Annotated in this window: 103 protein-coding genes, 1 tRNA gene and 3 pseudogenes (2 of these 107 cut by a window edge); 35 read left to right on the top strand and 72 right to left on the bottom strand. The window is 70.7% G+C overall.

Annotated elements, in window-relative coordinates:
* The 12 genes from FYX01_RS05830 to FYX01_RS05775 all read right to left on the bottom strand — a co-directional run.
* Positions 1 to 665: the 5' portion of an NADH-quinone oxidoreductase subunit J gene (locus tag FYX01_RS05830; protein ID WP_150238308.1), read on the bottom strand. 403 nt of this gene lie to the left of the window's left edge; the window shows 665 of its 1068 coding nt (coding positions 1–665); it begins with the start codon at positions 663 to 665; its stop codon lies beyond the left edge, outside the window.
* Positions 662 to 1219 (bottom strand): NADH-quinone oxidoreductase subunit NuoI, encoded by a 558-nt coding sequence (nuoI, locus tag FYX01_RS05825; RefSeq protein WP_150238306.1) that lies wholly within the window; start codon positions 1217 to 1219, stop codon positions 662 to 664. The genes FYX01_RS05830 and nuoI overlap by 4 nt, the downstream gene beginning before the upstream one ends.
* Positions 1212 to 2585 (bottom strand): NADH-quinone oxidoreductase subunit NuoH, encoded by a 1374-nt coding sequence (nuoH, locus tag FYX01_RS05820; RefSeq protein ID WP_150238304.1) that lies wholly within the window; start codon positions 2583 to 2585, stop codon positions 1212 to 1214. The genes nuoI and nuoH overlap by 8 nt, the downstream gene beginning before the upstream one ends.
* Entirely contained in the window at positions 2582 to 5044 is a 2463-nt protein-coding gene (locus FYX01_RS05815) for an NADH-quinone oxidoreductase subunit G (RefSeq protein ID WP_150238302.1), read from the bottom strand. The genes nuoH and FYX01_RS05815 overlap by 4 nt, the downstream gene beginning before the upstream one ends.
* On the bottom strand, positions 5041 to 6360 hold the full coding sequence (gene nuoF, locus FYX01_RS05810) for an NADH-quinone oxidoreductase subunit NuoF (RefSeq protein WP_150238300.1): 1320 nt from the start codon (positions 6358 to 6360) through the stop codon (positions 5041 to 5043). The genes FYX01_RS05815 and nuoF overlap by 4 nt, the downstream gene beginning before the upstream one ends.
* Positions 6357 to 7103 carry an NADH-quinone oxidoreductase subunit NuoE gene (nuoE, locus tag FYX01_RS05805; protein ID WP_150238298.1) on the bottom strand — a complete coding sequence of 249 codons (747 nt, stop codon included), beginning with the start codon at positions 7101 to 7103 and terminating at the stop codon, positions 6357 to 6359. Before nuoE ends, nuoF begins: the two co-directional genes overlap by 4 nt.
* Positions 7100 to 8395: an NADH-quinone oxidoreductase subunit D gene (locus FYX01_RS05800; RefSeq protein WP_150238296.1), complete on the bottom strand. Its 1296-nt coding sequence runs from the start codon at positions 8393 to 8395 to the stop codon at positions 7100 to 7102. Before FYX01_RS05800 ends, nuoE begins: the two co-directional genes overlap by 4 nt.
* Before the next feature lie 49 nt (positions 8396 to 8444).
* Complete coding sequence (locus FYX01_RS05795) at positions 8445 to 9185, bottom strand: NADH-quinone oxidoreductase subunit C (RefSeq protein ID WP_150238294.1); 741 nt, start codon at positions 9183 to 9185, stop codon at positions 8445 to 8447.
* Position 9186: 1 nt separating this feature from the next.
* A complete protein-coding gene (locus FYX01_RS05790; RefSeq protein ID WP_150238292.1) occupies positions 9187 to 9732 on the bottom strand; it encodes a NuoB/complex I 20 kDa subunit family protein in 546 nt (181 codons plus the stop codon).
* A gap of 58 nt (positions 9733 to 9790) precedes the next feature.
* Complete coding sequence (locus tag FYX01_RS05785) at positions 9791 to 10150, bottom strand: NADH-quinone oxidoreductase subunit A (RefSeq protein WP_150238290.1); 360 nt, start codon at positions 10148 to 10150, stop codon at positions 9791 to 9793.
* Positions 10151 to 10318: 168 nt separating this feature from the next.
* Positions 10319 to 11623, bottom strand: a complete 1305-nt coding sequence (locus FYX01_RS05780) for a geranylgeranyl reductase family protein (RefSeq protein ID WP_150238287.1) — start codon at positions 11621 to 11623, stop codon at positions 10319 to 10321.
* A 434-nt stretch (positions 11624 to 12057) separates the two neighbouring features.
* Positions 12058 to 12768, bottom strand: a complete 711-nt coding sequence (locus FYX01_RS05775) for a demethylmenaquinone methyltransferase (RefSeq protein ID WP_150238285.1) — start codon at positions 12766 to 12768, stop codon at positions 12058 to 12060.
* 201 nt (positions 12769 to 12969) lie between these two features.
* Between FYX01_RS05775 and FYX01_RS05770 the strand changes: the two genes are divergently transcribed.
* A complete protein-coding gene (locus tag FYX01_RS05770; RefSeq protein ID WP_150238283.1) occupies positions 12970 to 13260 on the top strand; it encodes a hypothetical protein in 291 nt (96 codons plus the stop codon).
* A gap of 68 nt (positions 13261 to 13328) precedes the next feature.
* On the opposite strand, the gene FYX01_RS05765 is transcribed toward FYX01_RS05770, so the two are convergent.
* On the bottom strand, positions 13329 to 14492 hold the full coding sequence (locus FYX01_RS05765) for a S1 family peptidase (protein WP_150238281.1): 1164 nt from the start codon (positions 14490 to 14492) through the stop codon (positions 13329 to 13331).
* Positions 14493 to 15140: 648 nt separating this feature from the next.
* Positions 15141 to 15629 carry an ATP-binding protein gene (locus tag FYX01_RS05760; RefSeq protein WP_150238279.1) on the bottom strand — a complete coding sequence of 163 codons (489 nt, stop codon included), beginning with the start codon at positions 15627 to 15629 and terminating at the stop codon, positions 15141 to 15143.
* A 163-nt stretch (positions 15630 to 15792) separates the two neighbouring features.
* On the opposite strand from FYX01_RS05760, the gene FYX01_RS05755 reads away from it, so the two are divergent.
* From FYX01_RS05755 to FYX01_RS05730, 5 genes are all read left to right on the top strand, one after another.
* A complete protein-coding gene (locus FYX01_RS05755; RefSeq protein WP_223830324.1) occupies positions 15793 to 16671 on the top strand; it encodes a helix-turn-helix domain-containing protein in 879 nt (292 codons plus the stop codon).
* A complete protein-coding gene (locus FYX01_RS05750; RefSeq protein ID WP_150238277.1) occupies positions 16658 to 16843 on the top strand; it encodes a DUF397 domain-containing protein in 186 nt (61 codons plus the stop codon). The genes FYX01_RS05755 and FYX01_RS05750 overlap by 14 nt, the downstream gene beginning before the upstream one ends.
* 656 nt (positions 16844 to 17499) lie before the next feature.
* A complete protein-coding gene (locus tag FYX01_RS05740; protein ID WP_150238273.1) occupies positions 17500 to 18789 on the top strand; it encodes a delta-60 repeat domain-containing protein in 1290 nt (429 codons plus the stop codon).
* Positions 18790 to 18866: 77 nt separating this feature from the next.
* Complete coding sequence (locus FYX01_RS05735; protein ID WP_317846046.1) at positions 18867 to 19151, top strand: hypothetical protein; 285 nt, start codon at positions 18867 to 18869, stop codon at positions 19149 to 19151.
* Positions 19148 to 20404: an MFS transporter gene (locus FYX01_RS05730; protein ID WP_150238271.1), complete on the top strand. Its 1257-nt coding sequence runs from the start codon at positions 19148 to 19150 to the stop codon at positions 20402 to 20404. Before FYX01_RS05735 ends, FYX01_RS05730 begins: the two co-directional genes overlap by 4 nt.
* A gap of 22 nt (positions 20405 to 20426) precedes the next feature.
* Here the strand turns inward: FYX01_RS05730 and FYX01_RS05725 are convergent, their stop codons facing one another.
* Positions 20427 to 20792: a DUF4229 domain-containing protein gene (locus tag FYX01_RS05725; protein ID WP_394350436.1), complete on the bottom strand. Its 366-nt coding sequence runs from the start codon at positions 20790 to 20792 to the stop codon at positions 20427 to 20429.
* Positions 20793 to 21227: 435 nt separating this feature from the next.
* Here FYX01_RS05725 and FYX01_RS05720 point away from each other — a divergent pair, with 435 nt between their 5' ends.
* Together FYX01_RS05720 and FYX01_RS05715 are read left to right on the top strand one after the other, a co-directional pair.
* Positions 21228 to 21428 (top strand): BldC family transcriptional regulator, encoded by a 201-nt coding sequence (locus FYX01_RS05720; RefSeq protein WP_150238267.1) that lies wholly within the window; start codon positions 21228 to 21230, stop codon positions 21426 to 21428.
* 153 nt (positions 21429 to 21581) lie between these two features.
* Entirely contained in the window at positions 21582 to 21938 is a 357-nt protein-coding gene (locus FYX01_RS05715; RefSeq protein ID WP_150238265.1) for a PLD nuclease N-terminal domain-containing protein, read from the top strand.
* Positions 21939 to 22025: 87 nt separating this feature from the next.
* On the opposite strand, the gene FYX01_RS05710 is transcribed toward FYX01_RS05715, so the two are convergent.
* Positions 22026 to 23309 (bottom strand): pectate lyase family protein, encoded by a 1284-nt coding sequence (locus tag FYX01_RS05710; protein ID WP_150238263.1) that lies wholly within the window; start codon positions 23307 to 23309, stop codon positions 22026 to 22028.
* A 186-nt stretch (positions 23310 to 23495) separates the two neighbouring features.
* Between FYX01_RS05710 and FYX01_RS05705 the strand changes: the two genes are divergently transcribed.
* The gene (locus FYX01_RS05705; RefSeq protein WP_150238261.1) at positions 23496 to 24470 is read left to right on the top strand and encodes a LacI family DNA-binding transcriptional regulator; all 975 of its coding nucleotides are present in this window, start codon (positions 23496 to 23498) and stop codon (positions 24468 to 24470) included.
* A 92-nt stretch (positions 24471 to 24562) separates the two neighbouring features.
* On the opposite strand, the gene ccsB is transcribed toward FYX01_RS05705, so the two are convergent.
* The 10 genes and pseudogenes from ccsB to FYX01_RS05650 form a co-directional block, all read right to left on the bottom strand.
* Positions 24563 to 25573, bottom strand: coding sequence for a c-type cytochrome biogenesis protein CcsB (gene ccsB, locus FYX01_RS05700; RefSeq protein WP_150238259.1), 1011 nt, complete (start codon positions 25571 to 25573; stop codon positions 24563 to 24565).
* A 3-nt stretch (positions 25574 to 25576) separates the two neighbouring features.
* Entirely contained in the window at positions 25577 to 27235 is a 1659-nt protein-coding gene (resB, locus tag FYX01_RS05695; protein ID WP_150238256.1) for a cytochrome c biogenesis protein ResB, read from the bottom strand.
* Positions 27235 to 28053 carry a cytochrome c biogenesis CcdA family protein gene (locus FYX01_RS05690; RefSeq protein WP_150238254.1) on the bottom strand — a complete coding sequence of 273 codons (819 nt, stop codon included), beginning with the start codon at positions 28051 to 28053 and terminating at the stop codon, positions 27235 to 27237. The genes resB and FYX01_RS05690 overlap by 1 nt, the downstream gene beginning before the upstream one ends.
* Complete coding sequence (locus FYX01_RS05685) at positions 28053 to 28805, bottom strand: TlpA family protein disulfide reductase (RefSeq protein ID WP_150238252.1); 753 nt, start codon at positions 28803 to 28805, stop codon at positions 28053 to 28055. Before FYX01_RS05685 ends, FYX01_RS05690 begins: the two co-directional genes overlap by 1 nt.
* A 270-nt stretch (positions 28806 to 29075) precedes the next feature.
* Positions 29076 to 29279 carry a helix-turn-helix domain-containing protein gene (locus FYX01_RS05680; protein WP_013155995.1) on the bottom strand — a complete coding sequence of 68 codons (204 nt, stop codon included), beginning with the start codon at positions 29277 to 29279 and terminating at the stop codon, positions 29076 to 29078.
* Positions 29280 to 29531: 252 nt separating this feature from the next.
* Positions 29532 to 30329 carry a phosphatase gene (locus FYX01_RS05675; RefSeq protein ID WP_150238250.1) on the bottom strand — a complete coding sequence of 266 codons (798 nt, stop codon included), beginning with the start codon at positions 30327 to 30329 and terminating at the stop codon, positions 29532 to 29534.
* Between the two features lie 257 nt (positions 30330 to 30586).
* A complete protein-coding gene (locus FYX01_RS05670) occupies positions 30587 to 31747 on the bottom strand; it encodes an acetoin utilization protein AcuC (protein WP_150238248.1) in 1161 nt (386 codons plus the stop codon).
* A gap of 192 nt (positions 31748 to 31939) precedes the next feature.
* Positions 31940 to 33472 carry a phage holin family protein gene (locus tag FYX01_RS05665; RefSeq protein WP_150238246.1) on the bottom strand — a complete coding sequence of 511 codons (1533 nt, stop codon included), beginning with the start codon at positions 33470 to 33472 and terminating at the stop codon, positions 31940 to 31942.
* A gap of 520 nt (positions 33473 to 33992) precedes the next feature.
* Positions 33993 to 35396, bottom strand: a complete 1404-nt coding sequence (locus tag FYX01_RS05655) for a phage holin family protein (protein WP_223830323.1) — start codon at positions 35394 to 35396, stop codon at positions 33993 to 33995.
* 181 nt (positions 35397 to 35577) lie between these two features.
* Positions 35578 to 35829: pseudogene (locus tag FYX01_RS05650) on the bottom strand (TetR family transcriptional regulator); the annotation flags it as partial.
* Here FYX01_RS05650 and FYX01_RS26520 point away from each other — a divergent pair.
* Positions 35825 to 36058: pseudogene (locus tag FYX01_RS26520) on the top strand (chlorophyllase); the annotation flags it as partial. The pseudogenes FYX01_RS05650 and FYX01_RS26520 sit on opposite strands and share 5 nt — an antisense overlap.
* A gap of 55 nt (positions 36059 to 36113) precedes the next feature.
* Here the strand turns inward: FYX01_RS26520 and proC are convergent.
* The 4 genes from proC to FYX01_RS05625 form a co-directional block, all read right to left on the bottom strand.
* On the bottom strand, positions 36114 to 36908 hold the full coding sequence (gene proC, locus FYX01_RS05640; RefSeq protein ID WP_150238244.1) for a pyrroline-5-carboxylate reductase: 795 nt from the start codon (positions 36906 to 36908) through the stop codon (positions 36114 to 36116).
* A 79-nt stretch (positions 36909 to 36987) separates the two neighbouring features.
* Entirely contained in the window at positions 36988 to 37932 is a 945-nt protein-coding gene (locus FYX01_RS05635; RefSeq protein WP_150238242.1) for a sugar phosphate isomerase/epimerase family protein, read from the bottom strand.
* 332 nt (positions 37933 to 38264) lie between these two features.
* Complete coding sequence (locus FYX01_RS05630; protein WP_150238240.1) at positions 38265 to 38873, bottom strand: C40 family peptidase; 609 nt, start codon at positions 38871 to 38873, stop codon at positions 38265 to 38267.
* A 227-nt stretch (positions 38874 to 39100) separates the two neighbouring features.
* The gene (locus tag FYX01_RS05625; RefSeq protein ID WP_150238238.1) at positions 39101 to 40015 is read right to left on the bottom strand and encodes an SGNH/GDSL hydrolase family protein; all 915 of its coding nucleotides are present in this window, start codon (positions 40013 to 40015) and stop codon (positions 39101 to 39103) included.
* Positions 40016 to 40183: 168 nt separating this feature from the next.
* On the opposite strand from FYX01_RS05625, the gene radA reads away from it, so the two are divergent.
* Entirely contained in the window at positions 40184 to 41566 is a 1383-nt protein-coding gene (gene radA, locus FYX01_RS05620; RefSeq protein ID WP_150238236.1) for a DNA repair protein RadA, read from the top strand.
* Positions 41567 to 41654: 88 nt separating this feature from the next.
* Here radA and FYX01_RS05615 read toward each other — a convergent pair whose 3' ends face one another.
* The 3 genes from FYX01_RS05615 to FYX01_RS05605 form a co-directional block, all read right to left on the bottom strand.
* Entirely contained in the window at positions 41655 to 42029 is a 375-nt protein-coding gene (locus FYX01_RS05615; RefSeq protein WP_150238234.1) for an SSI family serine proteinase inhibitor, read from the bottom strand.
* 150 nt (positions 42030 to 42179) lie between these two features.
* Positions 42180 to 42911: a histidine phosphatase family protein gene (locus tag FYX01_RS05610; RefSeq protein ID WP_150238232.1), complete on the bottom strand. Its 732-nt coding sequence runs from the start codon at positions 42909 to 42911 to the stop codon at positions 42180 to 42182.
* 264 nt (positions 42912 to 43175) lie between these two features.
* Positions 43176 to 43886, bottom strand: coding sequence for a hypothetical protein (locus FYX01_RS05605; protein ID WP_190394214.1), 711 nt, complete (start codon positions 43884 to 43886; stop codon positions 43176 to 43178).
* Positions 43887 to 44030: 144 nt separating this feature from the next.
* Between FYX01_RS05605 and FYX01_RS05600 the strand changes: the two genes are divergently transcribed.
* Complete coding sequence (locus FYX01_RS05600) at positions 44031 to 44906, top strand: HhH-GPD family protein (RefSeq protein ID WP_150238228.1); 876 nt, start codon at positions 44031 to 44033, stop codon at positions 44904 to 44906.
* A gap of 9 nt (positions 44907 to 44915) precedes the next feature.
* On the opposite strand, the gene FYX01_RS05595 is transcribed toward FYX01_RS05600, so the two are convergent.
* The 7 genes from FYX01_RS05595 to lysX all read right to left on the bottom strand — a co-directional run bounded on the left by FYX01_RS05595 (position 44916) and on the right by lysX (position 53805).
* Complete coding sequence (locus FYX01_RS05595) at positions 44916 to 45602, bottom strand: DUF3105 domain-containing protein (RefSeq protein WP_150238226.1); 687 nt, start codon at positions 45600 to 45602, stop codon at positions 44916 to 44918.
* Between the two features lie 248 nt (positions 45603 to 45850).
* Positions 45851 to 48361 carry an ATP-dependent Clp protease ATP-binding subunit gene (locus FYX01_RS05590; RefSeq protein WP_150238224.1) on the bottom strand — a complete coding sequence of 837 codons (2511 nt, stop codon included), beginning with the start codon at positions 48359 to 48361 and terminating at the stop codon, positions 45851 to 45853.
* 821 nt (positions 48362 to 49182) lie between these two features.
* Positions 49183 to 49524, bottom strand: a complete 342-nt coding sequence (locus FYX01_RS05585; RefSeq protein WP_077693055.1) for a histone-like nucleoid-structuring protein Lsr2 — start codon at positions 49522 to 49524, stop codon at positions 49183 to 49185.
* A gap of 215 nt (positions 49525 to 49739) precedes the next feature.
* Positions 49740 to 50021: a hypothetical protein gene (locus FYX01_RS05580; RefSeq protein WP_150238222.1), complete on the bottom strand. Its 282-nt coding sequence runs from the start codon at positions 50019 to 50021 to the stop codon at positions 49740 to 49742.
* 435 nt (positions 50022 to 50456) lie between these two features.
* Complete coding sequence (locus FYX01_RS05575; protein WP_150238220.1) at positions 50457 to 51071, bottom strand: amino-acid N-acetyltransferase; 615 nt, start codon at positions 51069 to 51071, stop codon at positions 50457 to 50459.
* Between the two features lie 203 nt (positions 51072 to 51274).
* Complete coding sequence (locus FYX01_RS05570) at positions 51275 to 51598, bottom strand: helix-turn-helix domain-containing protein (protein WP_150238218.1); 324 nt, start codon at positions 51596 to 51598, stop codon at positions 51275 to 51277.
* A 704-nt stretch (positions 51599 to 52302) separates the two neighbouring features.
* A complete protein-coding gene (lysX, locus tag FYX01_RS05565) occupies positions 52303 to 53805 on the bottom strand; it encodes a bifunctional lysylphosphatidylglycerol synthetase/lysine--tRNA ligase LysX (RefSeq protein ID WP_150238216.1) in 1503 nt (500 codons plus the stop codon).
* 214 nt (positions 53806 to 54019) lie between these two features.
* Here lysX and FYX01_RS05560 point away from each other — a divergent pair, with 214 nt between their 5' ends.
* Positions 54020 to 54976 carry a cation diffusion facilitator family transporter gene (locus FYX01_RS05560; protein ID WP_150238214.1) on the top strand — a complete coding sequence of 319 codons (957 nt, stop codon included), beginning with the start codon at positions 54020 to 54022 and terminating at the stop codon, positions 54974 to 54976.
* Positions 54977 to 55025: 49 nt separating this feature from the next.
* Here FYX01_RS05560 and FYX01_RS05555 read toward each other — a convergent pair whose 3' ends face one another.
* The 19 genes and pseudogenes from FYX01_RS05555 to dacB form a co-directional block, all read right to left on the bottom strand.
* Positions 55026 to 55808 (bottom strand): type III pantothenate kinase, encoded by a 783-nt coding sequence (locus FYX01_RS05555; protein WP_150238212.1) that lies wholly within the window; start codon positions 55806 to 55808, stop codon positions 55026 to 55028.
* A gap of 64 nt (positions 55809 to 55872) precedes the next feature.
* On the bottom strand, positions 55873 to 58470 hold the full coding sequence (locus tag FYX01_RS05550) for an L-aspartate oxidase (RefSeq protein WP_150238210.1): 2598 nt from the start codon (positions 58468 to 58470) through the stop codon (positions 55873 to 55875).
* A gap of 79 nt (positions 58471 to 58549) precedes the next feature.
* Positions 58550 to 59428, bottom strand: a complete 879-nt coding sequence (gene panC, locus FYX01_RS05545) for a pantoate--beta-alanine ligase (protein ID WP_150238208.1) — start codon at positions 59426 to 59428, stop codon at positions 58550 to 58552.
* A 62-nt stretch (positions 59429 to 59490) separates the two neighbouring features.
* Complete coding sequence (locus tag FYX01_RS05540; protein ID WP_150238206.1) at positions 59491 to 60375, bottom strand: Rossmann-like and DUF2520 domain-containing protein; 885 nt, start codon at positions 60373 to 60375, stop codon at positions 59491 to 59493.
* Between the two features lie 202 nt (positions 60376 to 60577).
* Positions 60578 to 60820 carry a hypothetical protein gene (locus FYX01_RS05535; protein ID WP_150238204.1) on the bottom strand — a complete coding sequence of 81 codons (243 nt, stop codon included), beginning with the start codon at positions 60818 to 60820 and terminating at the stop codon, positions 60578 to 60580.
* 189 nt (positions 60821 to 61009) lie between these two features.
* Positions 61010 to 61249 carry a chaplin family protein gene (locus FYX01_RS05530; RefSeq protein ID WP_150238202.1) on the bottom strand — a complete coding sequence of 80 codons (240 nt, stop codon included), beginning with the start codon at positions 61247 to 61249 and terminating at the stop codon, positions 61010 to 61012.
* 244 nt (positions 61250 to 61493) lie between these two features.
* A complete protein-coding gene (locus FYX01_RS05525) occupies positions 61494 to 62936 on the bottom strand; it encodes a PH domain-containing protein (protein WP_223830322.1) in 1443 nt (480 codons plus the stop codon).
* Positions 62937 to 63212: 276 nt separating this feature from the next.
* A complete protein-coding gene (locus FYX01_RS05520; RefSeq protein ID WP_223830335.1) occupies positions 63213 to 63647 on the bottom strand; it encodes a PH domain-containing protein in 435 nt (144 codons plus the stop codon).
* Between the two features lie 306 nt (positions 63648 to 63953).
* Positions 63954 to 64439 (bottom strand): DUF3180 domain-containing protein, encoded by a 486-nt coding sequence (locus FYX01_RS05515; protein WP_190394194.1) that lies wholly within the window; start codon positions 64437 to 64439, stop codon positions 63954 to 63956.
* On the bottom strand, positions 64439 to 64978 hold the full coding sequence (gene folK, locus FYX01_RS05510) for a 2-amino-4-hydroxy-6-hydroxymethyldihydropteridine diphosphokinase (RefSeq protein WP_150238199.1): 540 nt from the start codon (positions 64976 to 64978) through the stop codon (positions 64439 to 64441). The genes FYX01_RS05515 and folK overlap by 1 nt, the downstream gene beginning before the upstream one ends.
* 131 nt (positions 64979 to 65109) lie before the next feature.
* Positions 65110 to 65466, bottom strand: a pseudogene (folB, locus tag FYX01_RS05505) (dihydroneopterin aldolase); the annotation flags it as partial.
* Complete coding sequence (locus FYX01_RS05500; RefSeq protein WP_150238195.1) at positions 65459 to 65908, bottom strand: nuclear transport factor 2 family protein; 450 nt, start codon at positions 65906 to 65908, stop codon at positions 65459 to 65461. The gene FYX01_RS05500 and the pseudogene folB, both read right to left, overlap by 8 nt.
* The gene (gene folP, locus FYX01_RS05495) at positions 65905 to 66810 is read right to left on the bottom strand and encodes a dihydropteroate synthase (protein WP_223830321.1); all 906 of its coding nucleotides are present in this window, start codon (positions 66808 to 66810) and stop codon (positions 65905 to 65907) included. The genes FYX01_RS05500 and folP overlap by 4 nt, the downstream gene beginning before the upstream one ends.
* A 261-nt stretch (positions 66811 to 67071) precedes the next feature.
* Positions 67072 to 67638: a GTP cyclohydrolase I FolE gene (gene folE / locus FYX01_RS05490; protein ID WP_150238684.1), complete on the bottom strand. Its 567-nt coding sequence runs from the start codon at positions 67636 to 67638 to the stop codon at positions 67072 to 67074.
* Between the two features lie 32 nt (positions 67639 to 67670).
* Positions 67671 to 69674 (bottom strand): ATP-dependent zinc metalloprotease FtsH, encoded by a 2004-nt coding sequence (gene ftsH, locus FYX01_RS05485; RefSeq protein WP_150238193.1) that lies wholly within the window; start codon positions 69672 to 69674, stop codon positions 67671 to 67673.
* Between the two features lie 264 nt (positions 69675 to 69938).
* Complete coding sequence (gene hpt / locus FYX01_RS05480) at positions 69939 to 70493, bottom strand: hypoxanthine phosphoribosyltransferase (protein WP_190394192.1); 555 nt, start codon at positions 70491 to 70493, stop codon at positions 69939 to 69941.
* Between the two features lie 139 nt (positions 70494 to 70632).
* Positions 70633 to 71619 carry a tRNA lysidine(34) synthetase TilS gene (tilS, locus tag FYX01_RS05475; RefSeq protein ID WP_150238191.1) on the bottom strand — a complete coding sequence of 329 codons (987 nt, stop codon included), beginning with the start codon at positions 71617 to 71619 and terminating at the stop codon, positions 70633 to 70635.
* Positions 71616 to 72698 carry a zinc-dependent metalloprotease gene (locus FYX01_RS05470; protein WP_150238680.1) on the bottom strand — a complete coding sequence of 361 codons (1083 nt, stop codon included), beginning with the start codon at positions 72696 to 72698 and terminating at the stop codon, positions 71616 to 71618. The genes tilS and FYX01_RS05470 overlap by 4 nt, the downstream gene beginning before the upstream one ends.
* A 117-nt stretch (positions 72699 to 72815) precedes the next feature.
* On the bottom strand, positions 72816 to 74183 hold the full coding sequence (gene dacB, locus FYX01_RS05465) for a D-alanyl-D-alanine carboxypeptidase/D-alanyl-D-alanine endopeptidase (RefSeq protein WP_394350435.1): 1368 nt from the start codon (positions 74181 to 74183) through the stop codon (positions 72816 to 72818).
* Positions 74184 to 74268: 85 nt separating this feature from the next.
* On the opposite strand from dacB, the gene FYX01_RS05460 reads away from it, so the two are divergent.
* Entirely contained in the window at positions 74269 to 74799 is a 531-nt protein-coding gene (locus FYX01_RS05460) for an inorganic diphosphatase (RefSeq protein WP_190394190.1), read from the top strand.
* A 100-nt stretch (positions 74800 to 74899) separates the two neighbouring features.
* On the opposite strand, the gene FYX01_RS05455 is transcribed toward FYX01_RS05460, so the two are convergent.
* A complete protein-coding gene (locus FYX01_RS05455; protein WP_150238186.1) occupies positions 74900 to 75139 on the bottom strand; it encodes a hypothetical protein in 240 nt (79 codons plus the stop codon).
* 536 nt (positions 75140 to 75675) lie between these two features.
* Here FYX01_RS05455 and FYX01_RS05450 point away from each other — a divergent pair.
* Positions 75676 to 76242, top strand: coding sequence for a cupin domain-containing protein (locus FYX01_RS05450; protein WP_150238184.1), 567 nt, complete (start codon positions 75676 to 75678; stop codon positions 76240 to 76242).
* A 22-nt stretch (positions 76243 to 76264) separates the two neighbouring features.
* Here FYX01_RS05450 and FYX01_RS05445 read toward each other — a convergent pair whose 3' ends face one another.
* Together FYX01_RS05445 and FYX01_RS05440 are read right to left on the bottom strand one after the other, a co-directional pair.
* Complete coding sequence (locus FYX01_RS05445) at positions 76265 to 76657, bottom strand: hypothetical protein (RefSeq protein ID WP_190394189.1); 393 nt, start codon at positions 76655 to 76657, stop codon at positions 76265 to 76267.
* A gap of 37 nt (positions 76658 to 76694) precedes the next feature.
* Positions 76695 to 76919: a hypothetical protein gene (locus FYX01_RS05440; protein ID WP_150238180.1), complete on the bottom strand. Its 225-nt coding sequence runs from the start codon at positions 76917 to 76919 to the stop codon at positions 76695 to 76697.
* Between the two features lie 152 nt (positions 76920 to 77071).
* On the opposite strand from FYX01_RS05440, the gene FYX01_RS05435 reads away from it, so the two are divergent.
* Positions 77072 to 77905 (top strand): exonuclease domain-containing protein, encoded by an 834-nt coding sequence (locus tag FYX01_RS05435; protein ID WP_150238178.1) that lies wholly within the window; start codon positions 77072 to 77074, stop codon positions 77903 to 77905.
* 99 nt (positions 77906 to 78004) lie between these two features.
* A complete protein-coding gene (locus FYX01_RS26030; RefSeq protein ID WP_190394188.1) occupies positions 78005 to 78160 on the top strand; it encodes a hypothetical protein in 156 nt (51 codons plus the stop codon).
* Positions 78161 to 78231: 71 nt separating this feature from the next.
* Here FYX01_RS26030 and FYX01_RS05430 read toward each other — a convergent pair whose 3' ends face one another.
* The 6 genes from FYX01_RS05430 to FYX01_RS05405 all read right to left on the bottom strand — a co-directional run bounded on the left by FYX01_RS05430 (position 78232) and on the right by FYX01_RS05405 (position 82867).
* Positions 78232 to 78582 (bottom strand): hypothetical protein, encoded by a 351-nt coding sequence (locus FYX01_RS05430; RefSeq protein ID WP_317846050.1) that lies wholly within the window; start codon positions 78580 to 78582, stop codon positions 78232 to 78234.
* A gap of 146 nt (positions 78583 to 78728) precedes the next feature.
* Positions 78729 to 78801: transfer RNA gene (locus FYX01_RS05425), tRNA-Thr, on the bottom strand.
* 85 nt (positions 78802 to 78886) lie between these two features.
* Positions 78887 to 79330, bottom strand: a complete 444-nt coding sequence (locus FYX01_RS05420) for a hypothetical protein (protein ID WP_150238174.1) — start codon at positions 79328 to 79330, stop codon at positions 78887 to 78889.
* Complete coding sequence (locus FYX01_RS05415; RefSeq protein WP_150238172.1) at positions 79327 to 79929, bottom strand: hypothetical protein; 603 nt, start codon at positions 79927 to 79929, stop codon at positions 79327 to 79329. Before FYX01_RS05415 ends, FYX01_RS05420 begins: the two co-directional genes overlap by 4 nt.
* A gap of 35 nt (positions 79930 to 79964) precedes the next feature.
* On the bottom strand, positions 79965 to 80963 hold the full coding sequence (locus FYX01_RS05410; RefSeq protein WP_190394187.1) for an RnfABCDGE type electron transport complex subunit D: 999 nt from the start codon (positions 80961 to 80963) through the stop codon (positions 79965 to 79967).
* Complete coding sequence (locus tag FYX01_RS05405; protein ID WP_150238170.1) at positions 80960 to 82867, bottom strand: FG-GAP repeat domain-containing protein; 1908 nt, start codon at positions 82865 to 82867, stop codon at positions 80960 to 80962. The genes FYX01_RS05410 and FYX01_RS05405 overlap by 4 nt, the downstream gene beginning before the upstream one ends.
* Before the next feature lie 273 nt (positions 82868 to 83140).
* Between FYX01_RS05405 and FYX01_RS05400 the strand changes: the two genes are divergently transcribed.
* Entirely contained in the window at positions 83141 to 83908 is a 768-nt protein-coding gene (locus tag FYX01_RS05400; RefSeq protein WP_190394186.1) for a thioesterase II family protein, read from the top strand.
* Between the two features lie 143 nt (positions 83909 to 84051).
* Positions 84052 to 85302, top strand: coding sequence for an RNA polymerase sigma factor (locus tag FYX01_RS05395; RefSeq protein ID WP_223830320.1), 1251 nt, complete (start codon positions 84052 to 84054; stop codon positions 85300 to 85302).
* 361 nt (positions 85303 to 85663) lie between these two features.
* On the opposite strand, the gene FYX01_RS05390 is transcribed toward FYX01_RS05395, so the two are convergent.
* Positions 85664 to 86539, bottom strand: a complete 876-nt coding sequence (locus FYX01_RS05390) for an LLM class F420-dependent oxidoreductase (protein WP_150238166.1) — start codon at positions 86537 to 86539, stop codon at positions 85664 to 85666.
* A gap of 336 nt (positions 86540 to 86875) precedes the next feature.
* Between FYX01_RS05390 and FYX01_RS05385 the strand changes: the two genes are divergently transcribed.
* From FYX01_RS05385 to FYX01_RS05375, 3 genes are read left to right on the top strand one after another with little or no spacing between them, the layout of a single operon-like run.
* Positions 86876 to 88282 carry an FAD-binding oxidoreductase gene (locus FYX01_RS05385; protein ID WP_223830319.1) on the top strand — a complete coding sequence of 469 codons (1407 nt, stop codon included), beginning with the start codon at positions 86876 to 86878 and terminating at the stop codon, positions 88280 to 88282.
* Positions 88283 to 88293: 11 nt separating this feature from the next.
* Positions 88294 to 89364: a DUF2855 family protein gene (locus tag FYX01_RS05380; protein ID WP_190394184.1), complete on the top strand. Its 1071-nt coding sequence runs from the start codon at positions 88294 to 88296 to the stop codon at positions 89362 to 89364.
* Positions 89365 to 89420: 56 nt separating this feature from the next.
* Positions 89421 to 90128, top strand: coding sequence for a DUF2306 domain-containing protein (locus FYX01_RS05375; RefSeq protein ID WP_150238162.1), 708 nt, complete (start codon positions 89421 to 89423; stop codon positions 90126 to 90128).
* Positions 90129 to 90192: 64 nt separating this feature from the next.
* Here the strand turns inward: FYX01_RS05375 and FYX01_RS05370 are convergent, their stop codons facing one another.
* A complete protein-coding gene (locus tag FYX01_RS05370) occupies positions 90193 to 91569 on the bottom strand; it encodes an extracellular solute-binding protein (RefSeq protein ID WP_150238160.1) in 1377 nt (458 codons plus the stop codon).
* Between the two features lie 234 nt (positions 91570 to 91803).
* Here FYX01_RS05370 and FYX01_RS05365 point away from each other — a divergent pair, with 234 nt between their 5' ends.
* From FYX01_RS05365 to FYX01_RS05325, 9 genes are all read left to right on the top strand, one after another.
* Positions 91804 to 93042: an acyl-CoA dehydrogenase family protein gene (locus tag FYX01_RS05365; protein WP_150238158.1), complete on the top strand. Its 1239-nt coding sequence runs from the start codon at positions 91804 to 91806 to the stop codon at positions 93040 to 93042.
* A 129-nt stretch (positions 93043 to 93171) separates the two neighbouring features.
* Positions 93172 to 94566, top strand: coding sequence for an FAD-dependent oxidoreductase (locus tag FYX01_RS05360; protein WP_150238156.1), 1395 nt, complete (start codon positions 93172 to 93174; stop codon positions 94564 to 94566).
* A gap of 13 nt (positions 94567 to 94579) precedes the next feature.
* Positions 94580 to 97501, top strand: a complete 2922-nt coding sequence (locus FYX01_RS05355) for an AMP-binding protein (RefSeq protein WP_150238154.1) — start codon at positions 94580 to 94582, stop codon at positions 97499 to 97501.
* Complete coding sequence (cmdF, locus tag FYX01_RS05350; RefSeq protein ID WP_150238152.1) at positions 97498 to 99099, top strand: tyrosine 2,3-aminomutase; 1602 nt, start codon at positions 97498 to 97500, stop codon at positions 99097 to 99099. Before FYX01_RS05355 ends, cmdF begins: the two co-directional genes overlap by 4 nt.
* Positions 99100 to 99130: 31 nt before the next feature.
* Positions 99131 to 100495, top strand: coding sequence for a condensation domain-containing protein (locus FYX01_RS05345; protein WP_150238150.1), 1365 nt, complete (start codon positions 99131 to 99133; stop codon positions 100493 to 100495).
* 40 nt (positions 100496 to 100535) lie between these two features.
* Positions 100536 to 100820 (top strand): acyl carrier protein, encoded by a 285-nt coding sequence (locus tag FYX01_RS05340; RefSeq protein WP_150238148.1) that lies wholly within the window; start codon positions 100536 to 100538, stop codon positions 100818 to 100820.
* Positions 100821 to 100827: 7 nt separating this feature from the next.
* Positions 100828 to 101661, top strand: a complete 834-nt coding sequence (locus tag FYX01_RS05335; RefSeq protein WP_150238146.1) for a phytanoyl-CoA dioxygenase family protein — start codon at positions 100828 to 100830, stop codon at positions 101659 to 101661.
* Between the two features lie 72 nt (positions 101662 to 101733).
* Positions 101734 to 102486, top strand: a complete 753-nt coding sequence (locus FYX01_RS05330; RefSeq protein WP_150238141.1) for an SDR family NAD(P)-dependent oxidoreductase — start codon at positions 101734 to 101736, stop codon at positions 102484 to 102486.
* 8 nt (positions 102487 to 102494) lie between these two features.
* Positions 102495 to 103649 (top strand): acyl-CoA dehydrogenase family protein, encoded by a 1155-nt coding sequence (locus FYX01_RS05325; RefSeq protein ID WP_150238139.1) that lies wholly within the window; start codon positions 102495 to 102497, stop codon positions 103647 to 103649.
* Positions 103650 to 104070: 421 nt separating this feature from the next.
* On the opposite strand, the gene FYX01_RS05320 is transcribed toward FYX01_RS05325, so the two are convergent.
* A complete protein-coding gene (locus tag FYX01_RS05320; protein WP_150238137.1) occupies positions 104071 to 105732 on the bottom strand; it encodes an AMP-binding protein in 1662 nt (553 codons plus the stop codon).
* A complete protein-coding gene (locus FYX01_RS05315) occupies positions 105729 to 106889 on the bottom strand; it encodes an acyltransferase family protein (RefSeq protein ID WP_150238135.1) in 1161 nt (386 codons plus the stop codon). The genes FYX01_RS05320 and FYX01_RS05315 overlap by 4 nt, the downstream gene beginning before the upstream one ends.
* Positions 106890 to 107002: 113 nt before the next feature.
* Here FYX01_RS05315 and asnB point away from each other — a divergent pair, with 113 nt between their 5' ends.
* The 4 genes in view from asnB to FYX01_RS05295 are tightly spaced (at most 41 nt apart) and all read left to right on the top strand, a layout consistent with a single transcriptional unit that may run on beyond the window.
* Positions 107003 to 109069, top strand: a complete 2067-nt coding sequence (asnB, locus tag FYX01_RS05310) for an asparagine synthase (glutamine-hydrolyzing) (RefSeq protein WP_317846045.1) — start codon at positions 107003 to 107005, stop codon at positions 109067 to 109069.
* 41 nt (positions 109070 to 109110) lie between these two features.
* A complete protein-coding gene (locus FYX01_RS05305) occupies positions 109111 to 110982 on the top strand; it encodes a non-ribosomal peptide synthetase (RefSeq protein WP_150238131.1) in 1872 nt (623 codons plus the stop codon).
* The gene (locus FYX01_RS05300) at positions 110979 to 113363 is read left to right on the top strand and encodes a condensation domain-containing protein (RefSeq protein ID WP_150238130.1); all 2385 of its coding nucleotides are present in this window, start codon (positions 110979 to 110981) and stop codon (positions 113361 to 113363) included. The genes FYX01_RS05305 and FYX01_RS05300 overlap by 4 nt, the downstream gene beginning before the upstream one ends.
* 4 nt (positions 113364 to 113367) lie before the next feature.
* Positions 113368 to 113985, top strand: the 5' portion of a protein-coding gene (locus tag FYX01_RS05295) for an aspartate/glutamate racemase family protein (protein ID WP_150238128.1). Its footprint extends 93 nt past the window's final position; only the first 618 of its 711 coding nucleotides appear in the window; it begins with the start codon at positions 113368 to 113370; its stop codon lies off the right edge, out of view.

Below are 113985 nucleotides of genomic sequence, written 5' to 3'. Positions count from 1 at the left end.
TAGGTGCCGGGCCCGGGCAGCGGCGTCGGGTGGTCGCCGCGGATGCGGTCCTCGGCGATCTCCCGCTGCGTGCGGCGCTTCTTGGTACGGACGGTGTGCGCCAGCACCATGGCGCCCAGGACGGCGGTGATGAGCAGCGCGCCGGTGGCCTCGAAGGCGACCACGTAGCGCAGGAGCAGCTCGCCCGCGATCCACGGGATTGTGCCGCCCGCCGCCGCGGCGCCCTCGGTCAGGCCGACCGGGTCGCCCACGGTGATGCGGGTGATGCCGGTGGCCAGGGCGCCGACGAAGCACAGCGCCACGAGGGCCGTCAGGACCCGCTGTCCGCTGATCGTCTCCACCAGGGAGTCGGCCGAGCTGACACCGACGAGCATCAGCACGAACAGGAACAGCATGAGGACGGCGCCGGTGTAGACCACGATCTGCACGACCATCAGGAACGGCGCCGCGTTGATGCCGTAGAAGATGGCCAGGCCGACCATGGTCAGCGCCATGGACATGGCCGAGTGCACGGCCTTGCGGGAGAAGACCACGCCCAGGGCACCGAGGAGGACCACCGAGCCCAGGATCCAGAACGTGGCCGCCTCGCCGCCGCCGATCGGGGCGGCCAGGTGCAGGGAGCCGTCGAGCGGTGCGCCCTGGGAGGCGCTGGTGAGCGGGTTCAACGGACCCCCTCCGTGCTCTCCTGCGCCTGCTGCCCGTCCTGTGAACCGTGCTGGCCGCGCCCGGTGGCGTAGTAGTCCTGTTCGGTCTCGCCCAGGCGCATCGGGTGCGGCGGCTGTTCCATCCCCTCCTTGAGCGGGGCGAGCAGCTGCTCCTTGGTCCAGATCAGGCTCTGCCTGCTGTCGTCGGCCAGCTCGTACTCGTTGGTCATCGTGAGGGCGCGCGTGGGGCAGGCCTCCACGCACAGCCCGCACAGGATGCAGCGCAGGTAGTTGATCTGGTACACCCGGCCGTAGCGTTCGCCGGGCGAGTACCTGTCGTCGTCGGTGTTGTCACCGGCCTCCACGTAGATGGCGTCGGCCGGACAGGCCCAGGCGCACAGTTCGCACCCGATGCACTTCTCCAGGCCGTCGGCCCACCTGTTCAGCTGGTGTCGTCCGTGGAAGCGCGGCGCCGTGGGGCGCTTGACCTCCGGGTACTCGACGGTCGGCACCTTCGTGAACATCGCGTGGAAGGTGACACCGAAACCCTTGACGGGGTTGAGCCACTCAAGCACCGGTAACCTCCTCACCCTTCTTGTTGCGGTCGGCAGCGGCGGCCGGAGCCGTCCGCGGTGGTTCGGCGAGCACGCTGCTGCCGTAGTGCGGGGCGGTGCTCGGTGGCACCGGGAACCCGCCGAAGGCGGGATCCTCGCGCGCGCGGCGGGCGCTCTCGGCGCGCTGGAGTGCCTCCTCCGCGCGCTCGCGGCGCGCGTGGCGCAGCCAGGCGGCGAAGGCGGCCACCGTGGCGGCGGTGAACGCGGCGACCACGAGGCCGACGACCACCGGCGACGCGTCCTCCAGGACGAGCATCCGCACGACGGCGACGGCGGTGATCCACACCAGCTGGATCGGGATGAGCACCTTCCAGCCGAGCTTCATCAGCTGGTCGTAGCGCACCCGGGGCAGGCTGCCGCGCGCCCAGATGAACAGGAACATCACGAAGGCGAACTTGAGCAGCCACCACAGGGGAGGCCACCAGCCCTCGTTGGCTCCGGGGAGGAACGCGGTGATCCCGGGCGGGGCGAGCCAGCCGCCGAGGAAGAGCGTGACGGACACGGCGGCGACCGTGCACATGTTCACGTACTCGGCGAGGAAGAACATCGTGAACTTCATGGACCCGTACTCGGTCATGAAGCCGCCGACGATCTCGCCCTCGCCCTCGGCCAGGTCGAAGGGCAGCCGGTTGGTCTCGCCGACCATCGTCACCAGGTAGACGAGGAAGGACGGCAGGAGCAGCACGGCGAACCACAGACCGCGCTGGGACTCGACGATCCCCGACGTGGTGAGGGTGCCCGACATGATGAAGACCGCGACGAAGGACAGGCCCATCGCGATCTCGTAGCTGATCACCTGCGCGGAGGCGCGCAGTCCGCCGAGCAGGGCGTAGGGCGACTGGGAGGCCCAGCCGCCGAGCACGAACCCGTACACCCCCAGCGCGGCGGTGGCCAGGACCACCAGGGCCGCGATGGGCAGGTCGGTGAGCTGGAGCGGGGTGATGACCCCGAACATGCTCACCTCGGGTCCGATGGGGATGACCGAGAACGCGATGAACGCGGGCACGGCCGCGATCACCGGCGCGGCGATGTAGACGAACCGGTCCACCCCGCGCGGGATCAGGTCCTCCTTGAGGGAGAGCTTGATGCCGTCGAACAGGGACTGGAGCAGGCCGAAGGGGCCCATCCGGTTCGGCCCGTGGCGCTGCTGCATCCGGCCCATGACCTTGCGGTCGGCCATGATCATCATCAGCACGCAGAGCATGAGGAAGACGAAGATCCCCAGCGCCTTGATGGTGGTGATCCACCAGGGATCGCTGCCGAAGGCGCTCAGTGTCTCCTCGGAGGCCAGGTGGGCCACGCGCGGATCGAGAGCGGCGGGGGTCATTCCTGCCTCCCGGATGTGGTGGTGGACGCGGCCAGCAGGACGGTCTGGCCGGCGCCGCCGCCCAGGTCACGGGGTACGTCGCAGCCGTCGGCGTTGGCCGGGAGCCAGACGACCCTGTCGGCGATGTCGGTGACGACCACGGGCACGGACACCGATCCGCGTGCGCCGGTGACGTGGAGCGTGCCGCCGTCGGGGACGCCGACCTCGTCGGCCGTGGCCTTGGACAGGTAGGCGCGGGCCTGGCGGGCGGTTCCGGCGAGGTAGGGCTCACCGTCCTCCATCCGGCCGGTGCCGAGCAGCTGGCGCCAGGTGGAGAGGACGGCCTGGCCGGGCTCGGGCCCGGCGACCTCCACGGGGCGCACCCGGGGCGCGGCGGTGCGCTGTCCGGTCCACAGGCCCAGCTCCATCAGCTCGCCGTAGGCGGACGCGGCGTCCGGCAGGCCCAGGTGCACGTCCATCTGGTCGGCGACCGCGGAGAGCACCCGCAGGTCGGCCAGGGCACCGGGAACCCTGAGCGCGTCACCGAAGGGCCGGTGGCGGCCCTCCCAGTTGACGAAGGTTCCGGACTTCTCCGCCACGGCGGCCACCGGCAGCACCACGTCGGCGCGGTCGGTGACGTCGCTGGCGCGCAGTTCGAGGCTGACGACGAACGGCACCCGGGCCAGGGCCTCACGCGCGGCGTCGGGGTCGGGCAGGTCGTCCAGTTCGACCCCGGCGACGAGCAGGGCGTCGAGCTGTCCGGACGCGGCGGCCTCGATGATGGCGGCGGTGTCGCGTCCGGGGGCCTCGGGCAGGGAGCCCACGTTCCAGGCACGGGCGACCTCCGCGCGGGCGGAGGGGTCGGTGACCGGGCGGCCCCCGGGCAGCAGGCCCGGCAGCGCCCCGGCGTCGACGGCCCCGCGTTCCCCCGCGCGGCGCGGTACCCACACCAGGCGGGCACCGGTCCGCGCGGCCAGGGCCGCGGCGGCGGTCAGGGCGCCGGGCACGGCGGCCAGGCGCTCGCCCACCATGATGACCGAGCCCTCCTCGTTCAGGGCCGACACGACCTCGGGGTCGTCCGTGTCCAGGGCGTTGAGGACGCGGCCCTCGTCACCGGGGACCGCCCTGACCAGGGTGCCCTTGGTCTTGGTCAGGCCCAGGCTGGCGTGCGAGGCGACCGAGTAGACCTTGAGCCCGCGCTTGCGCACGCCCTTGCGCAGCCGCAGGAAGACCAGCGGCGACTCGTCCTCGGGTTCGAACCCCGCCAGGAGCACCGAGGGCGCCTTCTCCAGCGCGGTGAAGTCCACGTCGACCGGGGTTCCGGCGACGTGGGCGGCCAGGAAGTCGGCCTCCTCCTCGGAGTGCGCGCGGGCACGGGCGTCCACGTCGTTGGTGCGCAGGGCCACCCGGGCGAACTTGGCGTAGGCGTAGGCGTCCTCGTAGGTCAGGCGCCCGCCGACCAGGACGCCGACCCGGCCGCGCGCGGCGGACAGGCCCTCGGCGGCCATGCTGACGGCCTCGGGCCAGGAGGCGAACTCCAGGGCCCGGGTCTCCTCGTCGCGCACCAGCGGACGGGACAGGCGGTCGGGCTGGGTGGTGTAGCTGAACGCCCACCGCCCCTTGTCGCAGTTCCACTCCTCGTTGACCTGGGGGTCGTCCCCGGCCAGGCGGCGCATGACCTTGCCGCGCCGGTGGTCGGTGCGCTGGGCGCACCCGTCGGCGCAGTGCTCGCACACGCTGGGCGTGGACACCAGGTCGAAGGGGCGCGACCGGAACCGGTAGGCGGAGCCGGTGAGCGCGCCGACCGGGCAGATCTGCACGGTGTTGCCGGAGAAGTAGGACTGGAAGGGCTCGCCCTCGGCGATGCCGACCTGCTCATCGGCGCCGCGCTCCATGAGTTCGATGAGCGGGTCGCCCGCGATCTGCGCGGCGAAGCGGGTGCAGCGGGCGCACTGGATGCAGCGCTCCCGGTCCAGCAGCACCTGGGAGGACAGCGCGATCGGCTTGGGGAAGGTCCGCTTGACGTCGACGAAGCGGGTCTCGCCCTGCCCGGTGGACATGGCCTGGTTCTGCAGGGGGCACTCGCCGCCCTTGTCGCAGACCGGGCAGTCCAGCGGGTGGTTGATGAGCAGGAACTCCATGATCCCGCGCTGGGCCTTCTCCGCCACCGGGGAGGTCAGGTGGGTGTTGACCACCATCCCCTCCATCACGGTGATGGTGCAGGAGGCCTGCGGCTTGGGCATGCCGCGCCCGTTGCCCATGTCGGGGATCTCCACCAGGCACTGGCGGCAGGCCCCGACCGGGTCCAGGAGCGGGTGGTCGCAGAACCTGGGGATCTGGATGCCGAGGAGCTCGGCGGCCCGGATCAGCAGGGTCCCCTTGGGCACCTGGATCCGGAAACCGTCGATGGTGACGGTGACGAGGTCCTCCGGGGGCGGCGCTGGCGCCGATCCACCGGAGGAGTTGGAGGTGACTGTCACTGGTGTCCTCCCGTCGAGGTCGGCTGGTCGCCCCACAGGGTGGCCTTGGTGTGGTCGAAGGGGCAGCCGCCCCTCTCGACGTGGTCGATGTACTCCTGTCGGAAGTACTTGATCGAGGACATGACCGGGCTGGTCGCGCCGTCGCCGAGGGCGCAGAAGGAGCGGCCGAGCAGGTTGTCGCAGATGTCCAGGAGCTTGTCGAGGTCGGCCTCGGTGCCCTGGCCCCTCTCCAGCCGGTCCAGGACCTGGACCATCCAGAAGTTGCCCTCGCGGCAGGGTGTGCACTTGCCGCAGGACTCGTGGGCGTAGAAGGCGATCCAGCGGCCGACGGCGCGTACCACGCAGGTGGTCTCGTCGAAGATCTGGAGCGCCCGGGTGCCGAGCATGGACCCGGCGGCGCCCACCGACTCGAAGTCGAGCGGGGTGTCCAGGTGCTCATCGGTGAAGATCGGCGTGGAGGAGCCGCCGGGGGTCCAGAACTTGAGCTGGTGCCCGGAGCGGATCCCGCCCGCCATGTCGAGCAGTTCGCGCAGGGTGATGCCGAGCGGCGCCTCGTACTGTCCCGGGTTGGCGACGTGCCCGGACAGGGAGAAGAAGCCGAACCCGGCGGACTTCTCGGTGCCCATGGACGTGAACCACTCGGTGCCGTTGGCGACGATGCTCGGCACGCTGGCGATGGACTCGACGTTGTTCACCACGGTGGGCGAGGCGTAGAGCCCGGCCACGGCGGGGAAGGGCGGCTTGAGCCGGGGCTGGCCCCGGTAGCCCTCCAGGGAGTCCAGCAGGGCGGTCTCCTCGCCGCAGATGTAGGCGCCCGCCCCGGCGTGGACGACGACGTCGAGGTCGAAGCCGCTGCCGAGGACGTCCTTGCCCAGCAGCCCGGCCTCCTGGGCGTCGGCGACGGCCTGGCGCAGGCGGCGGACGACGTGGACGACCTCACCGCGCACGTAGATGAAGGCCTGGCTGGACCTGATCGCGTACGCCGCGATCGCCACGCCCTCCACCAGCGCGTGCGGGTTGGCGAGCATGAGCGGGATGTCCTTGCAGGTGCCCGGCTCGGACTCGTCGGCGTTGACGACGAGGTAGCGCGGGTTGGGGTTGTCCGCGGGCAGGAAGCCCCACTTCATCCCCGTGGGGAACCCGGCGCCGCCACGGCCGCGCAGGCCGGACTTCTTGACCAGGTCCACGATGGAGTCGGGATCCATGCCCAGGGCCGTGCGCAGTGCGCCGTAGCCGCCGGTGGCCTGGTAGCCCTCCAGGGTGAAGGAGTCCGGACGGTCCCAGTTCTTCGAGAGGATCGGGGTCAGGGTGGTCACTTGGCGTCCTCCTCACCCTGTTCGCGGGGCGGAAGGTCGTTCGGGTCCGGAGCCGACCATCCGCGCTCCCTGGCCAGCCTGAGCCCGGCCAGGGAGGGTTCGGCGGCCTGGACGCCCTCGCCCGCGCGGCCGTCGTCGAACCCGGCCAGGACCCGGGAGGCCTGCTTCCAGGTGCACAGGCTCGCGGGGCCGCGCGTGGGCGCGACGTCGTTGCCCAGGCGCAGGTCGTCCACGAGCTTCCTGGCGGTCTCGGGGGTCTGGTTGTCGAAGAACTCCCAGTTGACCATCACGACGGGTGCGAAGTCGCAGGCCGCGTTGCACTCGACGTGCTCCAGCGTGACCTTCCCGTCTCCGGTGGTCTCGCTGTTGCCCACCTCCAGGTGGTCCTTGAGGGACTGGAAGATCTCGTCGCCGCCCATCACCGCGCACAGGGTGTTGGTGCACACGCCCACCTGGTAGTCGCCACCGGGGCGGCGGCGGTACATGGTGTAGAAGGTGGCGACCGCGTTGACCTCGGCGAGGGTGAGGTCGAGCTGGTCGGCGCAGAAGCGCATGCCGGCCTTGCTGACGTGCCCCTCCTCGGCCTGCACCAGGTGCAGCAGCGGCAGCAGCGCGGACCGCTGCCGCGGGTAGCGGCCGATGATCTCCTTGGCGTCCGGTTCCAACCGGGCCGTGACCTCGGCCGGGAACGCCTCGCGCGGCTCGGCCGCCTCGGTGGTCTCGGTGTTCTCGTGCTCGTTCACCGGTCCACGCCTCCCATCACAGGGTCGATACTGGCCACGGCCGCGATGACGTCCGCCACCGTGCCGCCCTCGCACATGGCCGCGACGGCCTGCAGGTGGGTGAACGAGGGGTCGCGGAAGTGCACGCGGTACGGGCGGGTGCCCCCGTCGCTGACCGCGTAGCAGCCGAGCTCGCCCTTGGCGCTCTCCACGGCCGCGTAGGCCTGGCCGGCCGGCACCCGGAAGCCCTCGGTGACCAGCTTGAAGTGGTGGATGAGCGCCTCCATGGAACCGCTCATGATGTGCGCGATGTGGTCGGGCGAGTTGCCCAGCCCGTCGGGACCCAGCGCCAGCTTGGCGGGCCAGCCGATCTTGGCGTCCTTGATCATCACCGGGCCGGGCCGGAGCCTGTCGAGGCACTGCTCGACGATCTTGAGGCTCTCCTCCATCTCGGCCATGCGCACCCGGTAGCGGGCGTAGACGTCGCCGCCGTCGGAGACGGGGACGTCGAACTCGTAGTCCTCGTATCCGCAGTAGGGCTTGGCCTTGCGCAGGTCCCAGGCCAGGCCGGAGGCGCGCAGCAGCGGCCCGGTGATGCCGAGCGCCATGCACCCGGACAGGCTGAGGTGGGCCACGTCCCTGGTGCGGGCGAGGTAGACGGGGTTCTCGTCCAGGAGCTTGCGCATCGTCCCGATGCGCTTGGGCATCTCCTTGAGCAGCTCGCGGACCTTGCCGACCGTGCCGGGCGGCAGGTCCTGGGACACGCCGCCGGGACGGATGTAGGCGTGGTTCATCCTCAGGCCGGTGACCAGCTCGAAGATGTCCAGGATCATCTCGCGCTCACGGAAGCCGTTGGTCATGACCGTGGTCGCGCCCAGCTCCATGCCGAAGGTGGCCATCGCGACGAAGTGCGAGGCCATCCGGTTGAGCTCCATCATCATCACGCGGATGACGTTGGCCCGTTCGGGGACGCGGTCGGTGATGTCGAGCAGGTTCTCGACCGCGAGGCAGTACGCCGTCTCGTTGAACAGCGGCGTCAGGTAGTCCATGCGGGTGACGAACGTGGTGCCCTGGGTCCAGGTCCGGTACTCCAGGTTCTTCTCGATACCGGTGTGCAGGTAACCGATACCGACACGCGCCTCGGTGCAGGTCTCGCCGTCCAGGGTGAGGATCAGCCGGAGCACGCCGTGCGTGGACGGGTGCTGGGGCCCCATGTTGACGACGAGGCGTTCGGCACTGGTGGCCTGCGCCTTCTCGATGACGTCGTCCCAGTCCCCGCCGGAGGCGTCGATGTAGTCCTCGGTGACGGTCATGCCGGGCCTCCCTTCGTGACGGAGTGCGTTGGGATGGGGGTCCTGTGGCTCACTGGTAGGACCTCCGCTCGTCCGGCGGGGGCACGGTGGCGCCCCGGTACTCGACCGGGATGCCGCCCAGCGGGTAGTCCTTGCGCTGGGGGTGGCCGTGCCAGTCGTCGGGCATCTGGATGCGGGTCAGCGCCGGGTGCCCGTCGAAGACGAGCCCGAAGAAGTCCCAGGCCTCGCGCTCGTGCCAGTCGTTGGTCGGGTAGACCGACACGATCGAGGGCACGTGCGGGTCGGCGTCGGGGCAGGTGGTGGTGACGCGGATCTCGCTGTTGTGGGTGAGGGAGCGGAAGTGGTAGACCGCGTGCAGCTCCCGGCCGGCGTCGTCGGGGAAGTGCACGCCCGCCACCCCGGTGCACAGCTCGTAGCGCAGCGACGGGTCGTCGCGCAGCACGCGTACCAACTCCAGGAGCGCCTCGCGGCGCACGTGGAAGGTGAGTTCGCCGCGGGCGGCCTCGACCCGCTCGACCGCTCCGGCGTCCTCGCCCAGGGCGGCCTCCAGGTCGTCGGCCACCCGGTCGAAGTCCGCGGTGCGCGGGTCGTCGGGGTCGGTGAAGGGGCGCTGGCTGTGCGCTGGAGCGCTCCCCCGGACCTGCAGCCCGCCGAACCCGGAGGTGTCCCCGGTGGTGGTGGCGCCGAACATCCCGGTGCGCCGGACCGGAGCGGCCAACCGCTCGCGTCCCTGCTTCTCGGGGAGGTTGGCGGCTTCCTCGTCGCGTTCGCGTTCGTTGTCGGTGCTCATGTCAGTCCTTGCTCACCAGGGGCAGCGAACGGCGGAGCATGCGCTCCTCGTTCTCGGTGATCTCCTGCTCCCGGTGGGCGCCGAGCTTGGTGTTCTGCACCTTGTCGTGCAGCTTGAGCACGGCGTCCAGGAGCATCTCCGGCCGCGGCGGGCAGCCGGGCAGGTACATGTCGACCGGAACGATGTGGTCCACGCCCTGGACGATCGCGTAGTTGTTGAACATGCCGCCGCTGGAGGCGCACACGCCCATGGCGATGACCCACTTGGGCTCGGGCATCTGGTCGTAGATCTGGCGCAGGACGGGGGCCATCTTCTGGCTGACGCGTCCGGCGACGATCATCAGGTCGGCCTGGCGCGGGGTCGCGCCGAACTTCTCCATGCCGAACCGGGCCAGGTCGTAGTGCGGGCCGCCGACGGACATCATCTCGATGGCGCAGCAGGCCAGACCGAACGTGGCGGGCCACATGGAGCTCTTGCGGGCCAGTCCCACGACCTGCTCGACGGTCGTGAGCACGACGCCGTTGGGCAGTTTCTCTTCGAGTCCCATCAGCTGTGGACCTCCTCCGGGCTGGGCTGCGGGGTCAGGGCGGAAGTCGGCGCGGGCGTCAGTCCCATTCGAGGCCTCCGCGACGCCACTCGTAGGCGTAGGCGATGGAGACGTTCACCAGGAAGAGGACGATCGCGACCAGACCGAACCAGCCCAGGGCGTCGAAGTGCACGGCCCAGGGGATGAGGAAGATGATCTCGATGTCAAAGATGATGAACATCATGGCCGTCATGTAGTACTTGACGGTGAAGCGCCCGCCGCCCGCGGGCTGGGGCGTGGGTTCGATGCCGCACTCGTAGGCCTGCATCTTGGCGCGGTTGTAGCGCTTGGGTCCCAGGAGCGCCCCGGCGACCATCGACACCACGACGAACGCGGCGCCGATTCCGCCGAGCACGAGTATCGGTGCGTACAGCTCCACGGTCACCCTCCTCCTGGCTGGTCGGCACGCCCGCGCGGCGTACCGGGAGCGCTTGTGATTGCTTTCACTTGTGCGGGCTCATCTCTGGCTCGTCCCGTGTGTCCTGTCGTCGCTCCGGGCGCGGGATCGCCCGGCCGTGTCTTCTCGGAGCTGCGCCTCGCCTGCCGTCTAGGCCGCGGGGGCGATGCGGGACAGGCCGTTGATGACCCGGTCCATGGCGTCGCCCTGCGTGGGCTCGGTGAGGTTGGCCAGCATCTTCAGCGCGAACTTCATGAGGGTGCGCTGGCGCAGGCCGTACCTGGTCGCGTACTTCATGAACTCGGGCTGGCCGATGACCTTCACGAAGTAGCGGCCGAGCGTGTAGTAGCCGCCGTAGGTGTCGGCGAGCACGTCGGGGTAGCGCAGCAGGGTCCGCTCGCGGGTCTGCTGGGTGGGCCTGCCGTGCGCCTGCACGATCACGTCGGCGGCGATGTTGCCGGCCTCCATGGCGTAGGCGATGCCCTCCCCGTTGAAGGGGTTGACCATGCCGCCCGAGTCGCCGACGAGCATGAGGCCGCGGGAGTAGTGCGGCACCCGGTTGAAGCCCATGGGCAGGGCGGCGCCGCGGATGGCGCCCCGCTGGTTCTCCTCGGTGAAGCCCCACTCCTTCGGCATGGACTCGGTCCAGCGGCGCAGGAGCTTGCGGTAGTCCACGTCCTGGAAGGAGGAGGTGGAGTTGAGGATGCCGAGCCCGACGTTGCTGGTGCCGTCGCCGACGCCGAAGACCCAGCCGTAGCCGGGCAGGAGGACGTCCCTGTCTCCGCTGCGGTCCCACAGCTCCAGCCAGGACTCCAGGTAGTCGTCCTCGTGGCGGGGGCTCTCGAAGTAGGTGCGCACGGCCACGCCCATGGGCCGGTCGTCGCGCTTGCGGACGCCCATGGCCACGGACAGCCGGGAGGAGTTGCCGTCGGCGGCCACGACCAGCGGCGCCCGGAAGGTGACGGGCTCGCGGTCGGCGTTCTTCGCGCGGACCCCGACGATGCGGTTGCTGCGCTCGTCCATGAGGGGGCCGGTCACCGTGGTGCGCTCCAGGAGCTTGGCCCCGGCGGAGACCGCCCGGTCGACCAGGATCTGATCGAAGTCGTAGCGGGTGCGCACGAGACCGAAACCGGGATAGGCGGCCAGGTCGGGCCAGGGGAGTTCGAGGCGGGCGCCCGCGCCGACGATGCGCAGGCCGTGGTTCCTGATCCACCCCTCGTCCTCGAAGGTGATCCCCATGGCTATGAGCTGCTTCACCGCCCGCGGCGTCAGTCCGTCCCCGCAGACCTTCTCCCGGGGGAAGGAGGTCTTCTCCAGGAGCAGGACGTCCAGTCCGGCCTGGGCGAGGTAGTAGGCGGTGGTGGAGCCGGACGGACCGGCGCCGACCACGATGACGTCGGCGTCGTATTCGATCCGCTCCCGGTCTCTGGGAGAGGAGGTGGCTGTCTCGCTCACGGGTGGGTCCTCGACTGCTCGCGCGGGTGCACCGTGGCGGGCCTGCTTGCGGGTTGGACCCGCGCACGGGGGGAGTTATGGGCGCCTTGGGGCGCCCGTTATGTCCGACATAGGCCTATGTGTCCAAAGCCTCGTGGACTTGTGAAGCACTTCACAAGCCTCTTTTCCGAAGTCTAGACCCTTCCGGACCCCTAGGCGAGTCCCAGGGGGGTATACAGACGGCCTCCCCTCAAACGGGACATAGCCCTACAGACGACTCCACAAGACCCTGAAAGTCGTCACTTCCTGCCAAACACCCAGCTCAGCTTCGTTTCCGGCACCCCAGAAGCCTCACGGGCAACACGAAAGAACCCGGGGAGGCTGAGCACTCCCCGGGTTGCAAGTTCTTTATGTGCCGCGTGGTACGCGCGACGACGTGGGTGGTGTGGCGGCCCCTACTTCTGCCGGAAGCCGCGGTGCAGGGCGACGATCCCCGCCGACAGGTTGCGCCAGGCCACCCGCGACCAGCCCGCGTCCTGCAGGTGCCGCGCCAGCTCGGGCTGCGTGGGCCAGGCCATGATCGACTCCGAGAGGTAGTCGTAGGACTCGGAACGGCCGGAGACGGCGCCCGCGATCCTGGGCAGGGCGCCCATCAGGTACGTGGCGTAGAGCTTGTCCACGAACCCGACCGGGATGTGGCTGAACTCGCAGATGACCAGTCGGCCGCCGACCCTGGTGACCCGCCGCAGCTCGCGCAGTGCCTGGTCGGTGTCGCTGACGTTGCGCAGGCCGAAGGAGATCGTGACCGCGTCGAAGGTCTCGTCGGCGAAGGGCAGGTGCAGGGCGTCGCCCGCCGCGAAGGTCACGCCCCCCTTGGAGGCGCCGCCGCGCCGCCGCACGCCGGTGCGCAGCATGCCGAGGGAGAAGTCGCAGGCCACCACACGGGCGCCCTTCCTCACGAAGGACTCCGAGGAGGTGCCGGTTCCCGCCGCCAGGTCCAGGACGAGTTCGCCGCTGTAGGCGTCGACCGCGTTGACGGCGGCCTTCCGCCACAGGCGGTCCTGGCCCAGTGAGATGACGTCGTTGACGAGGTCGTAGTTCTCTGCGATGCCGTCGAACATCGCCGCGACGTCCTGGGGCTTCTTGTCGAGTTTGGCGCGGGTCATGGCACAAGACTAAGGGTGCGCCCCGCTCCTCCGTACCCGGTGTGTCAGGTGTGCCCGCGCGCGGCGGCCGTCTCCGGACCTCCCCCCGGGCAGGGGCTGCCGGACGCGCGAAGACGGGGGATCGCCGGGAGGTTCCCGAACCGGGAGGGGGAATCGGACGTCCCATGTCCATGAAGCGCGGTCCCGGCCGAGGGGGGGCACATGAAGTTCGACGTGGTGGAGCCGAGCGACGAGCAGGCCGTCCTCGGCGGGGAGGAGGCGGACGCGGCGGAGGAGGGGCCTCCCCGCGGCGCGCACCCCAAGCTCGCCGACGCCTCCCGGCGGATGCGCACCAGGATCAGGGACGACCTGTCCACCCTGCACGCGTCCCTGGGCAGGCTGAACGAGCACGTCCAGACCGCGCGGCACCGCGAGCCCGACGACACCCCCACCGCTCCCCCGCCCACGAACTTCCGCGCCGGCGCCTTCTCCCGGCCCGGCACCCGTCCCTGAGCCCCCGGCTGCGCGGCAGCCCCGGCATCGAGGCCGGGGCTGCCTGACTCAGGGTGCGCCGGAACGCGTCAGACCGTGGCCAGACGCAGGTTCCACCTGTTCAGCACCGGGTTGAGGGGCTGGAGATAGGTCGTCCCCCCGTAGGTGCAGTTGCCGGAGCCGCCCGAGGTCATGCCCTGGGCCTGGCCCGAGGTGATGAAGGGTCCGCCGGAGTCGCCGGGCTCGGCGCAGACGTTGGTCCGGGTCAACCCGTGGACCCTGCCCTGCGGGTAGGTCACCGTCTGGTTCTTGGCCTGGATCGTGCCGCAGTGCCAGCCGGTGGTGGAGCCGGAGCGGCACACCGACGCCCCGACCGGAGCCTCGGACGAACCGCGCACGTCCTCGTAGTCACCCGTGTGGTGGCGGCGGACGCCGGCGTAGGCGGTCACGCTGCTCGTGGCGCGCACGAAGGCGCCGTCGGAGATGGGGAAGGAGGAATAGTCGAAGCGCCCGGTCCCGGAGCCGAACGTCACCGTGGCCCCCACGGGGCCGCAGTGGCCCGAGGTCACGAATCCGACGCGGTCGGAGCTGTCGAAGGCGGTGAAGCCCATCGAGCAGCGCCCGCCCGACGACGTGTAGAAGGGCAGGCCTCCGGCGATCTCACCGAGGAGTTCGGGCCGCTCGTCGACCTCGGTGACGGTGACCGCCGAGGCGTCGATTCCGGCGGAGTCGACGAAGGCGTCGGCGGTGCCTCCTTCCATGACCTCGATGACGACGCTGTCGGATTCGACGTCGGTGTACCAGCCGGTGACATCGGACGGTGCCGCGTCCTCGGCCCCGTTCAGTTCCTCCACGATCGTGTCGAGGCTCCGCGTGCCGTGGTCGACGACACGGGAGCCGACGCCGACCGCCTCGACGGCCGCCACGGCGCCGCGGTCGGTGACGAGCACGGTCAGTTCTTTGGTGTCGGTGTCGAACACGGAGCCGCCATAGGCGTCGCCCGCGGCCCGGGCCGCGGCCCGGTCGAGGCCGAACGCCTCCTCCTGGGCCTCCAGGAGTTCCTCGGCCCCGTGCGGGGACAGGCCGAGGTCGCGCTCCATGGCGGCCAGGAGGCTGTTGGCGGTCGCGGGGGTGTCGACGGTCGGAGTGGTGCGCTCGGGGGCGGCGGCGAGGGCTCCGGGCGCAACCGCGACGACGAGCCCGAAGGCGAGAGCGCCCGTGCCGAGAGCGGACAGGACGGGGGAGGTTCGCATGTTTCCCTGATCTCCTGATCGGTCGGGGGATGGATAGGGAGAGGGGACCGGTGCCCGTCGGCATGGACGACCGGATCGGCGACGCCGCGCTTCGTGGGCGCGGCGTCCATCGCTTATTAGACGTCCGCCAAGCGCACGCCACATTAGATGCACGAAATGTTTGAGGTAAGGGGGGGAACGCACTCCAACGTTCAGTAACCTCTGAGCGCATGAGGCCGCGTCTCCGCCCCGCGGCGTGGGTGACCGAGTCGGATCACCATGCGACCTGGGTTGATCACTGTGCGTGGGAGGGGTGGGAGCACGCCCGAACGTGATCGGCAAGGGGGACAACATGGCCGAAGGCGGACACGGATCGCTGAGACGCGCCATCGCGGGGTGTGATCGCCCCCGGGATCACCGTCACGCTGCGTTGGTGTGCCGTCGGTGCCTCCCGGGGGAACGGGTCAGGGGGTGGGCGGCACAGCGTGCGTCCATCATCCCCACAACAGCTGTGAAGAAGGCGGAAGCCACAAGACGTATGCAGGCCGTCCGCCGGCGGGGCAGTGGTGGATCGCGGTGGTCACCCGCCCGCCACCGGCCTCCGCGGTCTCGCGCACCGCCTCGTACCGCTCCCCGTCGTCGGAGCGGGTCCGGCCCGCCCCCGTCCCCTCACGCCCGTGCGCATGGCAGATCCAGCTCGAACCACACCGTCGTGCGGCCCCCGTCGTGGAAGGTGCCCCACCGGCTGGCCTCCGCGTCCACCAGGCGCAGACCCAGCCCGCCCTCCCGTCCCAGGTCGATCTGACGCAGGTGCGGCGAGGAACCGTTCCGGTCGCGCGGCCCCTGGTCCACGACCTTGACCTGGATCCGGTCGGACAGCCGGTTCACGGCGACGACGACCTCGCCGCCCTCGCCCCCGCTGCGCGAGTGGGTGACGGCGTTGTTGAACAGCTCGCTGGCCAGGGTCAGGACCGTGTCCGCGACGGCGCGCGGCACCACGGCGGTCAGGTGGTCGCGCAGCGCGCGGGCCTGTTCCGGCAGCCCCGGCACCCGCAGCGCGTGGTTCAGGTGGTGCGATGGTGAACGGACCAGCGCGATCGGCGCCCGCACCTCGGCATCGGTGACCCGCTGAGGCAGAGAGCCGAGCATGTCGGTCATGTGGCTTTTGTTTAGATTTATGTGAATCACTGACCCACCCTGAATTCATTCCCCGTCGCCACGCCCCCGGTGGCCCATGGCACCACCTTGGGCAGCGGCTGTTCGGGCGTGCCATGGATATCACCAAAGGGTCACACTTCGTCGTTCCCCGCACTATCGAGTCGTGCCCTGGTCTTGCATTGGTGGTAGTGGCGATAACCCGGAAATGGGGGTCGTATTGAGTCGCAGTGCCAACCCCAGGTGGAGGCGTCTGGGGAAGAAGGTCAGCAGCTGCCGCAGGAAGGCCGGAATGACGCAGGGCCAGGTGTCACAGGCATTGCGGGTGGTGCAGTCGACCGTGTCGGCGTGGGAGCGCGGAACCCGTGGCCTGCCCTCCGACCGGGCCGCGGAACTGGACGAACTGTTCGGTGCGTCCGGTGCGATAAAGCAGGCGTGGAACACCGCGAACGCGCCCGACGCACTACCGCCCTGGTACACCGAGGTCGGCCAGTTGGAGCGCGAGGCGGTCGAACTCCGCGAATACCAGCCGGTGATCTTCCCCGGCCTGGTGCAGTGCGAGGCGTACACCAGGGGCCTTCTCGCCGACACCGTTCCCTGGTTCTCCGCGAAGGAGGTCGGACAGATGGCCTCCCTGCGCATGGGGCGCCAGGAGATCCTGAAGGGGGCGAACCCGCCACTGGTGTCGGTCGTGGTGGAGGAGCCGGTGCTCCGACGCACCGTGCAGGGTGGAAAACCGGTTCTTCGTGAACAGGTCATCCGGGTTCTCACACTGATCGACAAAGGGGTGGTCCGTTTCCAGGTGATCCCCGCCGACACCGAGTGCCACCCGGGCGGCTCGGGCCCGTTCCGACTCTATACATTTCACGACAAACCCACGGTTGCGTCCGCAGAACACATGGAGGGTGAGCAGCTCATGGATGACATGATGCGGGTGCAACACTGCGCGACGCTCTTCGGCGTTCTCCAGTCGGAGGCGATGTCGCCCCGTGCGAGTCGGGAACTGATCAGGAAGGTCAAGGAAGAACTCGATGACGAAGCGTGAGCCCCACTGGCACAAGAGCAGCTACAGCGGCGGATCGGGCAGCTGTGTGGAGGTGGCAGAAGGGGAGGCGGTCCTGGTGCGCGACACGCAGAACCGCGGACTCGGACACATCGACTACACGCCGGGAGCCTGGACCTCGTTCCTGCACTGCGTCACTCTCCCCGTCCCCTGAAAACGGGACAGAACAACGGCCGCCCGGCATTCCGGTCGGCCGTTTTTATTCCCGCCCCACATTACTTCCCAGTACCGTTCCACCCCGCCTCCTCCATCCCTTACTCTCTTTTCCGAACACACAACTCAAGCGAGGACCCCGCGACGGCTGAATACCGGCCGGGGTCGTGGCCAGCAACTCCATCCCTTTGACAACGAGGATTGCCAGCATGCGCCAGTTTAGCGCCGCCCTTCCCAGCCGTGCCCTCGGACCGCTGATGGCCCCCTTCGCTCCCCCGCGCGGACGCCACTCCTGCGGCATCGGACGCCGTCGCCGCTCCACCCGGGTCCGCCGCCACGTGTCCGCCCCGGCCACCGCTCCGGCTCCCGCCGAACCCGCGCCCCGCCCGGAAGCGGGACCGTTCGCGGCCCGGAACCCTCCACGGGGCCGGGATCCGGCATACGACCGGCCCGGACCCGGCCCGGAAATCCCGCCCGGCCCCCGTCCCCGCGTTCCCGGCCTCCCCGGCCTTCCCAGCGGAGGGGCCACGAACGGTTACGGCACAGACCGCTACTCAACGTGATTATGCGGCGACTCTTTGCAAGAATGCGGTCACGCCCCGAACAGGCCCGTTCTCCAGCGCGCCCGCACGACCGCACGAACAGGGAGAGTCCTCCGTGAAACCCAGCCGTCCGCTCCTCGCCCTGACCATGGGCACGATGCTCCTGCTCCCCGTCGGAGCCGCGACGGCCGCGTCCGCGGCACCGGCCGGGCCGGCGGCACCCCCTGCGGACCACTCCCGCGTGGTCGGCGAGCAACCCGTGCACTGGACGCCGCACGTCCTGGACGGGACGGTCAAGGACATCCTGCGGATCGGCGACACCGTCGTCGCCGCCGGGGACTTCTCGAAGGTCGCCGAGGCCGGAGGCGGCCGCACACGTAGCGTCCACAACCTGTTCGCGTTCGAGCACGGCACCGGGCGGATCGTCCGCGGCTTCTCCCCGAGCGTGGACGGCACCGTCGTCTCACTGGCCCCCGGACCCGGCGGGACGGTGGTCATCGGCGGCGAGTTCGGCTCCGTCAACGGCCGGGCCTCGCAGGGACTGGCCCGCCTGTCCCTGCGCGACGGCCGGTCGGCGCCCTGGTTCCGCGCCTCCCTCGACGGGGGCACCGCCCACCGCATCGCCAGCGACGGTGAGCACCTGTACGTGGGCGGCGGTTTCTCCGGCGTCAACGGTGTGGAGCGCACCGCGCTGGCCCGCCTCGACGCGCGGACGGGCTCGGTCGACGAGGGGTTCGCGCCGCGCGTGTCCGACCAGCGCCGGGGCTCCCTCAGGGTCCACGAGTTGGCGCTGAGCCCGGACGGGCGGCGGCTGGTCGTCAACGGCACGTTCACGAAGGTGGACGGTGAGGACCGCTACCAGATCGCCATGATCGACACCGCCGACGGCTCGCTCACCCCGTGGTCCACGTCGGCCTACGAGGCGGACTGCGACTACTCGCTGATGCAGACCTACATGCGGCAGATGGACTTCTCCCCCGACGGCTCGTACTTCGCCGTGGTGACCGCGGGCGGGCCGGAGGTCAAGCCGGGCCTGTGCAAGTCCGCGGCGCGCTTCGAGAACACCGACACCCCCGACTCCGAGCCCACCTGGAGCAACAAGACCGGCGGCGACTCGCTGTACTCGGTGGAGATCACCTCGTCGGCGGTGTACGTGGGCGGGCACCAGCGCTGGATGGACAACCCCGAGGGCGCGCTCAACCCCGGCCCCGGGTCGGTGGCCCGCGAGGGCATCGCGGCGGTGGACCCGGGGACCGGGAAGGCCCTGGCCTGGAACCCCGGTCGCGCGCGCGGGCACGGCGTGGAGGCCCTGCACGCCACCTCCGACGGGCTGTACGTGGGCAGCGACACCGAGCGCCTGGCCGACGAGTACCACGCCCGCCTGGGGATGTTCCCGCTCTCCTGACCCGCGCCCGGCACGAGGGCTTCCGCTTCCCCGAGCACCTGGACACCGAAGAACCCGAGCTGAGCACCGCCGTGCGCATGGCACTGGCCGTCAGCTGGAGCGAGAGGCTGGCCGCGGCCGTCAACGTGTGGGCGGCCCAGCCCGAGGGCTGGCGCGAGGCCCAGGTCATGTCCGGGCGGCGCACCGAGCTCACGCTGGAGGAGCTCGCCGCCTTCCGCGAGGAGGTCCGCGCGCTCTTCGACCGCTACGCGCGTGAGAGCGGCGCTCCCGGGAGCCGCCCGGTACACGTCCAGTTCGCCGCCTTCCCCGACCCGGAGGACCGGGGCACCGACGAGGAGTCCGGCGGAGGGACGGGGACGTGAGGGGCGTCGCGGGCCTGGTCGCGGCCCAGGCGCTCTGCTGCACCGCCACCCGGATGGCGATGATCGCCATTCCCTGGTTCGTGCTGGAGAGCACCGGCAGCTCGGTGTCCACGGGGCTGGTGGCCTTCTGCGAGATCGGTTCCTACACCCTGGCGCGGCTGTTCGGCGGCCCCCTGCTCGACCGGGTCGGCCAGCGCGCGGTGAGCGTGCGCACCGACCTCGTCGCCGCCGGCGCGGTGGCCTGTGTCCCGCTGCTGCACTCCGCCGGGCTGCTCCCCTTTCCCGTGCTCCTGGCGCTGGTGACCGTGACCGGCCTGGCCACCGGCCCCGCGGAGGCCGCCAAGGTGTCCATGGCACCGGCCGTCGCCGAGCGCACCGGCACCCGTATCGAGCGGGTCACCGGACTCACCGGCACCGTGGACCGGCTCTCCACGACCGTCGGCCCGGTCGTCGCGGGCGGGTTCGTGTCCCTGGCCGGACCGCTTCCGGCCCTGTACGCGAACGCCGTCCTGCTGATCGCGGCGGCGGCGACGCTGGCCGCCACCCGGCCCCGGGACCGTCCCGCGCCGGAGTCGGACCCCGAGGCCGGGGCGGGCTACCTGGCCCGGCTGCACACCGGATGGAGGGTGATCTGGGCCGACGCCACCCTGCGCGCGCTGGTGGTCATGCTCGCGGTCACCAACATGATCGACATGTCCGTGACGTCGGTGCTGCTACCGGTGTGGGCGCACTCGAACGGCATGGGCCCGGCGGTCGTCGGTCTCATGGGCGGTGTGATGGGCGGTGTGATGGGCGCGGCGTCCGTGGCCGGCTCGCTCGTGGCCACGGTGGCCGGGCACCTGCTGCCCCGGCGGGCGGTGTTCCTCGCGGGCCTGGTGGTCGCCGGACCGCCCCGTCTGCTGGTGCTGGCGCTGGACGTGCCGCTGTGGGCGGTCCTGGTCGTGTGGGGACTGTGCGGCCCCGGCGGCGGCGTGCTCAACCCGATCCTGGGAGTGGTCCTCTTCGAGCGCCTGCCCCGCCACGTCGTGGGGCGGGGGACCGCGATGGTCGGCGCGCTGACCCGCGTGGCTGCGCCGCTCGGCGCTCCCCTGGTGGGCGTGGCACTGGGCCTGACGGGAGCGGCACCCGTCCTGGTGGCGTGCGCGGCCCTCTACCTGGTCTCGGTCCTGGCCCCGCTGGTCGGCCGTGCGGTCGACGGGCTCGACGCACCCGAGCCCGACCCCGGCTCCGGTCGGGCGGGGACCCCCGGGTGAGGCGGTCCGGGGGCGTGTCCGGTCAGGGCTCGCGGGCCGCCGTCGGCGCGCCGGTGTCCCGCTTCTCCGCGTCGCCGTCCGCACTCGCGTCGCCGTCCGCGTCCTTCGCGTCCGCCTCGGCGGAGGGGGCCCCGTCGGCCTCCCGGACGTGCTCCTCCGGAAGGTCGTCCTCCCGGGCGGCGGCGGCCGCCAGGCGGTCGCGGCGGCTCTCGATCCGCCGCACGGCGTTGGCGGAGATCCGGTCCCGCAGCTTGGACAGCAGGACGTAGGAGGCCAGCCCGCTGATCAGCCAGGCAAGGATGATCGCGACCAGCGAACGGGCACCGAAAAGGTAGACCACTCCGAAGGCCACCGCGAACAACCCCAGGCGGGCAGCGGTATAGGTCAACAAGCTACGCATCCAAAAGCCTCACAACAGATGATTACCTGGACTAGATTGGTCGCTACGCCCATCGGTGACACGGGACGCCCGGCCGCGCCCGCGGTCCGCGCTTTCCGCTGCCCCGACCGGGGCCGGGCGGGTGGCGTCCCACGTGCTCTTATCTCCAGGTTAAGGGCGTGGCCGGCACGACGGGCATCGGGGCGGTGTATCGCTCTCCGCACAGGTGGTCGCGGCGTACGCGCGCTCGATTCACACAGTCATGGGATGTTTCCAATCCCGACAGCAGGGCCCGAACATTACGTTCCGGTCACATATCCCGTACTCCTCCCCCCAACACCGCAATTTCTCCGAAAACTAGGGAGGAAACGGACCAACTCATGCACACTAGGGGATCAAACGCCCGCCGCCCCCACAGTCCGAGGCGGGCACGATTGGGGGAACGTGAAGGTGGAACGAGCAAGCGAACGCCTGTTGACCCCCGGGGAAGTGGCCTCACTCTTCCGGGTTGATCCCAAGACCGTGACACGATGGGCCGCCTCCGGGCGGATCAGCAGCATCCGCACTCCGGGCGGGCACCGCCGCTTCCGCGAGTCCGAGGTGCGCGCCCTACTCCTCGGGGAGCCGAGCGAGAGCGCCACCTGAGAACGGGTGTCACCCTGGGAGGAGATCCGGGCCGGCACTCCTGGAGGCGGGGCGGCACCCTGGCCGCTCCGGCCGTGCTCCGAGCGCGGCCGCAGGCAGCCCGGCCAGGTGTGCCGACCGTGAGGAGTGGACAGCAAGAGTTAGGCTGGAACCATGGTGTGGCTTGGTGGCCTGATCACTCTCGTATCGATCGTTCTCTGGGTGTACGCGTTCTTCGACGCGCTCACCACCCCTTCCCATGAGGTGCGCAATCTGCCGAAGATCCTCTGGGTGGTCGTCATCGTGCTGTTCATGCCCGTCGGCTCGATCCTGTGGCTCTTCCTCGGCCGTCCGAGCGAGACGGCCGCCGTCGAGGGGTCCGCGTCCGCTCCGGCTCGGGACGCCTCCTCGACCGACGACCTCGACCCGTCCGACTTCGCCAAGCCCTCGGAGAGCTCGCATCCGCTCGGCCCGGACGACGACCCCGAGTTCCTGAGACGCCTCGACCGGCGTATCGATCCGGACGAGTGACCGCGTCCGGCACGCTGACGACACGACGGTGGGGCCGCGCCCGAGAAGGGGCGCGGCCCCACCGTCGTCCTTCCCCGCCGACCCGCCTCAGAGCCGTCCGGCGCCCACCTCGCGCGGCAGTCCGCGGATCGCGTGCACCGGCTCCACGCGCGTGGAGAACTCCGGCGTCCAGGTCCGCCCGGTGCCCAGTACCCGGTCCGGGTTGGCCTCGTTGAAGGCCTCGACCAGGTCGACACCGGTGAGGCGTCCGCGGCCGTCACGCATCAGCGCGTTGCCGTGCTCCACGATGTCTGTGCCGCCCCAGTTGCCGATGATCTCCTCGGCGCCGATGCCGTCACGCATGTCGAACAGGTTGTTCTCCGCGTACAGCTGCGACTCGAAGCCCACTCCCAGGCTGTACTGGTACATGTCGGTGGCCACCGTGTAGTGGTTGTTGTAGACGTGCACCTGTCCGTAGCGCACCCGCGGGGCGCGCTGGCCCAACCCGTCGAAGTGGTTGTGGTGCCAGGTGACCCGCAGGTGCCCGCGGTCGGTGGTCCGGCCGTCGCTGTTGCCCACCAGGATGGCCTTGTCGCGGCCGTCGAAGTGGTTGTACGACACCGTCACCAGGTCACTCGCCCGCACGATGTCGAGCAGTCCGTCGTGCACCTCGTACTTGCGCCCGAAGTACTCCGGCAGTTCCGAGCCCGGGTTGTCGCCGTCGTCGAACGTGTTGTGGTCGATCCACACGTTCGTGGAGCCCGAGACCTCCATCTGGTCGTACTCGGAGTTCCAGTTGCCGCTGCCGCCGTCACCCGGGTCCCAGCCGGGGAAGCAGTCGTGCGTGTCGGAGAAGGTGAGGTTGCGCAGGATGACGTTGTCAACGTTGTTGACCCGCAGGCTCATCCCGGTGATCTCGGCGTCGTCTCCGGCGCCCACCACGGTCGTGTTGGCGCCGACGTTCACCCTGACCCGCTCGGCCTGTACGTCGGCCGACGCCTCCCGGGCCTCCTCCAGCGGTCCGCTCGGATCCTCCCAGCCCCATACCTCGGGGTCGTACGTGGCCAGGTAGTCCTCCAGCGTGTAGCCGTCCACCGCGTAGTCCTCGCACGACAGGGGCGTGCCGTCCGGCGCCGAGTTGGCGTCGACCGTGCCCTCGACGTGGACGATCTTCGGCTCGTCGCCGCTCACCGCCTCACGGAACTCCTGCGCCGTGGAGACGCGGAAGACGTTCCCGGAGGAGGCCCGCGACCCTCCCGTGGTCCCGGCACCGGCCGAGCCCCAGCCGTCGCCCTCGGACAGGACCTGCCTGCCGGGGTCGGGCGCCGCCTGGGCGGGGGTCACGGCGGTCAGCACCAGCGCCGCGCTCAGAGGAAGTACGAGCCTTCTCATGGTCCTGCTCCTCAGGGGGAGACTGCAAACGGTTGCATGAACATCTCCCACCGCACCGATCTGCGTCAACCCCCTCCCATCCGGGAAAAGCAGGGAAAAGCAGGCACCAAACAACAAACCACCCAGTAGCGGGCCACAACCGGTTGCCGTTAGTCTCTCTCCATACCAACGCGAAGGAGGCCACGGGTGGCCGTGACCATCAGGGACGTCGCCCACGCGAGCGGCGTCCACGTCTCCACCGTCTCCCGGGCCTTCTCCGCCGCGCACCTGGTCAACTCCCAGACGCGCGCCCGCGTCATCGCCGCGGCCGACTCCCTGGGCTACCGCCCCAACCGGGCCGCCCGCGCCCTGTCCACCCGCCGTACCGGCAACCTGGGCCTGATCGTCGCCGACATCGCCAACCCCTTCTTCCCGCCCCTCATCAAGGCCGCCCAGGCACACGCGCGCAGAAGCGACCACCACGTGTTCGTCGCCGACACCGACGAACAGGTCCGCGCGGAGGAGGAGCTGATCCGTTCCATGGCCACCCAGGTCGACGGCGCCCTGCTGGTCGCCCCGCGCCTGGGCAACCGCCTGATCACCGAGCTCAGCGCCGACGTGCCCTTCGTCGTCGTCAACCGCCGGATCACGAACCTGCCCGCCGTCCTCATGGACGTGGCCTCGGGCACCCGGCAGGCCCTGGAACACCTCGCCTCCCTCGGCCACCGCGAGATCGCCCTGCTCACCGGCCCCCGGGCCTCCTGGACCAACCAGCGCCTGGAACGGGCGGCCACCGACGCCGCCGAGTACCACGGACTGCGCCTGCACCGTCTGGGCCCCAACCAGCCCACCGAGGGGGGTGGGGCCGGTGCCGCCCCCGACGTACTCGCCAGCGGGGCCACCGCGGTCCTCGCCTACAACGACCTGGTCGCCCTCGGCCTCGTACAGGAGCTCCGAGGCCGCGGCCTGGCGGTCCCCGACGGCCTCAGCGTCGTCGGCGTGGACAACACCCACACCGCCCGCCACTGCGACCTCACCACGATCGACATGCCCACCGCCGCGGCCGGACGCGCCGCCATCGACCTCCTGCTGCACCGCATCACCAGCGAGGACGCCCCCGGCACGGTCACCCTGGACACCAGCCTGGTGGTGCGCGGATCCACCGCGCCCCCGGCGGGCTGAGGGCACTCCGCACACGACGAGAGGGCCCGGCCGTGGCGGGACCCTCTCGTCGAGCGGTCCGCGGTCTCCGCTCCCGGGCCGCGGAGCCGGGGTCAGGCGTAGGAGTGCAGTCCGCTGAACATGTAGTTCACCGCGAAGAAGTTGAACAGGATGGTCAGGAAGCCCAGCACGTTGATCCAGGTCGCCTTGGGGCCGCGCCAGCCGCCGGTGGCGCGGGCGTGCAGGTAGGCCGCGTAGATCACCCAGGAGATGAACGACCAGACCTCCTTGGGGTCCCAGCCCCAGAAGCGGCCCCAGGCCTCGTCGGCCCAGATGGAACCGGCGATGATGGCGAAGGTCCACAGCGGGAAGGCGAAGAGGATGAACCGGTGGGAGATGCGGTCGAGCAGCTCCGGGCCGGGCAGGCGACCTGCGATACCGGTGACCTTCTCACCCAGGGCGCGCCTGGCCTCGGTACGGTGCGAGACCAGGTAGGTGACACCGGCGGTGCCCGAGACCATGAACGAGCCGCCCGCGATGATGGCCGCGGTCACGTGGATGGGCACCCAGTAGGAGTGCAGGGCCGGGATCAGCGGACCCGGTTCCACGTACAGCCACCGAACGCCGACGCCCAGCAGGATCAGTACCGGGACCAGCACGAAGGCGCCGAGGAAGCGGGCCTGGAAGCGGAAGGACGCGTACAGCAGCCCGCCCACCGCGACCAGGCACAGGGCCACGATGAACTCGAACATGTTGCCCCACGGCCACCGGTCGGCGGCCAGGCCGCGGCTGACGATCTGCGCCACGCCCATGAGGAACCCGAACGCCGTCACGCCCAGGGCGATCCTGCCCAGCACGCTCTGGGGGGCCTTCGCCTCGCCCTCGGTGGTGCGGACGTTCACCTCGATGCCGCTGTCTCCCGCGCCGTCCGCTTCGGAGCCTCCGTCGGCACCGGCGCGGACCGGCATGAGCCGGCCGGACCTGAGCCTGGTGCGCTGTCCGTAGGCGGCCTCCATGGCGAAGAGGAACAGGGCCACCGCGTAGGTGACGATCATCGCGATGATCAGCGAGTCACTGGCCGACGCCATCGCCCCGTCCATCGTTCCGGCGAGTGTGTACGCCACCGGTCACTCCCTCGTTGTCGTCGACTCTGGCGGGTCGGTTGGTGTGTTGGTCTCTGCTCCGGTGGGTGGGCCCTCCGGACTCGGGGGCCCGTCGTCCGACCCGCTCCGGAGCCGTTCTGCGAGTGTCGTGGTGAGTTCGTGGAACTCGGCGTTGTTCCCGGCGACCTCGGTCTTGCCGAGACCGGCCAGCTCCACCCGGGTACGGCCGTCCTCACCCGGCACCGCACGCACCCACACGCGGCGCGGGCGGACGAACAGGGTGATGATCAGGCCGAGCACGGACAGGGAGGCCGCGGTCAGCGCGGGCAGCCGGGCACCGTCCCGGTTGGCCTGGAGGCTGATGTACTCGCTGTAGCCCGAGAAGGTGATCGACCCGGCACCGTCCGGCAGTTCCCAGGTGTCGCCGATCCCCATCACGGGCGAGCCGCCGAGTTCCTCCATCCCGCTGGTCCTCAGCTGGTAGACCGACTGCGGTCCGACCAGTCCCAGGTCGCCCTGGTAGCCCTCCAGTGTGACCCGCGGGTTCTCCGGCCCGGGGAAGTCGGAGACCAGTCCGCCGTCCTCGGCCTCCGCGGCGCTGGGCAGGAACACGCCCACGAAGCCCAGCGCCTCGCCACCGGTGTCGGGCACCTTGACGACGCCGTCGGAGGTGAAGGTCCTGGTCTCCCGGTGCAGGAAGGGGACCGCCTGGTCGAAGACCACGTCCCCGTCGGCGTTGCGCACCTCGAACTCCGGCGCGTACCCGTGGCCGAGCAGGTAGACCTGTACTCCGTCCACGCTCAGCGGGTGGTTGACCTCCAGCCGGTGCCGGGCCTCCTCGCTCTCCGGGGACTCCTTGTAGGCCAGGTCGGCGACGTAGGACTCGGCCTGTCCCCGCAGGTCGCCCTCCTCGATGAAGGAGGCCTCGAAGCCGTCCAGGTGGAGGGTGAACGGCTCCAGGTCGCCTGCGTCCGTCCAGTGGCCGGGGTAGAAGGCGTCGTAGGAGGTCAGGGTGTTGGCGAACCCCTGGCCCTCCACCAGCAGCATGTTGCCCCGGTAGCCGAGGAAGGACCCGGCGGCCAGGGCCAGCAGCAGGCCGAGCAGCGCGAGGTGGAACAGCACGTTCCCCGCCTCACGCAGGTACCCGGTCTCGCTGGAGAGGGAGTCCCCGTACCTTTCGCTCCGGTAGCCCCGGAGGATTCCGCGCGCCTGCTCCAGGACCGTCTCCGGGGCCGCGTCCGTCGTGAACCTCGCCGTGTACGGCATGCGCCCCAGGTTCCGGGGTGTGCGGACCGGCCTGGCCCGCACCGCCCGGGCGTGCGCGACCGCGCGCGGGAACACGCAGCCCGCCAGGGAGACGAACAGCAGCAGGTAGATCGCCGCGTACCAGGGCGAGGAGAACACGTCGAAGAGGTAGAACCGGTCCAGCCAGGGGGCCAGCTCCGGGTGTTCCCCGTAGTAGGCGGTCACCTCGTCGACGCTGACCACGTTCTGCGGCAGGATCGAACCGGGGATGGCGCCGACCGCCAGCAGGAACAGCAGGATCAGCGCGGTACGCATCGAGGTGAGGGTCCGCCAGGTCCAGCGCAGCCAGCCGAGCGGGCCCAGCCCTCTGGCCCGGCTCCCGGGGGCGGCCTCCCCGGTTCCGGCCCGGCTGGCGTCGTCGTTCGCGGTCGTGCTCATCAGATCACCGTCTGGAAGTCGGCGGCCCAGCCCTGCATGGCGATGGTCAGCTGCGTCCACAGCCCGGTCACCATCGCCAGACCGACCAGGACGAGCATGGCCCCGCCGACCATGGTGACCGCGCGGGTGCGGCGCTTGAGCCAGCCGAAGGCGCCCAGGGCGCGCCTGTACAGGAGCGAGGCGAGGACGAAGGGCAGTCCCAGCCCGACACAGTAGACCAGGGACAGCAGCATGCCGCGCCCCGCACCGCCCTCCACGAAGGCGAGGGTCTGCACGGCGGCCAGGGTCGGTCCGATGCACGGGGTCCAGCCGAGGCCGAAGAGGACGCCGAGCAGGGGCGCTCCCGCCAGCCCCGCGCGGGGCAGCCGGTGGAAGCGGAACTCGCGGCCGAAGCCCGGCATAACGCCCATGAAGGCCAGGCCGAGGACGATGGTGAGGACCCCGAGCACCCGGGTGATGGGTTCGGTGTGGTCCATGAGGACCTCGCCGAGCCAGCCGACGAAACCGCCGACGGCGACGAACACGAGGGTGAACCCGGCGATGAAGAGGACGCTGCCGGTGACCATGGTCCAGCGGCGGGTGGCCAGTTCGGCGTCGACGTCGGAGACGGTCGCCGTGGCGGTCGCGCCCTCCGCGCCGGCGGCCCCGGCGGAGCGCTCGCGCATGTGGGCGCCGCTCATGCCGGTCACGTAGGACAGGTAGCCGGGCACGAGCGGGAGAACGCACGGGGAGAGGAAGGAGACGAGCCCGGCGGCCAGGGCCAGCGGGACCGCGGCGAGCAGGGACCCCGTGAGGACGGTGGCGCCGATCGCGCCCATCAGCGGTCGTCCCCTGCGGACTCGGCCCCGGTGTCCTCGGGAGGAGCTTCGGACGGGCTGCCGGAGGGATCCGCGGAGGCCTCCCCGCGGGCCTCCTCGGCCTCCTGCTCCGCGACCCTGGGGCGCTCCTCCGGGTCGCCGAGACCGAACTCGACCACCAGCGGGTTGAGCAGTCCGGTCAGTTGGCCGTAGGTGGTCGGTCCGATGACGCGGGCGGCGATGCGGCCCTCGGGGTCGATGACGAGCGTGCTGGGGATGGACCTCGGCGGGACGGTGTCGCGGAAGGCCTGCGGTACCTCGCCGGGCTGGTCGTACAGGCTCGGGTAGGCGACGTCCTTGCTGTCGAGGTAGGACCGGGCGGCGGTCTCGTCGTCCTTGATGTTCACGCCGAGGAAGTCCACGCCCAGGTCGGCGTACTCGGTGTGGACCTCGTCCAGGACGGGCTGCTCGGTGCGGCAGGGACCGCACCAGCTCGCCCAGACGTTGAGGACGAGGATGCCGCCCTCGTAGTCGCCGAGGGAGATCTCGCCCCCGTCGAGGGCGGCCCCGGTGACGTCGGGCGCCTCGACACGGTCGGCGGTCTCGAAGGAGGTGGCGCTGCCGTCCCCGGAGACGAAGCGGCTGTCCTCGTCACCGGCCTGGATCTCGTTGCCCCCGGCGCAACCGGTCAGGGCGAGTGCGGCGGCGAGCGCGCTCGCCGCCAGGCGCGGCACGGCACGGCCTCGGCACGTACCGGTGCTGGTGCTGGGCATCGAGGGAACCTCGCGAACGGGGTGTGAACAGGGCGGACTACAACAACGACAAAGTGTAGTAGATGCCCTGGCAGCCGTTCCGCCGCCCCGGCACAAGGGCCGTGTGACCCGTCGGCGCGAAGGCCGGTTCCGTACGGCGAGGCGCGGGGTGGCGGGGAGGAGCCCTGGGGAGGGGGAAAGAAGAAGTGGGGGCGATGGCCGTGAGACACCGCCCCCCGCGTTGTCGGCTGACCGGGAGCTGGGGGCAGCCCCGGTCGACCCGGCCCTGGATCAACCAGCCTCGACGAAAGCCTCGCGGAGGTAGTCGTGCACGGCCCGCTCGGGAACCCGGTAGGAACGTCCCACGCGAATCGCGGGGAGAACTCCCGAGTGCACCATTCGGTAAACGGTCATCTTGGACACACGCATGATCGTGGCGACCTCCGCCACAGTCAAGAACCTGACCTCTTCGAGAGGCGGCTTGCTCCCGTTCATCTTCCGACGCCCTCATTCCCGGACGTGAGCATTGTCTACCGTTCAACCCGGCGTGGTGCACGGCGGGAAGGACGACCCCGGTGTGCCCGTCCCAACGCCACGCCAGCGTGTCATGCTGTCACTACTGACACGTCCGTTTTCAGGGTAGAGCCGAGTCCCCTCCTGCGAAAGGCCGTTCATGCTGTCTTCGCCGATATGTGTTGATGGCGGGGCGGTTGAGGTTTAACGCTGGGTATAAATGGTGCCCCCTGGTCACAACAGACCGGCCCGAGCGAGAACGTACTGGCGTAGCGGCGCATAGTCCTCGGTCAGATATCCGTCGTCCAAAGGCACGGTGACCAGTAGTTTTCCCTCGGACTCGGCAAGGAACAGGGCGGGGTCGTTGCAGTCGGCGAAGCCCACCGTGGGCACCCCCGCCTCCCCCGCCGCACCCGCGAACCCGTGATCGGCGATGACCAACTGCGGCCACGCCTCACCGCGGTCCGCGAGGTCGGCCAGGATGGCGCGCATGGCGAAGGGGTGGTGGCTGTGACGCGCGAGGTGCCCGTCCGTGACGATCGCGATCTCGTCCTCCCAAACCACGATCCGACGGTTCGGGGGGCGTTCCGTGGTCACCTCGTAGGAGTAGCCGCCTCCCGCAGTGATGACCGGGCAGCCGCGTTCGGCGAGAGCGTCCTTCCAGGCCCGGTAGGTCTCGCGGAGGTTGCGGGGGTGGCCTGTGGCGAACATGACCCGCTCCCGGCGTTCGGCGGCCAGGGCCATCCGGTCGGCGAGGGCCTCCAGGGCGTCGATGGTCAGGTCGGGGTCGATCGTGTCGATCCCCCACACGTACTCCTCGTCGGACACCACTCCGCAGCGCTTGCTCATCAGGGCCAGGACCTCGGGGTAGGCCCAGTCGTGGGAGAACGTGAGGCCGAACTGGTGGTAGGGGTCCTTCTGGACGAGCCGCCGGTAGTGCCGAAGGTTGTTCTGGCGTGGAGTGTCGACGTGTCCGGCGATCCCCGTGCGCACCAGATAGGTGATGAGTTCAGCGCGTGTCGGCGGCGTCACCTGGCGTTCCCCTTCCTCGTCTGCGCAGCGAGCGTGCGCCACGCCGTGCTGCCACCACGACGCCTGCTCCCGTTCGCCCGGTATTCAACCTCTGTCCTACCCGCTTGGAACGCGTCACGCGCGGGCGCCCCGGAATTCGCACCGGTTGGCATCAGGGTGTTACAAGGACCCACGCCGCCGGTCCCGGTACGGGGGGAGGGGAGGACGCGCGGCCCGGACGCGTCGGAGGCGCCGCCGTGTCCCCTCCACGCTCCCGGCTACAGGCTCGGGTCGATCCCGTGGCTGGGAAAGACCGCGGTACGGGTCGCGTGGATGGCGCGGTCGACCGGGTCGCCGGGGTCGTAGCCGTTCTCGAAGGGGTCGAAGGACACGTCGCGCCCGTCGGTCATGTACAGCGGTGCCAGTTCCCCGGTGCGCTGGCGCACGAAGTCGCGCCAGCTCTGCGGGGTCTCGGCCTCGGGGTGGATCGGATGTCCCGCGGCCTCGCCCAGCAGGTGGGTCCAGGCGCGCGGGACGACGTGCACCAGCCCGTACCCGCCGCCGCCGAACAGCAGCCACCGGCCGCCGGCGGTCTTCTGGGCGAGCTTGTGCAGCTCGGTGTAGGCCCGGCGCTGGCCGTCCACGCTCAGTGTGAGGTTGGCGAGCGGGTCCAGGGCGTGGGTGTCGCAGCCCTGCTGGGTGACCAGGATCTCCGGCTGGAACTCGTGCAGCAGCGGCGGCACGACGGCGTCGAAGGCGCGGTGCCAGCCCGTGTCGCCGGTCCCTGCCGGGAGGGCGACGTTGACCGCGTACCCCTCGGCGTCCGGCCCGCCGGTCTCCGACGCCTGGCCGGTGCCGGGGAACAGGGTCGCCGGCGACTCGTGGAGACTGATGGTGAGTACGCGCGGATCGTTGTAGAAGGCGTTCTGGACACCGTCCCCGTGGTGGACGTCCACGTCCACGTAGGCGATCCGCTTGGCGCCCTGCTCCAGCAGCCAGGCGATGGCCAGGGCCGGGTCGTTGTAGACGCAGAAACCCCACGCGTTGCCGTGCATGGCGTGGTGCAGACCGCCCGCGATGTTGGCGGCGTGCGCGCACTCGCCGGACCACACGGCCCGGGCCGCGGCCACGGACGCGCCGGAGATGAGCGCGGCGGCGTCGTGCATGTCCTTGAAGACGGGGTTGTCCGAGGTCCCCAGCATGTGGGCCTCGTCGGGCTCCAGGGTGCGGCCCGCGCGCTTGACCGCCTCGATGTAGGCGGGGTCGTGCACCAGGGCCAGCAGTTCGTCCGAGGCCGGTTCGACGTCCAGCAGGCCGACCCCCGGCGCGTCCAGGACACCGAGGTCCCGGCTGAGCGCCATGGTCAGTTCGACACGGATCGGTGCCATCGGGTGCTGGGGCCCGAAGTCGTAGGCGGTGAGTCCGTCATCCCATGCCACCCGAAGCGAGCAGGACGTGCGCCCTCCCATATGGTGACCCCCGTTTCAGGTGTGCGTGCTCCGAAGCACACAGTACGCAAAACCGGATGGCGGCCCGAACCCCGGGGTCGCACGTCGACCCGGGGTCCGGGGCCGTGGCGGGGCCGCCGGACCCGGCGCGGTGTCCCTCCCGCGCCGGGCCGGGGCGCCCGGTCACTCCTCGGTGATGTAGTAGCAGGACTCGTACTTGTCGCCCGCACCGAAGTCGACGTTGCCGTGCAGGGGCGCCGCGAAGAGAGAGTCGTTCGAGGTGAGCAGCACCCGGTACTCGCCGGGCTCGAACTCCACCTTCATCACCTCGCCCTTGTCGAAGCAGCTGTTGCCCGTGGGCGGCGAGCTGTAGGCCTCGCAGTCCTCGCACGCGGGGGTGAGGATCTCCTCGTGGACCTTGTCCGGCCCGACGTAGAGGAACCGCATCTCGTACGGCGAGTTGTTGGTGATCTCCAGGACGGCCTTGTCGTTGCCGGAGCCGCCCGTGGGGGCCGGGGCGAAGTCGACCTCGCCGATGGCGGTCAGGGTGTCCATCTCGGACTCGATGCGTCCGGCACCGATGTGGACGACCATCTTCTCGACGTCGTCGGCCTCGTGGTCGGGGTACTCCTCCTCCAGGAGGTCGACCATGTCCTCGGCCGGTGCGAAGCGGCCCTCTCCGACGTGCTCCCAGCCGCACTTGAGCGCGGCGTCCGGGCGCTCGGAGACGATGCGCTCGGCGACCTCGGGGACGGTGTCCCAGACCAGGTCGGAGAACATCTCGACCTGGTCGAAGCCCGCGCACCAGTTCTCGGCGGCGTACTGGCTGGTCCCGGTCTCGTACAGCTCGGAGAGCGCGGTGGGCACGTTCCCGGCCGCCTCGGTGCCCTCGTAGTCCACGGGGATCACGCTGTAGACCTCGTGGGCCCTGCGCATGCTCTCGCGGTAGTCCTCGGTGACCTCGCCGTTGAAGCCCTCCTCGGCCACCGACACCAGGTTGGCGGCGTAGGAGAGGTGGATGTCGGCGACCTCGCCGTCGGTGTCCTCCCAGCGGGAGGCGGGGTGCGCGAAGTAGGAGCCGTAGGAGTTCAGGGCCTGCTCGTACTCCTCGGCGGACACCTCCACCTGGGCCCGCTCCAGCAGGGCACAGGCCTCGGCGCCCGCACGGGCCCGCTGCATGAGCGACGGGGAGAAGGAGAGCTGGAAGAGGTTCTCCACGCTCCCGTAGGCGGCGACGGCCTCACTCCCACCGCACTCGCCCCGGGCGTGGGCGGCGTCGGCCACACGCAGCCGCCACTCACCCGCCTGCCACACGCCGGTGAGGGAGACGAGCAGGACGACCACCAGCCCCGCGGCGACGAGGAGGGGCGTCGCGCCCTTGGACGGCTGCTCGCCCCGGTTGAGGACGCGCTCGTCCCGGGAGCGCCCGGCGAAGAGGCCGAGCACGGCCGCGACGACGAACCAGGCGGCGAAGACCGCCGCCCACAGCAGGACGTTGTCGGCGGCCCCCATGATCGCGGCGGTGACCAGCAGGCCGACGGTGATGATGAGCGCCCCGGCGAAGAAGGGCCACTGGCGCAGGTAGACGTACCCGGCACCCGTACCGGAGGCGTTGAGCAGCGCGGCACGCAGCCCCGACGGCGAAGAGAACAGGCCCAGTCTGCGCGGCTTCGGAGGCGGAGGCGGGGGCGGGCCGCCGAACTGGCCGGGGGGCATCCCGCCGGGGGGAGGGCCGCCCGGGGGCATTCCTCCTGGAGGGGGACCCGGAGGCATCCCCCCTGGGGGCATCCCGCCCGGAGGGGGACCGCCCGGGGGCATCCCCCCTGGAGGAGGACCGCCCGGAGGCGGGCCCGGCATACCGCCCGAGTACATCCCCCCGGAAGGACCTCCGCCTGCGGGTACCCCACCTGCGGGCGTACCGCCGTGAGGGGTGCCGCCGTGGGGGTTCGCCTCGAAGGGCGTGCCGCTGGGAGGCGCACCGCCCGGCTGCGGGGGGTCCTCACCACGCGACTGGGGCGGATCGGACGGAGGAGGGGAGGAAGTCATGAAGGACCCTGAGCTCGGTAACGGGGGAGGGAGGCCCCGTGCGACACGGGGCCGAAAGGACCGTTTACGCCCTTACCCATGCACATTACCCATGTGGACCGACACGGTCCCTCACGAGGCGGACCGCTTCCGGCCATCTTCCGGTGAGCCGGGGTCCGACCCGTCACCCCACGCGCCCGGGACGGCCGGATTACTCCTCGAGGAGGTAGTAGCAGGTCTCGTACAGTCTGCCGGCCGCGAAGTCGACGGTGCCGTGCATCGGTCCTCCGCCGCGACCGTCCCATGTCAGCAGCATCCGGTACTCACCCGGTTCCAGCTCCACGCGCATGACCTCACCCTTGTCAAAGCAGGAGTCGACCGGGAGCGGCGAGCTGTAGGCCTCGCAGTCCTCGCACGCGGGGGTGGTGATCTCACCGTGGACGCCGTCCGGCCCGACGTAGAGGAAACGCATCGGATCAGGGGTGTTGTTGATGATCTCCAGGACGCTTCCGCCACTGTCGGAGCTCCAGGCGTTGTAGATCACGAGCTCATCCTCTCCGTGGTGGAGCATGGCGTCCATCTTCTGTCCGAGGCGTCCGGCATCGATGTGGGTGACCATCCTCGCGACCTCGTCGGTCTCATGACCGGGGTACTCCTCCTTCAGGAGGGCGGCGACGTCCTCGGCGGCGGCGAGCTCACCCCCCTCGATGCTCTCCCAGCCGCAGTTGAACGCCGCGTCCGGACGCTCGGTGCCGATGCGCTCGGCGGCCTCGGGGGCGAGCTCCCAGGGCAGGTCGGCGAACATCTCGATTTGGCCGAAGGCCGCACACCAGTTCTCGGCGGCGTACTCGCTGGTGCCCGGCTCGTACAGCTCGCTGAGCGCGTTGGTGTCCTCCCAGCGGGAGGCGGGGTGCGCGAAGTAGGAGCCGTAGGAGTTCAGGGCCTGCTCGTACTCCTCGGCGGACACCTCCACCTGGGCCCGCTCCAGCAGGGCACAGGCCTCGGCGCCCGCACGGGCCCGCTGCATGAGCGACGGGGAGAAGGAGAGCTGGAAGAGGTTCTCCACGCTCCCGTAGGCGGCGACGGCCTCACTCCCACCGCACTCGCCCCGGGCGTGGGCGGCGTCGGCCACACGCAGCCGCCACTCACCCGCCTGCCACACGCCGGTGAGGGAGACGAGCAGGACGACCACCAGCCCCGCGGCGACGAGGAGGGGCGTCGCGCCCTTGGACGGCTGCTCGCCCCGGTTGAGGACGCGCTCGTCCCGGGAGCGCCCGGCGAAGAGGCCGAGCACGGCCGCGACGACGAACCAGGCGGCGAAGACCGCCGCCCACAGCAGGACGTTGTCGGCGGCCCCCATGATCGCGGCGGTGACCAGCAGGCCGACGGTGATGATGAGCGCCCCGGCGAAGAAGGGCCACTGGCGCAGGTAGACGTACCCGGCACCCGTACCGGAGGCGTTGAGCAGCGCGGCACGCAGCCCCGACGGCGAAGAGAACAGGCCCAGTCTGCGCGGCTTCGGAGAAAGCGGCGGTGTATCGGGCGGCGCTTCCGGAACCGGGGAATCCCCGCCGGGCGGTGGGGAGGAGTCGGAGGAAGGAGAGGGGGAAGTCATGGGAATCCGGGCTCAGGGGATATCCCGCGCACACGGGATCAGGGGGCATGCTTACCCTACACCGGGCACGCCCCGGACGAGCGAGCACAGGACGTCACGGAACAGGCCGCTTCCGGCCGTCCTCGGGTCGGCGGCCCTCCCGGTCCCGCGCCCCTCGCCGCGTACGGGCCGATCCCCGGTATCAGGACGGCTGCGGTCGCCGTAGCCCTCCAAGGAGCGGTTCGACCAGTCGGCGGGGGCCGTAGCGGGGATCGTCGTCACGTCCGACGCAGAGGTTGCCGATGCCGCGCGTCAGTTCGTAGGCGTGCGTACCGTGCCTGACCTCGCCGGCGTCGACCGCGGCGTCGGGCAACCGCGCGCAGACGGGCGCCAGGCGGTCGAGGAAGTAGGTGTGCAGTGCCTCGAAGCCGTTGCTGTCCGACTTCCGCTCCCCGGGCCCCAAGTCCCTGCTCACCGTGTTCGGCGCGGAGCACGGGCTCGGCGGGATCTCCGGATACGACGTCGCCGAGACCACGGACGAGAGCCCCGAGCGGGTGTCGGCGGTCCAGCGGCTCACCTGGGCCTACCTCCGCGCCGAGCTCTACCCCGGGGACTCCGCCTGGCGGGAGGCGCGTGAGCCGCTGGCGTCCGAGCCGCACCCGCTCGGCCGGATCGAGTCCAAGTGGGCCGGAGAGGCGCCGTCCCCGCGGCGGGCCGACGGCACGGGGGTCGGGCGCCCTAGTTCCCCGAGAGCGCGTTGCTCCGGTCGCGGGCCGCCTCGATGGCGTCGGTGAAGGCGGTGCGCACACCGTGCCGCTCCAGCTCGCGCAGCGCGGCGGCGGTGGTGCCTCCGGGCGAGGTGACGGCCTCGCGCAGTACCACGGGGTGCTCCCCCGAGTCGTTGAGCATGGCGGCGGCACCCGTGATGGTCTGGCCGACCAGCTTCTGCGCCGTGGCGCGCGGCATCCCCATCGCCACACCGGCCTCGATCATCGTCTCGGCGATGAAGTAGAAGTAGGCGGGCCCGCTGCCGGAGATGGCGGTGACGGTGTCCATGTGCTGTTCGCCCACGCGGACCACCTCGCCGACCGTGCCCAGGAGCGCCTCGGCGCGGTCCAGGTGGGCCCCGCCGGTGTGGGCGCCGCCCGCGACGGCGGTCATGCCCTGCCCCATGAGCGCGGGGGTGTTGGGCATCGCGCGGACCACGGGCGTGCCGGTGGGCAGGTGGCCCTCCAGCACGGCGGTGGTGATCCCGGCGGCGACCGAGATCACGAGGTGCGCGGGCGACAGGTGCGGCGCCAGCTCGTCCAGCAGCGACACCATGTCCTGGGGTTTGAGGGCGAGCAGCAGCGTGTCGGCACGCTTGGCCGCGTCCGCGGCCGGGACGGCCTCGACGCCGTAGCGCCCGCGCAGCTCCTCGGCGTGGTCCTCACGCGGCTCGGTGACGAGCACGTCCTGTGGCGTGTGGCCCTTGGCCAGCATTCCGGCGAGCAGCGCCTCGCCCATCTTCCCGGCACCGATGATCGCGATCATGAGGGTTCCTTCCTGCGGATACCCCCACGCTAGCCGCATCCGAGGCTCCGGGTGGACAGCCGTCCCACTCCGTGGACACTCAGTCCGCGTCCGGGTCGGCCGTGCCCCTGTCGTCGGCCGTCCCTCCGGTATCCACCGTGAAGCGGCGCGGCGGCTCGGCCGGCGCGCGGCGCAGCAGCGCGATGCGCTCACGCCGGTCGCGCGGACGGTCCTCGTGACCGGTGGTCCGGGCGAAGTGCAGCCGTGTGAAGGCCAGCGCCTCGGCCAGCTCGCGCATGCGCGCCTGGCGGTCGGGGGCCTTGCGGGTGCTGACCTCCAGGACCAGCTGGCCCTCGTAGCCGCCCCCGGCGAGGTACTCCAGGAGCTCGCCGACGGGCTGGCGTCCGCGCCCGGGGATGAGGTGCTCGTCGAGGTTCTGGCCCCCGAAACCGTCGGCGACGTGGACGTGGGAGAGCCGGTCGCCCAGGCGCTTGGCCATGTCCATGGCGTCGGAGCCGGACATGGCGGTGTGCGACAGGTCGAGTGTGACGTCGGGGTAGTCCCGGTCCAGCGGATTCCAGCTCGGCGCGTAGGGGACGACCTCGCGGTCGCGCACACGCACCGGGTACATGTTCTCCACCGCGAAGACGACGTCGGTCTCCTCCTGCATACGGGCGATACCGGTCTCGAACTCGCGGGCGTAGTCGCGCTGCCAGCGGAAGGCGGGGTGGACCACGATGGTCTTGGCCCCCAGGGTCTCGGCCATCTCCTGGGAGCGGACGAGCTTGCCCCAGGGCTCCCTGCCCCACACCCGTTGGGTGAGGACCAGGCAGGGCGCGTGGACTGCGGTGACGGGCATCTGGTGGTAGTCCGAGAGGCGCCTCAGGAGTTCGACGTCCTGGCTTGCCGGATCGGAGGAGACGAGCACCTCAACGCCGTCGTACCCCAGCTTCGCGGCGATCTCGAAGGCGGCCGGGGTCTTCTCCGGGTAGACCGACGCCGACGACAGGACGACGGGCGCGTCTGGGACCTGGATAGGGCTCACGACACACAGACTATGTGCTCCCACCCCTCGTCTGTGTACCGCCCGCGTGAACGTGGCGTGCCGCTTCCCCGCTGTCTCCCGTGTGCGGGCCCGCCCGCGGGCGGACGCGGGTCCGGAGAAGGTCCGGGTTCTGGACGGAGTGGCCCGGCGGCTGCCCGTCCCCGGATCCGTGTCGGGGCCGCGCACGCGCGCCGGGCCGCCTCCTCGCTCCGGCCGCGAGCCCGGGATGGCCGGGCTGGACCGGGTGGTGTGGGTGCTTCTCGGGGCCGTCCGGGTTCACTCCCCGGGGCGTGTGGGGCGGTCGTCAGCGCGCTGCGCGAGACCTGCCCGTCTCACAGCCGTACAGCGCCGCCGAGGTTGTAGTGGTGGACGTCCCTCTCGCGGACGTGGTCTCCCGAGCGAGGCGCGTCGATCATGCGGCCGTCGCCGAGGTAGATGGCGATGTGGTAGGCGTATCCGCCGCTGTTGGCCCAGTAGACGAGGTCTCCCCTGCGGGCCTTGGAGTAGGGGATCCGGGTGCCGGCCCTGGACTGGTCGTGGGCGATGCGGGGCAGTTCCACCCCGGCCTTCTCGTAGGCCCACTGCACGAGGCCCGAGCAGTCGAAGCCGCTCGGTCCGGTCCCTCCCCAGACGTAGGGGGTCCCCTTCTGCGACTTGGCGGCGTCGATGGCCCTTTCCAGCTTCGGTGAGGCCGGCGCCTGGTGGACGCGCCGGGGACCGTCGGAGGCCTGCTCGGCGGCCAGCATGTGCTGGACCGGCCGCAGCGGCTGGACGGGCTGGGCCAGGGCGGGCGCCGAACCGGCGGCCAGAGCGGCCGCGGCGAGCGCGGCGGCGACGAGCGCGCGTGTCCCGCTCCGCCGCGCGGGAACGGGCGAGGCCTGCCGCCCCGGGTCCGTGGGACGACAGGCCTGCGTTTGCTCATAGTGTCGCGGTATTCGCATGACGGTGGTTCCCCACATTCGGTAGGCGCGTCGCGGCGCCCACGCCACTGTGGCGTGAATCCCTCCGCCGCGACGTCCTCACCATTCGTCACACAAACAACACAAAAAGTCACTCTCTGTAGTGCACTCGACGGCCGAAGAAGGCAAAGAGTCCTTGACCTCTGCAGGATAAAACGGTCAGGAACGGGTCAATCGGACTCTCCTCCATCGGGGCCGGTTACGGTCGGCTACGCCGCCTCGTCCGCCGGCAGACCGAGCTCGGAGCCCACGAAGTCGGCCGTGGCCTCCATGCCCCGGTAGTTCGGGTGCACCGGAGCCCCGTTCTCGGGGATCAGGCCCTCCACCCAGCGGACGTCGGAGGACGTGCAGACGTCGTGGCCGCGCTCGAAGACGTCCACGAAGGTCGCGCCCTGGGCCTGCGCCTCCTCGGCGATCATCGCGTTCAGGGACGTCTGCGCCCGGTCCAGGAACGGCACGTCGCCCACCGCGATGGGCGTACTCGGCCAGCAGCCCCACCTCTCGGGCATGATCTGGAGGTAGCCCACGGCCAGGACCGTGGCCTCGGGGCTGCGTTCGGCGATGTCGGCGTAGACCTGGGAGACCTCGGGGCGCAGGTTCTCGATCCGGTCCTCCAGTTCGTCGCCGTAGTGGTCGGCGCACGGGTCGCCCAGGGGGTTGCCCAGGCTTCGTTTGGCGCACTCGACCAGGATGTCGGAGAAGCCGAAGTCGTTGCCCGAGATGCCGACCGTGACCAGGTCGGTCTCGGGGGTCAGGGCGTCGAACTGGGGCAGGGTGTCGCTGAACTGCCGCTCGTAGAGGTCGTTGATGACCGCGCCGGAGCAGCTCGCGTCCGTGAACTCGGCTGCACCGAGCCGCTCGGCGAGCATGGTCGGATAGTTGTTGGACGTGCGCATGCAGCCCAGCAGGGGCATCCGGCTGCTGACCCTCTCCTCACGGATGAGCGGGCCGGCCACGAAGGAGTCGCCGAGGGCGACGTAGTGCCGGAAGGGCGCGGTCTCCACCGGCTCGGCGGCGGCGGGCGCGGCGGCCAGGGACAGGCCCAGCGCGGCGGCGGCCAGCGGGGCCAGCACGCGGCGCAGGGCTCGGAACGGGAACACGGCGGTGTCGGATGTACGGGGCACTCGGGCTTCCTCTCTCAGGAGCGGGGGCGTGAAGCTTTCGGACCCTAGAGATTCTTTAACACGAGCTACGAGAAAAGGCTCCTAACCCGTAGGTAACTTTCATGTGTCCCGAGAGCTCCCCGCCGCCTTCCGTGAGGGCTGTCCTCGGTAGCCGCTAGCGTTGCGATCATGGCAAAGGCAGCGAAGACCACGTTCCGGTGCGTGGAGTGCGGATGGAGCACCCTCAAGTGGGTGGGCCGCTGCGGCGAGTGCCAGGCATGGGGCACGGTCGAGGAGGCCGGCGCCCCCGCGCCCTCCGCCGTCGCACCCGCGCCCGTCACCTCCCGGGCCCGGCCCATCACCGAGATCAGCGTGGAGAGCGCCGAGGCCGTCCCCACAGGCGTCGACGAGCTCGACCGGGTCCTGGGCGGCGGCGCGGTCCCGGGCGGCGTGGTGCTGCTCGCGGGCGAGCCCGGCGTGGGCAAGTCCACCCTGCTGCTGGAGGTCGCCGCGATGCGGGCGGCCGAGGGCCCCGTGCTGTACGTGACCGGCGAGGAGTCGGCCGGTCAGGTGCGGCTGCGCGCCGAGCGGCTCGGCGCGCTCTCCGACAAGCTGTACCTGGCCGCCGAGACCTCCATCGCCTCCCTCGTCAGCCACGTGGACGCGGTCGCTCCCCGGCTGCTCATCGTGGACTCGGTGCAGACCATGGTCTCCCCCGAGGCGGCCGGCGTGCCGGGCGGCGTCACCCAGATCCGGCAGGTGGCCGGTGCGCTGATCCAGACCGCCAAGGAGCGCGGGATCGCCACCGTGCTGGTCGGCCACGTCACCAAGGACGGGTCCATCGCCGGCCCCCGCATGCTGGAGCACCTGGTGGACGTGGTGCTGCACTTCGAGGGCGAGCGCCACTCCCAGCTGCGACTGCTGCGCGCGGTCAAGAACCGGTACGGGCCCACCGACGAGATCGGCTGCTTCGAACTGACCGAGAGCGGCATCGTCGGCCTGCCCGACCCGAGCGGGCTGTTCCTCACCGAGCGCACCGCCCCGGTGCCGGGCACGTGCGTCACCGTCACCATGGAGGGACGGCGCCCGCTGATCACCGAGGTGCAGGCGCTGGTGGCCACCAGCCCGCTGCCCGCTCCGCGCCGCGCCACCTCGGGCCTGGACACCTCCCGGGTGAACATGATCCTGGCGGTGCTGGAGAAGCGCACCGGAATGCGGCTGGCCAACATGGACGTGTACGCGTCCACGGTGGGCGGTGTGAAGCTGACCGAGCCGGCCGTGGACCTGGCTCTGGCGATGGCGGCGGCCAGCTCCAACAACGACGTGGCCCTGCCGGCGGGGTTCATCGCGATCGGCGAGGTGGGCCTGGCGGGCGACGTGCGCACCGTGACGGGGGTACGGCGCCGGGTGGCCGAGGCGCAGCGGCTCGGGTTCACCGAGGCCGTCGTGCCCAAGCACTTCGGCGATCCGATCCCGGGCATCCGGACCCACGAGGTGGAGGAGCTGAGCGAGGCCCTGGCCAGGGTGGCCAAGCGGCCCAGGCGGGCACGCGCTCCGCGGGACGGGGACTGAGAACCGGGGCCGGGAGGACCGCGGCGGGGTCCGGGTACGCGGACCCGGGCCCCGTCCCGCCGTGCCCCCAGGTCGTGGCGGACGCTCCCTAGAAGTCGAAGACCGCGCCCTTCTCGCTCTCGAGCACGCAGTCGTTGGGGAACTCCCGCTGGTAGTCCTCCGCGCCCGAGGCCGTGGCGACGACGGGGTCGTAGATCAACGGGCAGTCGCCGCCCGCTCCCTTGGCGTCCGTGATCGAGCCGCCCTCGGCGATGGTCTCGCAGGCCACCTCGGCCCGGGGATGTGTGCCGCCGGCGGGAGCGCACTGCAGGCTGATCGCCTTGGTCCCGCCGCTGGAGACGTCCCGGACGCTCAGGACGTAGATCAGGGGGGAGGCCTGTCCGGCCTCGGCCGCGTGCACGGGAGCGATGAGTGCCAGTGCGAGGACGGGAGCGGCGGCCAGGGACGGAACGGTGCGCTTCATGAGGGACTCCAGATGTGTGGAACCAAGGGTCACCACGCATAGTAATCGAATCAGCACAAAAAGTTTCCGATAATGCGTGAGGTCGCCGGAACTCGGATCATCCGGGTTCCGGCCCTGTCCGAATACGGAGTGAAACGCCGGGAAAGCGAATTACATCCGGACTCGCCGGACCCCCTCCCCCACCCCGGCCAGATGGGTCACGATCCCGTAGCCGTCGGGCCGCAGGTCACCCGCGGCGTCGGCCGTCCACCTGCTGACCGAGGCCGTCCCCGCGGGTTCCTCCCCGCTGATCCGCCACATCTCGTCCTCCGACAGGCCCTCCAGGGCACCGCGGAGCAGGACCACGACCGGTTCGTGGGTGAACAGCAGCACCCGTTCGCCCGGGTACTCCGCGCACACGTCCCGCAGGAAGGAGCGCAGCCGCAGCAGGACGTCGGCGAGGGACTCCCCGCGCTCGGGGCGGTGGTGCATGCGGTCGGCGAGGCGCCGGGGCACCTCCTCCGGGTCGTACTCGCGCACCATGGCCCGCGTCATGAAGCCGAACGGACCGGTGTCGTGGTCTCGCAGACGCTCGTCCAGGTGCACCGGCAGGTCGGCGCCGGCCGCGTCCAGCGCCAGTTCGGCGGTACGGCGGGCGCGCAGGTAGGTGGAGGAGAAGACGACACCGGGCCCGCGGTGCTCCGGCAGGCCCGCGAGCCAGCCCGAGCCCACCGCGCGGGCCTGTGCCCCGCCCAACGGCGTGAGGTCCACGTCGGCGTCGCGTGCGGGCAGGCCGTCCGCGTCCAGACTGCCGCCGTCGGGCCCGGCGGCGGCCAGGGCCGCGTTGAGCCTGCTCTGGCCGTGGCGGACGACGGCCAGTTCCGCCGGTCCCCGGTAACGCATGTCGCGCCCTCCTGGTGTGCTGGCCGCACACGTTACCGGCGTGGCGGGCCGGCGCGCCTCTCCGGTCACGGCACCGGGCGGCGGGGACCGGCTCCCTGCGGGAACCCTGCGCCGAGAGCGGGTGCCCCCGATGGGAGCACCCGCTTGGGAGCGCTCCCAATAACAGGAAGGCTATCCTCCGACCGTGGCGGCGTAAAGGACGGAATCCCTCTTGACATGTCGCGGGGCCGGGAGCGGCTCGCGCTCCCGGCCCAGTCGGCCCGGTCAGGACTTCAGCTGGAAGACCAGCTCGGACTGGTTCCCGACGTACTCCCCGTGCAGGTTGGCGCGGTACCAGCCGGGCTTGACCTCCGAGGTGCCGTCCCGGCAGTCCTTGAAGGAGCGCTCGCGCTCCCAGGCGACCGTGTGCTCGTACGGAACGCCCCGGCTGAGCTGGCGCTCATCGGCGCCCTCGCCTTTCACGCAGTCGGCGGTGGAGAAGATCCTGTCGTCACCGGAGTGGAGGCGGACCTCCAGGGCCTTGCCCCCCACGTCCACGGTGCAGGTCTGCTCGTTGGTGTTCACGACCGTGACCCTGAACTCCGGGCTGACCCCCGCGCCGTAGACCTGCTGGTCCTCCTCGGCGAACTCGAAGGTGACCACGACGTCCTGCGGGCGGCAGTGGTCCTCGGGGCGTTCGGGAGCGGGCAGCGCGCCGCCGGCGGCGGACCCGCCGCCACCGGCCGCTCCCCCGCCGGACTCCTCGTCGCCCTCGGCGCCCTCGGCGCCCTCTCCGGCCCCCTCCGAGGGCTCGGCGCTCTCCTCCGCCCCGTCGGACGCCCCGGATCCGGGCTCCCCGCTCTCGGCCTCGGAGGGTTCCGAAGGTGCGACACTGGGGGATGCCTGTCCACCCACCCCGGCGTCCGACCGGCTCGGATCGCCGTTCTCCCCTCCGGAGGGGCGGCAGGCGTACACGATGATCGCGAGCGCCAGCATGATCCCGGCCAACACGAAGGCACGCCGCCTCCAGTAGGTCTCACGGCTGACGGCTCCTGGATGTCCGGTACTTGACGCCATGCGCCGTAGTATTGCGTTTTTATGCGGACCCCACCTACTCAACCCGCCGATTCCCAGTTAAAGATGAGCGATAACCCTTACAGCACCGCTGTTCTGGCGTGGTACGAAACCAACGCCCGCGACCTTCCCTGGCGGCGGCCGGACGCCTCCGCCTGGTCGATCCTGGTCAGCGAGATCATGCTCCAGCAGACGCCCGTCGTGCGGGTCCTGCCCGCCTGGCGCGCCTGGATGGAGCGTTGGCCCACCCCCGCCGACCTGGCCGAGGAACCGTCGGGCGAGGCCGTGCGCATGTGGAACCGGCTGGGCTACCCCCGCCGCGCACTGCGCCTGCACGCGTGCGCGGTGGCCATCACCGAGGAGTACGGCGGCCGGGTCCCGGACGACCACGCGACCCTGCTCTCCCTGCCCGGCGTCGGTGCCTACACCGCCGCGGCGGTGGCGAGCTTCGCATTCGGACAGCGGCACGCCATTCTGGACACCAACGTTCGACGTGTCCTCGCAAGGGCCGAAACAGGGATCCAGTACCCGCCGAAAACACAGACCAGGGCGGAGACCGCCCTCGCCGAGTCCCTGCTGCCGCCCACGCCCTCGGTCGCCGCCCGCTGGGGCGTGGCCGTGATGGAGCTGGGCGCGCTGGTGTGCACCGCCCGGGCACCCGCGTGCGCGGACTGCCCGATCGCCGACCGGTGCGCCTGGCGGATCGCGGGCAAGCCCGCGTACGACGGGCCGCCCCGACGCGGCCAGACCTACGCGGGCACCGACCGGCAGGTGCGCGGACGTCTGCTGGCCGTGCTGCGCGACTCCGCCCATCCGGTGCCCAAGGACGCGCTGGACGTCGTCTGGGACGACGGCATCCAGCGTGAACGGGCTCTGGACGCGCTGGTGTCCGACGGGCTGGTGGACCCGCTCGACGACGGCCGGTACGCCCTCCCCGGCTGACCGGCCCTGTCAGCCGGTGAACTCCGAGGCGTCGACCCCGGCGGTACCGGCATCGGCGGCACCGGTGTCGGAGCGGCCGCCGCTGCACGCGGCACCGGGCTCGGGGGTGTTCTCCCCCCGCACGTACTCCGTGAGGTACTCGGCCAGGCGCGGGTCCGCGGGGTCCTCCAGGTGTATCTGGGAGCCCCAGGCCGACGCCACCACCGGGGCGGGCAGGTCCTCCGCGGGGCTGATCACCAGGTAGTCGCCGGGCGAGTGGTAGCCGTGCAGGATCTGGACGTCCGTCTCCGACAGCTCCGGGCCGTAGGTGATCCACACGGCTCCGTGCTCCTGGGAGTGCACGACGTACTCCGAGCGCAGAGGCTCCTCGTAGATCCCGCAGTCCTGCCAGACGGGGTAGTGCGGCCCTCCCGCGGGCGGGTACACGTCGTACTCGACGGTCTCGCCCTCGTCGACGTGGTCGGCGGACAGGTCCGTGAAGTGGCGGACCGTACCGATGCCCTCAGCGGAGGTGGTGCCCGCACCGCCCGGGAAGAGCGTCCGGAACGCCACGGCCCCGCCGCCCACCATGAGGACGAGCACGAGGAGCACCGCGCCGATGATCAGGCTGGTCCCGGCACCGCTCCTCCTCCGCGGCGGCTGGTGCGGGTAGGCGCCGGGAGGCCCGTAGGGCCCCTGCGGGCCCGCGGGAGGCATCCCGCCCGGAGGACCGGCGGGGGGCGTCCCCCCGGGAGGGGGCGCGCCGTAGTGACCGGGCCGCGGGGCTCCCCCGCCCTGCTGGGGGCCGGGGGGAACATGTCCGGGCTGCGGGTGGTGTCCCTGCGCCTGCCACGGACCGTGCTGTCGGGGATCTGGATGAGTCACGCTCGCACACTAACGGCCCAACGCCGACGGGGGCACCCCCGAAGGGATGCCCCCGTCTCGGACGCGGACCGGCGGAGCGGCTACTCCCGCTTGCCGGCGGCCGACTCCTCGACCTCGGGCGTGTCCGGCACCTCGGCCGGCTTCGGCACACCCTTGAAGGAGAACTTGGCTTCCTTGCCCTCGCCCTCGGCGTCGATCACGACGATCTGACCGGCCTTGAGGTCGCCGAACAGGATCTTCTCCGACAGCTGGTCCTCGATCTCGCGCTGGATCGTCCGGCGCAGCGGCCGGGCTCCCAGCACCGGGTCGAACCCGCGCTCGGCCAGGAGCTTCTTGGCCCTCGGCCGCAGCTCGATCCCCATGTCCCTCTCCTTGAGGCGGGTGTCGAGGTTGGAGATCATCAGGTCGACGATCTGGAAGATCTCGTCCTCGGTCAGCTGGTGGAAGACGATGACGTCGTCCACACGGTTGAGGAACTCGGGTCGGAAGTTGTTCTTGAGCTCTTCGCTGACCTTCGCCTTCATCCGCTCGTAGTTGGTGTTGGCGTCGTCCTCCTTGGCGAAGCCCATGGCCACGCCCTTGGAGATGTCCCGCGTACCCAGGTTGGTCGTCATGATGATGACCGTGTTCTTGAAGTCGATGTTGCGACCCTGGGCGTCGGTGAGACGTCCCTCCTCCAGGACCTGGAGCAGCGAGTTGAAGATGTCGGTGTGGGCCTTCTCGATCTCGTCGAACAGGACCACCGAGAACGGCTTGCGGCGCACCTTCTCGGTGAGCTGGCCGCCCTCCTCGTAACCGACGTATCCGGGCGGGGAGCCGAACAGCCGCGAGACCGTGTGCTTCTCCATGAACTCGGACATGTCCAGTTGGATCAGCGATTCCTCGTCCCCGAACAGGAACTCGGCCAGGGTCTTGGACAGCTCGGTCTTACCCACACCGGACGGACCGGCGAAGATGAACGAACCACCCGGACGCTTGGGGTCCTTCAACCCCGCGCGGGTACGGCGGATCGCCTGGGAGAGCGCCTTGATGGCGTCCTCCTGGCCGATGACGCGCCGGTGCAGCTCGTCCTCCATGCGCAGCAGCCGGGAGGACTCCTCCTCGGTGAGCTTGAAGACCGGGATGCCGGTGGAGGCGGCCAGGACCTCGGCGATGAGCTCCTCGTCGACCTCGGCCACGACGTCCATGTCGCCGGCCTTCCACTCCTTCTCCCGCTGCGCCTTCTTGTTGAGCAGCTGCTTCTCGTCGTCGCGCAGCGACGCCGCCTTCTCGAAGTCCTGCGCGTCGATCGCGGACTCCTTGTCGCGCCGCACCCCCGCGATCTTCTCGTCGAACTCGCGCAGGTCCGGCGGAGCGGTCATCCGGCGGATGCGCATCCGCGAGCCCGCCTCGTCGATGAGGTCGATGGCCTTGTCGGGCAGGAACCGGTCGCTGATGTAGCGGTCGGCCATCTGCGCCGCGGCCACCAGGGCCCCGTCGGTGATGGAGACCCGGTGGTGGGCCTCGTAGCGGTCGCGCAGGCCCTTGAGGATCTCGATGGCGTGCTTGATGGAGGGCTCGTCCACCTGGATGGGCTGGAAGCGCCGCTCCAGGGCGGCGTCCTTCTCCAGGTACTTGCGGTACTCGTCCAGCGTGGTCGCACCGATGGTCTGCAGTTCGCCCCGGGCCAGCATGGGCTTGAGGATGGAGGCGGCGTCTATGGCACCCTCCGCCGCGCCCGCGCCGACCAGCGTGTGCAGCTCGTCGATGAACAGGATGATGTCGCCCCGGGTGCGGATCTCCTTCAGCACCTTCTTGAGGCGCTCCTCGAAGTCACCGCGGTAGCGGCTGCCCGCCACCAGGGCACCGAGGTCCAGCGTGTACAGCTGCTTGTCCTTGAGCGTCTCGGGGATCTCACCCTTGACGATCTTCTGGGCCAGGCCCTCGACCACGGCGGTCTTGCCGACGCCGGGTTCACCGATCAGGACCGGGTTGTTCTTGGTACGCCTCGAGAGCACCTGCATGACGCGCTCGATCTCGTTGTCCCGACCGATGACCGGGTCGAGCTTGCTCTCCCGGGCAGCCTGGGTCAGGTTGCGACCGAACTGGTCCAGCACCAACGAGGTGGAGGGGGTGGACTCGGAGGAGGCCCCTGTGGCCTGCGGCTCCTTGCCCTGGTAGCCGTGCAGCAGCTGGATGACCTGCTGGCGCACGCGGTTCAGGTCGGCGCCGAGCTTGACCAGCACCTGGGCGGCGACGCCCTCGCCCTCACGGATCAGGCCGAGCAGGATGTGCTCGGTCCCGATGTAGTTGTGGCCGAGCTGAAGCGCCTCGCGCAGCGACAGCTCCAGGACCTTCTTGGCACGCGGGGTGAAGGGAATGTGCCCCGACGGCGCCTGCTGGCCCTGACCGATGATCTCCTCGACCTGCTGCCGAACCGCTTCGAGGCTGATACCAAGACTTTCCAGAGCCTTGGCGGCGACGCCCTCACCCTCGTGGATGAGGCCGAGCAGGATGTGCTCCGTACCGATGTAGTTGTGGTTGAGCATCCTGGCCTCTTCCTGGGCCAGAACCACCACTCGCCTCGCGCGGTCGGTAAACCTCTCGAACATGTCTCGTCGCTCCTCTACAGAGCGGTCAGGCAGGGACGGTTCACTCCGACCCAACTCTTCCGCATATCGGCCCCACAGGGATTAACCGCCCCGGGGAGCACTGTCGCACCCGTCCGAACGGTCGACCGGAGGCCGACCAGACGGACGTCTCCACACCGGCGGCCGAGGCCGCCCGTGCCAGAGACTTTCCCCGACGATAGGGCGTTCATCCACATCCAACTACCAATTGCCGCGTCAGATTTCCCTGTACGCCGAAGGCGAACGGCCCGGGCGCTCTCGTGGGTGAGAGTGCCCGGGCCACACGCGTGTAAGCCTTTTCGGCCCTGAGCGAACAGGGCGGCATTGTTGGGTCGGCCGGTGGGGGAAAGCATGAAATGTGCGCCCCCGGATCGGCCGGGCTCGCGGGAGGCGGTCCCGGGCCCGCGACTCTCGGGGCCGCGGGACCGGGAGCTGAGGGCCTCCGCGGGAACGGGGAACGCGTGGCGGTTCCGCCCGTGTGCTCGACCGGGCGTGCGGTCGGCGCGTGACCACGGTGTCGCGGCGGTTCGGCGGACATCCGGTTCCGCCGGGCCTCGCCGTCCGGCCCACCACGTGGGTGTGGCGGCGGAGACCCGCAAGCCGTGAGAGCCGGCCACCTCCGACATCTGTCGGGAACCCGTCCTCAGCCGATGTTCGATGGACCCGTCGTATCCCCTGGCATCCCCGTGTCACTGGGCCGCGTACGGCCCGGGATGGTCGGGTTCGGACGTCCCCCGGCGAGCTCTGATCATAATCCGATCAAGACCTGACAACATTCCGGCGGACGGGGGCCATCGGCAAACCTAACCCTTGACGGCCTCATATTCGGCGACGATCGCCGCGGGGATACGGCCGCGCTCATTGACGGGCTTGCCCGCAGCCTTCGCCCACGCGCGAATCTCGGCGCTGCGCTCACGGCTGGGAGCATTCCGGCTGGTGCCCCTGCGGCCCGTACCACGGGACGCCTTGGCCGGGGCCTTGCGGGCGGCTTCGACGAACGGAGTAAGGGCCTCGCGGAGCTTGGCGGCATTACCAGCGCTGAGGTCGATTTCGTACACGGAGCCGTCCAGACCGAACGTCACCGTCTCCTCGGCCTCGCCGCCGTCGAGGTCGTCAACCAGGAAAACCTGGACCTTCTGTGCCATGGATTCAAACCTTTCAGAAGAGCGGTGTCTCCACACCTGAATATAAAGCTATCTCGCGAGAACGCAGAAGACAATTCCCGGCGTGCCCGAAATCACCCGGATCCGGTGTCGGGTTTCGGGGCTCGCCTGAGCAGCGCGGGTCGGCGGGATGGCCCACGCACGTGTGCGGCGACTGGTCAGGACGCCGCGGAGCCCGTGATCGGTCAAGTACCGTATCAACGACCGTCGGATTCGGTGCGTTCCCCGTCTCGGACAATCGGCGTACCCTCAGCGGCCCCGGTCTCCCCGTCGGCGCCGAGGTCCTTGCCACCATCCGCGCCCGTGGCCGCCTCGTCCTTGCTGACCAGGCTTCCGTCCATCCTCCGGGGCGCCATCTCCTTGCGCAGCAGCTGGACGATGAAGGTACAGAAGACCGCGCCGACAACCACTGGCGGGATGAGCGCCGACAATACGTCGATCAGTCCGGCGGGAAGCACCGATGACAAAAAGTCACCCATCGAAGCGGTCCACCCTTCCTGGTTGTTACTTATTGCAGCAAATACCCGACTCAGTGTCGGCTCGCTCCTGGGGGATGACCGCCGGGTACCCGGGCAAACACATACCCGACATCATAGACATCGTTTGCCTCCGGTTTGACACTGGACGTACCCGGGCGGCCCCCGGCAAACCCGGTGGTGGCCAATGTCCGGTCGTGCGTTCGGCGCCCCCGTACGCCTCCGGCGGGAACACGGTCCCGGTGGGCCTGAATCGCGACCCTTCGTCACCGTCAGTTCAACGCGCGGGAGAGCCTCCCCTCGTACACGGACACATTACCCGCCCCCTTCGGCTCCCCCACCATCCGGTTGTGCATAAGCGCGTACCGCTGCGGGCACCCGTGTTGGCACTGCGGGGCTTCGTAAGGGAACCGGATCTCCGGGTACGCGCGAAAACCTTTAGGCGTGGGCGGTTCGCGTTGCCTCGTCGAGGTACACAAGCATGCGGGTGTTCCCGAGAGTGTTGGGCTTAACCCGCTCCAAGTCGAGGAATTCGGCGACTCCCTCGTCATAGGAACGCAGGAGTTCCTCGTACACACGGGAGGACACGGGCGTGCCCTGGATCTGGGCAAAGCCGTGTTTGGCGAAGAAACCGGTCTCGAATGTCAGACAGAACACACGGCGCACGCCCAACTCACGCGCTGTGTCGAGCAGTTCCGCCACGATCCGGTGCCCGACGCCGACCCCGCGCAGGGAGGGGTCGACGGCGACCGTGCGCACCTCCGCCAGGTCCTCCCAGAGCACGTGCAGGGCCCCGCAGCCCACCACACGGCGCTCCGGCTCCGGACCGGCGGCGGAGGCGTCCTGGGGGTTCCTCGCGGGGACCGGGCCCGAGGAGGGCGCGTCGGGGACGGCCTCCGCCTCGGCCACCCAGAACTCCTGGATGTCCTCGTAGAGGTTGACGGTGCTCTTGGAGAGCACGCGCCGGTCGGTGGTGTAGGTGTCGACGAGCCGGCGGATGTGGGCGACGTCGCGCGTCCTGGCTCGGCGCACGTGAACATGGCGAACGGGCATAGCCGGACCAGACTATGCCCATGCTCCGCCCCGGGGGCGCCGTGCGGGCGCGAACCGGGCCGGAGAACACGTCGGCACCCACCGGAGTCTCCGGTAGGTGCCGTGGGGTGGGGCCGCGCCCGCACCGCCCACCGGAGCGCTCTTCCTCCGGTGGGGGCCGCACGCGGCCCGTGCGGGCGGTCGTCTCCGCCCGCCGGGCCCTCTCAGATGAGCTGGCGCCGTGCGGCCCAGACGACCGCCTCGATGGGTGTGTTCACGCCGAGCACGTCGCAGATGTTGCGGATGCGGCGGCGCAGGGTCCTGGCGCTGAGTTCGAGATGCCGTGCGGCCACCTCTGTGGTGACCCCGGTGGCGATCTCGGCGAGCAGTTCGAGATCCTCGTGGTTCAGTTCCACCGGCGCGTAGGGGCTGTTCACAGCCGTTTCACGCGGGCGGGCCTGAAGGGGAACCACGTTCTCCCGGTGTTCCCTGGTCCGAAGAGCGCCCTGGTCCTCAGCGGTGCGTCGTACGAGTGTGGCCTGTTCCACTCCGTCCTCCCTCATCCATGTGAGTGCGGAACATCAACTCGTCACCTGGTGGACACGAGCACACCGGATGCGAGGGGCCACCCCTGCCAACCGGTGTGACGGAGTACGCCGCGCACCACAGATTTCCCGCGAACCCCTCTGGCACAGGGGTCGAAGGTGGGTGCACGGGTCGCAGGGCCGGTTCGCTGGGGTCTGGGACGGACAGACTCCACCGAGGGCGCACATGCGCGCGGGGCCGACGGGCCACCTCATGGCGGCCCTGGTCCCCACTCACCGTCGTTCTCGTTCCACTTCGGCAAACTCACGGGCCTCGGCCCGCCCTCAGCACGCTAGGCGGCCGAGATGATACCGTCAAGGCCCAATAAATCACCATGTGTAGTTATGTTGGTTCCTTCCGTGACAATGTTACGGAAGGGAAAATTCCTCAGCCACACTGACCTGCGTGAACAATCTCCACCAGGGAAAGTCGGCTCACGACGCCCGGTAGTCGGCGAAAACACCGGCCTGTCGCGCGGGTCACCCACCTCTGGCCGCGGGTTCGCGTCCTGTGTCCGTCCGGTGAGACGTGTTCCGTGGTCCGCCCCGTATTCCGGCCGCGAACCACGGGGCCGCCGCACGGTGGGTACGACGGCCCCGTTCTGTCTTTCGGACATCCGGATGAGCCTCTTATGTCCCCGGTAAATCCAGGGCCACAGCGATCCGGGTCAGTCCCCGGAGGGCTTCACGATCGGGAAAAGGACAGTTTCCCGAATGTTCTTCCCCGTGAAGGCCATGAGCAGACGATCGATGCCGACGCCCACTCCGCCGGTCGGCGGCATGCCGTACTCCAGCGCCCGCAGGAAGTCCTCGTCCAGCTGCATCGCCTCCGGATCGCCCTCGGCGGCCATCAGCGACTGCCGGGTGAGGCGCTCGCGCTGCTCGACCGGGTCGACCAGCTCCGAGTAACCGGTGCCCAGCTCCATACCGAAGCCGATCAGGTCCCACTTCTCGGTGAGCAGCGGGTCCTCACGGTGCTGGCGGGTGAGCGGGCTCGTCTCCACCGGGAAGTCCCGCACGAAGGTGGGCTGGACGAGCGTGTGCTCCACCAGCTCCTCGAAGAGGTGCTCGACGAGCTTGCCCTGGCCCCAGTCGGGGCTGTACTCGACGCCCCGCGTGTCGGCCAGGCGGCGGACCTCCTCGATCGGGGTCCGCGGGCCGACCTCGACGTCCAGCGCCTCGGAGACCGCGCCGTACAGGGTGACCTGCGGCCACTCCCCGCCCAGGTCGTAGGTCCGGCCGTCCCTCTCGATCACCGTGGAGCCGAACACGGCACGCGCCGCCTCCTGGACGAGCTTCCTGGTGACGTCGGCCATGACGTTGTAGTCGGCGTAGGCCTGGTAGAACTCCAGCATCGTGAACTCGGGGTTGTGCGTGGAGTCCGCGCCCTCGTTGCGGAAGTTCCGGTTGATCTCGAAGACCTTCTCCAGGCCGCCCACCACCAGCCGCTTGAGCGACAGCTCCGGAGCGATACGCAGGTACAGGTCCATGTCGTAGGCGTTGATGTGGGTGACGAACGGGCGCGCCGTGGCGCCACCGTGCACCCGCATCAGCATGGGCGTCTCGACCTCGACGAAGTCGCGGGAGTTGAGCCCCTCCCGGATCGCCCGGATGGCGGCCGACCGGCGGCGCACCATCTGCTGGGACTCGGGGTTGACGATGAGGTCGACGTAGCGCTGGCGCACCCGCGCCTCGGGGTCGGTCAGGCCCTTGTGCTTCTCCGGCAGCGGACGCAGGCACTTGGCCGTGAGAGTCCAGCCGCGCACCAGGATCGACAGCTCACCGCGGCGGGAGGTGATGACCTCGCCCTCCACGCCCACGTGGTCGCCGAGGTCGACGTCGGCCTTCCAGGCGTCCAGGCGCTCCTTGCCGACCTGGTCCAGGGAGAGCATGATCTGGACGTCGCCGGTCTCGTCGCGCAGCGTCGCGAAGCACAGCTTGCCGCCGGTGCGGTAGAGCATGACGCGGCCGGCGACGGAGACCTCCACACCCGTGTGGGTGTCCGGTTCCAGTCCCTGGTGTTTGTCTCGCACGGCTCCGATCGACGTCGTCCGCGGAAAGGTCACGGGGAAGGGGTCGGTGCCCTCCTCCCGCAGCCGGTCCAGCTTCTGTCGCCGGACCCGCATCTGTTCGGGCAGGTCGTCGTAGGTGTCGTCGTGCGCGTGGTTCACGCGCACGATCCTACCGGCGTCCCGGTGCCCGGCCGACCGGTTCACCGGCCCCACCCGGCACCGCGGGGAAACCGGAGTCGGGGGGCTCGGGATCGGTCCGGGGTGAGAGCTGTCACTAGGATTGCGCTGCCCAACAGGGCACGTATGCGCCATGTACGCCCCCGGACGGCGTTTTCCGACCAGGACGCAGTACCTACCGAGAGATGGACCACTGGTGAGTGTTGAGGGAAGCACGAAGGCCGTCGTCACGGCCCTGTGCGCGAATCTGGGAATCGCCGCGACGAAGTTCGTGGCCTACGCCCTGACCGGCTCGTCGTCGATGCTGGCCGAGTCCATCCACTCGGTCGCCGACTCCGGCAACCAGGCCCTGCTGCTCATCGGCGGCAAGCGGGCCCGCAGGGGCGCCACCGAGGAACACCCCTTCGGGTACGGCCGCGAGCGTTACGTGTACTCGTTCATGGTGGCGATCGTGCTGTTCAGCATCGGCGGCCTGTTCGCCCTCTACGAGGCCTGGCACAAGCTCTCCCACCCCGAGCCCATCACGAGCTGGCAGTGGGTGCCCGTGGCCGTGCTGCTGGTCGCGATCGCGCTGGAGTCGGCCGCCATGCGCACCGCGATCAAGGAGTCCAACGCGGTCCGCGGCAACGCGAGCTGGGTGCAGTTCATCCGCCGCTCCAAGTCCCCGGAGCTGCCCGTCATCCTGTTGGAGGACGCGGGCGCGCTGGTCGGCCTGGTGTTCGCCCTGCTCGGCGTCGGCCTGACCCTGATCACCGGCAACGGCGTGTGGGACGGCCTGGGCACCGCCGCCATCGGCGTCCTGCTGGTGGTCATCGCGATCGTGCTGGCCATCGAGGTCAAGAGCCTGCTGATCGGCGAGTCCGCGACCAGCGAGAACGTCCAGGCGATCCGCCGGGCCATCGAGTCGGTCGAGGACGTGGACGGCCTGATCCACATGCGCACCATGCATGTGGGCCCCGAGGAGCTGCTGGTGGCCGCCAAGGTCGCCGTGGACGCCCACAACGACGCGGGCCGCGTGACGCGGGCGATCAACGAGGCCGAGGACCGTATCCGCGCGGCGGTGCCCATCGCCACGCTGGTCTACATCGAGCCGGACCTGTTCCGGGCCGGCCACGCCCCGTCGGAGGCGTCCGAATCCACCACGTCCGGCTGAGCCCGGATCCGGGGCGGGGACTCCCCCGCCCCGGATCCGGTCGTCCGGGTCAGCCGACGTTGCGCGCGAAGACCAGTCGCAGGCCGATGAGGGTCAGCCACGGCTCGTGCAGGTCGACGGTCTCGCACTCGCCGACGACCGTGGAGGCGAGCCCTCCCGTGGCGACCACCGTCACGTCGTCGGGTGAGTCGGTGAGCTCGGCGACCATGCGGTCCACGATCCCGTCCACCTGGCCCGCGAAGCCGAACACGATGCCCGAGCGCAGCGCCTCGGTGGTGTTCTTGGCGATGGCCGAACGCGGCTTGACGATCTCCACCATGTGCAGTTGGGCGCCGCGCCGGGACAGGGCGTCCACGGAGATGTCGATACCCGGGGCGATGGCGCCGCCCACGTACTCCCCCTTGGCGCTGATGGCGTCGAAGGTCGTCGCGGTGCCGAAGTCCACCACCACCGCCGGGCCGCCGTAGAGGTGGGTGGCGGCCAGCGCGTTGACGATCCGGTCACTGCCCACCTCCTTGGGGTTGTCCATCCGGATCGGCACACCGGTCTTGACGCCGGGTTCGACGATCACGGCGGGGATGTCCCCGAAGTGGCGGCGGAACATGTCACGCATCTCGTGCTGTACCGACGGCACCGAGCAGCACATGGCGATCCCGTCGATCTCGCCCGGTCCGTCCAGGCTGCTGCCCTCGACGAGGCCCCTCAGCACCACGGACCACTCGTCCGCGGTCCGGCGCGTGTCGGTTCCCACCCTCCAGTGTTCGAGAAGATCGTCGGATTCGAAGAGACCGAACACCGTCTCGGAGTTACCGACGTCGATCGCGAGCAGCATGCTGGGGGCCTCATCCGTGGTCGAAGTGGTGTGTTCTCAGGGAATCTTCCACCAACCGGGGCATTCACAACAGGTCGAGTGCGATATCCAGTGCCGGACTGGAGTGGGTGAGTGCGCCGACCGCCAGGTAGTCGACCCCGGTGCGGGCCACCTCGCCCGCCACGTCCAGGGTCAGTCCGCCGGAGGACTCCAGCCGTGCACGGCCCGCGACCAGCGCGACCGCCTCACGGAGGCGCTCGACGGTGAAGTTGTCGAGCAGGATCTCCTCGGCGCCGGCGGCGATGGCGTCCTCGATCTGGTCGGTCCGGTCCACCTCGACCTCCAGGGGCAGGTCGGGGAAGCGCGCGCGGACGGCGCGGACCGCCTCGCCGACGCCCCCGGCGGCGACCACGTGGTTGTCCTTGACCAGTCCGGCGTCGCTGAGGCCGTAGCGGTGGTTGGCCCCGCCACCGCAGCGCACCGCGTACTTCTCCAGGGCGCGCAACCCGGGCCGGGTCTTGCGGCTGTCGCGGATCCGGGCGCCGGTCCCGGTCACGGCGTCCACCCAGGCGCGGGTGGCGGTGGCGATTCCGGACATGTGGGTGAGGAAGTTCAGAGCGGTCCGCTCCGCGGTGAGCAGGTCGCGGGTGCGGGCGTTGACGGTCATCAGCACGTCGCCGCGCTTGACCGCGGCGCCGTCCTCCACGGTCCGGTGCGTCTCCAGGGCGCCGTCGCAGACCAGCCAGAACACGAGCTCGGCGAACGGGAGACCGCTGACGGTACCGTCCGCACGGGCCACCACGTGCGCGGTGCGCACCTGGTCGGCGGGGATCGTGGCGACGGTGGTGACGTCGATGCCCGGACCGGCGGTGAGGTCCTCGGACAGGGCTCGGCGGACCAGGTCCACGTGGGACGCGGAGGGCGCGGTGTACGGAAGGGTGAACTCGGCGCGGGAGTCCGGATCCGCCCCCGCGCCCGAACCGGCGAGCGGAAAGGCGATGGCGTCCAGCTCCGCGACGAGCGCGGGCGGCAGGGAGGGTGTCCAGTCCTCGTCGGTGGTCACGGCGGTGTTCCCTTCCAGTCGGACGACGACGGGCCGGATCCGGGATCCGGGCCGGGGCTCGGGGTGGTCGGCGCGCTGGTGGGAGCCCCTGCTCTCGGTCCTGTGCAGTGCGGCGGCGGCCACGAGCCGGGCCACGGTGAGCAGGTTGGCGGTCTCCCAGGCGGCCACGTCGGGGGGAACGGGGGAGGCCGGGTGGGCGAGGGCGTCGAGTTCGGCGGTCAGCTCGGCCAGCCCCTCACCGGTGCGCAGTACCCCGGCGTGGCGTGACATCAGGGTACGCACCCGGACGGTGACGGCGGGGTCCGCGAGCGGTGTGACGGTCCCGGAGGCGACGCCGCGCGCGGGCCGGGGCGGGGCCGCCTCGGCCAGGCGCGCGGCGATCCGGTCCGCGTAGACCAGTCCCTCCAGCAGGGAGTTGGAGGCGAGCCGGTTGGCGCCGTGCACCCCGGTGCGGGCGACCTCGCCGACGGCCCACAGGCCGGGGACCGAGGTACGGCCGTCGATGTCGACCTCGGCGCCGCCGGAGGCGTAGTGGGCGGCGGGGGCTACGGGGATGGGCCGGGCGAGCGGGTCGACGCCGTGCTCGCGGCAGGAGGCGAGGATGGTCGGGAAGCGCCTCTCCCAGGTGGCCCGGCCGAAGTGACGGGTCTCCAGGTAGACGTGGTCGACCCCCTGCTCGGCCATGGTGCGGGCGATGGTGCGAGCCACCACGTCGCGCGGGGCCAGGTCGGCCAGTTCGTGGACGCCCTCCATGACGCGGTCGCCTTCGGCGTCCACGAGGTAGGCGCCCTCGCCGCGCAGGGCCTCGGAGACGAGGGGCTGGCGGCCGCGCGCCTCGGGGCCGAGCCAGAGCACGGTGGGGTGGAACTGGATGAACTCCAGGTCGCGCAGGCGCGCCCCGGCACGGGCTGCCAGGGCGAGGCCGTCACCGGTGGACACGGGCGGGTTGGTGGTGGCGGCGAAGATCTGCCCCATGCCCCCGGTGGCCAGGACCACGGCGGAGGTGAGGACGGCGCCGACGCCGTCGCGCGCGCCCTCGCCCATGACGTGCAGGGTGGCGCCGCTGACGGCTCCGGTGCCGGGGTCGTGCAGGGTGTCCAGGGCGACCGCGTGCTCGATGGCCTCGATGCGCTCCTCCGCGAGGACGGCGGCGACGAGGGCACGCTGGATCTCGGCGCCGGTGGCGTCGCCGCCCGCGTGCGCGACGCGGTCGGCGCGGTGGCCGCCCTCGCGGGTGAGCGCGAGGCCGCCGTCGTCGGTGCGGTCGAACTCGGCGCCCAGGTCGATGAGCCAGCGCAGGGCGTCGGGTCCCTCGGTGGCCAGGACGTTGACGGCGTGGGGGTCGGACAGGCCCGCCCCGGCCAGGTGGGTGTCGACCATGTGGGCGACGGGCCCGTCCTCGGGGGCCATGGCGGCGGCGATCCCGCCCTGGGCGTAGGCGGTGGAGCCGGTGGACAACCGGTCCTTGGTGACGAGCACGACACGGCCGCGCTCGGTGCGCTGGACATAGCGCAGCGCGGTGCTCAGGCCCGCGATGCCCGAGCCGACGACCGCGACGTCGGCCTCGACGGTCCACCCGGGTCCGGGTGCGTCGAGCCGTGTCTGGGTGGGTGTGCTCATCTGGGTTCTCTTTTCCGGGGCGCCGCAGGTGCGCGACGCGGCCGCGTCGTGAGCCGGGCGCGTCGGGGACCGGGCACGGCTACAGGGTCACCGACACGTTGTCGATGAGTCGGGTCGTGCCCACACGGGCGGCGACGGCGAGGACGGCCTCACCCTCGTGGTCCGCGGGGGCGTCGGCGAAGGTGGCGGGGTCGACCAGGGCGAGGTAGTCGAGCTCGACGGGCGGCTCGGCCCCGGCGGCCTCGTCCAGGACGTTCCGCGCGGCGGCGCGGACGGCGTCGGGGCCGTCGGCCGCGGCGCTGCGGCCCGCCGTCAGGGCACGGGACAGGGACAGGGCGCTGGCCCGCTCGGCGCCGGAGAGGTAGACGTTGCGGCTCGATGAGGCCAGGCCGTCGGGGTCGCGCAGGGTGGGCGCGCCGACGATCTCCACGGGCATGTTGAGATCGGCGACCATGCGGCGGACGAGGGCGATCTGCTGGGCGTCCTTCGCCCCGAAGACGGCGGAGTCCGGGCGGACCAGGTCGAACAGTTTGGCGACCACGGTGAGGACCCCGGTGAAGTGTCCGGGACGGGAGGCGCCTTCGAGCCGCTCGCCCATGGCGCCGGCGTCGACGGTGATCATCTGCGGGAGGGGGTACATGGTCTCGGCGGTGGGGGCGAAGACGACGTCCACGCCCTCCTCGGCGCACAGCCCGGTGTCGCCGGGCAGGTCACGCGGATAGCGGTCGAGGTCCTCGCCGGGGCCGAACTGGAGCGGGTTGACGAAGATGCTGACGACCACGGTGTCGGCCCGCTCCCGCGCCAGCCGCATGAGGCTGCGGTGGCCCCCGTGCAGGGCGCCCATGGTGGGGACGAGGGCGACGCGTCCGGCGTCGGCGAGGGCTCCGCGCAGTTCGTCGGGCGTGTGCGTGACGTGGGGGCCGCCGGTGGGCGCGGGCTGCGGTGCGGGTTCGGTCATCGGTGGTTTCCCGTGGTGGTGTTCTGGGCGCGGGCGGCGGCCGGGTACGCCGTGGACGGGCCTCAGCGGCGGAGGACGTCGAGCAGGCGTGCGGCGTCCTCGGGTTTGAGCATCCCGGCGTTGATGGCGCGGTCGGCGGTGAGCCGGGCGAGTTCGACGTAGCTGGCCACGCTCTCGGGCGCGTTCTCGCGCAACTGCTCGATGTGTCCGGCCACGGTCCCGGCGTCACCGCGCAGGACGGGCCCGCTCAGGCCGTGGATACCCAGGCGCAGGGCGTTGTCCAGCGCGGCGCTGAGCATGGGGGCGAGCACGCGGCCGGGTTCGGGGACCCCGGCGGAGGCGAGCAGGGAGGCACTGTCGGCGACCAGGGTGACCAGGTGGTTGGCGCCTCCGGCGAGGGCCGCGTGGTAGAGCGTGCGCTTGTCCTCGGGGATCCACACGGGTTCGGCGCCCATCTCGACGACGAGGGCCTCGGCGATGGGGCGCAGCTGCTCGGGTGCGGTGACGCCGAAGGCACAGCTGGCCAGACGGTCGACGTCCTCGTCGCGGCCGGTGAAGGTCATGGCGGGGTGGAGCGCGAGCGGAAGGGCTCCGATGACGGTGGCCGGGGCGAGGACACCGTAGCCGTGGGCGCCGCTGGCGTGGACGACGATCTTGCCGCGCAGATCGGTTCCGGTGGAGGCGAGGCCCTCCACGAGGTCGGGCAGGGCGTCGTCGGGGACGGTGATCAGGACGAGGTCGCTGGCCTCGGCGACCTGGGCCGGTTCGAGGACGCGTGCGGTGGGCAGGCGGTCGGTGACGCGTTCCCTGGAGGACTCGGAGACCGCGGAGGCGGCGACGACCTTGTGCCCGGCCCGGCCGAGGGCCCGGCCGAGGACGGAACCGACCCGGCCGGGGCCGATGACTCCGACCCGTAGACGGGCAGGGCGTCCCTGCGTCGTCTCCATGTACGTGCCCCCTCGTGGTGCGGTGCCTCTGGTGCGTCCGAATCCTGCCTTGACGTGACGCCTGAGCACACGATAGCCCTCCCCGACCGGTGCCCCGCCGCCCCGCCCCCGGACACGCGCGTGGGGACGGACACGGTGTGTCCGCCCCCCAGGTTCCGGCCTCCTCGGCCGCCCCCGCCCGGGGCGAAGTCCGGAGGACGCCCTAGTTCTGGATGATCACCCCGGAGTTGAAACAGGAGGCGAGGGACTTGCCCAGGACGGCGTTGGAGTTGCCGCAGCCCGTGTTCTCGTTCTGGACGCCGTTGATGTAGGCCAGGTTGTCGCTGAGGTCGGATCCGTGGTCGGAGGTCCAGGTGCCGACGTTCGCCGCCGCCGGCGCGGCGGCGAGGAGGACCCCGGCGGAGGCGAGGATCACGGCACCGGTGGCGAGCGTCTTCTTGAGCACTGCGCGTCTCCTTCTGTGTCCGGTCGGGGGGACCGCCGCCCGCCCCGACACGGCGGAGGCGCCACCCCGTCGTCACGGAATGGCGCCTCGCGCGTGGAACTCGCGGCTTCCGGGTGGTGCGGTTCGACCGGGGCGTCTCCGGCCGGCTCCCGCCGCCCGGCCCCGCCGGAGCGGTCGGTACCGCCTCCGCTAGTGCTTGACGGTGGCGCCGGAGTCGACGCAGTTGGCCCCGGCGACGCCGAGGACGGCGATGGCGTTGCCGCAGACGTTGACCGGAACGTCCAGGTTGGCGACGAGCTGGTTACCACCGAGGATCGAGCCGTTGCCGGAGGTGAAGACGTTGCTGTCGGCCATGGCCGGAGTACCGGTGAACAGGACGCCCGCGGCGGCGGCGACGATGGCACTGGCGGCGAAGGTCTTCTTCAGCATGTGTTTCTCCCGTCGGACCTGTTGGCGGGGGGTGCCAACCGGTCGATAACGTTGACGATGTGTATGACAGTGAACACTCCTCGTGTTCGGCCACCATTTAGCCATACTCAACCGTTCCGCGTGACCAGAATGCGGCAACGCTTCGCACCCATGAGCTGGCGGTATCACCTTCAGTGCGCATCCATGTCCGACATGTGAGCCATAACTGGAAGCACTTCGACCCCCCGATGTGACACATGGCACATCAGCGTCCGGGGGTGTCTCCCCGGCCCCTCGCCCGGCCCTCGGCGGGAGTGTCGAATGTGTCGGTCCTCCCGGTTTCCGACTCCCCCGGTTCCGGACCCCCGTGTTCGGCGTCCGGGAACCCCGCCTCCGCGAACCGCGGCCGCCGTGGCTCCCCCGGGCGGGTCTCGGACGGGTCGGAGGCGGGTTCAGCAGCCCCGGGCCGCCGGGTCAGGGTCGACCGGGTCGCCCAGCGCTCGGTACCCGCGGAGGGCACCCGGGCCCGGCGCCCGTACTCCACCAGCGCGTCCAGGAAGCGGCGCGCCTCCTCCGCCTCACGACCGGACGCCTTCGCGCGTACCGGCCCCGGAGGCGTGTCCACGTCCACCGCCATCCGGCCGGTGAAACGGGACAGCGGCCCCGCCACCAGGCGTACGGCCTGCACACGCTCCACCGGCACGATCTCCGTCACCAGGCAGAACAGGCCGCGGGTGCTGACGAACAGGCGCTCGTCCACGCCCACCATGCTCGGCACCGGGCTGTGGTTGGGCACCAGCGGCACATACGCCGCCTCGCTCTCCGGGAAGAGCTCGTTGACCAGCGCGAAGGCCCTGCGGCGCGGCGCGACGGGCAGCAGCGTGGCCGATTCGCCCTGGCGGGCGCCCGCGTACCCCGCGACGTTCGCCTCGACACGTGCCACGCCCAGGGCGCGCCAGAGCAGGGGCTCGACCACGCGCACGGCCTGCACACGACCCGGCGGGACCGTCTGCATGCGCCGCTGGAACATGCCGTAGCGCAGCCGCAGGCCGTCGGAGGACAGGGAGGCGTAGTAGTCGGTGTAGCGGGCCAGCGGGCCCCAGAAGTAGCGCAGCAGCCCCAGCGTGAGCGGCAGGACCGCGCCGATCACGCCGTACTCGGTGAAGACCGCGCCGGCCGTGGCGAGCATGAGCAACAGGATGAAGGACAGCAGGACCGGCACGCGGAAGGTGAGCGCTCCGAGCAGCAGCAGGAACGGCAGCCGGTAGAACGGCCACTCCGGGGCCTCGGGCGAGCGCCCGGGGAGCCCGGCGGCGTGCGCGAGGACGGCCACCCGCATACGTTCGGCCAGGTTCCGGGGCAGGCAGCGCAACCGGATGTCGCTCCCGTCGCCGCCCGCCATCTCGATGTGGAGCTCGGCCATGCCGAACACCTGCATGAGCAGGGGCCGGACCACGTCCACCGCCTGCAGACGGCTGAGCGGGACCTCGCGCGAGCTGCGCATGACGAGACCGCTGTGGACCACCAGGTGGTCCTCGCGCAGGCCGAAGGTGCCGTACCACCAGGCGGGCAGGGCGTAGGCGAGGGTGCCGAAGGCGACGGCCACCGTCATCATCACCACCCAGCCGATGCCGAAGGTGTTGAGGATCGGGCCGATCAGCGCCACGAACACCAGGGTCACCGCCGTGACCTGGAATGGGATGATCATCCAGTGGGGTCGGTACACACCCGTGGTGACGTCGTCCTCGCGCCGGGGGTGCGAGACGGGCGGCGGCCGCCACCCGACGGACGGGGGCAGGAGCGTGGGCGCCCGCGGAGGCGGTCCCGGAAACCCTGGCGGCCCCGGGGGTCCCGTAGGCGCCGAGGGGGCTCCCGTCGGCAGCTGCTGTGCGCCATGGCCGCCCGGTGGTGGGCCGGGTTGGCGCGGGTGTCCGGGCCACGGTTGTCCGTGGGGTTCCTGTGGCGGGTGAGCTGGTCCGTGCACTTACAACCCCGTCGAGAAGCTCTCGCTGCGCGCCGCGAGCCGGTCACGCATCTGGACGGCCTCGGTCAGCGGAAGTCCCACCACCCGGGTGTCGGCGGTGCTGGCGGCGGTGCGCACCCGCACGGTGGCGATCCCCAGAGCCTGTTCGAGGAGGTCGGCGGTGACGTCCACGACCTGCATGCGGCCGTAGGGGATGACCACGAGCTGCCGGACGAACACCCCGTAGGCGAGGTAGAGCTCCTCCTCGGCCTCCGCATATCCCCACGACCGGCGGAAGAGCCCGGACAGGACCCAGCCCACGACGAAGGCCAGCAGGACGAGCCCCGTCCAGACGGCGGTCAGGGGCCAGGAGGTCCACAAGAACAGCAGAGGAGCTCCCACTCCGCCGGAGACCAGGCACAGGGCGCCCACCACGATCCTGCGGTACCAGGCCAGGGCGGGCGCGACACGGCTCCAGGAGGTGTTCGCGGGCGGTGCGAACGCGGCGTCGAGCGGCCGCGTCCGCCCCTCTGGCAGGGTCCGCCCGTCCGACTGGTCCCGCCCCTCCTGTGGGGCGGGACTCGGCGACGGTGTCGGGTCACTGGTCTCCACGGAGCCAGTCAACCATCCGCGGGCAAGCGTTCGGCGGAGCGGCTCGGCGTGGAGCCGAAGTCGGACGAAAGATTGCTTTCCCGCTCCTTTCCGGCGCCCCGCGGTCACGACACCGGTGGAGTCGACGGAACCGGGGAGGACGGCGGGGAACTAGGTGACGCCGGGTGGGTCGTCGCCGTCCTCGTCGTCGGGGATCCGGCAGGCGTACTCCAGGTAGAGGGCCGCGGCGAGCAGCAGCCCCGCCGACAGCGCCGTACCCAGCGCGGTGAGGAAGACCCTCCAGTGGGTGGGCAGCACCAGCGTGTCCGACACCGACAGCGCCATCCCCGCGAAGAAGCCCATCATCAGCGAGGCGAACAGCGCGCTGGCCTTGGCCAGGGCGACCAGCCGGGCGGCGCTGAGCGGCTGTATCGGCTCGGTGCCCGGGTCCCGCCGGATACGCCGCCGGGTCCGCCCCGCCGTGTAGCCCTCCGCCAGCGCGAGCAGCAGCAGGGTCGGGATCGCCGACCACGGCAGCGGCGGCAGTCCCGACAGGGAGTTGGTGAGCAGTACCCCCAGGAGACCGCCGGCCACCGCCAGCAGCGCGGGGACCCGCCACCCGGTGAGGTGCATCCTCCGCTCGTCGTCCTCCGGCATCAGCGCCCGTTCTCCTCGCCCGGCAGTCGCAGCCGCAGGTCCGCGCGCCGACGCAACCGCTGCTCACCCCCGCCGTCCTCCGCCGTCACCGCCGCCAGCAGGTCGGCGGCCGGGCCGCGGCCGGGCAGTTCCGCGCCCGGATCGGTGTCCAGCCACGGCCGGAGCACGAACGCCCGCAGGTGCGCGCGCGGGTGCGGCAGGGTCAGCTCCGGGTCGTCGTCGCGCACCTCCCCGAACGCGATGACGTCCACGTCCAGCGTGCGCGGCCCCCACCGGACCTCCCGGACCCGGTCGAGGGCCCGCTCGGCGGCCCGGGCCCGCTCCAGCAGGGCCCGGGGTCCGCCGTCGGTGTCCACGACGAGGACCGCGTTGAGGAAGGCACCCTGCTCGGGTCCGCCCACGGGCGCGGTCTCGTAGACGGGGGACACCGCCACCGGGACCGGCGCGTCCGCGCCGCCCAGCAGCGTGTCCACCGCACTCTGGAGGGCCGCCATCCGGTCCCCGAGGTTCGACCCCAGGGAGAGCACGGCACGGGTCACGTCCGCACCCGCCGTTCGCCCCGGCCCCCGGGTTCCGGCCCCGGGGGGTCCCCCGGCCCCCCGGGGTCCCTGGGGTCACCGAGGTCGCCGGGTTCCCGCCGGGTCCGCGTTCCGCCTCCCCGGGGCTCCGACCGGTCCCGGGTGACGGTGACCGACACGTCCGCGAACTCGTGTCCGATGGGCGCCGACGGCTTGTGCACCGTCACCTCCGCCCGTTCGACCAGGGGCTCGGCCAGGCACTCCGCGGCCAGCCGCTCGGCGAGGGTCTCGATCAGGTTGACCGGCTCCCCCGCCACGATCGCGGCCAGCCGGTCGGCGAGCAGACCGTAGTGCACGGTGTCGCCCACGTCGTCGGAGGCCGCTGCCGGGACGGTGTCCAGGTGGAGCACCGCGTCGACGACGAAGTCCTGGCCCTCCCTGCGCTCGAAGTCGAACACGCCGTGGTGGCCGCAGGCCCGGAGCCCGCGGAGCGCCACGCGGTCACGCATCCTCGGCCTCTCCCTCGTCGTCCTCCTCCATCAGCACCGGCGAGGCGTGGTGCGACCACAGCCGCCACCCCTGGTCGGTGTCCACGAACAGGTTGGTGGTCACCACCTGTCCGCCCGCGACGAAGCCGGGGCTGTCCTCCTCCGCGGTCAGCACGTTCTCCTCGCACGTCACCATGGCGATGTCGCCGCCGACCCCGATGTGGGTCTCGGTGAGCACGTACTGGATGTAGGTGACGTTGGCCATGATCAGCGACCAGGCGCGCATGATCTCGGTGCGCCCGCGCAGAAGCGGCCAGCCGGGGTTCACGCACACCAGGTCGGGTGCCTCGTGCTCCTCCGCCCACACGCTGCGCATCAGGTCGATGTCGCCGTTCTCGATGGCGCTGTAGAACTGCGCGTTGGACTCCGCCACGCGCTCCATGACCTCCTGGCGGGACTTCACAGGCCGCTCCGGTCCATCGGCTCGGCACGTCCCTCGTCCAGGCTCGCTCCCCCGTCGTCCCAGGCCGCGGCCACACGCACGGCGTCGGCGTTGGGACGCACGTCGTGGACCCTCACGGCCCACGCCCCCCGGTCGGCGGCCAGGGTGGTGACGGCCGCGGTGGCCGCGTCGCACCCGGTGAACGGGCGGTCCTCGCCCTCGGGGTCACCGAGTAGACGACTCAGGAAACGCTTGCGCGACCCGGCCACCAGCACCGGGCGGCCGAGTTCGTGGAAGCGTTCGAGGTGGTGGAGGAGTGCCCAGTTGTGGGCCTGCTCGGGGCGCTTGGAGAATCCCAGCCCGGGGTCCAGAACGATCTGGCCGGGGTCGACACCTGCGCTGATCATGGCCTCCATACGGTCGCGGAGCTCATCGAGGACCTCCTGGACGACATCCGTGTACACGGCACGGCTCTGCATGTCATGACTATGCCCACGCCAGTGCATCAACACGTAGGCAACGCCGGAAGAAGCCACGAGTCGTGCCATGGCGGGGTCGGCCATCCCGCCGCTGACGTCGTTGACGAGGACGGCCCCGGCCTCCACGGCCCTCTCCGCCACCTCGGCGCGCATGGTGTCCACACTGACGGTGGCACCGCGCGCCGCGAGTTCGCGCACGACGGGTCCGACCCGGCGTAGCTCCTCCTCGGCGGAGACGCGCTGAGCTCCGGGACGGGTGGACTCACCGCCCACGTCGATGATGTCGGCGCCCTCCTCGACCAGGCTCACCCCGTGTTCGACCGCCCTGTCGGGGTCGAACCAGGCGCCACCGTCGGAGAAGGAGTCGGGGGTGACGTTGACGACCCCCATGACCAGGCACCGCCCGAGGTCGGGCAGGCCTGGAAGTGTGTGTTTCGGCCCCATGAGGATCACCCTACGCGTACGCCGAGGGGCGGGGAGCGCTGTCCCCCTCCCCTTCCCGCACCGTGTGCGCCCGAGCGGACGGCCCGCCCCAGGGGGTGAGGGGAGCGGGGTTCTCCGGCGGCCGCCCGGGCCGGAGAGGGGTGGGGCGTCCAGCGGCGAGCCACAGCCGCCGGCCCCCTCCTCAGGGGCCGGCCGCAACGGTCAGCCCCACGGGTGCCTGGCTGGGCCCCCTGCACGCCCGCGCCGCCCCGTCGGCGTCCCCTACCGGCGGTCCAGGATCAGGCTCATCGCCTCGGAACGGGTCCGGTCGCTGCTGCGGAAGATCCCCCGCACCGCGGAGGTGACGGTCTTGGCACCGGGCTTGCGCACCCCGCGCATGGTCATGCACAGGTGTTCGGCCTCGACCACGACGATCACGCCGCGCGGCTGGAGGTGGTCCATGATCGCGTCGGACACCTGCCCGGTGAGCCGCTCCTGCACCTGCGGTCGGCGCGCGTACACGTCCACCAGTCGGGCGAGCTTGCTCAGGCCGGTGATGCGCCCGTCGGCGCCGGGGATGTAGCCCACGTGCGCCACCCCGTAGAACGGCACCAGGTGGTGCTCGCACGTGGAGTAGAGCTCGATGTCCTTGACCAGGACCATCTCCTCGTGGTCCGCCTCGAACACCGTGGTGAGCACGTCACCGGGCTTTTGGCCCAGTCCCGCGAACTGCTCCTCGTAGGCCCTGGCGACCCGCTCGGGGGTCTTGACCAGGCCGTTGCGGTCGGGATCCTCGCCGATGGCGATCAGGATCTCGCGGACGGCCCGTTCGATGCGCGGCCGGTCCACGGGTCTGGGCAGTAGCTGTCCGTCCTCGCTGCTCAAGACTCGCCTCCCTCGGCGCTGGAGGACGGTCCGGGCAGCTGTCCGCTGGTGGCGGAGGACGGGAACTCGGCGCCGTTGAGCCTGGCCAGCTCCTTCTTCGACCGCACCGGCGGCCGCTCGGAGGGCTGGCGCTTGCCGTAGCCGGTGTAGGAGCCCCGGTTCGGGCGCTTGCGCACGGGCTCGAAGATCTCCAGCACCTGGCTCTTGCTCAGGGTCTCCTTCTCCAGCAGAGCCACGACCAGGTTGTCCAGGACGTTCCGGTACTCGACGAGGACCTCGTAGGCCTCGTCGTGCGCGGACTCGATGAGGCGGCGCACCTCCTCGTCGATGATGGAGGCGATCTCCTCGGAGTACTCGCGGGCGTGCGACATCTCCCGGCCCAGGAACGGCTCGGTGTTGGAGGAACCGAACTTGCGGGCGCCCAGGCGCTCGCTCATGCCGTACTCGGTGACCATGTTGCGGGCCAGCGCGGTGGCCTTGTCGATGTCGTTGCCCGCACCGGTGGTGGGCTCGTGGAAGACGAGCTCCTCCGCGGCACGGCCGCCGAGCATCATGGCGAGCTGGTCCATCATCTGCGAGCGGGACGTGAGGAACTTGTCCTCGGTCGGCACCGACATCGTGTAGCCGAGGGCGCGGCCGCGCGGCAGGATGGTGATCTTGTGCACCGGGTCGGAGTTGGGCAGCGCGTGGCCCACCAGGGCGTGGCCGCCCTCGTGGTAGGCGATGACCTTCTTCTCCTGGTCGGACATCACACGGGTCTTGCGCTCGGGGCCGGCCATGACCCGCTCGATGGCCTCCTCCAGGACGGCGTGGGTGATGACCTTGTTGTCGGCGCGGGCGGACAGGAGCGCGCCCTCGTTGATGACGTTGGCGAGGTCGGCACCGGTCATCCCGGCGGTCTGACGGGCGATGACGTTGAAGTCGACGTCGTCGGCCATGGGCTTGCCCTTGGCGTGGACCTTGAGGATGTCGCGGCGGCCGTCCATGTCGGGGCGGTCCACGACGATCTGCCGGTCGAAGCGGCCGGGGCGCAGCAGCGCCGGGTCGAGGATGTCGGGCCGGTTGGTGGCGGCGATGAGGATGACGCCGCCCTTGACGTCGAAGCCGTCCATCTCGACCAGCATCTGGTTGAGGGTCTGCTCGCGCTCGTCGTGCCCGCCGCCCATACCGGCGCCGCGGTGGCGGCCGACGGCGTCGATCTCGTCGATGAAGATGATCGCGGGCGCGTTGGCCTTGGCCTGCTCGAACAGGTCGCGCACACGGGAGGCGCCGACGCCGACGAACATCTCGACGAAGTCCGAGCCGGAGATGGAGTAGAACGGGACCTCGGCCTCGCCGGCGACGGCGCGGGCCAGCAGGGTCTTACCCGTACCGGGCGGGCCCATCAGGAGCACGCCCTTGGGGATCTTGGCCCCCATCGCCTGGAACTTGGCCGGGTTCTGCAGGAACTCCTTGATCTCGTGGAGCTCCTCGATGGCCTCGTCGGCTCCGGCGACGTCGGTGAAGGTGTTCTTGGGCGTGTCCTTGGTGATGAGCTTGGCCTTGGACTTGCCGAAGTTCATCACACGCGAACCGCCGCCCTGCATCTGGCTGAAGATGAACCAGAAGATGACGATGATGATGATCAGCGGCAGCAGGCTGAACAGGGCCGTGGTCCAGATGGGCGTGGTGGCGACCGAGACCTCGTAGGACTCGAGGTCGGTGTTCTCGCTGTCCAGGGAGCTCTGGAGCATCTCCGCCAGCTGCAGGCCCTGGCCCTCGACCCAGTACGCCTCGTAGATCTCGTCGTCGACCGTGGTCAGCACGATGCGCTGGTCGCGGTCGATGATCTCGGCGTTGTCCACCTGGTCCTGCTCGATGAGCTGGTGGACCTCCGAGATGTCGGCCTCCTCGGGCTGGGGGCCGCCACCGACGTCGAACACGCGGAAACCGATGATGAGCATGAGGCCGACGGCCAGGATCCATATCCACGGGCCGCGGAAAAAGCGCTTCAGATTCATGTGAGCGAAACCCTGTCGGGTCCGTCCCTCCTGACCAGGCCGCCCGCCTCAGAGGACTTTCCGAAGCAGGACCTAACGGACACGTGGCTCCCCGCGATATGCCGGGATATCCGACGGTACACCTCGCCCCGCCGGGCGGGTGTACCGCGCGGGAACGGACGGGGGCCGTCATGGGAGCAACGATCGCGCACCGCCGTGTTGTTCCCGGTACGGGCCCCGCCCGTTCCCCTGCGGCCCCGCGGGGCCGCACCCGGCACTCGGGGGTCAGTTCTCGTAGACGTGCGGTGCGAGTGTGCCGATGAACGGCAGGTTGCGGTACTTCTCGGCGTAGTCGAGGCCGTAGCCGATGATGAACTCGTTGGGCAGGTCGAAGCCGATGTACTTGACGTCGAGGTCGACGTCGAAGGCCAGCGGCTTGCGCACCATGGTGCAGACCTCCACCGAGTTGGGACCGCGCGACCTCAGGTTGCCGATCAGCCAGGACAGGGTGAGGCCGGAGTCGATGACGTCCTCGACGATCAGGACGTCACGGTCCTTGATGTCGGTCTCCAGGTCCTTGAGGATGCGGACCACCCCGGAGGAGGTGGTTCCGGCCCCGTAGGAGGAGACGGCCATCCAGTCCATGGAGACGGGCGTGTGCAGCACGCGTGCGAGGTCGGCCATGACCATGACCGCGCCCTTCAGCACTCCGACGATGAGCAGGTCCTTGCCCGCGTAGTCCGCGTCGATCCGCGCGCCCATCTCCTCCAGGCGCGTCCTGATCTCTTCCTCGGTGACCAGGACCTTCTCCAGGTCCTGTCCCATGTCCTTAGCGTCCACGCTCATGTCCTCGCTGCTGGGTTCCCCGCTTGCGGCAACCAGGATAAACGTGCTGAACGCGGCGGCGTCGCGGGGCCGGAGCCCCTCCTCCCGGAACGGCGCGTCCGCGGACCGGAACACGCGTACGTGCGCGGACGCGTCACCCGAACCGGATCAGGTCCGCGACCCGGCGGCCGCGTACGCCGCCGGGCAGGTCGATGTGAGCTTGGCCACGCCACTCGGTGACCAGTCGGTCCAGCTCGTGCACGTGCCGGGCGGTCAGCGCGCTGGCCGGACAGCCAGCGGCCAGCGCGGCGCGGCGCAGCACCCGGGTGCGCAGGGAGGCGGGGGCCGCCTCCAGCGGTGCCACCGCCAGCGCCGGTCCGCCCGGGGCGCCGGGCGCCTCCCCGCCCGCCTCGGTGTACAGCTCACCGGCGAGCAGGTCCAGGGTGTCGGCGTCCGCGCGCAGCATCCCGGCCGTGCGGGCGAGGGCCGCGGCGATCCCGGGCCCCAGCGCCCGTTCCAGGGCGGGCAGCGCCTGGTGGCGCACCCGGGAGCGGGCGAAGCGGGGGTCGAGGTTGTGCGGGTCCTCCCAGGCGCGCAGCCCCATCCGGTCGCAGGCCTCGCGCACGGTGGCGCGGTCCAGGTCGAGCAGGGGGCGCAGGTAGTGGCCGGCGCGCGGGGCCATCCCCGCCAGGGAACGGGCGCCCGAGCCCCGGGCCAGGCCCAGCAGGACCGTCTCGGCCTGGTCGTCGAGGGTGTGGCCGAGCAGGACCACCGCCGGGGCGTGGCCGGCGACCGCTTCGTCCAGCGCCTCGTAGCGGGCCCGTCGGGCGGCGGCCTCGGGGCCGCCCCGTCCGGTGACCTCCACGGTGTGGACCAGGACCGGGTGGAGGCCGAGTCCGTGCAGGACCTTGGCCACCGACTCGGCGTGCTCGCCCGAACCCTCCTGGAGCCCGTGGTCGACGGTGACAGCCCCGGCGCTCCGGCCCGCGCGCGGCGCCTCGAAGGCCACCGCCCCGGCCAGGGCCAGGGAGTCGGCGCCGCCGCTGCACGCCACCAGCGCCGTGGCGTCGGCGGGCAGGGCGGACAGCGCCCGCCGCACCGCCGACCGCACGGCCGCCACGGCGGGGGGCGGACCGCTCACTCGGTGATGGCGGCCGGGCGCACGACCCGGTCGACCCAGGCGGTGGGGTCGCGGATCTCCGTCAGGGTCGGCAGGGTCTCGCGCGAGGTCCATACCTTGTTGAACTCGGTCATACCGACCTCGGCCACGACCGCGCGGACGAAGGCGGCCCCCTCCTCGTACTGGCGCATCTTCATGTCCATGCCGAGCAGCTGGCGCATGATCCGGTCGACCGGGTTGACCGACTCGCGGCGCTTCTGGAAGCGGGCGCGGATGGTGGCGACCGTGGGCACCACCTCGGGTCCGACCGCGTCCATGACGAAGTCGCCGTGGCCCTCGGCGAGGCTCATGACCGCGGTGACCCGGTCCATGATCTCCCGCTGCTCCGGGCTCTGGATGGCGGTGATGAGGTTACCCTCGCCGTTGCCGCGGACGGCGTCGGCGACGGCCTCACCCGCGGACCGCAGCCTGCTGACGAGGTCGGCGGCGTCCATCTCCGACGACAGCAGCAGCTCCTGCATGAGCTCCTGGACGTAGCCGCGCAGCCACGGCGTGGCCGTGAACTGCACGCGGTGGGTCTCCTCGTGCAGGCACACCCACAGGCGGAAGTCCCGGGAGTCGACGTCCATCTCGCGTTCGGTGTTGACGATGTTGGGCGCCACCAGGGTCATACGTCCGGTCGGCAGGCTGCCGTCGGGATCCGGTGGCAGGAAGAGCTCGTACTGGCCGAGGACCTTCCCCGCCAGGTAGGACAGCACCGCTCCGAGCTGCATCCCGGTGATCCGGGAGCCGACCGCGCTGGTCAGGGTCGCGGACGGGCCGTTGCTCGGCCGATCGGCACCCATCTGTTCGAGTACGGGTTCGATGACCACTCGAAACCCGTCGACGTTGGCTCGGATCCAGCCGGGGCGGTCCACGACGACCGCGGGGCCCGCTGGTTCGAGGGGGTTCATTCCGGTGAATTCGCGCACGTGCCCGGCCGCCACGGTGGAGAGCTCGCGCAACTGCACCACGGCCTGCCGTGCGTCGGACAGGTCCACCTGCGGCCCAGGGCGCACGAGGCGAACGCCGGTGTTGACGGCTACGTCCCAGTCGATCACAGTCACACCGTCACCCTACCCACGCTGTGCCGGGGAGCACGGGGATCAGGGACGCAATTCCGGGTACCGCCCGGGATTCCCCCGAGAGCGCCCCGACCCGTGCGCACCGGGGCCGGGTCAGGAGCAGCCGCACCGGCTGAGCGCGGCGGCGAGGGCGTCCAGGTGCGAACCCTGGGCCAGCGGATGGTTGGCCATGAAGGCGAAGAAGTACGTGTTGCCGTCCTGGTCGTGGACACTTCCGGCCAGCGTGCTCACCCCGTTCAGGGTGCCGGTCTTGCCGCGCACCAGCCCGGCGCCCTCGTGCGCGGACGAGTACGGGGAGTAGCGGCCCGCCTTGGCCAGGGTGCCCGTGGAGTTGGCCGTGGGCAGCCCGGTGAGGGCGGCGCTGAGGCCGGGGTGCTCGCTGCTCGCGGTCAACCGCAGCACCTCGACCAGCGCCCGCGGCGTGATCTCGTTCTCCGTGCTCAGGCCGCTGTTGTCGGACAGCCGCACCCCCTCCACGCCCAGGTCCCCCAGGATCTGGTGGGTGGTCGCGGTGGCGCCCGCGAAGGTGGCCTCCCGGCCGGTCTCGATCGCGGCGATCCGGGCTATGGCCTCGGCCATGATGTTGTCGCTGGACAGCATCATGTTCTCGACCAGCACGGACATCGGGGCCGATGCCACCGAGGCGATCGGGGCTCCCGAGGCGGTGGCGGGGGCGGGTTCCCCCTCGACCGCGATCCCGGCCCCCTTCAACTGTTCCGCGAAGGCACGGGCCGCGTGCACCGACGGCTCGGTCGAACGCGAGCCGTAGCCTCGGGCCTCGGGGGAGATCCGGCCGGAGTCGGTCATCAGGGCGGTGACGGGGGCGGCGTTCCCCTCGGGGATGTAGTTGGGCTTCCAGCCCGGCGGTGAGGTGGGCCCGGTGAACATCGAGTCGTCGTAGCCGAGGGAGACGGTGTCGACCCCCTCCTCCGCCAGGGCGTCGGCGGTGCGCTCGGCCAACTCCTCCAGTGTGGCTACCCGCGGGTAGGCTGCGGAGTCTGCGGTCGCGGTCAGCGTCGCGTCGCCTCCGCCGCGCAGTACCACCCGGCCCTGCTCGGGATCGAGGTGGGCCTCGGTGCTCAGCACGTGGTCGGGACCGACGGCCTCCAGTGCGGTGACGGCCGTGATGATCTTCGTGGTCGACGCCGGGGTCACGGGTGTGTCCGGTTCCTCCACGAAGAGGGGTTCGCCGGTGGCACCGTCGACGACGAAACCGGAGAGGCCCTCCTCGATCCCCGAAGCCGACATGGGATCATCGAGGACGTCCGCGATCCGTTCCGGGTCCGCCGGAGTCGAGGCCGCGGGTTCCGCCGCCGCCACGCCCTCGGCGTCCGTGACCGGGTTTGGCACAGCGGGAAGCGGTCGGGCCTCGATCACGTCGAGGGCGACGAACCCGGTGACCAGCACGAATATGTTGAGCAGGGCCAGCGCGAAGAGCGCCTCGCCTCGTACCCGTCGCACCCGGGGCACCTGCCCTTCCTTCGGTGTCGCGGCCTGACGTTGTAGATATACGGCGACATTAGTCGCATTGGGAGCCGAAATCAGCATGGAATTCGACGTTACGATCGAGATCCCCAAGGGGGAGCGCAACAAGTACGAGGTGGACCACGAGACCGGCCGCATCCGTCTCGACCGCATGCTGTTCACCTCCACGACCTATCCCGCCGACTACGGGTTCGTCGAGGGGACCCTCGGTGAGGACGGTGACCCCCTGGACGCCCTCGTCCTGCTCAAGGCCCCGACCTTCCCGGGCTGCCTCATCCGGGCCCGCGCCATCGGGATGTTCCGTATGCGCGACGAGGCGGGGGGCGACGACAAGCTGCTCTGCGTCCCGGCGACGGACCCGCGCCAGGAACACCTGCGTGACATTCACCACGTGAACGAGTTCGAGCGCCTGGAGATCGAGCACTTCTTCACGGTGTACAAGGACCTGGAGCCCGGCAAGTCCGTGGAGGGCGCCACCTGGGTCGGCCGCCACGAGGCCGAGCAGGAGATCGTGACCTCGGTCAAGCGCGCCGAGGAGGCCGGTGCGCACGGCGACCCCTCGCACATCTCCGACCTCAAGGACAGCAAGTAGGCGCCGACCACGCGGCTCCGTCGTGACGACGGCCCGGCGGGGAGACCCCGTCGGGCCGTGGCGTGCCCGGGGACGGGGGTCGTGCCGGACACGGGGAGGCTCAGTACCCGTCGGGGCGGCGGCGCCCCGGGTCCCGGGAGGCCTTCGGGTGCGGCTCCGGAGCCGTCGGCCCCTGGGCGCGGGTGCGCAGCCACAGCAGCACGAAGGTGAGCACGGCCAGGGCCGTGACCAGTAGGGCCTCCCCGGAACCGAGGAAGCCGAGCGTCATCACCCCGGCAGCCGTGATGACGAGCGCGCGCACCAGCACACGCGCCCACAGCCCCGGTGCCTCGGGGTTCAACTGCGCCTTCTGGGGGCGGATGCCATAACGGCCGCTCCTGTCACTACGGCTGGGGAGAGGACGCCTTTTCCTGCGGAGCCGCACGCCGTACTCGGGTCCCACATGTCACCATCGCGGGACGTCGCCCGCAACACACCCGGAAAGCACCGGGATGGGGAACCGACACGCGGGCTCGCCGGACCACGGCTTGACTCCTCCCCGACTTTGCTGATCTCCTTGCACCCATGTATCCGCACACCCGCACCGATGCCATGGCTCGTACGGCCCCCGGGGCCTCCAGCCTTCTGGCCCGTGCGGCGTGTCCGTGTTGTCGTCACTGAGCCCTCCGGCGTTCCCAGGCGCCTCCGCTCACCGAGTGCCCCTCCGCGCCGTCCACCCCACCGGGTGATCCGGCCGCGAGGCACATCCCGCAGGTGATCTCCGTCTCCGCACGCGTGTGTGGAGCCGTCCCTGCCGCCCCGACGCACCGGGGCCCTCCAGACGACGTCCGCGCGCTCCCGTTCCCGGGGCGCGCACACGTGAAGGATCCTCTCACGATGCCTCAGCGCACTCTCGCCAGCACCGCCGTCCTGTCCGCGCCGGAGACCCTCGCCGCCCGGCCCTCCCTCCGGGCCCCGAGCGCCTCTCCTGAGGGCATCGGTGACGTGGTGGACGCCGGACGCCGCTCCGGCTACGCCCACCTGGGTGAACGCCGCCTGCCGACCGTCGGACGCCTGGTCGCCGCCGCCCGCGGTGCCGCCGCCGCCCTGGGTGGGCCCGCCCTGTGGCCGACCCGGCGGGGACACTGGCGGCCCGCTCCCCGCGCCGCCCGCCGCCACGCGGGCGGCGGGCTCCGCGTGGCCGCGGTGGCGCTCGAACCCAACAGCTTCGTGTCGGGCCCCGCTCCGCGCTCCGCCCGGCCCCATGGCATGGAGGTGCTGTACCTGGTCAGCGGCCGCGCCCACCTGATCACCTCGGCTCCCGACGGGCAGATGCGCTCGGCGTCGGAACTCTCCGCGGACCGGGTTCGGGTGATGGGCACCGCCGGGGGTCCCGGGCAGGGCGGCCACTTCCTGGTGAACACGGGTGACGAGGTTGCCGTGGTGGTCCGGGTGTCCGCCTGAGCGCTCACCCGGGCGCGGAAGCTCACTCATGCGCGCCGCCCCGTTCGGCGGCGGACGCGCGCAGGGCGGCGTCGACCGCCTCGACCGACCTGAGGACCCCGGCCATGCGCCGCCCCTCGGCGAGGTAGGCGTTCATCACCTGGTCGAGGGCGTGCGTGGGCAGGTGGTCGCGCAGGTCGATCCGCGCCGTGCGGTACCCCTCCCGGGCGGCCTCCAGCGCCGAGGAGACGTACTGGCGGGCCAACCGGGAGAGGGCCACGGGATGGCGCCGCAGGACGCCGTGCAACCGGTAGTCGGCGGGCACGTGGTCGAACAGCCACACCAGGGCCGTCTGTTCGAAGGAGTCCGACCCGGGCGGGTGGACGCTCACGGGCCAGTCCGGCATCAGCGACTGATCGGGCATGCCTCCCAGCATACCCCTTATTCGAAAGTTTGTTCGATGACGCTGCGGATCACTCCACCGTCCCGGAGGGCTCGGACGTCCCTCCCTCGGCCTCGGCCGACTGCCGCCTTTCCAGTTCCACCCGGAGGGCGTACTCCGCGGCGTCCACGGCGGCACGCGCGGTGATGGCGTTCGTGTGCGCCCGGTCCAGTGCCTCCAGCAGGATGCAGTCGAAGGAGACCCGGGCGTCGTGGATGGCGGCTTCCAGTTGGCGTGATGCCTCTTCCAGACTCATATCCTTCCCATCCCCAGAAGTCGGCACCTGCACACACGGGCCACATGTGTCTCCGAACGCGTTCCCCTTCGGACTGTCACCGGTCCGTTCTACGATGTCCCCGAATCGTCGCTGCTCACGTCAGTGCCGACCATCCGGCCCGAGAGGAACCCATGCGCAACCGCTACCCCGGGACATGCACCGACTGCCAGGCCGCGGTCGGCGTCGGCGAGGGTGTCGTCGTCAAGGAGGGCGGCCGCTGGCGCACCTACTGCGCCGAGCACGAGCCGCGCCCGACCCCTCCCGCCCGGGGCGGGCACCTGGGCTGGCACACCTCCCCCCTCCTGGGCTTCGACTCCGAGACCTCCTCCCGTGACCCCGGCACCGCCTTCCTGGTGTCGGCCGCGCTGGTGGACCGCGGGGGCAAGGCCCGCACCTGGCTGGTGGACCCCGGCCCCCGGGAGATCCCGGCGGACGCGGTCGCCGTCCACGGGATCAGCACGGAGCGGGCCCGAGCCGAGGGACGCCCGGCCGCGGAGTGCCTGGAGGAGATCAGCCAGGCGCTGGTCGAGCACCTCTCCGCCGGTCAGGGACTGGTGGTCTTCAACGCCCCCTACGACCTCCGCGTGCTCTCCGGCGAGCTGGGACGGCACGGGCTGCCGTCGCTGACGGAGCGCCTGGGCGGCCCCCCTGCGCCCGTGGTGGACCCTCTGGTGATCGACCGGGGCGTGGAGCCCTACCGCAGGGGCAAGCGCAACCTGGGCGCCATGTGCGAGTACTACGGGGTGGAGCTGACCGCCGCCCACACCGCTTCCGCCGACGCCTCCGCCGCGCTGGCCCTGGCCGAGGAGATCGGCGCCCGGCACCCGGAGCTGGCCTCGGTCGGCCTGACCGAACTGCACCAGCGACAGGTCGACTGGTCCCTCGCCTTCGCCCGCAGCCGCCAGGAGTGGCTGGACCGCAGCAAGCCCGACCACAGGACCGTGGTGGACGGCACCTGGCCCTAGCACCACGGCCGGAACAGTCGCCCTCCGGGCCTCCCACACGTGCGAGCCGACACAGAACGGGTAGGGCTCCTGAGCGAACGCACGTCTTCGGAGGGCGACATGGTCTATTTCATCCTGGTACTTCTAGCGATATGGCTGATTCTGTCCATCATCGGCATGGTCATCGAAGGCTTGTTCTGGCTCGCCGTCATCGGCGCCATCCTGTTCGTGGCCACCGCCGTGTGGGGCTGGATCCAGAACCGGCAACGCACCTGAGAGGGCCCCGGCGGCACGCGGCGGCCCCGCCCCGGCCCGTGGCACGGCCGGGGCGGTCGGGACCGCGGCCCTCAGAGCTCCAGGATCCTGCCGTCGCCGCCGAGCCCGGCGACGATCCTGCGGGCACGGACCTCGTCGACGTCGACCCGTTCGCGCACCATCCGTACCGCCTCCTCGCCCCGCCCCAGGGCGACCAGGTCCCGGACCCGCGCACACAGGGACGGCGGAAGCCCGTCGGGCTCTTGGGACGCGGGGACGTATCCGCCCACCTGCGACTCCGGCTCCGGCTCCATCGGCGGCTCGGGCACCGGGGACTCCACCGCCGCGGCCGCCCCGTCCATGCGGGCGAGGATCCGGCGCAGCGTGTAGGAGCCGCCGCCCAGTACCAGGAGGGCCCCAGATAACGCGAACAACATGAACATCAAGCTCATATCGTGCGTCTACCCACGTTTCCGGTGATACACATCCGACGGTCGGCACGTCGGGAAGCGCCAAGGAGCACCGGAGGGGCGGGCGGCCCCGAAACGCACCAGGCCCGCCCGGACGAGCCGGGCGGGCCTGGTGTCGGAGCCGCCTGTCGGAATCGAACCGACGACCTATTCATTACGAGTGAATCGCTCTACCGACTGAGCTAAGGCGGCGCCGCGCCGCGTGCCACACGCGGCGAAGCGCTCACCATTCTAGCGCCTCACCGGAGTGCCGGGGACATGTCCGCCGCGCCCCGGGTCAGCTCGCCTCCCTCCTCCTCCGGGGCCACCACGGCCGGAGCGCCCAGCCGCCGATCACCAGGCCCACGAGGATCACACCGGCCGTCATGACCCACTCGTTGGACCCCTCCGGCCCGTACACCCGGCTGGCCGCCCCGATGTCGATCGCCTCGGCCGGTTCCCCGATGGGGCAGGTCTCCCTGTCGCGCCCGTAGAGGTAGATGTCGGAGCGCTCGGCGCCCCCCGCGTCCGGGACGTAGGAGCCGTAACAGGTGCACGACTCGTGCCCCGGGTGCTGGACGCAGTCCAGACGGGAGGCGGTGAACGTCCCCGGCTCGCCCTCGGCACGGGCCGCGCGCAGGCTCCGGTCGATGTTGGAGGCCCCCATGTAGACCACGAGGGCGGCCAGCAGGGCCAGCACGACGGCGAACGCCCCGCCCTGGCCCCGCCGACCGGCGCTCAACTCCGCACCTGTTCCGGTTCGTCGGCGCAGGGGCAGTTCATCGCCTCGCGCTCCCGCTCGTTGGGCCGCGCGTGCAGGTACATGGCGACGACCATCGGCACGAAGACGAGTGAGTTGTAGAGCAGGTGCAGTTCCACCCGGGGGATCAGCATCTGGACGAGGCTCACCGGCGCATCGCCCCCGGCGATGTTGGTCCCGACCATGACCTGGACCAGGAGCAGAAGGTGCTCCAGGTGGTGCCAGACCTGGATGAGCAGGGCCACCAGCCACCACACCCTCGCCCGGCCCACGAAACCCGGGAGCAGGAGGAGCAGGCCGACCAGCATGACGAGGGCGTAGCCGTAGTGCAGCCATTCCGAGGTGACGAGCCAGGGGAAGGGCATGCCGAGGAGGCCGCGGGCCTCCGGTACCGGCCAGTCCATCACGTAGATCTGGACGGCCTGGACGATGTGCTCGGCCCAGTGCGCGAGCACGATCACCAGGAACAGGCGCAGGCACAGCCGGTGGCGTCCGGTGTTCGTCACCTCCATGCACATGCGGTAGTAGCCGGTGAGGTTCCCCCTCTCCGTCGAGGGGCCACTTTCCCGTGTCACGGGCATCCGTCTCTCCCTTCTTCTTTTTCCTTGGTTCGGGTTCAGCGGCCGTCGGCGCGCACCGCGTCCGGTGCCACGGGCGCGTCGGCGACCGGCCTGGCGAACCAGGGGGCGCACACCAGGACGAGGCCGCGTAGCGCACAGGTGATGACGAGGGCGAAGAAGAGGCCGAAGACGACGTGCAGGCTGACGAGGAGCCCGTACACCGCGGCCGTGGTCAGGCCGAAGACCATCTGGTTGCGCGGCTTCGAGGGCGTCGTCCCCGGATCGGTGATCATGTAGTTGGTGAAGAGGATGAAGGCCACACCGGTCAGGGGCACCAGCGCCGCGACGAGCATGTGGTCGAGGACGAGCCAGCGCAGGACGGCCTGGAGGACGAATCCCCCCACCCAGCCGAGGATCAGGGGCCAGCGCTTGGTCAGGTTGACGTTGAGCATGGTCCCGGCCATGAGGATCCCGAGGGGGATCAGCCAGTCCACGGTGCCGAAGGCGTTGTTGGTGAAGTGGTAGGGCGGCGCGATCCCGACCCACGGGAAGAGGAGCAGGGTCACCGCGATCCCGAGGTTGGAGGGGTTGAGGAAGTGCCTCTTGCGGCCCCCGACCGGGATACGGAAGACGTATTTGCTGCTCACGGCGATGGACACCGCGAACAGGTAGGGCCACAGCGACGCGTTGCCCCACAGGAGCATCGCGCACGCCAGGCCCGCGATGTGCGTGGGCAGCAGGTAGTCGACCATCTTCCCGGCCCCGCCCGCGTACTGGGGGCGGCGCCCGGCGGCGCGGGCGTCCAGGGTCTCCAGCAGGAGGTCGAGCGCGTAGCCGAACAGCACGGCGGCGATGGGTGTGACGGGGGACTGCTCGAAGCCCAGGAGGAAGTGGCCGATGACGGTGAACACGGTGATGGACGTGGCGAACATGCGCAGCGCCTTCACGCGCCTGTCCATCGGGGGCTTGGCGGCGGGTCCGGGCGGGGCGGTCGCCCCGGGCCGCTCTCCCCCGGCGCCGGCCTGCCGTCCTTCGTCGGAGCTGGTCACAGTCATCGGACAACCGCCGTTCCGTCGTCGTCGAGGAGGATGGTGTGGGTTCCGGGGCCGACGCCCAGTTCCGCGGTGTGCTCAGTTCCCGATCCGTCCCGCCAGGAGACGGTGACCGGCGTCTCGCCCCGCTCCGCCGCGAGGTGGACGATGCCGTCCGACACCCCCACGTGGCCGTTGGCCGGGTAGAGCTGGCGGATCTGCGCCGGGAGCCCCCCGGAGCCCTCCGCCCTGACGGAGGCTCCGACCGCCGGGGTGAGGGCTCCGTCACCGGCCGCTCCCGGGCGCACGAGGCGCAGCACGGTGCCCGGCGCGGGGTCGGGCGCGGTGTTCAGCAGCAGGCGCGAGTCCTCCCACTGGTTGGCGACCAGCACGTCCAGGAGCCCGTCGCCGTTGACGTCACCGAAGGCGAAGGCCCTCGTGACGTCGTACTCGGCGATCCCCACCGCGCCGGCGAGGTCGTCGTAGCGCCCGTCCTCCCCGCGCACCCAGAAGGGGTTGGTCTCGTGCCCTGACAGGTCGTCGCCCTCGGCGAAGTTCGGCCAGACCCCCGGGTACTTGAGCAGCTGGTCGTTGCCCATGGCGATCTCCTGGAGCTCGGGCCAGCGCGTGTTCTCACCCTTGAGGAAGCCCGTGGCCTGGAACAGCTCGTCCGTGCCGTCGTTGTCGAAGTCGCCGGCCTTGACGTCCCACGACCAGCCGCTTCGCGCCAGTCCCAGCCGCTCGCTGTCCTCCTCGAAGGGCACCTCGCCCTTCAGGAGGTCGGAACCCGGCCCGTCCGGAACGAAGGCGAAGTTGCTCTCGTGGAGCGCGTGGGGGCTGGTGATGTTGCTGACGACCACCATCGGCAGCTCCGAGCCGTCCACGTAGGTGAAGGCGACGCCCATGCCCTTGAAGGACCCGTTGCCCAGGACCTGGGACTTGGGCGTGACCATGTCGCGGTCGCCCTTCACCAGTTCCAGACTGACGTCACCGGGGGTGGAGCGATTGACCAGGAGGCTGTCGTTGCCGAAGTCGTTGCCCAGGTAGATGTCGGGGACCCCGTTCCCGGAGAGGTCCTGGAAGCCGATCGCCAGCGTCCAGGCGGCCATGGCCCGTTCCGGGAGCGCCGTGCTCGCGTCGGTGACCGAGGGCGGCGCGTCCGCCTCTCCCGTCGGCTCCGTAAGCAGGATCCGGTTGCGTCCGGCGTTGGTGGCCAGACCCATGCTCTGCTGCATCTCCATACGGGTCTCGTCGTCCGCCTCCGGGTCCAGGACCCGGGCGCCGTCGGGGAAGTAGTTGCCGACGAGGACGTCGAGGCTGCCGGACCCGTCCAGGTCGGCGACGTTCAGCGCGGTCGTGTTCCAGACCTGCATCGGCTCCACGAGCTCGTGGGCGGTGAAGTTCCGCGCCGCGGGGACGGCCCCGGGCCCCGCCGTGTTCGTGAACAGGACCGGGGAGCGGCCCCAGTAGTAGACGATGACGTCCAGGTCGCCGTCCTCGTCCATGTCGGCGGGAACGCAGCCCATCGGCGCCATCGTGTGGTCGTAGGGCAGGCCCTCCGGGAGCAGTCCGACCACCGGGTAGTCGGCCTCACCGCTCCCCGGGGAGTTGCGCAGGGTGACGCCGTCGTCCCGGGGGTCGACCAGGCAGACGTCCGCGGACTTGCCGAGGCCGCGCAGGTCGAGGAGCGCTCCCCCGGCGCCGACCGAGGAGATCCATCCCACGAAGTGTTCGAGGTCGGGCGCCACCTCGCGCTCGTGGCGGGCGCCCTCGGGTTCGGAGTTGAGGGTGAGTGCCTCGAAGGCGAAGGGTGAAGCACGCTCGGCCTGCTCCGCATCACTCGCGGTGGGACGAACGGTGAAGACCCCCAGGCCGCCCACCAGGGCCAGGGCCAGGGCCAGCGTCACCACGCGGTACATCAGCCGCATAGAAGCTCCTTCGTTACCTGGAAACAGAACACCGGACAGATCGCACAGACCGATTATCAAAATCCAGTAAGGAGAACTCAATATCTATTATTGCGCCCCTGGGGCGCTCTCGGAAAAACCTCAAAAAACGCGGAACAAAGAAGAACCAATGCATTTGCTCGGAGGTGCGCAAATCATAGGTAGACAAGTACCCGTGACCGGATGGACGATCCACCCTGGCCGTTACCAGGAAAGCGCACGAAAAAGGAGCCACAAGAGGAGATGGGATACTCCATGCACACGTTCGAGGGCCATCTGGCGGCAGGCGACCCCGAGTCCGCCGTCCGGGTCGTCCTGCTTCCCTACGCGGGCGCCACCCCGATGTCCCTGCTCCCAGTCGCACAACGTCTGCCGAGCACGTGCTCCGTGCTTCTGCCCGGACTGGCGAGTGCGCGGAAGAAGGCGCCCCCAGCGGTCTACGCGGAAGCGGTCGCGGACCTGCTGCCGGCGTTGGAGTCCTGGACGGACCGTCCGACCGTTCTCCTCGGCCACAGCCTGGGGGCCCTCCTCGCGCACTCGCTGCTCTGCCTCATGTCGACGGAGTCCCTGCGGCAGGTGCGCGAGGTGGTCCTGTCCGGCCCTCCCTCTCCTGCCACGACCGCCGCACGGGCCGCCCACCCGGAACGGCCCTTCGTCACCCGGACGCCTTCCGACCTGGCGCACGAACTCCGCTCCGGGGGGAGACTCCCCCCGGCGGTCCTCCGGAACTCCGACGCGCTGGAGGAGGCGGTCAACCTCCTGGGGCTCGATCTCCACTTGTTCGACACCTACGTCCGGCCCCGCCGCGTTCCGGAATCCAGGGCACGGCACCATCTGTGGTTCGGACTCGACGACTCGTTGCCCCAGGACGAGGTCCCGCTGTGGGCGACGGACCTGCCGTCGCCCCCGTTGGTGAGGGCCTTTCCCGGGGCGCACTTCTTCCTGTTGGACCGCGGGGAGCCCGGTCTGGAACTGGGCCGTCTGGTCGCCCGGGCCGCCCACGCCCCGGCGCGGGACGGGTAGGGCGCGTCACCACCGCCTTCGGGGCCACGCGGGTCCGGCGCGGAGCACCCGCGCCGACACCCGCCGGGGACGGGGGCTCGGAGTATCGTGCGTAACACCAGTTACCGCACGGTGTCCGAGGCATCGGACCCAAGGAGTCACTGATGAGCATGCCGGACAGCAGCCGTGCCACCCAGCGGGCGGTGGCCGAGGCCCACCGTACGGAATGGGCGTACGTCCTGGCCTCGACCGCCCGTGTCACGCAGGACTTCGACCTCGCGGAGGAGTGCGTCCAGGACGCCTACGTTCGTGCCCTGGACTCCTGGGAGAACGACGGGGTGCCGGACCGGCCAGGCGCGTGGCTGACCACCGTGGCCAAGAGGCGTGCTCTGGACCTCCTGCGCCGCGAACAGCACTTCCGGTCGAAGCTGCCCCTGCTGGTGGAACCGTCCCCACCGGAGGGGGAGGCCGCGCCGGGCGTCGTTCTCGACGACCGGTTGCGGCTGGTGTTCATCTGCTGCCACCCGGCCCTGGAACGTGAGGCGCAGATCGCCCTGACCCTGAAACTGGTCTGCGGGATGAGCACCGGTGACATCGCCCAGGCGTTCCTGGTCAGCAAGACGACGATGGCGGCCCGGATCACCCGTGCGAAGAAGAAGATCAGCGCGGCGCGCATCGCCTACCGGGTACCGACGGCCGAGGAGCTCCCCGCCAGGCTCGACGCCGTTCTGGACGTCATCCTCCTCCTGTTCACCAACGGTCACACCGCGCCCTCCGGCAACGATCTCGTGCGCGTGGACTTCGTGGAACGCGCCGTGGGCCTCGCGCGTATGCTGCACCTTCTCATGCCGGCGGAACGCGAGGTCATGGGCCTCCTCGCGCTCCTGCTCGTCACCGACGCCCGCCGTCCCACCCGCACGGGCAGCGAAGGCGAGCCGGTCCCCATGGAGGAGCAGGACCGTTCGGTCTGGAACCGGTCGGCGATCGAGGAGGGACACCTGCTGGTGCTGAGGGCGCTCCGGGGCGGCCCGCCCGGGAGATTCACGCTCCAGGCCGCGATCAGCTCCTTGCACGCGCAGGCCCCGAGCGTGAAGGAGACCGACTGGCCCCAGGTACTCGCCCTGTACGACAAGCTGCACGGGGTGTGGCCCTCTCCCGTGGTGGCGCTGAACCGCGCAGTCGCGCTCTCGCAGGTGAAGGGCCCGGAAGAGGCCATAAAGCAGATAACCATGTTGGAGCGCGAGGGCACGCTGTCCTCCTACCGCTACCTCCCCCTGGCCAAGGCCGACATCCTGTGCCGCCTGGAACGCCATGGCGAGGCGGCGGTCGCCTACGGCGACGCCCTCAGCCTGGCGGGCAACGAGGCCGAACGCCACTTCCTGGAAGCGCGGATAAAGACCGAGCGCGACCACTGAGGCACCCGGTGGAATCCGACGGGCGGTCCACCCGGCCCGGACCGAGGGCGGCGGTCGGCGGCCGGACGCCCCCGAGCGGACAGTCCGTCCCGGGGCGTCCGTACCGGAGAGCGGGAACAGGTGTCCCCCGCCACGGGCGCCGGAGAAGGCCGAGAAAGGACACCACGGTCGGCTCCGGAGACGGGCGAACAGCTCGGACAACAAGCTGGTGCGGTGACCGAGAACGTTCACCGGGCCCTCTCCGGTCCGGTGGTCTTGTACTTATGGCGGGCGGGTGTCGAGCGCCCGACCTCGCCACAAGTACAGGACCAGCGAGCGTGGAGACTCCCACGTCACACCGATAACGCTTCCGGCCAGACCGCTAAAGGTCGAGGACCTTGGGCAGGACGTGTTCGGCGACCAGCTCAACGTGCCCGAGCGGATCGTCTGAGGGCAGGATCCCGATGGCGGTCGTCACGCCCAGCTCGGCCAGCCCACCCAGCTGGGAGACGAGCTCTCCGGCCCGGGAACCGTCCCGGCCCACGTCGAACTCCATGATGCAGGTCTTCTCGATCTCCTCGTAGTCCCGGCCCGCCTCGTCACACAGCCGGCGTAGCGTGTCGAGCCGGTCGGGCAGATCAGGCGTGGGGTAGAGGTTGCACGCATCGGCGTACTTGGCGACCAGGGGCAGCGTACGTCGCTCGCCCTGTCCGCCGACCATGATCGGCGGATGCGGCCGAGTCACCGGTAGCGGCCGGGACAGCGGTCTCTCCAAACGGTGGTGTGCTCCTTCGTAGGGGGCCTCGTCCTCCTCCTCCCACAGGCGCAGGCAGATCTGGATGGTCTCCTCGAGCATGTCGAAGCGCTGGGACAGCGGCGGGAAAGGAATGCCCAGCCCCACTGCCTCCTCCTCGTACCATCCGGCTCCCACCCCGAGCAGGGCACGCCCTCCGGAGAGGACGTCGAGGGTGGTGACCGTCTTGGCCAGGAGCGCCGGCGAGCGGAAGTGGGCACCGGCGACCACGGGTCCGAGACGGCACCGCGTCGTGTGCGCCGCGATGACGGCCAAGGTCGTGAAGCACTCCAGCTCGGGCTGCTCCGGACCGCCCGCATGGGGTCCCTGCCACAGGTGGTCGCCCACGCCGATCAGTGAGAAACCCGAGGAATCGGCGGCCCGAGCCACGCCGACCAGCCGTTCCAGGGCCTTCCCGTCGTCTCCGACCCACGAGAAGTCCGCGATCTCCACGCCCAATTGCACGATGCCGCCCTCCAGTACCGGTCAGTCTTCGCCAGACGATCCTCTCCGGGCTGCTCCGGCACCGGCCACTCCTGGCTTGCGGCGGCACCCCCGGAACACGGACAGCACCGTTGAAGAAGACAGGCGCCCCAGGGGCTACGCAGGCTTGTCCTGGCCACCACGACCAGTGCCACGATCCGCCGGCAAGACCAGGAAGGTTCGCACGTGGACACAAACGCCTTTTCCACCGCGCCACCGACGTCCAACCCCTCCGCCATCCGGCCGGGAGACTCCCGGTACGACAGCCTCCTCAGGGGATCCAACCATCGATTCTCCGGAAGCCCCGAGGAGATCCACGTGATCACGACGGCGGAGCAGGCCGTGTCCGTCGTCGGTGAGGCCGCGCGTTCGGGGGCGACGGTCGCGGTGCGCGGCGGCGGGCACGGGTTCGAGGACTTCACCGCCAACCAGGGGGTCAGGGTCCTCCTGGACATGTCGGAGATGGACCACGTCGACTACGACCCCGTACGCGACGCGTTCGCCGTGGAGGCCGGATCCACCCTCGGACACCTCTACCGTGCGCTGTTCAAGGGATGGGGGGTCACCGTACCCGGCGGAGAATGCCCCGAGGTGGGCGTGGGGGGCCACCTCATCGGCGGAGGGTACGGCCCGCTGTCCCGGCGCTACGGAGCCGTCGTGGACTTCCTCTACGGGGTCGAGGTCGTCGTCGTGGACGAGGACCGGAACGCGCGGCTCGTGGTGGCCACGCGCGAACCGGACGACCCCCACCACGACCTGTGGTGGGCCCACACCGGCGGCGGAGGGGGCAACTTCGGTGTCGTCACCCGGTTCTGGCTGCGCTCGCCGGAGGCCGGGAGAACCGGCCCGCGCGAGATCCTGCCCCCGGCTCCGAGGATGTGGCGCAGCCGGGCGGAGATCTGGTCCTGGGACTCCCTGGACGAGGAGACCTTCCGGCGCGTCCTTTCCAACTTCGGCTCCTGGTTCGAGACCCACAGCTCACCGGGCTCCCCTAGCACCGGCATCACGGGGTTCCTCCACGCATCTCCAAGGCACGGGCACGGAGTGGTGGTCGGGGCCATGGCGGACGACGACGTCCCCCAGGTCACCGAACTCCTGGACGACCTCTTCGACAGCGTCCGCGCCGGGGTGGCCCCGTCACCGATGCGCACCGAGTCCGTGCGCCCGTGGCTGGAGTTCTCCGCCTACCCGGGGTGGGGGGACCCCGGAGGCCCCGATACGCGAAGGATCAAGATCAAGGCCGCCTACATGCGGCGCGGGTTCTCGGACGAGCAGATCTCCACCGCTTACCGGTATCTGACCACCGACGAGCCACACGAGTCCCAGCTCATCCTCATCGGCTACGGGGGCGAGGTCAACGCGGTGGACCCGCCGCGGACGGCCACGGCCCAGCGGGACTCGGTGCTCAAGGCGGCCTACATGTCCGTCTGGGGCGTCGCCGAGGACGACGACCACAACATCCGTCACCTGCGGGAGTTCTACCGGGAGGTCTACGCGGACACGGGCGGAGTCCCCGGCCTGGACGGGCCCACCGACGGCTCCTACATCAACTACCCCGACAGCGACCTCGCCGATCCCGCATGGAACAGGTCCGGACTGCCCTGGCACGACCTCTACTACAAGGAGAACTACCCCCGGCTCCAAGCGGTGAAGAAGCGCTACGACCCCGGAGACTTCTTCCACCACGCCCTCTCGATCAGACTTCCCCAGGAACCGGGGGCGTGATGGGCGGGGCCATGGGAACCCACGACTCCTGGGAACTGCTGGTGCGCCGCCACGATCCCTCGCGGACGCGGGTCCTCCGCGGCGGCACGGTCCCGCTGGCCAGGGGACAGGTGCGGCTACGCGTGGAGAGGTTCGGGCTGACAGCCAACAACGTGACCTACGCCCGCCTGGGCGACTCCGAACTCCCCTTCTGGGACGCCTTCCCCGCCCCCGACGGCTGGGGCCGTGTACCGGTCTGGGGTTTCTCCAGGGTCGTGGAGTCACGGCACCCGAAGGTGCCGCCCGGGGGCCGGTACTTCGGTTACCTCCCCATGGGGACCCACAGCGTGCTGACAGTGCGCCCCGAAGCCGAAGGCCTCCTGGACACATCGCCGGAACGTGCCTTCCTTCACCGCTGGTACCGGACCCACCGGCGGTGCGGGGGGCCCGACGACGGGGACGACCTCCGCACCCTCCTGCGCCCCCTGTACCCGGCCTCCTACAACGTGGCCAGGTTCGTGGACGAACACGCCGAGAGGGGTGCCCGCTCCCTCGTCGTCACAAGCGCGTCCTCCCGGACGGCCGTGGGGGCGGCCAGCCTCCTGGCCGGCCGGACCGACCTGGTGACCGTGGGCCTGACGTCGCCCGGGAACAGGGCCCCCCTCCTCGGCCTGGGCGTCTACGACCACGTCCTGCCCTACTCGGAGCTGGACCGGGCCTCGGTGCCCGCTCCCACGGTGTTCGCGGATTTCAGCGGGGACGAGGACCGCATCTCGGACGTCTACCGACGCCTGGGCGAAGGCATCGTCCACACCGCACTGGTCGGCTACACGCATCCGCGCGCACGAATCGAACCGCCTGACCTGGACTCCCCCCGACCAGAGATCTTCTTCACGCCGGACAGGGAGGAGGAACGGGCGAGGGAGGAGGGCCCCGAGAACTACCGGAGGGCCTACGCGGCGGCGGAGGAGCGGTTCGTCTCCGAGGCCGGCTCCTGGTTGGCGGTCCGGCGGCTGGGCGGGCCCGAGGAGGTCGCGAACGCCTGGCGCGACCTGATGGACGGACGCGGCTCTCCCCTGACCGGTGACGTGTGCCTCCCCTGAGCCGCGGCGGGACGGCTCGGCCCCCAGACACCAGAAATGAACATCAGGAGCAGAAGATGGTACAGAACGTCCAACCCACGGAAACCTCCACCGTGCGACGCGGCCGTCCCGGAGGACGACGGGCCGGTGAGACCACGTGGGTGCTCTCCCTGGCCGTGATCGTGACCCTCTACCTCGCCGTACAGGTCCACCCCTACTTCCGGATGGACCCGGCCTATTCCAGGATCGATCTCCAGTTCCCCCTCCACTACTGGCTGATCGTTGGCCACGTCGTCTCCGGGACCCTGGCCTTGGTGACCCTCGTCCTCCAGGCGTGGCCGTGGCTGCGCAGGAACCACCCCTCCGTGCACCGCTGGAGCGGACGCCTCTACGTCTTCGCGGGGGCACTCCCCGCAGCGGCCTTCGCCCTGGCCATGTTCCCCGTGGCCTTCGCCGCCGGAAGCATCGGCATGGCGACGTCGGCCGTGCTGTGGGCGGTGACCGCCGTCATCGGTTGGAGAAGGGCCGTCCAGGGCAGGTACGCCGAGCACCGGCGCTGGATGGTGTACAGCTTCGCCATCGTGTGGGGGTCGGTGATCTGGGGCTTCGCCATCGGCTGGGGATGGCTGCTGTTCTCCCCCTGGACCGTGGACTTCACCTACATCTCCGAAGCCGCGCGCTGGATGGGATGGATCATCAACCTCATCGTGGCGCACTGGTGGCTGGAACGTACCGCGGACCGGCCGCTCGACCTGGCCCGGCCGCCGAAGCGCGCGGTCCGCTGAGGACCGTTCGGGCCACGGGCCACGGGCCACGGGCCGCGCACCCGTGGCCCGAACACCCGTCTCCTCACGTGCCGACCAACGACCACCGGGGGTCGCGGGGCCCGGGGGACGCAACGGTCGCGTTGTACTCCTCCAAGGCCCTCTGCGCCTCCGTCCCGGCCAGGCGGAACCTCTCCGCCGGCTCCGCTCCGTCCGCCAGGACGTCCCCCATCGCCTCCATGAGCGCGGTCTGGAAACCGTGTGACCCCGGGATGACCGGTCCGTGAGCGCCGTGGGTTCCCGAGCAGGCCCCGAGCTGGTCACGTACGACCGCGTGGTGGGGATGCGCCTCGAACCAGCCCTCCGCCCCCAGGGAGCGAAGCGCGGAGAAGGTCGTCGGGGAGGAACCGGACGCCTTGTGCCACGCCACTACGCTCTCCGGCCGGGTCAGGTACATCGCGAGGGCCAGCGCTCCGTCACGGGTGCGCTCCTCCAAGCCGTCCGCCAGCCAGAGGGCGTCACCTCCCACCCAGTTGCCGACCGGCGTGGTCCCGTCCCTGTGGGGCAAAGGACTCACCTCCACCTCGAACCCGGCCTCACGCCCCGCGCGGACCACGTGGTCGGCCTCGAAGGAGGAGCCGACCCGCATGGCCACCTCCCCTTCGGCGAACGCGGTGATGACACCCGGCCAGTCCTCAAGGGCCCCGGTGTACAGGAAGTGCCCGTCGGCGTTCAAGCGGTGCCACCACGTGACCAGTTCCTCCAGTCCCCGCGTCCCCACGAGGGCCTGCCCGGCGCGGCCCTCCCTGCCGTTCGCCCGGTCGACGAGGGCCACACCCCGCTGCGTCAGCCACTGCTGGAAGAGCTTGCCGTCGTTGGGCCAGCTGACCCCGAACGGCGCCGTCCGGGCCCGCCCGACCGACGCGCACGCCGACGCGACCTCCCGCCACGTCCGCGGCGCCCTGGTCACCCCCGCAGCGCTCAGCGCCGTCATGTTGGAGTAGAGGACCATGGTCGAGAGCCCGAGGGGTACGGCGGCGAGCTCGCCTCCGTAGGTGAAGAAGCCCCGGGCGGCGGGCACGGCGTCACCCGTGGTGACGGGTTCGCCCCACACGTGGGAGCGTCCGGCCAGCGCCCGTTCCACCGGTACGAACAGGGGTCCGCCCCCCGCGTCCACCGTGTCCAGAGCCTGGCGTGAGGCACCCGTGTAGTAGCTCACGAGGGCGGGACGCCTCCCCCGCCCGGCCTCCTCCGCGGCCAGGGCCGGAAGCTCCTCGTACCCCGCCGCCCGGACACGGACCCGAACCCCCGGATGCCTCCGCTCGAACTCGGCGGCGCGGGCGCGCAGCGGATCGAGGAATCCGGGGAACGGGTAGTCGGAGAGAAGCACCTCGAGGACCGTCGCGCCGCTCGCGCCTTCCTCCGCCGCCGGACCACCGACGGTCTTACTCCTGGGACGCATGGTCCTCCTCCTGCTCTGCGTGGGAACTGCGGATCCAGACACACATCGTGCGCGTGCCGGGAGTAGCGGGCGTCCTCAGTCTTGCTGTGTGCATCGGGCCGGGCGGGACGGCGTCCGCGCAGCAACCCAGGAGACGCACCCGTGACACGGCCGGTGTGAGGCTTTCTACGCCTCGTGCGGTGGACGGTCCCGACCACCTCTCACCGTCACGCACCCGATTCGGAGGGCCCCGGTATGACCGTCAGCGAAGAGAAGAAGTCCCCGGACGCCACGGAGCCCTCGGTCTTCGTGGAAAGGGCCCGCGACATCGCGGCCTCCCTCGTCGAGCGCCAAGCCGAGACCGAGGCGCGTTCCTACTACGCGCCCGACACCCACGAGGCGCTCAGGGAGGCGGGACTGTACCGCCTGTTGGTGCCCCGCCGCCACGGAGGGCACGAGGTCGGCGTGGACACCTTCTTCGAGGTCGTGCTCACCCTGACCCGGGCCTGCCCCTCGACGGGGTGGATGTACTGCCTGGGAGCCGCGCACGCGCTTCCGGCCGCCACGCTGTTCGGCGAGCGAGCACAGGCGGAGATGTTCGGGGGAGGGGACTTCATCTGCCCGAACACCGTCGCGCCCTCGGGCGTCGCGGACCGTCTGCCCGACGGGAGCTGGCGTGTCAGCGGCACCTGGAAGTACTGCTCGGGCTCGCCCTACGCCACCCACTTCATGGGGCACGCCCTCATGTCCGGACCCGAGGGCGGGGACCCGGTGACGGTGCTCTTCGTCGCCCCCCGGGAGAGCTGGGAGCGACTGGATGACTGGGGCGACCAGCTCGGGCTGAGGGGCAGCGGCTCCCACAGTGTCCGCATGGAGGGCGCCGTCCTCCCGGGACATCTCGTCCTGGAGACCCACCTCAGCCAGGGCAGGATCTCCACGGACACCCCGGGCCACCTCATACACGACCATCCCCAGTACGGAGGCGGCCCGCTCAGCTTCATGCTGCTCGAGAGCGCGGTCCTGGCCGTGGGGATGGCCCAGGCGGCCCTGGACGCGTTCGAGTCCCTGATGCGGGAGAGGAACACCTCCTTCCCTCCCATCGTCCCCCGGTACGAGGACCCCGACTACCAGCACTGGTACGGGGAGGCCGCCGGGATGATCGCTACGGCCGAGGCGGCGCTGGCGGACACGGTCTCGCGGTGGCTGGGGACCTGTGAACGCGGACCCGACGCGTTCACCAAGGAGTTCGAGTGGGGTGTCGCCACGGTCTGCCGGGAGGTCGCGCGCCTGTCCTGGCAGGCGGTGCAGTCGCACCTGTTCCCCAAGGCGGGTTCGAGCGCGGTTCGCCGAGGCGAGCGCGTCGAGAGGGTGTGGCGGGACATGTCGACCATGCGCAGCCACGCGGGTTTCTCCGTCGTCTTGGAGTCCATGGCGAACAGGGAACTCGCCCGGGCCCGTTTCCATATCGGCGAAGAAAGTTCCGAAGAACTTTAGGGCATTCCATAAGAAGCCGCAATGGCGGAGCCCGAACAAGAATAGGGAATACGGAAGCGGGCCTGCTCGCAAACCGGAAGAAGCGATGCGGCACCCCGATCGGTATTCGATTTCTGGGAGAGATTGTTCATGGGTGAGCAGAAGACACGCGCCGTTGTCCTCGGCGGTAGCATCGCTGGACTCTTCGCCGCCAGGGTCCTGGCGGACGCCTACGACGATGTGCTCGTCGTCGACCGCGACACACTCGTCGGAGTCGACTCCGCCCGGCGGGGATGCCCCCAGGGCAAGCACATCAACGGCCTCCTCGCCCGCGGCCAGGAGGCGATGGAGGAGCTGTACCCCGGTATCACGGAGGAGCTGTTCGCGGACGGGGTCCCGACGGGCGACCTGTCCGGGAACGTCCGCTGGTACTTCCGGGGCAGACCGGTCGTTCAGCAGGACGCGGGACTGGTCTGCGTCGCCGCCAGCCGCCCGATGCTCGAACGCCACATCCGTGAGCGCACCGAGGCGTTCCCGAACGTCTCCTTCGCGGAGCGGCACGACATCCTCGGCCTGACCGTGACACCGGACAAGAGCAGGGTCACCGGCGTCCGGGTCCAGCGCGCCGGCTCCGACGAGGAGGAGAACATCACCGCGGACCTGGTGGTGGACGCCACCGGCCGCGGCTCGCGGACCCCCCTGTGGCTGGCCGACCTCGGTTACCCCGAGGTCGAGGAGGAACGCAAGAAGATCGGTCTCGGCTACGTGACCCAGCACTACCGGCTCACACGGGACCCCTACGGCGACGACCTGTCGATCAACCCCGTGGCCTCACCCGAGCTGCCGCGAGGCGCGATCTTCACCAAGACGGACGGGAACCGGGTGGAACTCACCACCTACGGGATCCTGGGCGACCACCCTCCCACCGAACAGCAGGAACTGTACGACTGGCTGGGGACGCTGGCCACCCAGGACATCAGGAAGGCCCTGGAGCACGCGGAGCCCCTGGACGCACCTGTCGCCTTCCGCTTCCCGACGACGCTTCGGCGCCGTTACGAGTCGATGGCGCGCTTCCCCGACGGACTCCTGGTCACCGGTGACGCCGTGTGCTGCTTCAACCCGGTGTACGCCCAAGGGATGACGGTGGCCGCGCTCGCCGCCCTGACCATGCGGGACCACCTGCACACCGGTGCCGCGCCCCAGCCCCGGCAGTACTTCCGCGACCTGGCACGGGACGCGATCGACCCGCCCTGGGACATGACCCATGTCGTGGACCTCGGGTTCGCCGGGGTCGAGGGCGAGCGCACACCGTTCATCCGCGCCCAGCAGCTCTATCTCAAGATGGTGCAGACGGCCACGGCCAAGGACGGAGCGGTCACCGCGAGCTACATGCGCGCGGCGGGCCTGGTGGACCGGCCGGAGAGCCTCATGCGTCCCGGCCTGGTCCTCCGGGTGCTCTGGAACCTCCTCCGCCCCCACCCCCGGCGCGCCACGCGCGCGGGTTCCGCCCCCGCACCCGTGCGGCGCGGCGTCACGGCGCGCTGACGGGCACGCCGAGATGACGACGCGCCACGCCCCGCAGCCGCACACGGAGACACTGGTCGCCCCCACCTCCTGGGCACAGGAACGCTCCTGGTCGCGCCTGTGCTCAGGCACACCCGAGCCCCATCGGACCCTGTCCATGGAGGGGCGGGGCCCGCTGGACACCGGAGCCCTCGCCCAGGCATGGAACGCCCTCGTCGTCAGGCACGACTCCCTGAGGACGGCCCTGGTCGACGTCGGCGGTGAGCCCGCACAGGTGGTCGCGTCCCTGGGGACGCGCGCCCACGGGAGCCCCGACACGAACCCGGCCGCCGCCCTGACCGTCCCGCGCGAGGACCGCGACCGCCGTGTCCTGGAACTCAGGTTGCGGGACACGGTCGCCGACGACCGTTCCGTGTCCGTCCTGCTGCGGGAGCTGGGCCTGGCCTACACCGCGGCCCTGGAGGGACGCTCGGTGTGGCAGGCCCTCGGCACGCCCGCGCCCCAGTACACCGAGCACGCTCGGCGGCAGCGGCTGTGGGAGTCGACCGAGGAACACCGGCGCCTGCGCCGTTGGTGGTCCGCGCGCCGCACTCCTCCCAGCGGCTGCGTGCTGCCCACCGACCGGGGGCGGCCCCCCGTATCCTCCCCCGAGCTGGGAAGTGTCCCGTTCGACTGGGGCGACATCCCCGCACCGGCGGCCCTGGCACGGGACGAGGGGATGTCTCCGGCGGCGGTCGTCCTCACCGCTCTCTCCCTCCTCCTGGGCAGGTACTCGGGCCTGGAGCACGTCGTCGTGCACGTACCGGTCGAGAACCACCTGCCCTGTGGCTACGAGAGGATGGTGGGGCGTGTCGACGACGTGGTGCCCGTACACGTCACGACGACGGGCGAGCGCCCCTTCCGTGTCCTCCTGCGCCAAGTGGACGAGGCATGGCGCCAGGCGCGACTTCACGGGGCCCTCCCGTCCCACCAGCTGCCGGAGGCGGCGTCCGGCTCCCCCGACAGGGCCGTGTTCACCGCGGAGCCGGGAACCGAGCACTTGCTGGAACTGGCCCACACCACGCTGAGGCAGCGGGGGAGCGAGCGCGCCCTCCCACCCGAAGCGGCGGCGACGGCCGACCTCGCCCTCGCCCTCGACGGCACCCCTGCGTCCCGGGGCCGGCTGTTCTACCGGCTGGACCGCTTCGATCCGAGCTCCGCCAGGCGCGTCCTGGCGCAGATCCGTCACCTCGTGGCCTCGGCCCTGGCCGCTCCGGACTCCCCGTCGTCCTCCCTCGCCCTGGAACCGCCCGAGCGCACGCACGCCCGACTCAAGGCGACCGACAGGACTCCGGCGGCCCCCTCCGACCCACGGCCGGCGCAGGAGGCCGTCTGGAGACTCGCCCGGGAACATCCGGACGCACCCGCGGTGGGCCGGCCCGGCGGGGACCTCACCTACGGCGGGCTGGCGCGCCGGGCCGCGGCCGTTCGCGCCGCCCTGACCGCGGACGGCCCGGTGGCCGGAACCCCGGTCGTGGTGCGCGCGCCCTCGGGGCCGAGCCAGGTGGCCGCCGTCCTCGGCGTCCTCGACTCGGGCGCCCACGTCGTCTGCCTCTCCCCGAACGACCTCGGCCAGTACGGCGTCCAGTTGCTGGGGGAACTGCGCCCGGCCCGGTTGCTCCTGGAGGCGAACGGAGAGGACGACGCCGGAACCCGACTGCTGCGGTCCGATCCGGGTGTGGGAGTGGTGGACCTCGGCCTCGTCGGTGAGGGCCGGACCGGCCCGCCCCCCGGCCCCCGCACCGAGTGGGCGCAGGGCCCCGGCGACACCGCCTGCGTCTCCTACACCTCGGGCTCCTCCGGGGTGCCCAAGGGCATCCCCCAGACCCATGCCGCGCTGTCGCAGTTCACCGGCTGGCTGGCACGGGAGTTCGGCCTGGGTCCGGGGTCGCGGGTGGCCCAGTGGGCCGTCCCCGGATACGACGCAGCCCTGTGCGAGACGCTCGCGGCGCTGTGCTCGGGAGCGACCCTGTGCCCCGTACCCGAGGACTTCAGGGTCCACCCTGACCGGATGGCTGACTGGCTGGCGCGGGAGGGCATCACCCTGTTCCAGACCGTCCCCAGCTTCGCCAAGGCACTCCTGGGCTCCCTGTCCGGGAGGGAGCCGGCCGCCCGGCCGGTACGACTGCGCTGGCTGCTGTTGGCAGGCGAGCCCCTGGACGGAAGTCTCGTCACGGGCCTGCGCGAGGCCCTCCCCGGTACCAGGATCGTGAACCTGTACGGAGCGACGGAGACGATCCTGTCCACCTACCACGAGGTCACCGGCGAAGTCCACGGAACGGTGCCCCTGGGCCTGCCTCTGCCCGGCAGACAGGTCGCGGTACTGGACGAGCAGGACAGACCGTGTCCCGACGGCGTCGTCGGCCGGATCGTCGTCCGCAGCCCCTACGTCACTTCCGGCTACCTGGGTGCGGACGTGGACGAGGCGGCGGCGTTTCGGCCGGCGGAGGCCCTGGCCGCGGATGCGCGGCCCGGGGACCGCTACCACCGCACCGGGGACCTGGCCCGGCGGCGCTGGGACGGCGCCCTGGAATACGTGGGACGGGCGGACGACCAGGTCAAGGTCAGCGGCGCACGATTCGAGCCGGGGGACCTGGAGAACGCTCTGTCCGCTCTGCCCTCGGTGGTGGAGTGCGCGGTGGTCGCGGTGCGAGAGGCCGACGGTTCCCCTCCCCGACTGCTCGCGTACGTCGTTCCCCGCACGCTCCCCGCCGAGAGGCCCGTCTCCAGGGAGGAGCGAAGAGCCTGGCGGAGCGCTCTGAGAACCCGATTCGGGCACAGGGCGCCGCCCGTCTCCTTCGAAGTCCTGGCGGCGATGCCCCGCAACCTGGGGGGAAAGGTGGATCGGCGCGCACTGGCGGACAAGGCGCGGGCAACGGCCCCGAACACGGACGAGAGCACGAGGTGGAAGACATGACCCTGCCGGAGACGACACGATCGGTCCGTTTCGACGGGGAGAGCCTTGGGTTGGCCGACCTGGCACGGATCGCAGGAGGGCAGGGCGTCGCGTCCCTGGACTCCGACACGCTGGAGAAGGTGGCCAAGACCAGGAAGATGTTCGAGGCGACCGTACGCTCGGGTGTGCCGGTGTACGGCGTGACAACGGGTTACGGCGAGATGATCTACATGCTCGTCGGCACCTCCAAGGAGGTCGAACTCCAGACCAACCTGGTGCGCAGCCACAGCGCGGGGGTGGGTCCGCTGTTCTCCGCGGAGGAGTCGAGGGCGATCGTCGCGGCACGCCTCAACGCCCTCGCCAAGGGGTACTCCGCGGTCCGGCCCGAGGTCGTCGAACGCCTCGCCCTCTACCTGAACCAGGACCTCGTGCCAGCGGTCCCGCAGATGGGGTCCCTCGGTGCCAGCGGTGACCTGGCTCCGCTGGCGCACGTCGCCAGCACCCTTATCGGCGAGGGGTACCTCCTACGGGACGGTCGGCCTACGCCCACCGGACCCCTGTTGCGGGAACTGGGCGTCGAACCGCTCACGCTGCGGTTCAAGGAGGGCCTGGCCCTCATCAACGGCACGTCCGCGATGACGGGTCTGGGAGGGCTCGTCGTGCGGCGGGCGCTGGAACAGGTCCGCCAGGCGGAGATCATCACCGCCTTGGTGATCGAGGTTCTGCGCGCCTCCACCGGCCCCTTCGCGGCCGAGGGGCACGAGATAGCCCGCCCGCACCGGGGCCAGATCGACACGGCCGCGAACATGCGCGCGCTGTTGGGGGGAAGCCGCCTCGCCCTGTCCCACTCCGATCTCCGGAAACAGGCACAGGAGCAGGCTGGGAACGAGGTCAGCCGCAGTGACGTGTACATGCAGAAGGCGTACACGCTGCGCGCCATCCCCCAGGTGCTGGGAGCGGTGCGCGACACGCTGCGCGAGGCCCGCCACCGGGTCGAGACGGAGCTGAACTCGGCCAACGACAACCCCCTGTTCTTCGAGGGGGAGGAGATCTTCCACGGCGCCAACTTCCACGGCCAGCCCGTCGCCTTCGCGATGGACTTCACCACGATCGCGCTGACCCAGCTCGGCGTCTTCTCCGAACGCCGGACCAACCGCCTGCTCAACCGCCATCTGAGCGACGGGCTGCCGGAGTTCCTCGTCGCCGGGGACCCGGGCCTCAGCAGCGGTTTCGCCGGCGCACAGTATCCGGCGACCGCCCTGGTGGCGGAGAACCGGACCATCGCGCCCGCGAGCACCCAGAGCATCCCCTCGAACGGCGACAACCAGGACGTGGTGAGCATGGGTCTCATCGCGGCCCGCAACGCACGCCGCGTGCTCGACAACAACGACCGGATCCTGGCGGTGGAGCTCCTCGCCGCCGCCCAGGCGGTGGACCTCTCGCAGGTCGCGGACCGCCTCGGACCAGCGGGCAGATCCGCCTACGAAACACTCCGTTCCCTCGTGCCCGTGCTCGACGAGGACCGCTACATGTCGGACGACCTGGAGCTGGTGGCCGACTCCCTGCGCCGCGGCGTGCTGGCCGACGCGGTCCGCCGCGGCGGGACCGACCTGCGATGAACCACCCCGGCTCCCCCTCAGGAGGATCACCATGACCGCTTCCCTCGCGCAGGAGCAACCGGACGGCCCGGTCCGGACCCTGCCGCTGTCACTGAACCAGCAGTTCCTCTCCATGTTCGACGGCGGTGAGGAGGAGGGCCCGTTCGGCCCGACCTACAACATCGCGTGCGCGTGGCGACTCACCGGTCCGATCGACCCCGAAAGGCTCACCGGCGCGCTGGAACACCTCGTGGAGCGACACGAGTCCCTACGGACCACGCTCGTGCGGTCCGAGGGCGGATACCAGGTGGTCCACGAGCCCAGTGCCCCCGAACTCTCCGTACGGGACCTGTCCGGATGCTCCGCGGAGGAACGCGGACCCCGGGCCGAGGAGCTGACCGCGTGGGCCGAGCGCCGGCCGCAGCGCATAGACGCGCCCCCGCTGCTGCGAGCGGTGCTGGGCAGGTTCGACGACGAGGACTCAGTTCTGATCCTCGTCGTCCACCACACGGTCGCGGACGAATGGTCGATGCAGATCCTCATCCGCGACCTGGCCGCCCTCTACGGGGCACTCGCCCCCGGAGGCACCTGGCCGCTTCCGGCCACGCAGTACCGGGACTTCCTGGAGTGGGAGCTCAACCGGCCCGGGGAGCGCCTGACACGGGCGCGGGAGTACTGGAGGGAGAACCTGCGCGACGCCCGGCTCCTGGCGGTGGCCACCGACCACCCGCGTTCGGCGGTCCTGCCCAAGGCTACGGCCTGGCACCGTTTCACCATCGGCGCGGACGTCACCGAGCGGGTGCTCGAACTGGCCCGGTCCGCCCGAAGCTCGGCGTTCATGGTGCTCCTGACCGCCTACAACGTCCTCCTGCACCGTGAGACGGGCAGCACCGACATCGTCGTGCCGACCTTCGCCTCAGGACGCAACCAGGCCGAATTCCACGAGACGGTGGGAGCGTTCTTCAACTTCGTCCCCCTGCGCACGGATATCGAAGGGTGCCGTACCTACCGCGATGTCCTGAAGCGCACCAGGCGGTCCTGTCTGGGGGCCTACACGCACGAACTCCCGTTCCCCGAGGTCGTGGCCGAGGCACCGGATCTCATGTCCCCCTCGATGGGGGACCGATCCGCTCCCTGCGCCTTCCAGGTGTTCCAGGCCGCGTTCGTCGCCGACGACGTCGAGGGAACGGAAGGGCTCAGCTACCGCAAGATCCAGCGAAGGACGCTCTCCCAGAGCTCCGGAGCGGACATTCCCGACGGGGCGATGCTCCAGTTGGAGATCTCCGCTGAGGGCGACCTGGTCGGCAATTTCGGCTACAACACCAATCTGTTCGACACCCGTTCGGTGGTGGAGAGGGTCGCCGGGTTCCGTGAGGCACTGTCCGACGTCCTCCACCTGGATTCGCCCCTCGCCTGAACACATGGGGCACGGCCGGACGGTCCCGAAAGGAAAAGCGATGAACACCAGGACAAACGATCCCGCCTTCGTGTCGCGCGCGGTGGCGGACATCTGGCACGAGGTCCTAGGAACGAACCACGAGCGGCCCGGCGCCTCCTTCTTCGAACTCGGCGGCGAGTCCATCAAGGCCGTACGGCTCACCTCCAGGATCACCGAGGAGCTCGGAGTCGAGATGGAGGTGGGGGACCTCTTCGAGGAGGATCCCGACCTCACCGACCTGACCAGGACCGTGACCCGGGGGCTGGGCGGCCCGGACCGCCTCCCCGGGAGCGGGGACCGGTGAGGCGGGCATGGAAGAACTGACCCGGTTCCGGCCCGACGCCGACCTCGACTCGTTCGTGGCCGCCCTGGAGAGGGACGGCGGAGCGGTCGTGGAGGACTTCGCCGATCCCGAGACGCTCGCCGCTCTCTGGGCGGACCTCGGCCCGCCGCTCGATTCCACCCCCTACTGCGGTGACTGGTACAACGGCACGCGCACACGACGGCTCTCCTCCCTGTTCGCCCGGACCCGCCACGTCGTGCCGCTGGTGACCCAGCCGCTCTACCTCGGCGCGGCCAGGGCCCTGATGCAGCGCCCAGTACCGATGTGGATCGGACGCTCCCAGGTGGATGTGACCCCCAGTATCCAGATCAGCGGCACCCAAGTGATCCAGATCGACCCCGGCCAGGGCAAACAGCCCCTGCACCGCGACGACGCCCTGCACCTGCGCAGGCACCCCGGGCCTGTGAGCCGCCTTCAGATGATGCTCGCCATGAGCGACTTCACCGCGGAGAACGGCGGCACCCAGGTGATTCCGGGCAGCCACCTCTGGGACGACGACCAGGCGCCCGACGCCTCCGCGTCCGTTCCCACCCGGATGCGCGCGGGCTCAGCCCTCGTCTGGGAGGGCGGTGTCTACCACAACGGCGGACGCAACACGTCCGAAGAGCCCAGGACCGGCCTGACCATCGCCCTCGACCTGGGCAACCTCCGGCAGGAGGAGAACCAGTACCTCGCCGTTCCCCGCGTGATCGCCGCCGACCTGCCCGAGGAAGTGCAGCGACTCCTGGGATACGACCGCTGTCCGCCGGGCCTCGGGTGGTTGGAGATGGACGACCCGCGCCTGGCCCTGGACAGCGACTGACCACGGGGCGTCGTCCCGCGGGACGACGCCCCGTTCCCGGCACGACCCCACATGCGAAGGGAAGGATCACCCATGAGTGAGTTCCACGACAAGACCGTGCTCATCACCGGCGGAGGCAGCGGCATCGGCCTGGCCACCGCGCGCCACATCCTCGACGGAGGCGGGCGGGTCGCCATCGTCGGACGCGACGCCGAACGGCTCGCTTCCGCCCAGGCGAGCCTCGACGCCGGGGAGCGCGTCCTCTCCGTCCCCGGGGACGTGTCCAGGGTCCCCGACGTCGAGCGTGTGGCCGAACGGGTCCAGCAGCGTTGGGGGACGCTCGACGGCGTGTTCGCCAACGCGGGGATCGGACTCAACGCCCCCGTCTCCGAGACCACCGAGAAGGACTTCGACCTGGTCGTCGGGAGCAACTTCAAGGGCACCTTCTTCACGGTCCAGCAGACCCTGCCCCTGCTGAACGAAGGGGCGTCGATCGTGCTCAACGCCTCCTGGCTCGTACACCGGGGTATGGCGATGGGGTCGCTCTACGCGGCGAGCAAGGCCGCCGTGCTCAACCTCGCCCGTTCCATGGCCCCCGACCTGGCCGGACGCGGTATCCGCGTCAACACGGTCACTCCGGGGCACATCCACACGGAGATGTTCGAGGCGGTCACCGGAAACGAGCAGGTGAGGGAGCTGTTCCGCGGCCAGGTTCCGCTGGGGCGTGTCGGTGCCCCCGCTGATGTGGCCGAGGCCGTGGCCTTCCTGCTCTCCCCCAGGTCCGCCTACGTCACCGGCCAGGAGCTCGTCGTGGACGGCGGACTCGTCTCCTCGGTCCCGGCCTGAGGGGCGACGTGAGCTACTACGGCTGGGGAGAGGAACACGAGGCCCTGCGCGACAGGGTCGGCGAATTCGCCCGGGAGGAGGTGGCCCCGGTGGCGGCCGGGCTGAGCCGGCGCGCCGAGTTCCCCTACGCGCTGGTCGGTGCGATGGGAGAGCTGGGTCTGTTCGGGCTGCCCTTCCCCGAACGCTACGGGGGCGGCGGGGGAGACTACCTCTCGCTCTGCCTGGCCGTCGAGGAACTGGCCAGGGTGGACTCGTCCGTTGCGGCCACGCTGTCCGCGGCGGTCAGTCTCGGGGCGCTGCCCATCTCCATGTTCGGCGACCCCGGGCAGAAGGAGCGATGGCTGCCGGAACTCTGCGCGGGGCACGCCCTGGCCGCCTTCGGGCTCACGGAACCGCACGGCGGGACCGACGCCGGCGCACCCCGCACCACGGCGGTAGAAGACGGCACGGCGTGGGTGGTCGACGGTACCAAGTCCTTCATCACCAACTCCGGCACGGACATCACGCGGTTGGTCACCGTGACCGCCGTGACGGGTGAGCGCGAGGACGGAGGGCCCGAGATCTCCGCCATCGCCGTTCCCTCGGAGACGCCGGGGCTCACTGTCGCGGACGCGTACACGAAGCTGGGTTGGCGCGCCTCGGACACCCACGAGCTCTCCTTCTCGTCGTGCCGGGTGCCGCGGGAGAACCTCGTGGGCGTCCGGGGCCGCGGGCTCTCGCAGTTCCTTGCCGTCCTGGACCGCAGCAGGATCACACTCGCCGCCTTGGGCGTGGGCGTGGCCCAGGGGTGTGTCGACGAGGCCGTCCGCCACGCCGGGGAGCGCGAGGCGTTCGGGGTTCGGATCGGGGAGCACCAGGCGGTGCGCTTCAGGATCGCCGACATGGAGGCCAGGACGCACAACGCCCGTCTCTCCTACCACTACGCCGTGGCTCGGATGCTGCGCCGAGAACCCTTCTCCAAGGAAGCGGCCATCGCGAAGCTCACCGCCTCGGAGGCCGCCGTGGACAACGCCAGGGACGCCGTCCAGGTCCTGGGGGGACAGGGCTACATGGACGACTCGACGGTGGCCCGCCACTACCGGGACGCCAAGATCCTGGAGATCGGTGAGGGCACCAGCGAGGTGCAGCGCATGGTGATCGCCGACCGTCTGGGCCTGCCCTGACAGCTCCCCAGCGCCGTGTCGGGGCACCCGGCGACGGTTCCCCGGGCCGGGGCCGACCGCCCTGGCCCGGGGGCCCCTCCCCGGAGCGGCGGCGCAGGTCCTCGGCCAGCGGGCGGGACGGACGCAGCCGGGCGTGCGCGGCCACGACCGGCCGGGGCCAACGGTCCGGTGACGCGCGGTACCGCTCCGCCGGATCCGGCCGGGCGCCGGCCCGGGTGACCGGGCAGACGTGGACGCCGGCGCCGAAACGGGAAGGCGCGGACGAGGAACCGACACGTGCGCTGTCATCCACGGGGCTCACCGCGGCGGCCCTCCTCCCGGTGCTTCGTCACTCGACGTCCCGAAGCACGGGGCGACCGCCCCCACCGTCCGGAAACGGCGGGGCCCGTGGCCGGGTCGGTGGTCCGGCCACGGGCCGAGATCAGGACGCGAGCTGGGCGTCGAACCCGAGGAGTGCCACGGCCTCCTCACGGAGGCGCGTCTTGCGGACCTTCCCGCTGGCGGTCATGGGGTAGGCGTCCACGATCCTGACGTACCTCGGGATCTTGAACCGCGCCAGGCGCCCTTCGCAGAACCGGCGCAGGTCGTCGGCCGTCAGGGGCTCCGACCCCGGCCTCATTCGCAGGCAGGCCATCAGTTCCTCACCGTAACGGCGGTCCGGTACCCCGATGACCTGGACGTCCAACACGTCCGGATGCGTGTGCAGGAACTCCTCGACCTCGCGGGGGTAGACGTTCTCACCTCCCCGGATGACCATGTCCTTGATACGTCCGGTGATGCTGACGTAGCCGTCGTCGTCCATGGTCGCGATGTCGCCCGTGTGCATCCACCGTCCGGTGTCGATCACCTCGGCGGTCCTCTCCGGCTCGCCCCAGTAACCGAGCATCACCGAGTAACCCCTTGCGCACAGCTCACCAGCGACGCCCCTGGGCACCATCCGCCCCGTCTCGGGGTCCACGACCTTGATCTCCACGTGCGGTCCGGCGCGCCCGACCGTGGAGACCCGGCGCTCCACCGGGTCGTCGGCACGGGTCTGCGTCAGGACGGGGGAGGTCTCCGTCATGCCGTAGCAGATGGCGACCTCGCTCATGGCCATCCTCTCGATGACCTGGTGCATCACCTCGACCGGGCAGGGGGTACCCGACATGATTCCCGTCCTCAGTGAGGAGAGGTCGCGTTCGTCGAACCCGGGATCGGCGAGCTCGGCGATGAACATCGTGGGGACGCCGTAGAGGGAGGTGCAGCGTTCCTCCTCCACCGCGTCCAAGGCGGTCGAGGCGTTGAACCGGGGGCCGGGGACGACCACGCAGGACCCGTGTGTGAGGGCGGCGAGGCTGCCCATCACCATCCCGAAGCAGTGAAAGAACGGTACGGGCAGGCAGACCCGGTCCTCCTGGGTGTAGCCGAGCAGCTCGCCCACCGAGAAGCCGTTGTTGAGGATGCTGTGGTGCGAGAGGGTCGCGCCCTTGGGGGAACCCGTCGTTCCGGAGGTGAACTGGATGTTGACCGGATCGTCCTGGTCCAGGCGTTCCTGGGCGCGGGCGAGGTCCGTGTGGGACACCCCGCGGCCCGCTTCCAGGAACCGGTGCCAGCCCTCGTCCAACAGGACCACGTGCTCCAGGGCGGGAATGCCCCGGCGTACCTCCTCGGCCACGTCCGCGTAGTCGTCCCCGTGTTCGGCGGCCGCTGCGAACAGGACCCGGGTCTCCGTGCGCTCCAGTACGTAGGAGAGCTCACCGGATCCGTAGGCGGGGTTGACGTTGACCAGGACGGCACCGATGCCGGCGGTCGCGTACTGGACGACGACCCACTCCCAACGGTTGTGCGCCCACAGTGCGACCCTGTCGCCCCGGGCCACCCCCAGCCCGAGGAGGGCCCTGGAGGCCGCGTCCACCTCCTCCGCGAGCCCGCCATAGGTCAGCCTGGTCCCCGAGGCGCGGTCCACGAGCGCCTCACAGTCGCCGTGGTCCCTGACGGCACGGTGCAGTGCGTCACCGATCGTTCCCGCCAGCAGGGGCCGGTCGGCGGTGCCCGAGTCGTAGCTGTGGCGCCTCGCGCCCTCCGCCGCGTGCGCCGCACTCATCGTTCGATCACCTCGACGCTCGGTTTGACCGTCGCCTTGCCCAACCGCTCCCTCAGGCGCATGGCGGGCATCTCGACGAGGAAGTAGCTCACCGACGCGGCCAGGACGCTGCCCACCAGGACGACCGACATCAACTCGATGAAGCCTCCCGCCTGCATGAGCCCGCCCCCGTAGAAGTAGATGATCGCGATGTGCCAGAGGTAGACCCCGTAGGAGATACGCCCCAAGTACGTCATCACGGGGTTGCTGAGGAAGGCCACCATGAACCGCGGCGACTCCTTGGGCATGGTCAGCGGAGCCAGTGCCAGCAAGCCGAACAGCAGGTACAGCACATGCTCGGTGACGGCCTGGGGCACGGCGGGGTAGTTCGCGTACCCGGGCTCTCCGAAGGGCGAGAAGCAGGCCGCCAGGTAGACGCCGGCCGCCGCGACCCAGGCGAGGCCCGGACGTCTCATGAGCAGTCGGTAGGGGGCCGGTACGCGGTCGGGCACGGCCTCCGCCGTCACCGAGAGCGTTGCCAGGGCCATACCGATGGCGACGTAGCCGAACCACTTGAACGGCCACTCCTGTTGGATCGCCCAGGGCTCGAAGGCGGGGCCATGGACGTAGACCGTGTAGGCGACGCCCACGATCATGGGAACGAGCAGGCAGGCGAGGATACGGCGGGAGCGTCTCACCGGGTCCGTCACGCGCCGGGCGAACAGGTGCATGAGCCACGCCATGAGCGGCAGGAGCGCGTAGAAGGCCACCTCGGTGGCCAGACTCCAGGTCTGCTCCATCCCGATCACCCGGGCGTTCTCCTGGTAGATGTGCAGGAGGAGCATCGGCCGGACGATCTCCCACAGGGTGTTGACGGCGTCCCGGTTGAGCAGGACCAGGGTCACCACGACCAGCAACCAGTACGCGGGCATGGTGCGCAACAGGCGACGCCACAGGTAGGGGCGGAGCTTGGGTCCCTGGCTTCCGGCGACCGTGGCCGCCACGAAGGGCCTGTACAGAAGGACACCCGAGAGCACGAAGAAGATCGGGAGGCTCACGTGCAACTGGTGGAGCATGACCCCGGCGAAGCCGTTGCCCGGAACGTCCCCGATCCCGACCTGCCCCGCGCTGAGGGCCACGTGCGTGGTCAGTACACCCAGCGCCGCCAGACCGCGCATACCCTCCAGCTCCGGAAAGTAGCGCCTTTTCGTCCGTAGGGCCAAGGTATCCGGCCCGCTCGTTTCAACCGCGACCACAGCAATCTCCTTTTTCTGTGATTGGTGCGCCCAGGATGCCCTCCATAAATGGGTACCGCATCTCTCTTATTGCTCTCCTTGCCAGACCCGGGAAAAGGTTTCTCCTTTCTTGCCAAAATAACCTCGGAGCCCGCGAGGAGAAGACTCGGAAGAAACGCAACCATATCCTTATACCGAAAGGAATGAACTGCCCTCGTCCGGGGACTGGCCGGGCGGACGTGCCTCGGGAAGGAACGCGAACGATGTGCGGAATCGCTGGGTTCATGTCCCTCGGACCCGGCCCCGGACCGGGGACACGAGAACTGGCGGGAATGACGGACACGCTGACGCACCGGGGGCCGGACGCCGCGGGACAGACCCACCATGACGGTGTCTCCCTGGGGTTTCGCCGTCTGGGGATCGTCGCTCCGGGAGGAGCCGGCCAGCCTCTGTTCAGCGAGGACGGGAACGTGGCCCTGGTCTGCAACGGGGAGATCTACAACGAGCCGGAGCTACGTTCGGAGCTCACCGCCAGGGGCCACCGGTTCAGCACCCGCTCCGACACGGAGGTCATCGTCCATCTCTACGAGGAGATGGGGGTGGAGCTGCTGGAACGGCTGCGCGGGCAGTTCGCCTTCGCCATCCACGACCGGCGCAGGCGCCGGCTCTTCCTCGCCCGTGACCAGGTCGGCGTCCTCCCCCTGCACCACACGCTGACCCCTGACGCCTTCGTCTTCGGTTCCGAGGCCAAGGCCGTGATCGCGTTCCCGGGTGTCGAACGCGCCGTGGACCTGGTGGGGCTGGACCAGGTGCTGACCTTTCCCGGCCTTGTGAGCCCTCGGACCATGTTCCAGGGGGTCGAGGCGCTGCCCGGCGGGCACTACTTGCTGGTGGAGGACGGAAGGGTCGAACGCCACCGGTACTGGGACTTCGGCCGACCGGACCCCGACGCGCCGGAGATGGGCGAGGCGGAGTACGCCGAGCAGCTCCTGGAACTGCTCGACCGCTCGGTCCGACGCCGGCTGCGCGCCGACGTCCCGATCGGCCTCTACCTGAGCGGTGGGCTGGACTCCTCGCTCATCGCGGCCCTGGCTGAGAGGGCGGCTCCCGGGCACCCCACGTTCTCCGTCGCCTTCCCCGGCGACGACATCAACGAGTCCGGATTCCAAAGGCTCATGGCGGAGCGCATCTCCTCGCCACACCACGAGACGCGAATCGGCCCGGACGAGATCGTGGACGGCCTCCGCAGGATGGTCCTGCACGCGGAGACACCGGTGAAGGAGACCTACAACACCTGTTCCCTGGCGCTGTCGCGCAGCGCCAGGGAAGCCGGGGCCAGGGTGGTCCTGTCGGGTGAGGGCGCCGACGAACTGTTCGGCGGCTACGTCGGGTACCGGCTGGACGGGCTGAGGCCTGGGCCCCGTACCTTCGGCAGCCCCGTGGAGGAGGCCCTGGAGCGCAGGGTCCGGACGGTCTTGTGGGGGGACCCCGGCGTGGGCTACGAGCGGTCCTACCACGCGTGGCGGCGCTCGAAGATGCCCCTGTACTCCGAAGGGGTGCGCGACGCCTTCGCCCAGGCGGACTGCCTCAACCACCCGGTGGTGGACGAACGGGCCCTGGCCGGGCGCGATCCCCTGGATCAGCGCTCCTACCTGGATCTGCGCCTGCGGCTCGCGGACCACCTCCTGGGAGACCACGGCGACCGTATGGCGATGGCCAACTCCGTCGAGGCGCGCCACCCCTTCCTCGACCTGGACGTCGTGGAGTTCGCGGCCTCCGTCCCCGCGAGGCTGAAGGTCAACGCGTCGGGCGAGAAGTACCTCCTGCGCCGGTCCGCCCGGGGGCTCGTGCCCGACACGATCATCGGCCGGGAGAAGTTCGGGTTCCGGGCACCCGGCAGCCCCGCCGTGCTCAGGTCCGGGGCCGAGTGGGTCGCGGACACGCTCTCGCCCGCGCTGATCGCCAAACAGGGTTACTTCGACCCCGAGGTGGTCGAACGCCTCCGGCAGGGGTTCCTGTCACCTGAGTCGGATCTGGACCCCCACCGCGAGGACGATCTGCTGCTCGTGGTCCTGACCTTCGGGATCCTTCTGGATTCGTTCGGCCTTCCCGATCATCCCTGACCCGGCCCGTACCGAGGCCGGGACCGACGAAAAGGAACGGTATGGAGTTTGAGCCAGTCCACGAGACGGTGAGCCGCATCGCGAGAGAACACTCGGACCGCACGGCGATAGAGGGCCCGGGGGGACGGACCTCCTACGCGGAACTGGACGCCGGTGTGCGGAGGTTGTCCACCGCCCTGGCCGTGAACGGGGTCGAGCCGGGTTCCATGGTCCCCGTCATCGCCCGCGACCGCACGCTCATGGCCACAGCACTCCTCGCGGTGCTCAGGACCGGAGGGGTGGTGGTGCCCCTGGACGTCGCTGGTCCACCCGGCCGTGTGGCGGCTGCGCTACGCGCCACCTCCCCCGGGCACGTCATCACCGACGTGGTTCCCGAGCGGTCGGTGCGGTCCCTGATCGAGGAAACGGCACCGGAGGCGAAAACCGTCACTCCGCTGACCGACCCCGGGCCGCAGGAGGCCCCGGCGCACGCCAGCGCACCCGACGACCCCTGCTACGTGTTCTTCACCTCCGGGACCACGGGCCGGCCGAAGGGAATCGTCGGCAGGGTCGGTTCCGTTCCGCCCTATCTGCGTTGGGAGAGCGAACTCGTGTCCGCGGGACCCGGCTCCCGCGTCTCACAACTGCACTCACCCGGGTTCGACGCCGTCCTCCGCGACGTCCTCCTCCCCCTGACGACGGGGGGCACGCTGTGCCTGCCCGAGCCGGGGATCCCCGCCGACCCAGCGGCTCTGTGCCGCTGGATCGACGACTCCCACGTGACCCTCGTGCACTGCGTCCCCACCGTGTTCCGCGGGTTCCTCGCGGCGGCGGAGGCGAGCGGGACGCGGTTCGCCTCGCTCCGCCACGTGGCCCTCTCCGGAGAGCGGCTGCATCCCTCGGACGTGGCCCGCTGGACCGACCTGTTCGGCGCGGACGGCCCCGGGCTGATCAACATGTACGGCCCTTCGGAGACGACCATGACCAAGACATACCACCTGGTCACGCCCGCCGACGCCGAGCGCGAGACCGTACCCGTGGGACGACCGGTCCCCGGGACCGAAGTTCTGCTGTTGGACGAGTACGGCGGCGAGTGCCCTACCGGTGAGGTAGGGGAGGTCCATCTGCGCACACGGCACGGGACCCTGGGATACCTGAATGATCCCGACGCCACCGAATCCTCCTTCGAACGGATACCGGGCGGCGGTCCGGGCGAGGTCGTCTATCGGACGGGGGACTTCGGACGTCTCCTGCCCGACGACGGACTGGAGTTCCTGGGAAGGACGGACCACCAGGTCAAGGTCGGTGGCGTACGGGTGGAGGTCGAGGGTGTGGAAGCACTCCTGCGGGAGGTCCCCGGCGTCGAGGACGCGGCCGTCACCGTCACCGGGGAGGGCCCGGGCCCCCTCCGCCTGCGGGCCTTCCTCCAGTGCGAGCGCCTGCCCGACGCCTCCCTCCTTCGCGATCGGCTGGCGCACCACCTCCCCGGCGGTGCCCTCCCCGAGGCGTTCGCCCGCCTGGACCGCCTGCCCCGAACCATCAGCGGCAAGGTGGACCGCCAGGCACTGCCGACGGACATCGCAACGGCCGCCACCCCGGCGGCGGTGGAGCCGCGCACTCCCCTGGAGCGTGTCCTGGCCGCCGTCTGGTCGGAGATCCTGCCCCTCACCGGGACGGACGTCCGCCGATCGTTCTTCGACGCGGGGGGAAGCTCCCTGCTCGTCCTCGAACTGCTGACACGGATCAGGCGGCAGACCGGCGCCGAGGTTCCGCTCGCGTCCTTCCTCGTGGAGCCGACGATCGAGTCCGCGGCACGCCTGGTCGAGGAGTCACTGTTCTCCGACGAGACCATGGCCGACCTGTTCGACGATGAGGGCGAGGCCGAGGGCCTCGCCCCTGAACGCCACGAGCACCCCTTCGAGGAGTCACGATGACCTCCGCCCAGAGCCATACCAGGGGCGAACCGTCCTCACGCCAAGCGCGCCTGCTGGCCCAGGAGATGGAGAGCGCCCTGCTCGCGCACCCCGAGGTGACCGACTGCGCTGTTCGGTACCGCGGTCCCGCCGACGCCCAGGAGGACCCCACCCGGCGCTGCACCGCGTGCGGTATCTCGACCCGCTATCCGGGACTCTCCTTCGATGAGGAGGGAGTGTGCGGGCTGTGCCTCATGTACGAGGACGAGAGGGACCGCATCCACGCATACTTCGGAGTTCCCGGGACCCTCGCCGAACGCCTGCGCTCGGCGTCGGAGGGCCGGGAGACCTCCTACGACTGCCTGCTGCTCTTCAGCGGGGGCAAGGACAGCACCTACGTGCTGTACCAGCTGGTGTCCATGGGCCTGCGGGTCATGACCTTCACGTTCGACAACGGCTTCATCTCGCGTGCGGCGCTGCGCAACGTCGAAAGGGTCACCTCGGCCCTGGGCGTGGAACACGTCACCGCGACCCATGACGACCAGGAACGTGTCTTCCTGGAGAGCCTGAACGAACACAAGAGTGTGTGCAACGGCTGCTTCCGCTCGCTTCTCGAACTCAGTACGCGACTCGCGCACGAACGCGGCATCCCCTCCATCGTCACGGGCCTGTCCCGGGGCCAGATCATCGACGAACGGCTCTCATGGTTCCACTCCCGCGGGGTGTTCGACCCTGAGGAGATCGAGAGCGGCCTTCGCCTGGGCCGCACCGCCTACCACCGGGGGGAGGTCGGCCCCGAGGTCCTCGCCTCCGTGGAGGTGGTGGACTTCTTCCGGTACAGCGACGTGACCAAGGACGATATCCGCGACTTCCTGAAGCTGCGCTCCCCCATGTGGTCGGAGCCCACCGACACCGGTTTCTGTAGCTCGAACTGCATGATCAACGACGTGGGCGTGTACGTGCACACACGTGAGCGGGGGTTCCACAACTACGAGTCCCCGACCCGTTGGGAGGTACGTCTGGGCCATCTGGCACGCGACGAGGCGGACAGCGAACTCCGTGCGCCCGTCAACATCGCCAGGGTGAAACGCATGCTGGCCCGGCTCGGATACGCCGATCCCGAGAGCCGCGAGGGGCTGGAGCAGCGCTTCACCGGATACGTCGTCACCCGCGGCGCCACGGCGGGGCGGATCCGCTCCTCGATCTCCACCGGGGCGGAGTCCCCCCCGCTCCCCGGCCGGCTGGTGCGCGTCGCCGACATCCCGCGACCGCGCGGCGCCGTGGACGAACACGCGCTGGAGCTGTCGCCCGTCCTGGACGGAGGGCCGACCACCGAGACATCCGTGCCCCCACGCGGGCACGAGGAACTCGTCCCGGTGCTTCCCGCGCAACAGCGCCTCCTGGCCCTCGCGGACGGGAGGAGCGGTATGGGCGGTTACGCGGGCGCACTCCTGTTGGAGCTGAGAAACGCCGACGCCGACATGGTCCGGCGCCCACTCCTGGGGCTCGTGCTCCAGCACGAGGCCCTGCGGCTGAGGTTCGTGCGGGAGCGGGACAAGTGGCTCCAGGGGGATGGCGGCGCGGAGAGGGCCCTGACCGTGGCCCGGCTGGACCTCTCCTCGTACGACGTCGGAGAGGAGCCCGGTCTCCTCTCCCGAGCCCTGCGGCGGATGCGTTCTCGGGCGGACGCCTCCGAGGGCCCGCGTGTCCAAGCCACCGTGGTGAAGCGGGGGGACCGACCGCCCCTGCTGTTGCTGGTGGTGCACGCCTTGTCGGCCGACCCCGGGTCCTGGCGGACCCTCCTCACGGACCTGCGGGCCCTCTGGGAAGGCGGCGGGACACCGGCGACGCCCCGTTCGTTCCTGACCGAGGCCGAACTCCGGACAGCGTCCACGCCCTCCGGGCCACGCGCCGTCGGCCACGCGCCGCATGTGCTGGCGGCCTCCTCCGTCCTCGCGGGCGGAGGGCACGACCTCGGGAAGCTGTGCCGGGCCCTCGCTGACGCGTTCTCCGACCTGTTCCCCGGCGGACCCGCGGTGGACCTTGTCGACCACACGGCTCGCGGACAGGGGATCGTCGGCCCCCTGGCGGAGCCCCTGCGGATGGTTCCTGCCCACCGGGACACGCCGTCCGGGGCGGAGGAGTCGGTGCCCGCAGTACGGCTCGACCACCTTGGGCCCTCCGGGGCGTTCGCGCTCGAGAACGGGCCGTTCGGCCTGGCCGCTCTTGAGGGAACCGGGCTGACCGGTCCCGGCGGGCCCGGACACCCGGTGACGGTCACGGCCTCCTCGACCAGTGGCGCACTGCGGTTGGCCTGGTGGTGCGACCCCGCGCTGCGTGACGGCTTCTCGGCCGCCGACGTGCCCGCCCGACTGCTCCGGGCCGTGGAGAAGGAGGGCTGACGGGATGCGGGGAGCCGGTTCGACCCTCGGTGTACTGGGAGGGATGGGGCCCGCCGCGACGGCGGAGTTCCTCCGCCTGATCGCCCACCGGTTCCCCGCCACCCGTGACCAGGAGCATCCCCGAGTGCTCCTGTTGTCGGAACCCGGGATCCCCGACCGCAGTTCCTGTGTGCTCACCGGCGACGACGCGCCCCTTCCGCAGATCAGGGAGGGGCTGTCCACCCTGGTCTCGTGGGGGGCCGACCTGCTGGCCGTACCCTGCAACACCGCGCACGTGTTCATCGACCGCTTCCGGCAGGAGCTTCCGGCACCCCTGGTGGACATCGTGGAGGCCACCCTGGCCACGGCCGTGTCGCGGGGAGCAGGGGCCAGCTGGCTCGCCGCGACGTCCGGGACCGTGCACGGCGGCCTCTACCAGAGACGTGCGCTGGACCTGGGACACCGTCTACTGCTGCCGGAACCGCACGTCCAGGAGGGCGTCGAGACGACGATCCGCCTGGTCAAGATGGGAAGGACCGAGCAGGCGGCCGCGTGTATGACGACAGTGGCCCGGTCCCTATGGCGGACCGGGCCCTTCCCTGTCATCGCGGCCTGCACCGAACTCCCGCTTGCCTACGAGGCC

The sequence above is a fragment of the Nocardiopsis quinghaiensis genome (assembly GCF_008638365.1).
Classification (GTDB): domain Bacteria; phylum Actinomycetota; class Actinomycetes; order Streptosporangiales; family Streptosporangiaceae; genus Nocardiopsis; species Nocardiopsis quinghaiensis.
Note: the sequence above shows the minus strand (reverse complement) of the source record. Positions and strands in the feature narration are given on the sequence as shown.

What these genes read in the sequence shown, in the direction of transcription:
- FYX01_RS05795 (WP_150238294.1), bottom strand. Translation starts at nt 9,185, where the DNA reads ATGAGCACCGACAACGAACGCGAACGCGACGAGGAAGCCGCCAACCTC.
- FYX01_RS05340 (WP_150238148.1), top strand. Translation starts at nt 100,536, where the DNA reads ATGAACACCAGGACAAACGATCCCGCCTTCGTGTCGCGCGCGGTGGCG.
- FYX01_RS05460 (WP_190394190.1), top strand. Translation starts at nt 74,269, where the DNA reads ATGGAATTCGACGTTACGATCGAGATCCCCAAGGGGGAGCGCAACAAG.
- FYX01_RS05765 (WP_150238281.1), bottom strand. Translation starts at nt 14,492, where the DNA reads ATGCGAACCTCCCCCGTCCTGTCCGCTCTCGGCACGGGCGCTCTCGCC.
- FYX01_RS05710 (WP_150238263.1), bottom strand. Translation starts at nt 23,309, where the DNA reads ATGAGAAGGCTCGTACTTCCTCTGAGCGCGGCGCTGGTGCTGACCGCC.
- FYX01_RS05605 (WP_190394214.1), bottom strand. Translation starts at nt 43,886, where the DNA reads ATGCTGGCGCTCGCGATCATCGTGTACGCCTGCCGCCCCTCCGGAGGG.
- FYX01_RS05360 (WP_150238156.1), top strand. Translation starts at nt 93,172, where the DNA reads ATGGGTGAGCAGAAGACACGCGCCGTTGTCCTCGGCGGTAGCATCGCT.
- FYX01_RS05600 (WP_150238228.1), top strand. Translation starts at nt 44,031, where the DNA reads ATGAGCGATAACCCTTACAGCACCGCTGTTCTGGCGTGGTACGAAACC.
- FYX01_RS05715 (WP_150238265.1), top strand. Translation starts at nt 21,582, where the DNA reads ATGGTGTGGCTTGGTGGCCTGATCACTCTCGTATCGATCGTTCTCTGG.
- FYX01_RS05530 (WP_150238202.1), bottom strand. Translation starts at nt 61,249, where the DNA reads ATGCTGAAGAAGACCTTCGCCGCCAGTGCCATCGTCGCCGCCGCCGCG.
- FYX01_RS05380 (WP_190394184.1), top strand. Translation starts at nt 88,294, where the DNA reads ATGGGAACCCACGACTCCTGGGAACTGCTGGTGCGCCGCCACGATCCC.
- panC (WP_150238208.1), bottom strand. Translation starts at nt 59,428, where the DNA reads ATGACCGAACCCGCACCGCAGCCCGCGCCCACCGGCGGCCCCCACGTC.
- FYX01_RS05750 (WP_150238277.1), top strand. Translation starts at nt 16,658, where the DNA reads ATGACGAAGCGTGAGCCCCACTGGCACAAGAGCAGCTACAGCGGCGGA.
- FYX01_RS05430 (WP_317846050.1), bottom strand. Translation starts at nt 78,582, where the DNA reads ATGTTCATGTTGTTCGCGTTATCTGGGGCCCTCCTGGTACTGGGCGGC.
- FYX01_RS05515 (WP_190394194.1), bottom strand. Translation starts at nt 64,439, where the DNA reads ATGCCGGAGGACGACGAGCGGAGGATGCACCTCACCGGGTGGCGGGTC.
- FYX01_RS05585 (WP_077693055.1), bottom strand. Translation starts at nt 49,524, where the DNA reads ATGGCACAGAAGGTCCAGGTTTTCCTGGTTGACGACCTCGACGGCGGC.
- FYX01_RS05375 (WP_150238162.1), top strand. Translation starts at nt 89,421, where the DNA reads ATGGTACAGAACGTCCAACCCACGGAAACCTCCACCGTGCGACGCGGC.
- FYX01_RS05770 (WP_150238283.1), top strand. Translation starts at nt 12,970, where the DNA reads ATGAAGTTCGACGTGGTGGAGCCGAGCGACGAGCAGGCCGTCCTCGGC.
- ftsH (WP_150238193.1), bottom strand. Translation starts at nt 69,674, where the DNA reads ATGAATCTGAAGCGCTTTTTCCGCGGCCCGTGGATATGGATCCTGGCC.
- nuoH (WP_150238304.1), bottom strand. Translation starts at nt 2,585, where the DNA reads ATGACCCCCGCCGCTCTCGATCCGCGCGTGGCCCACCTGGCCTCCGAG.
- FYX01_RS05775 (WP_150238285.1), bottom strand. Translation starts at nt 12,768, where the DNA reads ATGACCCGCGCCAAACTCGACAAGAAGCCCCAGGACGTCGCGGCGATG.
- FYX01_RS05450 (WP_150238184.1), top strand. Translation starts at nt 75,676, where the DNA reads ATGCCTCAGCGCACTCTCGCCAGCACCGCCGTCCTGTCCGCGCCGGAG.
- FYX01_RS05665 (WP_150238246.1), bottom strand. Translation starts at nt 33,472, where the DNA reads ATGCCCCCCGGCCAGTTCGGCGGCCCGCCCCCGCCTCCGCCTCCGAAG.
- proC (WP_150238244.1), bottom strand. Translation starts at nt 36,908, where the DNA reads ATGATCGCGATCATCGGTGCCGGGAAGATGGGCGAGGCGCTGCTCGCC.
- FYX01_RS05320 (WP_150238137.1), bottom strand. Translation starts at nt 105,732, where the DNA reads ATGAGTGCGGCGCACGCGGCGGAGGGCGCGAGGCGCCACAGCTACGAC.
- FYX01_RS05685 (WP_150238252.1), bottom strand. Translation starts at nt 28,805, where the DNA reads ATGCCCAGCACCAGCACCGGTACGTGCCGAGGCCGTGCCGTGCCGCGC.
- FYX01_RS05680 (WP_013155995.1), bottom strand. Translation starts at nt 29,279, where the DNA reads ATGAACGGGAGCAAGCCGCCTCTCGAAGAGGTCAGGTTCTTGACTGTG.
- asnB (WP_317846045.1), top strand. Translation starts at nt 107,003, where the DNA reads ATGCCCTCCATAAATGGGTACCGCATCTCTCTTATTGCTCTCCTTGCC.
- FYX01_RS05405 (WP_150238170.1), bottom strand. Translation starts at nt 82,867, where the DNA reads ATGCGGCTGATGTACCGCGTGGTGACGCTGGCCCTGGCCCTGGCCCTG.
- FYX01_RS05630 (WP_150238240.1), bottom strand. Translation starts at nt 38,873, where the DNA reads ATGCGAATACCGCGACACTATGAGCAAACGCAGGCCTGTCGTCCCACG.
- FYX01_RS05300 (WP_150238130.1), top strand. Translation starts at nt 110,979, where the DNA reads ATGACCTCCGCCCAGAGCCATACCAGGGGCGAACCGTCCTCACGCCAA.
- FYX01_RS05760 (WP_150238279.1), bottom strand. Translation starts at nt 15,629, where the DNA reads ATGACCGACATGCTCGGCTCTCTGCCTCAGCGGGTCACCGATGCCGAG.
- FYX01_RS05735 (WP_317846046.1), top strand. Translation starts at nt 18,867, where the DNA reads ATGGCACTGGCCGTCAGCTGGAGCGAGAGGCTGGCCGCGGCCGTCAAC.
- FYX01_RS05440 (WP_150238180.1), bottom strand. Translation starts at nt 76,919, where the DNA reads ATGAGTCTGGAAGAGGCATCACGCCAACTGGAAGCCGCCATCCACGAC.
- FYX01_RS05615 (WP_150238234.1), bottom strand. Translation starts at nt 42,029, where the DNA reads ATGAAGCGCACCGTTCCGTCCCTGGCCGCCGCTCCCGTCCTCGCACTG.
- FYX01_RS05370 (WP_150238160.1), bottom strand. Translation starts at nt 91,569, where the DNA reads ATGCGTCCCAGGAGTAAGACCGTCGGTGGTCCGGCGGCGGAGGAAGGC.
- FYX01_RS05345 (WP_150238150.1), top strand. Translation starts at nt 99,131, where the DNA reads ATGACCGCTTCCCTCGCGCAGGAGCAACCGGACGGCCCGGTCCGGACC.
- cmdF (WP_150238152.1), top strand. Translation starts at nt 97,498, where the DNA reads ATGACCCTGCCGGAGACGACACGATCGGTCCGTTTCGACGGGGAGAGC.
- FYX01_RS05610 (WP_150238232.1), bottom strand. Translation starts at nt 42,911, where the DNA reads ATGCGTTACCGGGGACCGGCGGAACTGGCCGTCGTCCGCCACGGCCAG.
- FYX01_RS05330 (WP_150238141.1), top strand. Translation starts at nt 101,734, where the DNA reads ATGAGTGAGTTCCACGACAAGACCGTGCTCATCACCGGCGGAGGCAGC.
- FYX01_RS05335 (WP_150238146.1), top strand. Translation starts at nt 100,828, where the DNA reads ATGGAAGAACTGACCCGGTTCCGGCCCGACGCCGACCTCGACTCGTTC.
- FYX01_RS05395 (WP_223830320.1), top strand. Translation starts at nt 84,052, where the DNA reads ATGAGCATGCCGGACAGCAGCCGTGCCACCCAGCGGGCGGTGGCCGAG.
- FYX01_RS05365 (WP_150238158.1), top strand. Translation starts at nt 91,804, where the DNA reads ATGACCGTCAGCGAAGAGAAGAAGTCCCCGGACGCCACGGAGCCCTCG.
- FYX01_RS05555 (WP_150238212.1), bottom strand. Translation starts at nt 55,808, where the DNA reads ATGCTGCTCGCGATCGACGTCGGTAACTCCGAGACGGTGTTCGGTCTC.
- FYX01_RS05305 (WP_150238131.1), top strand. Translation starts at nt 109,111, where the DNA reads ATGGAGTTTGAGCCAGTCCACGAGACGGTGAGCCGCATCGCGAGAGAA.
- FYX01_RS05315 (WP_150238135.1), bottom strand. Translation starts at nt 106,889, where the DNA reads ATGCGCGGTCTGGCGGCGCTGGGTGTACTGACCACGCACGTGGCCCTC.
- FYX01_RS05445 (WP_190394189.1), bottom strand. Translation starts at nt 76,657, where the DNA reads ATGCTGGGAGGCATGCCCGATCAGTCGCTGATGCCGGACTGGCCCGTG.
- FYX01_RS05550 (WP_150238210.1), bottom strand. Translation starts at nt 58,470, where the DNA reads ATGAGCACACCCACCCAGACACGGCTCGACGCACCCGGACCCGGGTGG.
- FYX01_RS26030 (WP_190394188.1), top strand. Translation starts at nt 78,005, where the DNA reads ATGGTCTATTTCATCCTGGTACTTCTAGCGATATGGCTGATTCTGTCC.
- FYX01_RS05410 (WP_190394187.1), bottom strand. Translation starts at nt 80,963, where the DNA reads ATGACTGTGACCAGCTCCGACGAAGGACGGCAGGCCGGCGCCGGGGGA.
- folP (WP_223830321.1), bottom strand. Translation starts at nt 66,810, where the DNA reads ATGGGGCCGAAACACACACTTCCAGGCCTGCCCGACCTCGGGCGGTGC.
- FYX01_RS05790 (WP_150238292.1), bottom strand. Translation starts at nt 9,732, where the DNA reads ATGGGACTCGAAGAGAAACTGCCCAACGGCGTCGTGCTCACGACCGTC.
- FYX01_RS05580 (WP_150238222.1), bottom strand. Translation starts at nt 50,021, where the DNA reads ATGGGTGACTTTTTGTCATCGGTGCTTCCCGCCGGACTGATCGACGTA.
- FYX01_RS05655 (WP_223830323.1), bottom strand. Translation starts at nt 35,396, where the DNA reads ATGACTTCCCCCTCTCCTTCCTCCGACTCCTCCCCACCGCCCGGCGGG.
- FYX01_RS05355 (WP_150238154.1), top strand. Translation starts at nt 94,580, where the DNA reads ATGACGACGCGCCACGCCCCGCAGCCGCACACGGAGACACTGGTCGCC.
- resB (WP_150238256.1), bottom strand. Translation starts at nt 27,235, where the DNA reads ATGAGCACGACCGCGAACGACGACGCCAGCCGGGCCGGAACCGGGGAG.
- FYX01_RS05415 (WP_150238172.1), bottom strand. Translation starts at nt 79,929, where the DNA reads ATGCCCGTGACACGGGAAAGTGGCCCCTCGACGGAGAGGGGGAACCTC.
- FYX01_RS05540 (WP_150238206.1), bottom strand. Translation starts at nt 60,375, where the DNA reads ATGGAGACGACGCAGGGACGCCCTGCCCGTCTACGGGTCGGAGTCATC.
- FYX01_RS05575 (WP_150238220.1), bottom strand. Translation starts at nt 51,071, where the DNA reads ATGCCCGTTCGCCATGTTCACGTGCGCCGAGCCAGGACGCGCGACGTC.
- FYX01_RS05400 (WP_190394186.1), top strand. Translation starts at nt 83,141, where the DNA reads ATGCACACGTTCGAGGGCCATCTGGCGGCAGGCGACCCCGAGTCCGCC.
- radA (WP_150238236.1), top strand. Translation starts at nt 40,184, where the DNA reads ATGGCAAAGGCAGCGAAGACCACGTTCCGGTGCGTGGAGTGCGGATGG.
- FYX01_RS05595 (WP_150238226.1), bottom strand. Translation starts at nt 45,602, where the DNA reads ATGCCTCCCGCGGGCCCGCAGGGGCCCTACGGGCCTCCCGGCGCCTAC.
- FYX01_RS05525 (WP_223830322.1), bottom strand. Translation starts at nt 62,936, where the DNA reads ATGATCATCCCATTCCAGGTCACGGCGGTGACCCTGGTGTTCGTGGCG.
- FYX01_RS05590 (WP_150238224.1), bottom strand. Translation starts at nt 48,361, where the DNA reads ATGTTCGAGAGGTTTACCGACCGCGCGAGGCGAGTGGTGGTTCTGGCC.
- FYX01_RS05800 (WP_150238296.1), bottom strand. Translation starts at nt 8,395, where the DNA reads ATGACCGTCACCGAGGACTACATCGACGCCTCCGGCGGGGACTGGGAC.
- FYX01_RS05435 (WP_150238178.1), top strand. Translation starts at nt 77,072, where the DNA reads ATGCGCAACCGCTACCCCGGGACATGCACCGACTGCCAGGCCGCGGTC.
- FYX01_RS05690 (WP_150238254.1), bottom strand. Translation starts at nt 28,053, where the DNA reads ATGGGCGCGATCGGCGCCACCGTCCTCACGGGGTCCCTGCTCGCCGCG.